The sequence below is a fragment of the Kitasatospora sp. NPDC056184 genome, assembly GCF_042268405.1.
Classification (GTDB): domain Bacteria; phylum Actinomycetota; class Actinomycetes; order Streptomycetales; family Streptomycetaceae; genus Kitasatospora.
The window spans coordinates 202146-305586 of the sequence record NZ_JBHJUI010000011.1 but is presented as its reverse complement, the minus strand read 5'-3'; the positions used below and the strand labels follow the sequence as shown (position 1 = coordinate 305586).

The following is a 103441-nucleotide window of genomic DNA, read 5'->3' as shown; positions in this document are numbered from 1 at the left end:
CGGCCGCCGTCCTGCCGGGCCGGGGGGCGGGGGGCCGGGGGGCCGGCTGCCGCCCCCGCCCGCCGCCGCCGTGGGGCGCGCGGACTCGGTCCGCGCGCCCCTCGGCCTTTCCCCGGACTCAGTCCTGCGGCGTGAAGTACGAGACCAGCGCGGCCACGCCCGGCTCGACGTCCTTCCAGGAGCCGGAGAAGCTGAGCACCGCGATGGCGGCGGTCGGGAAGCCGCCGAGCCGCAGCCGCTCCAGCGCCTCCCGGTCGCCCTCGTCGCCGGCCAGCACCTGGGTCAGGCCGAGTACCCCGGGGTTGTGGCCGACCAGGACCAGGTCGGCGTACTCCTCCGGGGTCTCCTGGAGGACGGTGATGATCTCGCCGGGGGTCGCCTCGTAGACCCGCCCCTCGTAGACGGTCCTGCGCGAGCGCTTCGGCAGCTCGTGCGCGGCGAGCTTCCACGTCTCCCGGGTGCGCAGGGCGTCGGAGCAGAGCACGTAGTCGGGATTGATGCCGGAGTCGGCGAGCCAGCGTCCGGCCTCCGGGGCCTGGTGGCGGCCCCGGTCGGCCAGCGGCCGCTCGTGGTCGTCGACGCCGTTGGGCCAGTCGGCCTTGGCATGGCGGAGAACGATGATCCTGCGGGGCGTGTCGGCGCTCATACCCAGCAAGCTTGGCAGAAAAGCCGGCCGGGAGCGCGGCGCTGCCCGATGCCGCCACCCGGCGGCGCGGACGGTGCCGTCCTGCGGGGTTCACCGGGCCGCCGCCCGGCCGTCAGCCCAGGTTCTGGGCGACCGTCGCGATGATGATCAGCAGGACGACGATGCCGCCGATGGCCGCGGCGATCTGGCCGAGCTTCTTGTGGCCGTCGGTGGGGTTCGGTTCGAGAACGGGCATGCCCGGATTCTCCCACCCCGGACACGCCCGTCCGCCACCGGCCCCGCCGGGCCGCGTCAGGCCGCGGCCGCGGCCCCCGCCGGGACGGCCTCGTCCTCGATGTGCCGGGCCCGGGCCGCCCGCAGGCCGAACAGGATCTGCGGCACCAACAGCAGCGCCAGGAAGCCGAGCGGCAGGTACCACTCGCCGGTCGCCTCGTAGAGCCGACCGATCAGGATCGGGCCGGGGATCGAGATCAGGTAGCCGACGCCCTGGGCGAAGGCCGACAGCTGGGCGACCCCGCCGGCCGTCCGGGCGCGCAGGCCGATCATGGTCAGCACCAGCGGGAAGGCGCAGTTGGACAGGCCCACCAGGACCGCCCACAGCCACGGCGCGCCGGCCGGGGCGAACGCCAGGCCGAGGTAGCCGGCGATGCCGAAGGAGGCCAGCACCACCACGAACAGCCGCTGGTCGCCGCGGCGGGCGGCCAGGTTGGGCAGCACGAAGGAGACCGGGACGCCGATCACCATGGTCACCGCCAGCAGCACGCCGGAGGTGCCCTCGGAGATGCCGGAGTCCTGGAAGATCTTCGGCAGCCAGCCCATCACCACGTACGCGCCGGTCGCCTGGCAGCCGAAGAAGCAGGCCAGCGCCCAGGCGGTGCGGCTGCGGGTGATCGGAAGCCTCACCCCGGCGGCCGAGCCGTCCGACGGGCCGCCGGAGCCCCGCCGGGTGAGCAGCACCGGGATCCAGAGCAGCAGGGCGAGGGCGCCGAGCGCGGCCCACACCCCGAGGCCGACCCGCCAGTCCCCGCCGAGCCCGCTGGTCAGCGGGACGGTGACGGCCGCGGCCAGCGCGGTGCCGGCGGACAGCGCCATCGAGTACAGGCCGATCATCGGCCCGACCTTCTCCGGGAAGTACCGCTTGATCACCACCGGGATCAGCACGTTGGCGACCGCGACACCGGCCAGCGCGAGCGCGGTCAGCAGCAGGAAGACGGCCGTGTTGCCGGCGAAGGACCGGGCCAGCACGCCGGCGGTGATCGCGCCCATGCCGGCGGCGACCACCGCGATCGGGCCGAGCCGGCGGGCCAGCCCGGGCGCGGCGAAGCCGAACAGCGCGAAGCAGAGCGAGGGGACGGCGGTGAGCAGGCCGGCCACCGTCGGGCTCATCCCGAGGTCGTCGCGGACCTGGTCGAGCAGCGGCCCGAGGCTGGTGACCACGGGGCGGAGGTTGAACGCGGCGGCGGCGATCGCGAGGGCGAACAGCCAGCCGAGGGAGCTGCGGCCGGTCGGGGCGGGCCGCTCGGACCGCGGCCGGGACGCGGTCCGGGGGGAGGCGGTGGCGGGATCTGCGGTGTCTGCTGCGGACGACATGCGCGCCATCATAGAATGATGGGATGAATTAGCGCACCTTTGAATTGGCATGATGGCCCGACCCACCCGACCCAAGGAGTTCCCCGTGGCGCTGTCCTCGCCGAGGCGCACCCCGCTGTCCGACCAGGTGATCGCCCAACTGCGGGCCCAGATCACCTCCGGCGAGTGGGCGGTCGGCTCGCGCATCCCCACCGAGGCCGCCCTCGTCGAACAGCTCGGTGTGGCCAGGAACACGGTGCGCGAGGCCGTCCGCGCGCTCGCCCACAACGGGCTGCTGGACATCCGCCAGGGCTCCGGCACCTACGTCCTCGCCACCAGCGAGCTCGCCGGCGTGATGCACCGCCGGTTCGCCGACGCCGACCGCGCGCAGGTCACCGAACTGCGGGTCACCCTGGAGACCGCCGCCGCCGGCCTGGCCGCCGGCCGGCGCACCGACCGCGACCTCGCCCTCATCGACGCCGCCCTGGCCCGCCGCGAGGACGCCTGGCGCTCGGGCGACGCCGAGGACTTCGTCCAGGCCGACGCCGCCTTCCACCAGGCCGTCGTCTCGGCCGCCCACAACGACGTGCTCGCCGTCCTCTACGCCGACCTCGGCGAGGTCACCCGCGCCCAGCTGCGCCACGAGGTCGGCCCCGAGCTCGTCGCCGAGCGCTACCTCGGCCACGACAGGATCGTCGACGCCATCCGGGCCGGCGACGCCCAGCGCGCGTCCGACGAGGCGGGCCGCGCCATCAGCAGCTGCAACGCCCGGAAGGCCTGACGCCGACCACCTCTCCCCGGGCCCCGGCAGGGCGACCTCACGCCTTGTCAGGGGCGCGATTTGGCGTGCTAACGTCCCGTGAAAATTCGCGGACGGCCGGGCTCCGGTCGCCGGTGGACAAACGGGGAGAACTGATGGCGGATCCGGACCTGAAACTGGGCCAGGGACCGGGCGGCGGGACGCCGACGAAGGTGTCGACGCCGGCCCTCGACAAGGCGGCGACCTCCCTGGACGGCATCGCCAACGACAGCACCGCGGCCGGCAAGGCGGCCGACGAGTCGACCGAGGCCGCGGCCGGCAGGCTGAGCGGCTGGGACACCGCGGCCGCACTGCGCGGAGCGCTCAAGGAGTGGCACGAGCAGGTGTCGCAGCTCAACGGCCGGCTCAACCAGGAGGCCGGAATGATGCGGCAGACGCACACCAACTACCTGAGCGTCGAACACGGCATCGCCGCGTCGTTCACCGGGAAGGCGTGATCACATGAGCCTGCTCGGTTTCGAGGACGTCATGAAGGCGGACCCGTCCGCGATGGCCAAGGCCGCCGCCGACTGGACGGCGATGGCCGGCAAGTACCAGTCGGTCCAGCACCGGTTGGAGAACGAGGTGCTCTCGGTGACCGGCAACCAGAGCCTGTGGCTGGGCTACACCGCATTCACCGCCAACCAGCACGTGGGTTTCACCCGCCGGCAGAGCATCGACGCGCAGACCGAGGCCAAGGCCGTCGCCTCGATCATCACCGACGCCAAGAACGACTTCGAGGCGGCGCAGAGGAAACTGAAGCAGACCGTCGCGGACGCCCAGGCCGACGGCATGAAGGTGACCGGCACCGGCGCCGTGATGTTCGACGTCGACGCGCTCGACCCGGCCACCAAACAGGACTACCGGCACGACCGGGACTACCAGCAGGAGCGCAGCGAGGCCGCCGGCCAGTGGGCGCAGAAGATCAGGATCGCTCTGGAGGAGGCGACCGCGGCCGACCAGCGGGCCGCCCTCCGGCTGCGCCGCGCCGCCAAGGTCGGCGACCTGGTGAACGAGTTCAACGGCCAGGCCGTCGGCGGTGGCGACGAGGCCGACGGTCGGCGGGCCGCCGAACTCGCCTCCCGGCTCAAGGACGGCAAGACCCTCAGCCCCGAGGAGCTCGCCGAACTCAACAACCTGATGAAGGCCAACTCCGGCAACCCGGTCTACGGCCAGACCCTGCTCAACGCACTCGGCCCGCAGGGCACCCTGCTGCTCGCCGACGAGTTGCAGGTCCGGATCAACGACAGGGACGGCAAGCTCAAGGGCGAGTACGGCGAGCTGCAGACCAATCTCGCCAACACCATCGGCGGCGCCACCCGGGACACCGGCACGAAGTTCTACCAGGACTTCCGCAAGGGACTGCAGGAAGCCGGCGTCAAGAACGTCAACGAGCGCCACTTCGGCGGCAGGACCGAGCCGATCTACGGCTACCAGACGCTGGCCACCCTGCTCCAGCACGGCAACGCCGGGTACGGCTCGCAGTTCCTGAACGACCTCGGCACCGACATCCTCGCCGCCGAGCGCGGCGACAAGAACCGCTGGGCCTCGCACCAGTTCAACGGCCCGCGCCCGGACCTGGAGTACGACCCGGTGAACGGCGTGCTCAAGCTGATGGGCCAGAACCCGGACGCCGCCACCATGTTCCTCGACCCCAAGGCCCCCGGCGCCGACGACCGCCTCACGTACCTGCTGCGCGAGCGCGAGTGGCCCACCTCGTACGTCAACACCCTCTACGGCCCGCCGATGGTCGACAAGACCACCCACCAGGCCGGCCTCGCCGCTGCCGTCGAGGCCGCCGCCACCGGCGACGTCCCCGGCGAGGGCAGCCACAACGGCGGCCCTCACACCCCGGCGCAGGCCCGGGTCATGCAGGGTGTCGTCGACGCGCTGGACGCGGGCGGCAAGGGCAGCGAGATACACGACGACCTGAAGATGCCGCTCGCCAACGCGCTGTCGGACTACGTGGACGACACGCACCAGATCCTCAGCCAGCACCACACCAACGCGAAGCACGACGGCGCTTGGGAGGAGAACGGCGAGGGCCACCTCGGCGGCACTCCCGATCACCTCATCCGGGTCATGCGCGGTGTCTCCGACGAGCCCGAGGCCTATGCCACGCTCTACAACGCCGAGCGGGCCAAGGCCGCCGAGACCCTCGCCGCCATTCCGGCGGGCCAGCAGGGGCCGGCCTGGAACGTCGGCGCGGCCCTCGGCGCCTACGACGCCATCCGGTCGGACGTCATTCTGGACGAGAAGGACGACCGGATGGAGTGGGCCGAGAAGACCGGCGAGTTCGCCTCGTCGGTGAACGGCACCGTGACCGGGTTCATCCCGGAAGTCGGGGATGTCGCCGGTGCCTTCGTCGACGCCGGCATCAGCGGCTGGGTGGACGACGTCAAGAAGGAGGCTCAGGACGCGGGCAACACCGAGAACTCCACCAAGCACTTCGCCGCTCTGACCCAGAGCCAGGTGATGGCCGGCGAGTGGGGCGAGAGGAACCACCTGAGCACCGAGGAGACCGAGGCGCTGTCCCAGTCCTTGGGAACGGGCCACAACAACGGCCTCACGGACGCGTCGATCGCCCTCGGACGGAACGGCCAGCAATGAAGACTTCACGACGCTTCTGGGCGATCGTCGCGGGCGTCCTCGTCCTCGCCCTGGGCGCGGGCGGCTACGTGTCCTGGCAGTACCCCAACCTGTTCCTCCCGGACCGGCTCTGCGACGGCGCCGTTGCCGCCGAGGACGCCGAGCGGGTCCTCGGCAGCGGCAGGATCGTGGTCGCCGACAGCGACGTGTCGACCAATCGCGACGACCCGGACGCCTACTGCGCGATCAGCCTCAAGCGCGGCGGCAAGTACGTCGCCGAGATCCACCTGCGCACCAAGAAGGCCGAGCTCTTCGAGCCTTCCTTGCGGGCCGATCCGGCGATGTCCCAACCTGACCGGGGGCCGGTCGGCGCGTTCGGCAACGCCCGTGGCTGGCTGCTGATGGCGCCGGGCTGCCGGCTTGCCGACCTGGACACGAACCACTACCCGAAGCGGGACGCCGACGCGGTCGCCGTGGACGTGGTCCGCGACAAGGAGCCCGACCCCTACCGCTTCGTCCGCGCGGACACGACCGCGTCGCCCGAGGCGCGGCAGGATCTGGCCGGGCTGGCCGCCGACTTCGCGGCAGCGGTCGCCCGCCGCTCCGGCTGCGGGTCGGCGGAGGTCCCCGACGTCCACCTGACCACCGGCGAACAGATCGCGCAGTCCGTCGACGAAGGACGGATCTGCGGGGTTCCGGGTGCCACGGCCGCCGGCAGGCTCCAGCCCGGCGCCCGTCAGGACATCAGCAGTCCCTCGGCACCGGTCCAGACCTGTTGGATCTACGACAACGATCGGTCGACACCGGTCTACCGGTTCACCGGCACTCTCGATGCCCGCTATCCGAACTTCGCCGTGCTCGGCACCGGCAGCGATCCGCTGGGTCCGTTGCCGACCGGCTGGCGGGGAACCGGCAGGGACAATCGCGTGGTCGCTCCGTGCGGTTCCGGCAGTCTCGTGCTCGAGGTCTTCCGGTCGTCGAGCGACGACCGGGAGGTTCCGGCCGTCGAGACCCCCGCCTTCCGCACCTGGGCCAACGCCATGGCCGCCAAGTACGGCTGCGAGCCGGTCGCCCCGCAGTAGCCCCGCGCCGGAACGCCGCTGCCCGGCACCCCTCCTCCTCGGGAGGGGTGCCGGGCAGCGGCGTGTGCGGGAGGCGTCAGGCGCCGATGGCGTGCAGGCCGCCGTCGACGTGGACGATCTCGCCGGTGGTCTTCGGGAACCAGTCCGACAGCAGGGCGACGACGCCGCGGCCGGCCGGCTCCGGGTCGCTCAGGTCCCACTTCAGCGGGGAGCGGTTGTCCCAGGTGGCGGCCAGGTCGGGGAAGCCCGGGATGGACTTGGCGGCCATCGAGCCGATCGGGCCGGCCGAGACCAGGTTGCAGCGGATGTCCCGCTCGCCCAGGTAGCGCGCCAGGTAGCGGTTGGTCGACTCCAGAGCGGCCTTCGCCGGGCCCATCCAGTCGTACTGCGGCCAGGCGTACTGCGCGTCGAAGGTGAGGCCGACGACCGCGCCGCCGTCCTGCATCAGCGGCAGCAGCGCCGTGGTCAGCGACTTCAGCGAGTACGCCGAGACGTGCATGGCGGTGGCCACGGACTCCCACGGCGTGTTCAGGAAGTTGCCGCCCAGCGCGTCCTGCGGGGCGAAGCCGATCGAGTGGACGATGCCGTCCAGGCTCGGCAGGTGCTCCCGCACCTGGTCGGCGATGCCGGCCAGCTGCTCCTCGCTGGAGACGTCCAGCTCCAGGACCTTGACCGGGTTCGGCAGCTTCCTGGCGATGCGCTCGGTCAGGCTCGGCCGCGGGAAGGCGGTCAGGATGACCTCGGCGCCCTGCTCCTGGGCCAGCTTGGCGGTGTGGAAGGCGATGGAGGACTCCATCAGCACACCGGTGATCAGGATGCGCTTCCCCTCAAGGATTCCGCTCATGACTCAGTGACCCATACCCAATCCGCCGTCGACGGGAATGACGGCTCCGGTGATGTACGCGGCCTCGTCCGAACCGAGGAACCGCACGGTGGAAGCGACCTCGGCGGGCGCCGCGTAACGGCCCAGCGGCACGCCTGCGACGATCTCCGCGCGGCGCTCGTCGCTGAGCACCGCGGTCATGTCGGTGTCCACGAAGCCGGGGGCGACCACGTTGACGGTGATGTTGCGCGGGCCCAGCTCGCGGGCCAGCGAACGGGCGAAGCCGACCAGGCCCGCCTTGGACGCGGCGTAGTTGGCCTGGCCCGGGGAACCGGAGAGGCCGACGACCGAGGAGATCAGCACGATCCGGCCCTTGCGGGCGCGCATCATCAGCTTGGAGGCGCGCTTCACCACGCGGAAGGTGCCGGTGAGGTTGGTGTCCAGGACGGACGTGAAGGCCTCCTCCGACATCCGCAGCAGCAGGGTGTCGTTGGTGATCCCGGCGTTGGCGACCAGCACCTCGACGGCGCCGTGCGCGGCCTCGACCTCGGTCAGCGCGGCGTCCACCTGGGCGCTGTCGGTGATGTCGCAGCGAACCGCGAGCACGTCGAACTTGGCCAGCTGCTCGGGGACCTCACCCGACCGGCTGGTGATGGCGACCTTGTCGCCCGCCTCGGCGAAGGCCAGGGCGATCGCGAGGCCGATGCCCCGGTTGCCTCCGGTGACGAGAACCGAGCGGCTCAACGATCCACCTCTCTCCCTTGTGGTGTGCGCACGCCGTGACGCCCGCGCACCACTCCGTGATGTCCGCGTACGTCGTAACGATGTACGCGGTGTGACGCTATCGGTCGTTCCGGCGCGGCGGCGAATCGGGCTCCCACAGCGCCGCACCGGCGGAACTGTGGGTACCCGACAATCCGTGTCCGGCCGGATTTCCCGCGATTCGCCCACCGCTCCGCGCCGGATTGTCGTGTCCGCTGAGCGGCCCGTCCGGGAACCCGGCGGCGGGGCACGCCCGTTGTGCCCCCTGGTGCGGCACGATGCCGGGGCCGCCGCACCGGGGCCGACGACGGCCCGCAGCCGGACAGCGGCCCCGGCGACGAGCGGAGGCGGAACGCGGAATGAGCGAGGCACGGGCCGGGACCACCCACCGGCGCGGACGACTGGCGGCCCTGGCCGCGCTGGCGGCCGGCGCGGGAGCGGTCGCCTGGGCGCTGCGCGACCTCCCGGCGGCGTTCGGCCGCCGACCGGACGGCGAGCGCGAGGAACGGCTGCGCAACTCCCCCCAGTACCGCGACGGCGTCTTCCACAACGCGCCCTCCGAGCTGGCCCGGACGGCCGCACCGTCCGGCATCGACCCGGACACGGTGCGCCGGGTGCTGTTCCAGCGCGACGGCCGCACGCCGAGCCGCGCGGTACCCGTCGTCCGCCCGCCCGACGGGGCGGTCCCGGCCGCCGAGGGCGTGGCGGTCACCTGGTACGGGCACGCCTCGGCGCTGGTCGAGATCGAGGGCTCCCGGGTGCTGCTCGACCCGATCTGGAGCGAGCGCTGCTCCCCCGCCGCGCAGGTCGGCCCGCGCCGGCTGCACCCGGTGCCGGTGGAGCTGGAGGAGCTGCCGCAGGTGGACGCGGTGCTCATCTCCCACGACCACTACGACCACCTGGACATGGCGACGGTCCGGCGGCTGGTGCGCAGCCAGTCCGCGCCGTTCGCGGTACCGCTCGGCATCGGCGCCCACCTGCGCCGCTGGGGCGTGCCCGAGCACCGGATCATCGAGCTGGACTGGGACGAGACCTGCACGCTCGGCGACCTGGCGCTCACCCTGACCGCCGCCCACCACTTCTCCGGCCGTGGCCTGACCCGCAACACCACCCTGTGGGGCTCCTGGGTGGTCGCCGGGCCGAGCCGCAAGGTCTACTACACCGGCGACTCCGGCTACTTCGAGGGCTATGCGCGGATCGGCGCCGAGCACGGCCCGTTCGACGCCGCGCTGGTCCAGGTCGGCGCCTACGACCCGGCCTGGGCGGACATCCACATGACGCCCGAGGACGCCGTCCTCGCCCACCGGGAGCTGAACGCCGAGCTGCTGCTCCCGGTGCACTGGTGCACCTTCAACCTGGGCCTGCACCCGTGGGCCGAGCCGGTCGAGCGGCTGCTGGTGGCGGCGAAGGAGCACGGCGTGCGGCTGGCGGTCCCGCGCCCCGGCGAGCGGGTGGACGTCGACAACCCGCCGGAGCCGGACGGCTGGTGGGAGGGCGTCGGTTAGCCGGTCGGCCGCCGCACCGGAAATGCGCTGGCCGAATCCCCTTTGACGGGAAATGATGCGATGCGGGTGCCCCCCTGTGTGCGAAGGAGGGCGCCCGCACCGCCGTCCGCCCGACCAGGGAGCCCGATTGCCTCCGCTGCCCCCGACCAGCACGTCCCCGTCCCACGCCGTCGACCCGCTCTTCCTCGGCCTCCCGCTGCGCGCCCTCGCCGACGCGGCCCTCGCCCGGGCCCGCGAACTCGGGGCCGAGCACGCCGACTTCCGCCTGGAGCGGGTCCGCAGCGCCTCCTGGCGGCTGCGTGACGCCCGCCCGGCCGGCACCTCCGACAGCGTGCAGCTCGGCTTCGCCGTCCGGGTGCTGCTGGACGGCGCCTGGGGCTTCGCGTCCGGGGTGGACCTCACCCCCGACGCGGCGGCCCGGGTGGCCGAGCAGGCCGTCGCGGTGGCCCGGCTCTCCGGCGGGATCAGCCGCACGGCGGGCTCGGCGGAACGCGTCGAGCTGGCCGACGAGCCGGTGCACCGGGACGCCACCTGGGTCTCCGCGTACGAGGTGAACCCCTTCGAGGTGCCCGACGCCGAGAAGACGGCGCTGCTCGCCGGGTGGAGCGCCCGGCTGCTGGCCGCCGAGGGCGTCTCGCACGTCCAGGCGACCCTGCTGACCGTCCAGGAGAACAAGTTCTACGCGGACACCGCCGGCACCGTCACCACCCAGCAGCGGATCCGGCTGCACCCGGTGCTGGAGGCCACCTCGGTGGACGGGCGCACCGGTGCCTTCGACTCGATGCGCACCCTGGCGCCGCCGGTCGGGCGCGGCTGGGAATACCTGACGGGGGCCCGGGGGTCGTCCCCCGACGGGCAGAGCCTGGCGGGCACCGGCTGGGACTGGGACGCCGAACTCGCCGAGCTGCCCGTCCTGCTGGCCGAGAAGATGCGGGCGCCGAGCGTCGAGCCGGGCCGCTACGACCTGGTGATCGACCCGTCCAACCTCTGGCTGACCATCCACGAGTCGATCGGCCACGCCACCGAGCTGGACCGCGCCCTCGGCTACGAGGCCGCCTACGCGGGCACCTCCTTCGCCACCTTCGACAAGCTCGGCTCGCTGAAGTACGGCTCCGAGCTGATGCACGTCACCGGCGACCGCACCACCGAGCACGGCCTGTCCACCATCGGCTACGACGACGAGGGGGTGGCCGCGCAGTCCTGGGACCTCGTCAAGGACGGCGTGCTGGTCGGCTACCAGCTCGACCGCGCCATGGCCGCGCTCAAGGGCTTCGACCGCTCCAACGGCTGCGCCTTCGCCGACTCCCCCGCGCACGTCCCGGTGCAGCGGATGGCCAACGTCTCGCTCCGGCCGGCCGAGGGCGGCCCGTCCACCGAGGGCCTGTTCGCGGGCGTCGAGAACGGCCTCTACATCGTCGGCGACCGCTCGTGGTCGATCGATCAGCAGCGCTACAACTTCCAGTTCACCGGGCAGCGCGCCTACGCCATCCGCAACGGCGAACTCGCGGGCCAGGTCAAGGACTTCGCCTACCAGGCCACCACCACCGACTTCTGGGGCTCGATGGCGGCCGTCGGCGGCCCGCAGACCTACGTGCTGGGCGGCGCCTTCAACTGCGGCAAGGCGCAGCCCGGCCAGGTCGCCGCGGTCAGCCACGGCTGCCCCTCGGCGCTGTTCCGCAACGTCAACGTGCTCAACACCCAGCAGGAGGCGGGTCACTGATGACCGCGACGACGCAGCCCCACGAACTCGTCGAGCTGGCGCTCGGCCTCTCCCGCGCCGACGGCTGCGTGGTGATCGCCGACGAGGAGTCCACCGCCAACCTGCGGTGGGCCGGCAACGCGCTCACCACCAACGGCGTCACCCGGGGCCGCCGGCTCACCGTGATCGCCACGGTGGCCGGCGCCGAGGGCACCGCCTCCGGCGTGGTCTCCCGCGAGGCCGTCGGACCGGACGACGTGGCCGACCTGGTCCGGGCCGCCGAGGAGGCCGCCCGCGCGGCCGGTCCGGCCGAGGACGCGCAGCCGCTGGTCACCGTCGCCGAGCAGCCGAACTCGCCGGACTTCACCCGGCCGCCCGCGGAGACCTCGATCGAGGTGTTCGCGGAGTTCGGGCCGGCCCTCGGCCGGGCCTTCGCCCGCGCCGCCGAGCAGGGCGAGCTGCTGTACGGATTCGCCCGGCACGAGCTGGTCACCAGCTACCTGGGCACCTCCACCGGTCTGCGGCTGCGCCACGACCAGCCGACCGGCACGGTCGAGCTGAACGCCAAGACCGCCGACCTGTCCGGCTCCGCCTGGACCGGCGCCGCCACCCGGGACTTCTCCGACGTGGACGTCACCGCCCTGCACGCCGAGGCGACCCGGCGGCTCGGCTGGGGCGCGCGCCGGATCGACCTGCCGGCCGGCCGCTACGAGACGCTGCTGCCGCCGTCGGCCGTCGCCGACCTCATGGTGTACCTGAGCTGGTCGGCCGGCGGCCGGGACGCCTTCGAGGGCCGGACGGTCTTCTCGAAGAAGGGAGGGGGGACCCGGGTCGGCGAGAAGCTGGCCGGGCTGCCGCTGACGCTGCGCTCCGACCCGCACGAGCCGGGTCTGGAGTCGGCTCCGTTCGTGCTGGCGCACGCCAGCGAGGACGAGTCCTCGGTGTTCGACAACGGCCTGCCGCTGACCGCCACCGACTGGATCCGGGACGGCGAGCTGGCCGCCCTGGTCACCAGCCGCCACGCGGCCGCGCTGGGCGGGCTGCCGCTGCGCCCGGCGATCGACAACCTCGTCCTGGAGACCTCCGACCAGGCGGCCGCGCCGAGTCTGGAGGAGATGATCGCCCGCACCGAGCGCGGCCTGCTGCTCACCTGCCTCTGGTACATCCGCGAGGTGGACCCGGCGACCCTGCTGCTGACCGGTCTCACCCGGGACGGCGTCTACCTGGTGGAGAACGGCGAGGTGGTCGGGGCGGTCAACAACTTCCGCTTCAACGAGTCGCCGGTGGAGCTGCTCGGCCGGATCACCGAGGTCGGCCGCACCGAACGCTGCCTGCCGCGCGAGTGGGGCGACTGGTTCACCCGGACGGCGATGCCGCCGGTCCGGGTTTCGGGATTCAACATGAGCTCGGTCAGCCAGGCCTCGTAGCGGGGCCGGCCGACCGGAGGAGGATCGGCCTGATGGACGAGAAACGCACGGTGAAGACCAGCAAGATGCTGTCGCGCATCCTGCGGCACGACCCCGGCCGCGTCGGGATCACCCTGGATCCGGCCGGCTGGGTCCGGGTGGACGTGCTGCTCGGCGCGCTGGCGGCCCGGGGCAGCCGGCTGACCAGGGGCGAGCTGGACCACGTGGTGGCGACCAACAACAAGCGGCGCTTCGCCTACTCGCCGGACGGCCTCTCGATCCGGGCCAGCCAGGGGCACACGGTGGCGGTCGACCTCGGTCTGGCCGCCACCGAGCCCCCGGCGGTGCTGTTCCACGGCACGGCGAGCCGGAGCGTGCCGGCGATCTTCCGGGAGGGCCTGCGCCCGATGGCCCGGCAGGACGTCCACCTGTCGGCGGACACCGAGACGGCGGCCCGGGTGGGCGCCCGGCACGGCCGGCCGGTGGTGCTCCTGGTGGACGCGGCCGCGATGGCGGCGGCGGGCCACGAGTTCCGGGTGAGCGCCAACGGGGTCTGGCTGACGGACGCGGTGCCGCCGGAGTACCTCTCACAGGGCCGATAGGGCCAAGCGGAGCATCTCCGCGGACCCGGTCTCGTCCGCGGCCCCCTCCCGGCGTACCGTGAGATGGCCGCGCGGCGAGGCGCGCGGGTGCGCGGACGAGGGCGGTTTGGGACATGGGCAAGAGCGCCGACGGCGGGCAGGTCTACCGGATCACGGGGGCCCGCAGCAGCCTCAGCGAGGACGTCCGGGGGCGGCAGCGCCGGTACGTCGCCTCGATGCTGCTGCGCACGGTCTGCGTGCTGCTCGCGGTGGTGCTGTGGGACGTCCAGCGGTGGCTGGCGTTCGCCGCCCTGGCGGGCGGGGTGCTGCTGCCGTACTTCGCGGTGCTGCTCGCCAACGCGGGCCGGGAGCGGGCCCCGGGCCTGCCGTCCACCTTCGACGTGCCGCCGACCACTCAGCTGATGCTGGGCCCCGGCGGCGCCGGTGCCCGCGGTGCGGATGTGACGCAGGGTACTGATGGGGCCGGGCGTGTGCCCACCGATTCTTCACAGGACCGGAGCTGACCGTCCGTTTTGAGCCACTTTCCGCCCGTTGCCCAGGCGGAAAGCTCAAAAGAAGCTCAGATTAATCATGCAAGACCTCCCCATACCCGCCCCGGGCCGTGACATACTGCGTACGCGCTCCGCATCCCCCGTCGGAGCGACGGACCGACGCCGGGCGGCTCCCCCCGTGGCTGCCCGGCGTCGCCATGTGCGCATGCCGGCCGGCGCGGAGCCCCCGTGACGGGCCGCGTGACAGACTGGCGGTGACGATTCCCGCCGACCGCCCGAGGACGACCGCCGATGCTGTTCCCCGACGCCCCCCAGCCGCAGACCCCGATCTGCTCCGCGAAGGGCTGCCGCGCGGACGCCGTCTGGGAACTGCTCTGGAACAACCCCAAGCTGCACACCCCGGACCGCCGCAAGAGCTGGCTGGCCTGCGAGGAGCACCGCGAGCACCTCTCCCAGTTCCTCGGCGTGCGCGGCTTCCTCAAGGAGGTCCTGCCCTTCGCCGGCGGGACCCCCGGGGGCTGAGCCTCAGCCCCCGATGGCGGACATCGGGCGGGCCGGCTGGTGGAACTCCGGGTCGTCGATGCCGGCGCCGGCCTTCTTGCCCCACATCGCGGCGCGCCACAGCGCGGCCAGTTCGGTGTCGTCCGCACCGGAGCGCAGGGCGGTGCGCAGATCGGTCTCGCCGGTGGCGAAGAGGCAGTTGCGGACCTGGCCGTCGGCGGTGAGCCGGGTGCGGTCGCAGGCGCGGCAGAACGGGCGGGTCACCGAGGCGATCACGCCGACCCGGCCCCGGCCGCCGTCCACCACCCAGCGTTCGGCGGGGGCCGCGCCGCGGGCGGCGGAGGGCTCGGGGGTGAGGGTGAACCGGGTGGAGAGCCGCTCCAGGATCTCCTCGGCGGTGATCATCGAGGAGCGGTCCCAGCCGTGCTGGGCGTCCAGCGGCATCTGCTCGATGAACCGCAGTTCGTAGCCGCGCTCCAGGCACCAGGCGAGCAGTCCGGGCGCCTCGTGCTCGTTGACGCCCCGCATCAGCACCGCGTTGAGCTTGACCGGGACGAGCCCGGCGGCCTCGGCGGCGGCCAGGCCGGCCAGCACGTCGTGGTGGCGGCGGCGCCGGGTGAGGGTGTGGAAGGTCTCCTCGTCGAGGGTGTCGAGCGAGACGTTCACCCGGTCCAGGCCGGCCGTGCGCAGCGCCGCCGCGGTGCGGGCCAGGCCGATGCCGTTGGTGGTGAGCGAGAGTTCGGGCCGCGGGTCGAGGGCGGCGCAGGCCTCGACGATGCCGACCAGCCCGGGGCGCAGCAGCGGCTCGCCACCGGTGAAGCGGACCTCCCGGACGCCGAGGTCGCGCACGGCGAGGCCCACCAGCCGGACGATCTCCTCGTCGGTGAGCAGTTCGGGCTTGGCCAGCCACTGCAGGCCCTCCTCGGGCATGCAGTAGGTGCAGCGCAGATTGCACCGGTCGGTGAGGGAGACCCGCAGGTCGACGGCGCGGCGGCCGAAGGAGTCGAGCAGCACGGCGGTCCCTTCCCGAGTGAGGTGCCGCCGGGGGCGGCCGGCCCGGCCACCGTCGCGGGCGGGGCCGGGCCAGCTTAGTCATCGTCCGCCGGTCAGTGGGCGCCCAGCCCGGTGAGTGAGCGGACCTCCAGTTCAGCGTACTTCGCCGGGTCGGCCTCGCGACGGGAGAGCATGGTGCCGACCCAGCCGGCCAGGAAGCCGACCGGGATGGAGACCAGGCCGGGGTTCTCCAGCGGGAACCAGTGGAAGTCGGAGTGCGGGAAGAGCGAGTTCTTCGCGCCGGAGACGACCGGGGAGAACAGCACCAGCACCACCGAGGTGACCAGTCCGGCGTAGACGGAGCTGACCGCGCCGGCGGTGGTGAAGCGCTTCCAGAACAGCGAGTACAGCAGGGTGGGCAGGTTCGCCGAGGCGGCCACCGCGAAGGCCAGCGCGACCAGCGCGGCGGTGTTGAGTTTGTCGGCGAACAGGCTGAGCACGATCGCCACCGCGCCGATCCCGGCGGCGGCCCACTTGGCGACGTGCACCTCCTCGCGCTCGGAGACCTTGCCGCGCCGGATGACGTTGGCGTAGAGGTCGTGGGCGAAGGAGGCCGAGGAGGCCAGGGTGAGCCCGGCGACGACGGCGAGGATGGTGGCGAAGGCGACCGCGGAGATCACCGCCAGCAGCACCGCCCCTCCGGTGGTGCCGGAGCCGCCGCCGAGTTCCTCGGCGAGCTGCGGGGCCGCGGTGTTGCCCGACTGGTTGGCGGCCTTGATCGCCTTGGGGCCGACCAGCGCGGCGGCGCCGAAGCCGAGCGCGAGGGTCATCAGGTAGAAGCCGCCGATGATCCCGATCGCCCAGAGCACCGACTTCCGGGCCGCCTTGGCGGTGGGCACGGTGTAGAAGCGGACCAGGATGTGCGGCAGGCCGGCGGTGCCGAGCACCAGGGCGAGGCCGAGGCTGAGGAAGTCGAGTTTGCTGGTGCCGGTGGCGCCGTACTTCAGGCCCGGTTCGAGGAAGGCGTTGGCCTTGCCGCTGGCGTCGGCGGCGGCGCCGAGCAGGCTGGACAGGTTGAAGTGGTACTTGGCCAGCACCAGCACGGTCATCAGCGCGGTGCCGGCGATCAGCAGCACCGCCTTGACGATCTGCACCCAGGTGGTGCCCTTCATCCCCCCTATGGCGACGTAGAGGACCATCAGCGCGCCGACCGCGACGATCGTCCACCGCTTGGCGGCGTCGCCGCTGACCCCGAGGAGCAGGGCGACCAGGCTGCCGGCGCCGACCATCTGGGCCAGCAGGTAGAAGATCGACACCACGATGGTGGAGATGCCGGCGGCGGTGCGCACCGGGCGCTGGCGCATCCGGAAGGCCAGCACGTCGGCCATGGTGTAGCGGCCGGAGTTGCGCAGCGGTTCGGCCACCAGCAGCAGTGCGACCAGCCAGGCGACCAGGAAGCCGATGGAGTAGAGGAAGCCGTCGTAGCCGAACAGCGCGATGGCGCCGGCGATGCCGAGGAAGGAGGCGGCGGACATGTAGTCGCCGGAGATCGCGAGGCCGTTCTGGAAGCCGGAGAAGGCGCGGCCGCCGGCGTAGAAGTCGGCGGCGTCCTTGGTCTGCCGGCCGGCCCAGACGGTGATGCCGAGGGTGGCGAGCACGAAGATCCCGAACAGGGTCATCGTGAGACCGCGGTGGTCGGTGGCGGAGCTGGCGAGCAGGTTCATTCGGCGGCCTCCCGGGGGGCGTGGACGACCGCTCCGCGCGCCTCGCGGATCGCGGCCGCGCTCGGGTCGATCCTCCGGTCGGCGTAACGCGCGTACCAGCCGGCGATGGCGAAGGTGGTGACGAACTGGAGCAGCCCGAGCACGAGGGCGACGTTGACGTGCCCGACGACCTTGGTGGCCATCAGGGCGGGGGCGTAGCCGGAGAGCAGCACGTAGAGCAGGTACCAGAGCACGAAACCGATGGTGACCGGGAACGCGAAGTTCCGGAACGAGCGGCGAAGGGTGCGGAACTCCGCACTCTCCTCGATGAGTTGGGTTTCGCTGGGGGTGGTGGTGATCGGCGGCGATTCCACTCTGACTCCTCACTCCTTCGGCGTAGCGGTCGCACCAGTGGAAACGATCGAACGTGAGCGAAGTCACAAGCCCGATGCGCGCCGCGCCATGCTAGGAGGGTCCCGGTTCACCCGGAAGGGTTTGACCGTGATCAGCCAAATCTTCACCCTTCCGCCGTAACCGACTGCTCGAAAACCACCCATCCGGGCATACCGAAGGGGTGGCCCGGCGAACCGGACCACCCCTGGTGGCACGTCAACGGCGGTACGTCAGAAAGCGATCCGCACCTTCAGGGCCGAACGGTCGTCCATCGCCCGGTAGCCGTCCGGAACACCGTCGAGGTCCACCGTGCGGTCGAAGACCAGGCCCGGCTCGATGGCACCGGACAGGACGTCCGGCAGCAGCTCGGGGATGTAGGCCCGGGCCGGCGCGACGCCTCCGTTGAGCGAGACGTTCCGGCCGAACATCTGACCGATGTCGACGCCCGCGCTGCCGCCGTGCGGCACGCCCACGTAGCCGACGGCGCCGCCGTCCCGGGCGATCGACACGGCGGTGCGCATCGACTCCTCGGTGCCGACCGCCTCCAGCACGGCGTGCGCGCCCTGCCCGCCGGTCAGCTCCCGGACCGCCTCGACCGCCGCCTCGCCGCGCTCGGCGACCACGTCGGTCGCGCCGAACCGGCGGGCCAGGTCGGTGCGGGCGGCGTGCCGGCCGAGCGCGATGATCCGCCCGGCGCCCAGCCGGTGCGCGGCCAGCACCCCGCACAGGCCCACCGCGCCGTCGCCGACCACCGCCACCGTGGCGCCCGGCCGCACCCGCGCCGAGACCGCCGCGTGGTGCCCGGTCGCCATCACGTCGGACAGCGCCAGCAGCCCCGGCAGCAGCTTCTCGTCGCCCAGCGCCTCCTTGGGCAGCTTCACCAGGGTGCCGTCCGCGTACGGGACGCGCACCGCCTCGCCCTGCCCGCCGTCCGAGCCGACCTGGCCCCAGAAGCCGCCGTGCGGGCAGGAGGTCTGCAGGTCCTCGCGACAGAAATCACACGTCCCGTCCGACCAGACGAACGGCGCCACCACGAGGTCGCCCGGCCGGAAGCCGCGCACCTCGGCGCCGGCCTCCTCCACCACGCCGAGGAACTCGTGCCCGATCCGCTGCCCGGCCACCCGCGAGGAGACGCCGCGGTACGCCCACAGGTCGCTGCCGCAGATGCAGGCGTTCACCACCCGCACCACCACATCGGTGGGTTGCTGCACGGCCGGGTCCGGAACCTCCTCGACCCGGATGTCCTTGGGACCGTGGATGACCGTGGCGCGCATGAGGGTTCGTCCTTCGCAGAGGTGCCCGCCGGGGTGCCGCGGGCGACCGGAAAACAATCGACCAGGTGTACGACGACTGCACCGTCCACTCTATTCCGGCCGGTCCCGGCCAACCTTCCGGACGACCCCGGCCCACGGCGAAGGGCCCTCCGCCGTCACCGGCGGGCCTTATCCTGTTGGACCATGTACGCCATCCAGCCCGAGACCCCCGGCGCGGCGCCGCGGACCGCTCCCGTCCCGGCCCAGCGCTCCGCCGCCCCCGCCGACGGCGGCTTCGCGGTGGTGGACGTCGAGACCACCGGCCTCGGCCGCACGGACCGGGTGATCTCGGCGGGCGTCTACCGGCTGGACGAGGACGGCGACGTCGTCGACCACTGGTACACCCTGGTCAACCCGGAGCGCGATCCCGGCCCGGTCTGGATCCACGGCCTCACCGACGACGTGCTGGCCGGCGCGCCCACCTTCCCGCAGATCGCCGACGAGTTCGCCGAGCGGCTGCGCGGCCGGGTGATGGTCGCCCACAACGCGCTCTTCGACTGGAACATGATCTCCCGCGAGTTCTCCCGGGCCGGTCTGCACGCCCCGGTCGAGCAGCGGCTGTGCACCATGGTGCTGGCCCGCGACCTGCGGCTGCCGCTGCCCAACGGCAAGCTGTCCTCGCTGGCCGCGTACTTCGGCGTCCACCAGCGCCAGGCGCACAACGCGCTGGACGACGCCCGGGTGCTGGCCGAGGCGTTCCGCCCCAGCCTGGCGCTGGCCCGCTCGGGGGGCGTCCCGCTGCCGCTGCAGTCCTGCCTGGCGGTCACCGACCTCGGCGACGACGCGCCCGCCTCCCCCTCCCGCGCCTCCTGGACCGGCGCCTCGTACCGGCAGGCCAAGAAGCGCCCGCCGTGCCCGTACCCGAACCCCGGGCGCTGGGAGGACGGCAAGCCGCTGGTCCAGGGCATGCGGGTGGCGTTCACCGGCGACACCGCCACCGACCGCGAGCTGCTGGAGGACCGCGCCGTCGAGGCCGGCCTGCACATCGCCACCTCGGTGAGCCGGCTCACCAGCCTGCTGGTGACCAACGAACCGGACAGCTGGAGCGGCAAGGCCCGCAGGGCCCGCGAGGTCGGCACCCCGGTGGTCGGCGAGGACGCCTTCCTCCAGCTGCTGCGCGAGGTCGCCCCGCACCCCGGTGCGTGAGCCCGTTGTGAACAGGGCGTACCGTGCCCATGTGTACCGTTTTCTGCTCTCCCGGCGCTGGCTGATCACCCTGCTGATCGCCCTGCTGCTGATCCCCGCGACCATCCGGCTGGGGTTCTGGCAGCTGCACCGCCACGAGGCGCGGGTGGACCGCAACGAGCTGATCGCCCAGGCGCTCACCGCCGAGCCGGTGCCGTTCGACACCCTGTCGGCCGCCCCCGGGTTCGCCGTGCCCAAGGACCTCACCTGGCGTCCCGTGACGGCCACCGGACAGTACGACCCGGCGCACGAGTTCGTGGTCCGCAAGCGGACCGACTCCAGTGGCGACAAGATCGGCTACTTCGTGGTCACCCCGCTGGTGCTCGCCGACGGCAAGGGCACCGTCCTGGTCAACCGCGGCTGGGTGCCCTCCGCCTCCTCCGCCGCCGAGTACCCGACCGTCCCGGCCGCACCGGCCGGCCAGGTCGCCCTGACCGGCCGGCTGCGCGCCGACGAGGCCGCCTCCGGCAGCGTCAAGGACCGGGCCGGCCTGCCGGACCGGCAGTTCACCCTGATCAGCAGCACCCAGCAGGCCAAGGAGAGCGGCGCCGCCCTGCTCGGCGGCTACCTGGAGCTCACCGCCACCGAGCCGGCCGCCCCGGCCGACCAGCCCGAGCTGCTGCCCGAGCCCAACCACTCCGACATCGGCCCGCACATGGCGTACGCGATCCAGTGGTGGCTGTTCACCGCGATGATCCCGGTCGGGTTCGCGGTGATGGCGCGCCGGGAGGCCAAGGACCGCCGCAAGGAGGCCGCCGAGACCGAGGGCCCGGCGGTCGCCGTCCCCGCCTGAGCCCGCCCCCGGCCGGGCGCCCGCACCGCGGGGACCGTCAGAGCACGTCGTCCAGCTCGCGCAGCAGCCGGGCCTTGGCCCGGGCACCGACCACCGACTTCACCGGCTCGCCGCCGCGGAACACCATCAGCGTCGGCATCGACAGCACCCCGTACGCCGCCTGGGTCTCCGGGTTGTGGTCGACGTCCAGGCTGACCACGGTCAGCCGGTCCGCCTGCTCCCGGGCGATCTCCGCCAGCACCGGCACCATCTGGCGGCACGGCGGGCACCAGTCCGCCGTGAAGTCCACCAGCACCGGCCCCTCGGCCGCCAGCACCTCGGCGGCGAAGGTCTCGTCCGTCACCGTCGCCACCCCTGTGATCTGCACCATGGCCTACCTCGTCTCCCAGTCGTCCCGGTCGGGGGCCGCCGATGCGGCCCATTCGCACTGCGGCGGCTCCGCGGCGGCTCCCGCGGCGAGCGCGTCGCGCTCCCGCTCGGCCCGGGAGTACTGCTCGGACACCCGGGTCCGGACCTCCTGGAGCCGGGCGATGCACTCGTCCAGCTCGGACAGCTTCTTCCGGTAGACCTCCAGCGAGGCCGGGCAGGAGTCGCCGTGCGGGTGCCCCGCCTGGAGGCACTCGACGAACGGCCTGGTGTCCTCCAGGCCGAAGCCGAAGTCCTGCAGGGTGCGGATCTGCCGCAGCAGCCGCAGGTCCTCCTCGCCGTACGCGCGGTAGCCGTTGCCGGCTCGCCGGGCGGGGAGCAGCCCGAGCTGCTCGTAGTACCGCAGTGCCCGGGTGGTCGTCCCCGCCCGCTTCGCCAGTTCACCGATCCGCATGTCCGGACCCTGCCCTTCCGGCCGCTGTTCGAACGCCGCCGGGAACGACGGTAGACCTTGACGCTGGCGTCAAGGCCAGCGTCGGCACCGGCCCCTCCGGGCGGGCCGTCCGTGCCGGGCGCCGCCCGTACCGGGTGCCGTCAGTGCTGGGTGTTGTAGAAGCCGATCAGCACCGCGCCCCACCATGCGGTCTGCGAGACCAGCGCCGACGCCGCGCCCCGGACCAGCAGCCCGGCCGGCGGGCGGTGCTCCCCGTACGCCGTGAGCCGCCGGTGCAGGGTGCCGGCGTACACGCCGTTCAGGGCGATCACCAGGACCAGGACCAGTTTGAGCTGCGTCAGCCCGGCGTCCAGGTGCGGCTCCAGCAGCACGCCGGAGAGCGTCAGCCCGAGCAGCCCGCCCCAGACCGGCAGGTGCAGCGGGGCCGTGAAGTCCACCACCTCGCGCAGAGGACGGCGGCCCAGCGCCCAGAGCAGCCCGTAGTAGTCGATCGCCAGCACCGCGCCGAACCCCACCACCAGCGCGGCCAGGTGGCCGAAGAGCGCCACGGTGTGCAGGGCCGGGCCGGTGTGCAGGTGCCCGGCGGTCCAGGCACTGGCCGCCCAGAGCAGGCAGACGGCGGCCGCGGCTCCGACGGCGCGCGGTCCGTGCCGCGCGTCGTCCGGCGCGTCCGCGGCTCCCCCCGGGGCCGGGACGGTCGGGTGGTACTCGGACATGACGGCTCCGGGGTCGAGGGGAGGATGGCGCGAAAGCAAGGGTAGGTTTCCCTAACTTTCATGGAACCGTCAACTTTCGGCCAGTCATCGTGATGATTCGGCCACGGAGCGCCCGATCCCCGCCACCGTGCCCCGTTACCCGCCGTCCGGGCCGACCCGGCAGGATGGCCCCATGGATCTTGGACTGCAGAACAAGGTGTACCTGGTCACCGGCGCGACCCGGGGCCTGGGCCTGGCCACCGCCCGCGAACTCGCCGCCGACGGCGCCCGGGTGCTGGTCAGCGGCCGCCGTCAGGAGAGCGTCGACGCGGCCGTCGCCGAGCTCGCCGCCCTCGGCGGCGGGCCGCGGGCGGTGCACGGACTGGCGGCCGACAACGCCGACCCGGCGACCGCCGAACGGCTGGTCGCGGCGGCCGTCGAGCGCTTCGGCCGGCTGGACGGCGTGCTGATCAGCGTCGGCGGCCCGCAGGCCGGCCCGGTCGCCACCGCCCCCGAGGAGGCCTGGCGGGACGCCTTCGACTCGGTCTTCCTCGGCGCCCTGCGGATCGCCCGCGCCGCCGCCGCGACGCTCGGCGAGGGCGGGGTGATCGGCTTCGTGCTCTCCGGCTCGGTCCGCCAGCCCATCGCGGGCCTCGGCATCTCCAACGGCCTGCGCCCGGGCCTGGCGATGGCCGCCAAGTCGCTCGCCGACGAACTCGGCCCGCGCGGCATCCGGGTGGTCGGTCTGCTGCCGGCCCGGATCGACACCGACCGGGTGCGCGAACTCGACGCCCTCGGCGGCGACGCCGAGGCCGCCCGGGCCCGGCACAGCGCCGACATCCCGCTCGGCCGCTACGGCACCCCCGAGGAGTTCGGCAAGGTCGCGGCCTTCCTGCTCTCCCCCGCCGCCTCCTACCTCACCGGGGTCATGATCCCGGTCGACGGCGGCGCGCTGCGCGGGCTCTGAGCGCCACCGGGCGGCGTCGGGGCGTCAGGCTCAGACCACGCGCGGCCGCTTGCCGCGGCGGCGGCGCCGCCCGGTGACCTCCGGCCGGGCCGCGACCACCCGGATCCGCAGGTCGGCGGGCAGGTCCGGCAGGCCCAGGCTGGTCCGCGCCCCGGCGCGCGGGCCGGTCTCGAAGTGCTCGGCGAGCGCGGCCGGGTCGCCGCCCGGGGTCATCCGGACGGCCGCCCGCAACCGCGGGTGCCGCGACCCGCGGACCAGCCGGACACCCACCCGTTCGACCTCCGGCAGCGCGACCGCGCCGGTCTCCACCGCCTCCTCCAGCGCCCTGGTGCGCAACCGCAGCCGCAGCCCCGGCGCACCCGGCGTCGGCAGCACGACGGTGGTCGGACCGCTGCGGCGCAGCTGGGCCACCAGCCACCAGGCGGTGCCCGCGACCACCACGACCAGCCCGGCGATCACCGCGGGCCACCACCAGGACTCGCCCGCCCAGCGGGAGCGCGAGCGCGCGCTCAGCACCGGCTGGTCGGGCGAGGTGAGCGGCCACCGGGACGGCGGGTCGACGCCGAGACGGCTGTAGAGGTCGAGCCCGCCGGCCAGCACCAGCACCCCGGCCGCCAGCAGCACCAGCCCGACCACCCCCAGCAGCAGCCGGTTGACCGTGCCCCGGCTCACTCGGTGCCTCCGCCCGCCGTGCTCCCGGCGTCCCGCCTGGCGTCCGGCCCGACGTCCTGCTCGGTGTCCTGCTCGGTGTCCTGCTCGGTGTCCTCGACCGGCTTCGATCGGCGTCGACGGCCCGCCGTCCGCACGTCCAGGCGCAGCGGCCGGGCCAGGGTGACCGCCGCCAGTTCCTCGCGCAGCCGGCGCTGCACCGAGGCCGGGTCGGCCGGGCCGGCGAGGGCGATCCGCACCCGGCGCCGGTTGACCCGCACCCGCAGGTGCTCGACGCCCGGCAGCCCGGCCGCCCGGTCGGCCAGCAGGGCGGCCACCCCGGAGCGGTCGATGGCCGCGGCGGTGCTCCCGTGCGGGCGCAGCGGCAGCCAGCGGCCGAGGCCGGGCGCGAGGGCCAGCCAGAGCAGCCAGCCGCCGATCAGCACGCCCGCGCCGGCGCCGATCAGCACGGCCGGGTCGTCCAGGTGCCGGGTGGCCAGCTCGTCCGCCAGGTCCGCCCGCCACTGCCGCGCCGAGTGCCCCGTCCGCACCGCGATCACGTCGTACAGCAGCGCCCCGGCCACCACCAGCAGCACCGTCGCCACCACGGCCGCCGCCCCGGTACGCGGCACCCTCGGCCGCCGCACCTTCACCGAAGCGGCCTCCGCCCCCGGCTCCTCCACACCCGCCGTCTTCGCCCGCCCCCTCACCGCGCGCCCTCCGCGGCCGGCCGCCCGGGCGCTGCGCCGGCGACTTGCGGTGGGGCGGTCACCGGGGGGTCTCCGGGACCAGGTGTTCGATCACCACGACGACCTCGGCCACCCGGGTGCCGGTCAGGGCGCGGGTGTCGCGGGTGACGCGGTCGCGGACGGTGCGGGCGAGGGCCGCGAGGTCGGCCGGGAAGGGGAGGTCGACGGAGACGCGGACGGTGACGGGGGCGCTCGGGGTCGCGGGGCCGGTGACCGAGACCTTCGGCGGGCCGCCGCGCGCGGTGCGGTCGTGCCAGGCGTCGGCGAGCGCCTCGCGGGCGGCGCGGGCGGCGATCCTGGCGTAGACGCGGTCGGCTATCCGCAGCCGGCCGCGCGCGCCGGGCTCCCGGTGGGCGGGTACCGGGACGAGGGCCGCCATCAGCGGCGCCGGTCGCGGTTGCGCAACAGGTCCCCGAGCTCGCCGGGGTCGATGTCGCCCTCCAGCAGGCGGCCGACCACGAATCCGGCCGCCCCGAGGACGGCCACCAGCAGGAACGCCGCGAAGCCGCCGAAGTATCCGGCGAAGCCGAGCGCCATTCCCACCACCAGGCCGACGATGGCCAGGTTCATCCGTTCCACCTCGTCTTCCGCCGCCGACTGCGTCAGGGGCTACTTCAGCTTGGGCCGCTGCCCGGAGGAGGGTGCTTCCTCTTCCTCCTCCTCGACGTCGGGCTCGTCGGGCAGGTGGACGTCGTTGACGGCGATGTTGACCTCGACGACTTCCAGCCCGGTCATCCGCTCGACCGCGTCGATGATGTTCTCCCGCACCTGGCGGGCGAGTTCGGGGATGACGACGCCGTACTCGACGACCAGCGCGATGTCGATGGCGGTCTGCTTCTCCCCCACCTCGGCCTTGATGCCGCGCCCGACACTGCTGCGCCCGCCGGGGACCCGGTCCCGCATCGCGCCGAAGGTGCGGGCGAGGCCGGAGCCGAGGGCGTGGATGCCGCTGACCTCGCGCGCGGCCATCCCGGCGATCTTCTCGACCACGCCGACGGCCAGCGCGGTGCGGCCGCGCTCGCCGACCGCGGCGTGGGCGGCCTCCGAGCTCGCCGGCGAGGCGGCGGCGGGCGCGGGGGTACCGTGCGGGGCGTTCTTGTGCAGGGTGGCGGGCGTCGGAGTGTCAGGCATGGCTCATCTCCCGTCGTGCGGCTCCAGCTATATCGCAAATCGCTCCAACTCTGGCATTTCGCCACGAATCCCGCCCCCGGAGCAACCGGAAGGCCCGAACGCCGGAAGGCCCGGCCCGGTGGGTGCGTCCCACGGGGCCGGGCCTTCCGGCGCGGTTGCGGTCGGTCAGTCGCCGATGCCGGCGAGGTCGCGCAGCCGGCGGGCCTGCGCCGCCCGTTCGGCCGAGCGCTGCTCGTCGTAGCCGCGGCCGGCCGCGCCCTGGAGCAGGGCCTTGGTCTCGACGACCGCGTTGCGCGGGGCGGCGAGCAGGGCGGCGGCGAGGTCGCGGGCGGCGGCGTCCAGTTCGGCGGCCGGGACGGCGAGGTTCGCCAGGCCGATCGCGGTGGCCTCCGCCGCACCGACCCAGCGGCCGGTGGCGCAGATCTCCAGTGCCCGGGCGTAGCCGACCAGTTCGGTCAGCGGCTTGGTGCCGGCGAGGTCGGGGACGAGGCCCAGCGAGGTCTCCTTCATGGAGAACTGGACGTCCTCGGCGACCACCCGCAGGTCGCAGCCGAGGGCGAGCTGGAAGCCGGCGCCGACGGCGTGGCCCTGGACGGCCGCGACGGTGACCAGGTCGGGGCGGCGCCACCAGGTGAAGGCCTCCTGGTAGCCGGCGATGGTCTCGTCGAGCTCCTTGTCGCCGGCGGCGGCCAGCTGGAGGAAGCTGGGCTCGCCGGGGATGCCCTCGGGGGTGAACATCGCGCGGTCGAGGCCGGCGGAGAAGGAGACGCCCTCGGCGCGGAGCAGCACCACCCGGACGGTTCCGGGCAGCTCGCGGCCGACGGCGGTGAGGGCGCGCCACAGGGCGGGCGACTGGGCGTTGCGCCGCTTGGGCTGACAGAGGGTGACGACGGCGAGTTCACCGTCGATCTCCAGGCGGACGCCGTCCCGCTCCCGGTGCGGGCTCTGCGGATCGGTGGCGGGCGCGGTCATGCGGGGACCTCCGGTGGCGAGGGTGCTTGGCTACCGGAGAGTAACAAAACTGGCGGCGCGACGGCAGGGGGCGGTCGACGGGCGGCTCCCGACGACGGGCGGCCCGGCCGGCGCGCGGCCGTGACATGACGATCGGCGGCCGGTTCGCTCGGGCCGGGGGCGGACGATCAACGGTCGTCTCCCCGGTCGGCGCCCTGCCGCCGAGTCATTCGTCCGATGGATTGACGAAGCGTCAGGAACCAGCTCCAGCAGGAGCTTTGTTCTTGCCCCGCGTGGCACCGCCGCGGCCCCGGAGAATCACCCCGGACTCGCTCAGCATGCGGTGCACGAAGCCGTAGGAGCGACCGGTCTCCTCCGCGAGGGCGCGAATGCTCGCCCCGGAGTCGTACTTCCTCTTGAGATCGGCCGCGAGCTTCTCACGCGCGGCACCGGTCACCCGGCTGCCCTTTTTCAGAGTCTCGGCCACCCGTGCCTCCTCGTAGCGTTGCTCGGTCAGATTCCCATGATCACCCATCCACCGCGTCCTGGCCACCCATTCGACAAGGTCCATGTCCGCAACGGGCGGTCCTGCGGTGGTGATCCGAGCGCACAAGGGCGCTCACGCTGAGTGCACGCCCCCGGGGGCGTGCCGCCGTTCGATGCGAAAGGGCTGATCAGCAGCGTGGTCCCGATCACGATCGAGTGGCGGTCCGACGGAAGCTCCTCAAACGGAATGCAGGACCCCTTCATTCCCGGACACGCCGAAAGGACTAGTTTTTCTGGCCCAAAAAGGGGAGAAATGTCGACGCCCGACCGGGCGGGAACACGAAGGCCCGGTCGTCCGTACGGACGACCGGGCCCCGGGAATGCACGATCAGGCCAGCGTGACCAGGTCGGCGTAGGCCGGGCTCCAGAGGTCCTCCACGCCGTCCGGCAGCAGGATGATCCGCTCCGGCTGGAGCGCGTCGACCGCGCCCTCGTCGTGGGTGACCAGCACGACCGCGCCGGAGAACTCGCGCAGCGCGCCGAGGATCTCCTCGCGGCTGGCCGGGTCCAGGTTGTTGGTCGGCTCGTCCAGCAGCAGCACGTTGGCGCTGGAGACCACCAGGGTGGCCAGCGCGAGCCGGGTCTTCTCGCCGCCGGAGAGCACCCCGGCCGGCTTGTCCACGTCGTCCCCGGAGAACAGGAAGGAGCCGAGGATCTTGCGGACCGCGACCAGGTCCATGTCCGGCGCGGCCGAGCGCATGTTCTCCAGGACCGTGCGCTCCGCGTCCAGGGTCTCGTGCTCCTGGGCGTAGTAGCCGATCTTCAGACCGTGGCCCGGGATCACCTCACCGGTGTCCGGCTGCTCGACCCCGGCCAGCATCCGCAGCAGGGTGGTCTTGCCGGCGCCGTTGAGCCCGAGGATGACGACCCGCGAGCCCCGGTCGATGGCCAGGCCGACGTCGGTGAAGATCTCCAGCGAGCCGTAGGACTTGGAGAGCCCGCTGGCCGTCATCGGGGTCTTGCCGCACGGGGCCGGGTCCGGGAACCGCAGCTTGGCGACCCTGTCGTTGGCGCGGACCGTCTCCAGCCCGGACAGCAGCTTCTCGGCCCGGCGGGCCATGTTCTGCGCGGCCACCGTCTTGGTCGCCTTGGCGCGCATCTTGTCGGCCTGCGCGTTCAGCGTGGCGGCCTTCTTCTCGGCGTTGGCCCGCTCGCGCTTGCGGCGCTTCTCGTCGTCCTCGCGCTGCTGCTGGTACTGCTTCCAGCCCATGTTGTAGACATCGATGGCGGAGCGGTTGGCGTCCAGGTAGAAGACCTTGTTGACGACCGTCTCGACCAGGTCGACGTCGTGCGAGATGACGATGAAGCCGCCCTTGTAGGTCTTCAGGAAGTCCCGCAGCCAGACGATCGAGTCGGCGTCGAGGTGGTTGGTCGGCTCGTCGAGCAGCAGCACGTCGGAGTCGGAGAACAGGATCCGGGCCAGCTCGACGCGGCGGCGCTGACCACCGGACAGGGTGTGCAGCTCCTGGTTGAGGATGCGGTCCGGCAGGCCCAGCGCGGCGGCGATGGTGGCGGCCTCGGCCTCGGCGGCGTACCCGCCCTTGGTGAGGAACTCGGTCTCCAGGCGCGCGTACTTCTTCATCGCGTTCTCACGGGTGGCGCCCTTGCCGTTCGCCATCCGCTCCTCGTTCTCGCGCATCTTGCGCAGCACGCTGTCCAGCCCGCGGGCGGAGAGGATGCGGTCCTTGGCGAGGACGTCGAGGTCGCCGGTGCGCGGGTCCTGCGGCAGGTAGCCGACCTCACCGGAGCGGGTCACCGTGCCCGCGGCCGGGATGCCCTCGCCGGCCAGCACCTTGGTGAGCGTGGTCTTGCCGGCGCCGTTGCGCCCGACCAGGCCGATCCGGTCGCCGGGGGCGACCTTGAAGCTCGCGGACTCGATCAGGATCCGGGCACCGGCACGCAGTTCGAGACCGTTGGCGGAAATCATGGCTGGGGACTACTCCTGGGACGTGGGCGGGCGACCGGACGGGGTTCGGGCCGAGGCGGGAAAGGGCGTCGTCGACGGGGACCGGCGGACCGCACGGGGCGGCACCGCTCGCCTGTCAATGCCCGGAGAGAACAGCCATGGCGGCAAGTCTACCGGGCCGCGCGGGCGGCCCCGGAGAATCACCCGCCCGGAGCACTACGGCTGCTGCGCCCCGCCCTCGCCGCAGCCGCCGGCCGGGCGGACGGCGGCGAACGGCTCGGCCGGGCTGCCGCAGGCCGCCTCGGGCGCCGCCGCCCAGGTGTCGAAGACCCGCGGGGCGACGATCGGCCCGTCCGAGATCAGCACCCGGCGCCCGTCCAGCGCCTTCATCGCGACACCGGGCCCGGCGTTCAGCTGCCACCCGCTGCTGTCCAGCCGGTAGCCGGAGATCCCGCCGGAGACCGGCTGCCCGCTGCTGTTGGCGCAGCTGCGCGGCACCAGCACCGCGTGGTCGGTGGCCACCGTGCGCACCGGGTCGTAGACGCAGCTGCCCGGCGGCTTGGAGTTGTAGCGCAGATCACCGTCGGCGTCGCGGAACCCCATCGTCAGCTCCGGCGTGACCACCGCCACCCAGGGCGTGGACTGCCCGACGGTGCGCAGCGAGGCCGCGGCCCGCTCGGTGGCCAGCTGCTTGCGCTGCTCCTCGGTGCGCTTGTCGGCGCCCGGCTCGCCCGCCCCGCGCAGCCAGTCGGCCAGGCCGGGCACCGCGCGGTGCCAGCGCACCTGCTGGTCGCCGGGCCGCACCGAGGTGACCAGGCCGTCGTCCCAGACGACCACGGCGTTCTCCCCCGCCATCGCCAGGTAGAGCGCCGTGGCGCCCTCCCGGTGGTAGGACCAGGCGTGCTCGCCGGTGGCCCGGTGGTACGCCTCCAGGCCCGGCCCCACCCGCAGGTCGAGGGCGGCCGCGTCCAGCGAGGCCGTGGGGTCCGCGCTCGCGTCCGCGGTGCCCTTCGCGGCCACCCGGTCGCCGAACGGGACCGGCTTGTTGGCGTGCGCGGCGGCGCCCGCCACAAGGACCAGCAGGACCGCCAGGGCAGGGAGGATCGATCGGGGGCTGAGGGCACGCGACTTCCAGGACACGGGCGGAGCGTACCTTTCGGCGCCTGCGCGAGTCAGCCGGACTTTCCCGTACGGCTGAACGGCCGAACCCCGCCGGCCGGTTCCCGGAGCCCCGCGCGGGCCCGCCCGGCGACCTGCGCCGTCGGGCCCCGGAACGGCCCCGCGGGCCCCGGGACGGGGCTCGGCGGTAGGGCGCCCCGGGCCGCGAGGACCGTTACCGAGGTGATACACGGCACACGCGGACGACGTTCGAATATCGCCCACTTTAGGGTGACATTCGGCTTTCCTCGCCCGGTCGCCCCTACTGTCGGCAAGGGTGCTGCCACGCTGCGTGGCCCTCCCCGCTCCGCCCAGCCCTGCTCCGCCCTGCCCGTGGCACCGTCCGGGGGCGCCGTCCGAGGAGACACCATGCGATTCGGCCGTCTGGCGCTGGCCGCCGCCACCCTGCTGCTGCTCACCACCGCCAGCGTGCCCGCCGGGACACCGCTGAGCCAGACCGAGCGGCACTCGCTGTCCTCCGACGCGATCGCGCCGCGCGGCACCGCCCCCCGCCCGCCGGTCCAGCGCCAGGCGCACGAGCCGCCGTTCGGGGCCTTCGTCGGCTCCTGGGACAACTACATCCCGCAGATCGGCCGGTACGCCCAGTGGCTGGGCGACGCCAACCTCCAGGTCGGCCACACCTATCTGGCGGGCAACGGCTGGGCGGACATCGAGGGCGAGCCGATGGTGCTCGCCATGTGGTCGCAGTGGCGGCTGGCCGACCCGTCCCGGATGCTCGTGCTCGGCGTGCCGATGCTGGTGCCGAGCGAGGCGAACGTGCCGGACGGCGAGGTGGCCCGGCTGCTCGGCCAGGGCGCCCGCGGCGACTTCGACCGGCACTTCCTCAAGCTGGCCCGCCGGCTGGTCGCGCTCGGCGGCGCGGACACCGTGCTCACCCTCGGCTGGGAGATGAACGGCGTCACCTACACCCACCGCTGCAAGCCCGACCCGGCCGCCTGGAAGACCTACTGGCGGCGGATCGTCACGGTGATGCGCTCGGTGCCCGGGCAGCGGTTCCGCTTCGACTTCGCGCCCAACCGGGGCCTCGACGCGATCCCGTGGACCAAGTGCTACCCGGGCGACGACGTGGTCGACATCATCGGCATGGACAACTACGACCAGCCGGCCGGCGGCACCTTCGACGACTACGTGCGCGAGCCGTACGGGTTGCAGGACCAGGTCGAGTTCGCGGCCAAGCGCGGCAAGCAGGTCTCGTACCCGGAGTGGGGGCTGTTCCGCAACGGCGACAACCCGGAGTTCGTGCAGCGGATGGTGGAGTGGATCCGCACCCACGACACCGCGTACCAGACCGTCACCGACTACTGTCCGCACGGCTTCTGGCAGTGCGACCGCAACCCGCGCTCCAGCAGCCGGTTCCGGCAGCTGATGACCGGCTCCCCGGGGGCCCCGGAGGCCGCCGTGCCGGCGCCGCCCGCCGCTCCGGCGCCGTCGGCCGCCCCGAGCGCCGTTCCGACGGCGCCGCCGGTCCCCGGTCTCCCGGCGGGGCCGGCGGTCCCCGCACCGCCGGCCCCGCCCACGGCCCCGACCGCCCCCGTCCCGCCGACCGCACCGGCGCCGCCCGCCGGGCCGCGCTAGGCGGGCGGGCGGTCAGCTGCGCCGGCGGGCGGCCAGCGCCTCCTTGAGCCTCGGCGCGCGGGTGTCGAGCAGGCGCACCGCCGCCCCCCGGGCGCGCACCGCGCCGCTCCGGGCGGCGGCCGCCGGGGCCGGCCCGCGCGGGCCGAACAGCAGCCGCTGGTTGGGCAGCTGGTCCGGGCGCCAGCGCTGCTTGTACGGCTCCTGGCCGCGCAGCAGGCTTATCACCGGGATCCCGGCACCCAGCGTCTCGTCCAGCGCGGCGCCGAACAGCAGGCCCGCGATGTCCAGCCGCTCCCGCAGCGCCGGGTGCGCGCCGTACAGGTAGAGGCCGCTGAAGGAGGGGCAGAGCAGCACCAGGTCGACCGCCACCAGCTCGCCGTCCAGCCAGAACTGGTGGACGGCCGCGCGGCCGGTGGCGACCAGCCCGGCGGTGGACTCGGCGAGGTGCCGGGCGAACCGCTCGCTGCGGTGCTCGGGGGTGACGCCGCGGTCCTGCCACTGCAGGAAGTGCAGCCGCAGCAGCCCGTCCAGCGCCTGCGGCACCTCCTCCGGGCCGGTCGTCCGCACCTCCACGCCCGATTGGGCGATCTTGCGCAGCTTGACCCGGCTGCGCTGGGCGGTCCTGCCGGGCACCCGCTGGAGCAGTTGCTCCATCGGGGCGGCCGGCAGGTACTGGCAGAGCGAGTCGGTGAACCGGCGGCGCCGGCCGCGCCACTGCTCGAAGACCCGCTGGACGGCGGCCTCCGGGCGGACCTCGCGCAGCTCCAGGCTGTGCCAGGGGCGGGTGAGCGGGAGGGCGGCGGCGAACTCGGCGGCGGCGCGGTCGGCGCAGTCGTCGTCGAGCAGGACGTCGGTGAAGTCGATCAGCCCGGCGCCGAGGCCGGTCAGGCCGCCGAGCGGGCCGCCGCGCCGCCGGAAGGCGCCCGCGCCGACCAGCCGGCCCTCCCGGCGCACCAGCAGCACCAGCAGGGCGCCGGGGGTGCCGTACTGGCGCCACCAGGAGCGCTGCCAGGCGGCGGCCTGGAAGAAGGTGGCCGTCCGGCAGCGGGCGACCAGGTCGTCCCACTCCTCGGCCAGGGTGTCGAGGGCGTCGTCCTCCCGGCGCAGCTCGGTGGTCCAGCGGGGGGCGCGGGCCTGGGCGGGGAGGCCGGCCGCGGGGGCGACGGCCTCGGTGCTCATCGTCCGCTCCCGGCGGCCGCCCCGGCCCCGACGGGCTCGAACCCGGCGGGCTCCGGTGCGAGGGACTCCGGTGCGAGGGGCTCCGACGCGAGGGCCTCGGCCCCGGCGGCGGCCGGCTCGGCGGCGCGCGGACGCGGGGCGGTCGCGGCGGGCGGCTCCCCGTCGACGGCCCCGGCGGGCCCGGCGGCCCCTTCGGGCCCGGTGTTCCGGCGGCGGGTCATCATCACCAGCGCGCCGATCAGCACCCCGGCCGCGCCGCCGACCGCGACGTCCAGCCGGCCGGAGGGCGTGGTCGGCTTCTCCGGCTCCGCGGCGGCGGCCAGCGGAACCAGCCGCACCCCGGTCTCCTTGGTGCTGGTGTTGGCGAAGGCGACCAGCGAGCGGGACACCGCGTCGGCCGCCCGGACGGCCTCCCGCGGCCGGGGGCCGGTACCGGTGATCTCGATCATCGGCGCGTCCGGCGAGGTGGTGCCGTGCACCAGGGCCGTCAGCTCGGCCAGGCCCTGCCCGGTCTCGGCGGCGGCCGCCGCGAGCACCTGCGGCTGTCCGGCCAGCCGCCCGTACGCCTGGGCGAAGTTGACCGCGGTGGCCGTCTCGCCCTGGGTCTCGGGCACCACGATCACATAGGAGTTGGCGGCGTACGAGGGGTGGGCGACGACGGCGTACCCGGCTCCGGCGACGGCACCCAGCGGCACCGCGAGGACCACCGGCCACCAGCGGCCGACCAGCCGGCGGACAGTACTGCGCGGTTCGGTCATGGAGGACTCCTTGGCTGTGCGGGCCGCCCGGCCGGGGGCCCGGCGGCGGTGCTGCCGGCTCAAGCCCGGGCCAGCCGGTCGTAGAGCGCGCCGAGGTCGGCGGCCACCCGGACGATGTCGTAGTGGCCGACGGCGGCGGGCCGGGGCAGCGGGTCGGTGGTGGGGTCGTCGAGGTCGCGCGGGTCGAGCAGCTCGCGCAGCGCGGCCGTGTAGGCGGCGGCCTCGGAGGGGATCCGGCGGGCCCGCGGGGCGGCGCCGGGCGGCAGTTCGTCCAGCGCCGGGCAGGAGCTGTGGCGCACCGGCAGGCCGGCCGCGAGCCCCTCCAGCACGCCGAGGCCGAAGGTCTCCTCGGTGGACGGCGCGGCGAGCACGTCCAGGGCGGTGAGCAGGTCGGGCACGTCGTCGCGCTCACCGGTGAGCACCAGGCGGTCGCGGACGCCTAGGCCGGCGGCCAGCCGCTCCAGGGCGGACCGCTCGGGGCCCTCGCCGACCAGCACCAGGCGGGCCGAGGCGTCCAGCCCGGCCAGCGCCTCCAGCAGGACGTGGAAGCGCTTGCCCGGGACCAGCCGGCCGATCCCGCCGACCACCCGGCTCCCGGGCGGCAGGCCGAGTCCGGCGCGCACCCGGGCACGGGTGGCGGCCCGCTCGGCGGGCGGGCGGCGGTAGCGGGCGGCGTCGATGCCGTTCGGGATCAGCTCGACCCGGGCCGGCGGCACGCCCCAGGCGTGCAGGGTCCGGGCGACCTGCCGGGACACCGCGACCGTGGTGGTGCCCAGGCGTTCGGCCGCCAGGTAGAGGCCCTTGACGCCGCGGGTGACCGGGCGGCCCTCGATCACCCCGGGGTGCAGCGAGTGCTCGGTGGCGACCACCGCCCGCACCCCGGCCAGCCGGGCGGCGGTCCGGCCGTACAGCCCGGCCCGGTAGAGGTGGGTGTGCACCAGGTCGTAGCGCCCGGCCCGGACCCGGCGGGCCAGCCGGGGCAGCGCGGCGACGTCCCGGTTGCCGCGCATGCCGAGGTGGTGGACGGTGACGCCCTCGGCGCGCAGCCCGGCGGCCACCGCGCCGGGGTTGGTCAGCGCCAGCACCTCGCAGTGCTGGTGGGCCGGCAGATGCCGGAGCAGCAGCTGGAGCTGGCGCTCCGCCCCGCCGGAGGCCAGCCCGGTGACGATGTGCAGGATCCTCACGACGGAACCCTTCGGGCGCGGTTCCTGCGCGCGGCGAGGCGCTGGCGGCGGAGTTCGGCGACGGTGTCCCGCAGGCGGTGGCGGCCGCGCTTGGCGCGCAGGCGCCAGGCGCCGTCGCGGTCGCCGACGTAGCAGCGCGGCAGCGCGTAGCGGCCGGTCAGCGGGGAGTGCGCGATCGCGACGGCGTAGTCGTAGCCGGCGTCCCGGACGGCCTGGGTGGCGGCCAGGTCGACCGCGCCGTACGGGTAGCAGAAGCCGGTGACCGGGCCGCCGACCACCTCCTCCAGGACCCGCCGGCTCTCCCGGGTCTGCGCGGCGAGCACCTCGGCGGGCAGGCCGGTCAGCGCCTGGTGGCCGAGGCCGTGCGAGCCGATCTCCCAGCCCGCGGCGGCGAGGTCGGTGACCTCCTGGACGGTGAGCAGGGTCTTCCGGGGGCCCTCGGTGTCCCAGTCGTTGGCGCGGCCGAGCAGGTCGGCGACCACGTACGCGGTGGCGGTGAAGCCGTAGGCCTGGAGGATCGGCACGGCGTACCGGGCGAAGTCGGCGTAGCCGTCGTCGAAGGTGAGGCCGACCAGCTTGTCGGCCCGCCCGGCCGCGCGGGCCCGCATCAGCTCCCGCACCGAGACCCCGCGCCGCCCGCGCCGGTGCAGCCAGGCGATCTGCTCGGCGAACCGCTCGGGGCTGACCGTCAGCTGGTACGGGTCCTCCTTCTCGACGGCCACCGAGTGGTACATCAGGATCCACGGCGAGGTGGTCTCGGCGACCGGCGCCTCGGGGAGCGGACGTCGGCTCCTGGGCAGCTGCGCCGCGGGTCTGCGGACGCCGGAGGGCGGTGCACCGGTCCGTGGCGCGTCGGTGCGCGGCAGGTCGGCGCGCCGGCCGCCGGTGTCCGGGGCGGCGGGGCGGCGTGCGCCCGACGGAACCGACCGGACTGATCCCCGTTCAGCATCCATGGGGAGGCTTCCCTTCATCGGCGACAGGAGACGGGCCGGGGACCGGTCCCAGGACCCGGAGGGCGGCGCGGACCGGGCCGCGCACCTCGCGAGCGCCGAGGCCGGTGCCCAGGACGGCGAAGGCCAGCGCGACGGTGAGACCGCCGAGCGCGGTGGAGAGCAGGGGGTCGGCGGCGAGGCCGGCGACGGGCGTGCCGAGCGCGGCGGCGCCGGCGGCGGTGGCCAGCAGCCGGGCGTGGCCGCCGAGGACGCGCCGCAGCCGCAGCGGGATGCCGCGCAGGACCAGGCCGTGCAGCAGCAGGGCCGCGGTGGCGGTGATGCCGGCCGCGTTGCCCGCGGCCAGGCCGAGAGCGCCGAACCGGGGGGTGGCGAGCAGGCCGACGGTGACGGTGACGACCAGGCCGAACGCCATGGCGGCGGCCGGGTACCAGTCGAGCAGCCGGCGGCCGCCGTCCTCGGGGCTGGGGTCGCCGGCCCGGCGGACCACCGGGCGCAGCGAGAAGTAGGGGCGGATCATCACGCCGATCAGTGCCTGGGCGAGCAGTCCGAAGCTGTAGACCCGGATGACGGCGGCGGTGGCGGCGGTGTCCCGGGGGCCGAAGGCGCCGCGTTCGAAGAGCAGCGCGACCACCGAGGGGGCGCAGGCCATCAGGAAGGCGGTGCCGAGCAGGACGACGGCGGCCGCCTGCCCGAGGTCCTTCTCCACCCGGTCGCGGGCTGCGGTGACGTCCCCGGCGGCGAGCGCCCGGGCGACCAGCGGGAAGGTGACGGTGCAGATCAGGATCCCGGCCGTCATGGCGAGTTGGGAGACCTTGGCCGCGTAGTTGAGGTGCGAGATGGTGCCGGGCGGCAGCGCCGACCCGAGGAACCGCTCGATGAACACCTGGGCCTGGCGGGTCAGGGTGAACACGCCGACCGGCAGCAGGGCGAGCGGGATCAGCACCAGGGCGTTGGAGGAGCGGCGGGCCCCGCCGCGGCGGCCGCTGCCGGACCGCAGCCGGCGCAGGAAGGGGCCGACCAGCAGGCCGGCCATCAGCAGGCTGCCGAAGGCCACGCCGATCGCGGCGGCGCGCACCCCCCACAGGGCGTGGCAGGTGAGCAGCACGCCGAGGATGCCGAGGTTGTAGGCGACGTAGATGCCGGCCGGGGCGGTGAACCGGTGGTGGGCGCGCAGCGCGGCGGCGAGGTAGCCGGCCACCCCGAACGGCAGCACGGTGATCGCGGTGATCCGGGTGCAGGTGACGGCGAGCCCGGGGTCGGCCAGGCCGGGGGCGAGCAGGCCGACGAGCCGGGGGGCGCCGAGCGCGGCGCCCAGCGAGAGGGTGGAGAGGGCGAGCAGCAGCCAGGGCAGGGTGGCGCGGACCAGCTGGCGGACCGGGTCGGGGCCGTCGGGGCGCTCCTCGCGGAGCACCAGGGCGAGCGCGAAGGCGGGCACCATGAGGAAGGACATGGCGTCCTCGATGAGCAGCGGTGCGGCGGTCTCGGGGACGGTCCAGGCGACCAGGAAGGCGTCGGTGCCCTGGTTGGCGCCGAAGTAGCGGGCGAGCAGGAGGTCGCGGAGCAGGCCGAGGGCGGAGCCGGCGGCGCTGAGGACGGCGGTGACGCCGAAGGCCCTGGCGAGGAAGCCGCGGCGCGGGCCGGAGCCGGCGGGTCCGGTGGCGGCGGGCGCCTGCCGGGGGGCCGGCAGCGCGGGGGAACCGAGGGTGGGAGGCCGGTCCGTGGTCATGCGCCGGCCTCGCGGGGGCGTCCGGCGTGGGCGGCGAGGCCGAGGACGACCGAGGTCAGCACGGTGGTGGCGCCGCCGATGTCGGCGTAGAGGAAGTCCACCAGGACCCAGGTGAGCAGGGCGAGGGCGGCGAGGCCGGGGCCGCGGGCGGCGCGCAGGCAGCCGATCAGCAGTCCGAGGAAGAGCGCCCCGTAGGCGGCGATGCCGACGAGGCCCTGCTCGCTGAGCACCAGGAGGTACATGTTGTGCGGGGAGAGCAGCGGTTCGCGCTGGAAGCCGATGGTGGCGTCGGCGGCGTCGCTGCCGGAGGAGAGCCGCAGCGGGGCGTGGCTGTCGCGCAGTTGCTGGAAGGCCTTGGGGCCGGCGCCGGAGACGGGGTGGTCCTGCCAGATCCGCCCGGCGGTGGCCCACAGGTCGTAGCGGTCGGAGACCGACTGGTCGGGGGCCTCGGAGACGGAGCCGATCGAGCTGAGCCGGGCGGTGACGCCGGAGCCGCCGAGGCCGAGGCCGCCGACCAGGACGACGGCGGCGGCCGTGCCGAGGACGGCGGAGCGGACGGCGAGCCGGGCGTCGGCGCGCAGCAGCAGGACGGTGGCGGCCGCGGTGGTGGCGATCCAGCTGCCGCGGCTGAAGGAGACGGCGAGCGGGAAGGCGAGGAAGGCGGCCGCCGCGAACAGGCTCCGCCGCAGCCGGGCACTGCTCCCGGCCCCCCGTTCGGCGAGGGCCAGGGCGAGTGCGGCGAGCAGGCCGTAGCTGACGACGGTGGACATCGCCATGATGTCGAGGGCGCCGAAGGTGCCGACGGCGCGGATCGGGCGGCCGGTGTAGGAGGCGCCGGTGCCGGTGAGGAACTGGTGGGCGCCGACCACGCCCTGGATCAGCGCGGCGATCACGAAGGAGCCGAGGACGAGCCGCTGGTCGGTGCGGTCGCGCAGGGCGCAGAGCACCGCGGCCGGGACGAGCACGAAGACCTGGGTGAGGCGGACGAAGCCGGTCAGGCTGGTCGCCGGGTCGATGGAGCCGACGGTGGCGACGGCGGCGGCGAGCACGATCGCGCCGAACCGGACGGCGTCGGTGCGGCCGATCGCCGGGGTGCGGCCGCGCAGCAGGTTCACGGCGGTGAGCGCGACCAGGGCGAGCGAGGCGAGGTCGGCGGCGGTGACGTGGACGGCGGCGGCGACGTCCTTCTCCCCGGTGGGGACGCAGACCAGCAGCACGGTGGCGGCGGCCGGCAGGCTGGGGCGTTCGTGGACGACGCCCCCCGCGCGCCGTAACAGCTCGGCGGGGCGCGGGGGTGCGGCGAGGGTCAGGGCCACGGCGTTGATCAGCTCCCGTCCGGGTGGAGCATGAGGGCCGCGGTGCGGCACAGGATCTTGACGTCCTGCCAGAGGCTCCAGCTCTCGATGTAGCGGTTGTCGAAGCGGGCCCGGTCCTCGATCGAGGTGTCCCCGCGCAGGCCGTTGACCTGGGCGAGGCCGGTGAGGCCGACCGGGACGCGGTGGCGGTCCGCGTACTCGGGGTAGGCCTGGCTGAACCGCATGACGAAGTAGGGGCGCTCGGGCCGCGGGCCGACCAGGCTCATGTCGCCGCGCAGCACGTTCCACAGCTGCGGGAGCTCGTCGAGGGAGCTGCGGCGCATCAGCCGGCCGACGGCGCCCATCCGGTGGTCCTGGGCGATGTTCCAGCGGGTGGCGGACTCGTGCTCGTTGCTCGGCCGCAGGGTGCGGAACTTGAGGACGGTGAAGACCCGGCCGTCGAGCCCGGTGCGCTGCTGGCGGAAGAGGACGCCGGGGCCGGTGTCGAAGCGGACGGCGAGCGCGCACAGGGCCAGGACGGGCGCGAGCAGCAGCAGGCCGATCGCGGCGGCGGTGACGTCCAGGGTGCGCTTGGCGGCCCAGCCGGGGCGGCGCGTCGCGGCGCGGCCGACCCGCAGGCAGGGGAAGCCCCAGAGGTGGTCGGCGCCGGCCAGCCGTCCGGCGGTGACCGAGCCGTACTCGCGCAGCGCGGGGACCAGCCAGACCTGGCAGCCGAGCCGGGCCGCGTCGCGCAGGGCGGCGGCGGTCTCGGCCTCGTCGGCGGCGCCGGCGGTGGCCACCACGTGGTGGACGCGGTGGCGGCGGATCTCGCGTTCCAGCACCTCGCGGCCGCCGAGCACGGGCAGGTCGGTGTCCCCGGCGAGCAGCGGCGGATCGGCGTCGAGGAAGCCGACCGGGCGCATCCCGTACTCGCGGCGCTCGGTGAGGGCGGCGGCGACCCGGCGGCCGAGCCGGCCGGCGCCGAGCACCAGGACGGGGCTGGGGCGGCTGCGGCGGATCCGGCGCACCAGGTGGTAGAGGACGGCGCGGCCGAGGACGGCGAGCACCAGCTGGGTGCCGAGCAGGAGGGTGAGCCGGGCCGGGGTGGCGGGGCCGGAGTCGGGCCAGCGGTCCTCCAGGCAGCCGGCCAGGCTGATGGCGAAGGCGGCGGCGACCAGGGCCCGCGCGGTGAGGGCGGGCAGTTCGTCGAGCACGGAGAGGGTGAGCCGGATCCGGTAGAGGCCTCCGGCCAGGTTGAGCAGGATCAGCAGGGGCAGCAGGGCGGCGACGCCGAGCAGCGGTGCGACCCGGACGGCCGGGTCGAGGACGCGGTTGGCGGTGCCGGTGGCGGTGCACAGGGCGAGCGCGTCGACGGCGACCAGGGCGACGGGCAGCGCGAGCCGGGAGCGGACCGGGCGACGGTGCCGACTGGCCGGCGGGGCGCTGCGGGCCTGGGCGGACCGCGGTGGGCGGTCGAGCAGCCCGGTGGCGGGGCGGCGCGGGCCCGACAGGGGCCGACCGGGGTGTGGCACGCTGTCGTGGTCAATGGTCATCGGCGGACGAACTCCCCTGCTGTGTGCCCGGGGTGACGGCGGCCCGGCACCGGTTGGCCCGGGGCGGCCGTCCCGGCCCGGTGAGCGCGGTCCTGACAGCACCTGCTACCACTGGCGGCTTTCGGCTTTCTCGCGATTTCCCGGCGTGAAATCGAAACGAAGCAGGCAAAATCAGACGTTACCGAAAACCGGCTAGAATGCTGGAAATTGACTTGCCGATTCATTCCAGCCGCCCATTAATAGGTATGTCCGATTTGGCCTCTCACCCACAACCGGTGGAGGGTGCGAATACGGCAGCGCCGTTGCGGCGGGGCATTCACGGCATGTGAAACGATCAGATCCGCTGCGGGACACGGGAGCGGCGCCGCCCGGGCGCCGGTCCGGCGCCCAGCAGGTCGCGGTAGAGCGCGTCGACCTGTTCGACCACCGATCGAACGTCATGGCGGGCCGCGGCGTGCTCGCGCAGCCGGGTGCCGCGCCGCTCGCACTCGATCGGATCGGACAGCGCTTCCGCCATTCGGGTGATGAGCGCGGACACGTCCTCGGCGGGCACCAGGGCACCGGCCCGCTCGGACGGCGGCAGGCACTCGCGGGCCCCGGGCACGTCGCTCAGCAGCACCGGCCGGCCGGAGGCCATCGCCTCCAGCGGGGCCAGCGCCATGCCCTCCCAGCGCGAGGGCAGCACCACCAGGTCGGCCGCCGCCAGCCAGGGGCGCGGGTCCGCGACGTCCCCGACCAGCCGGACCCGGGACGGCTCGGCGCCCTCCCGGACCATGGCGGCCAGCCGAGCCCCCTCCGGGCCGCCGCCGACCAGCGCCAGCCGGGCCCCCGGCACCCGGCGCCGCACCTCGGGCCAGGCGGTGAGCAGCACGTCCTGGCCCTTCTGGCGACAGAGCCGGCCCACGCAGACCGCGAGCGGGGCGGCCGGCTCCAGGCCGAGCGCGATCCGGGCGGCCCGGCGGTCGGCGGGCGCGTAGTGGCGCACGTCCACGCCGTTGGGCACCACCGCCCAGTCCGCGTGCAGGCCGGCCGCGACGCCGTCGGTCCGCTCCTGGACGGAGACGCAGAGCAGCCGGTGCGCCCAGCGGGTCGCGTACCGCTCCCAGCGCAGGGTGGCCGCGGCGACCGCGCCGTCCACGGCGGCGAAGGACCAGGCGTGCGGCTGGAAGACGGTCGGCACCGCGCCGCGCACGGCCAGCCGGCCCGCGAGTCCGGCCTTGGCGCTGTGCAGGTGGAGCACGTCGGGCCCGGCGGCCCGGACGATCCGGCGCAGCCGCCAGGCCTCGGCGGCGGTGGCGGGGCCGGGCGAGCGCCGGGCCGGCCACTCCTGGACCAGCGCGCCGGCCGCGGCGGCCTCCCGGGCGAGCCGGCCGCCGGGCGGACAGGCGACCAGCACCCGATGGCCGGCCTCGCGCTGGCCGCGGACCAGGTCGACCACGACGCGGGCCACGCCGCCGTCGACGGGCTGGGAAATGTGAAGGATCGTCATATGCACGGCGGCGAGCCTAGGGTGGCCGCACCGTGCCCGGCGGCCCTCGTCACCCGCAGGTGGCGGGGCGTCCACCCGTACGGCACGCCGCTCGCACGGGTGGACGAACTCGTCGAATTCCTGGACGAGTTGAGGGGGAGGTCCGGAGGACCGGAACCCACCGCGCCGCGCTGCGGCTCAGCGGACCTCGTCCGCCAGGTTCGCGAGCACCTGGTCGTGGATCCGGTTCAGGCCCTTGGGCGCGAAGGTGCGCTCGAAGAAGCCGCCGATGCCGGTCGCGCCCTGCCAGGTGGCCGTGACGGTGACCTTCGACCGGCCCTCGCCGGCCGCCGCGACGGTCCAGGTGATCACCATGCTGGAGTTGGCGTCCTTCTCCACCAGCTGGTCCGGGCGCGGGGCCGAGACGGTGAACAGGCAGTCCCGGATCCGCTTCTCGGTGGCCTGCAGCTTCCAGTGCACCTGGGTGCCGGCGCCGGTGCCGCCGACCCGGACCTCGTACTCGCTGTACTGCGCGGGCAGCAGCTTGGGGCGTGTCACCTGGTAGTCGGCCAGGGCCTCGTACACCCGCTCGGGGGCCGCCTCGTAGACCCGCTCGGTGGTGGCCTGCACCTGTCCCATGGTCGTGCTCTCCTCGTACGGTCGTCCGGCGCCGGGTGGTCGTCCGGGTGGTACCGGCAAGCCAATCACAGCGGACCGCGGACGGCGGGCGGCGCCCTCCCCGACGGCGCGGAGGTTAGGGTGGCGGATGTGCTCGAACAGGTGACAGCAGTGCGCTACGTCGACCCGCTGCGGGCCGGCGGTTCCGTCCCCGGCGTGGTGGAGACCGACGACCTGGGCACCTACGTGGTGAAGTTCACCGGGGCCGCCCAGGGGCGCAAGGCGCTGGTGGCGGAGGTGATCGTCGGCGAACTGGCGCGGCGGCTCGGCCTGCCGGTGCCCGAGCTGCGGCTGGTCGAGTTCGACCCGGCGGTCGCCGACGGCGAGCCGGACCCCGAGATCCAGGACATCCTGCGGGCCAGCCGCGGGCTCAACCTCGGCATGGACCTGCTGCCCGGCGCCCGCGACTTCCGGCCCGGCATGATCGAGGTCGACCCGGCCGAGGCCGGCCGGGTGGTCTGGCTGGACGCGCTCACCGGGAACGTCGACCGGACGGTGCACAACCCCAACCTCATGGTCTGGCACCGGAAGCTCTGGCTGATCGACAACGGCGCCGCACTGGTCTTCCACCACCGCTGGTCCGCCGCCGAGGCGTCCGTCGGCAAGCGCTACGACCTCAGCGCCCACGCCCTCGGCGGGTACCGGCCGGACGTCCGGCTGGCCGACGAGGAGCTCGGGCCGCTGGTCACCGTCGGGCTGCTGGAGGAGGTGCTGGCGCTGGTGCCGGACGCCTGGCTGGCCGACGAGCCGGGGTTCGACTCGGTCGCCGAGCTGCGCCGGGCCTATGTGAACCAGTTGGCGGCGCGGGCGGTGCTCTCCGCCGAGTGGCTGCCGGAGGGGTTCTCCACCCCCGAGCAGCTGCGCGAGGCGGAGCAGCGGCGGGCGGCGCGGACCAGGGCGGGGCGGCCGGCCTGGCTGCGGGAGGTGCCGGACCTGCACGGCAAGCCGTCGGTGGAGACGGTCTGGGAGCAGCACGTCGAGTGAGCCCGGGACCGGGACCGGAGCCCGGACACGCCGAACGGGGGCGGGACCGAAGTCCCGCCCCCGTTCACCGCTCAGGGTGAAAGCCGGTCAGCCGTGGCTCAGCGCCACCACTGGGCCGCCTTCTCGGCGTTGATGATGCCGGCGCCGTAGAAGCCGTTGTCGTCCGCGCCGCCCTCGCAGGTGGCGGTCCACTCGCCGGCGCCGCCCGGGTTGTACGGGGCGGTCGGGCAGGCGTGCGACTCGGCCTGGTTGGTCAGCAGCTCGGTGAGCTCGTCCGCGTTGGCCCACGGGTGGGTGCTGGCGAGCAGCGCGAGCACGCCGGCGGCGTGCGGCGAGGCCATCGAGGTGCCCTGCATGTAGCCGTACCCGCCGCCCGGGATGGTCGACAGCGTGCGGCCGTTCTTGTCCGGGGTGTCCGGGATCTGGTAGCGGCGGTCGCCACCGGGGGCGGCCACGGTGACCTTGCCCTTGCCGTAGCTGGAGTAGTACGACTTCTCGCCGTTGACGCCCACCGCGGAGACCGCGACGACGCCGTCCAGCTCGGTCGGCAGGTTCAGGCAGTCCTGGGTGATCGGGCGCTCGACCGGGGTGGTGTCGTCCGGGCTGGCGACGTCCTTGGTCTTGTGGGCGAGGTCGATGTTCTCGTTGCCCGCGGCGGCGACGTTGAGGACGCCCTTGCGCTGCGAGAACTCGACGGCGCGGCGGACGGCGGTGGTGATCGCCGCCTGGTCGGCGTCGTTCTGGCAGTTGAACATCCACGGGTCGACGAAGTAGCTGTTGTTCGTGACCTTGAACTTGTGCTCACCGGCCCAGACGAAGCCGCAGATGGCGTACTCCGGGTAGATGAAGCCGCCGTCGTCGACGACCTTCACCGCGGCGAGCTTGACGTTCGGGGCGATGCCCTCGATGCCCTTGCCGTTCTTGGCGGCGGCGATGGTGCCGGCCACGTGGGTGCCGTGGGCGCCGTCGACGCCCGGCTGCCAGGCCTCCCAGGCGGTGTTCGGCTTGCCGCCGTCGATGCAGGAGACCGACTGCGAGGCGTCGACGTTGGCGGCGAGGTCCTCGTGGGTGCCGTCGATGCCGGAGTCCAGCACGCCGACGGTGACCTTGTTGCTGCCCAGGGACAGCTTGTGGGCCTTGTCCACGCCGATCTGGCGCATGTCCCACTGGTTGGCCCAGTAGGGCTCCTCGCCCGCGGCGGAGGCGCCGGCCGGAGCGGCGGCGACCTCGGCGGTGCGGTCCTCGGAGGCGGTGATGCCCTTGGTGCGGCTGGCACCGACCGACTCGACGCCCTTGGCCAGCCGCAGCTTGGCGGCGAACTGGGTGTCGGTCGAGCGGGCGATCACCACGCCGATCTGCTCGTAGGAGTACACGACGGTGCCGCCGAGGGAGGTGATCGCCTTCTCGACCTTCTGCACCTGGCCGTGGTTGGCCTTGGTGTTGACGACGTAGCTGAGCAGCGGACCGGTCGTCGACTGCGCCCCGGAGGCGGCGACGGCGGTGCCGGACGGCAGCGCGAGGGCGCCGGCGGTGGCGAGGACGATGCCCACCGCCGCGTACCGGGTCCGGCTGATCCGAGGAACACTCATAGGGGTTGGCCCTCCCGAGTCGTCATGCAGCAGCTGCGGTTGGCAGGTGCACTTGGAATGATCGGGACGTTAGTGAACAAGTGTTGCAATCCGCAAGAGGTAGTCATCTAATCGCCACAAGTTGGTCACCGACGGACGGTATGACTCCGCTTCTGCTGGGCAGGGCCGGGTGACCGGGCGGCCTCAGGGGGCACACGCGCCGGGAGCCACACCCTAGTCAGCCGGGCCGACGGTGGAACAGCCGTCCGGGGCGGCCGGAAGCGGCCAGTGGCGGATCACCGCCAAGCGGCGGCGGCGGACGGTCAGAGCGCGTACAGTCCGCGGGCGTTGTCCGCCGCCACCCGGCGGGCCAGCCGCTCGGCGTCGGCCGCGGTGCACGCGCCGTCGGCGCGCCAGCCGTCCAGCAGGGTGGCGAGGCCGTGCCGGAACTGGGCCGCGCCGACCAGGTACAGCTCGGGCAGGCCGTAGGCGTCGGTGGAGAACAGCAGCTTGCCGAACGGCGCCAGCTCCAGCATCTCCCCGAGCACCGCGGCCGCCCGGGGGCCGACGTAGGAGGTGGTCAGGCCGAGGTCGGTGTACACCAGCGGGAAGGCCTGGGCCAGCCAGGCGGCCTGCCGGTGGTACGGGTAGCCGTGCAGCAGCACCAGCGGGACGCCGCTCGGCTCGGCGGCGCGCACGAAGTCGGCGAGCAGCGACGGGTCGGCGCGGTGCAGGGTGACGTCGGGGTCGCCGAAGCCGGTGTGCAGCTGGAGCGGCAGGCGGAACGCGGCGCAGACCTCCAGGGCGGCCCGGAGCAGTTCGTGCAGCAGCACCGGGTCGGTGAGCCGGCCGCCCCCGGCGCGCTGCCACCCGGCGGCGGCCGCCGCGACCGCGGCCGGGGAGGGCCGCTCGGCGGGCACCGCCAGGCCGCTGCGGTAGGCCACCACGGACTTCACCGCGACGGCGCCGGCCGCGGCCCCGGCCAGTGCCGCGCGGACGGCCCCGGCCCAGGCGCCGGGCGGGGCGGCGACGGCCTCGGCGACCGACTCCAGCCGGACCACCTCGCACACCCGGGCACCGGACGCCTCGGCCAACTCGCCGAGCGGCAGCAGCGGGTGGCCGGCGGCGGTGGCCAGTCCGGTGTCCACCAGGCAGGTGTCCAGGCCGGCCGCGGCCAGCAGCCGGCGGGTCGCCTCCGGGGCGCCGAGCTCGCGCCGCCGGGCGAGGTACTCCTCGGCCGGCGTGTGCGCGGGCAGCCCGAGCGCGGGCGGGCACCAGCGGCGCACGGCGAGGCCGAGCGCGCTGTCGAACGGCGAGGTGCCGGGCGCGGGCGGGCGGTCGGACTCGGTGAGCAGCCCCGCCAGCGCGTCGTCCGCGAGTTCGGCCGTCAGCACGCTGTGGCAGTGGTGGTCGACCAGAGCGGGAACGTCCAGGGCGGGCACGTCCGGCCCGGGCACCGGTCAGTACCGCCAGCGGGTGGCGGCGGCCAGCTCCTCGGGGGTCGCGTCGGCGTACTGCTCGCTCTCGGCCTCCCGGACGGCGAGCACGGCCCCGTACAGCGGCTCGCCGAGCGCCTCGCGCAGCAGGGCGGAGCCGCGGTAGGCGGCGAGCGCCTCGCCCGGTCCGGTGGGCAGCCGGGGCACGGCGCCGGGCGCGGCCTGCGACGGGTCTCCGGTGACCTCCGGTGGCAGCGCCAGCCGTTGGTCCAGCCCGGCGAGGCCGGCGGCGAGCACCCCGCCGATCGCCAGGTAGGGGTTGGCGGTGGCGTCGAAGCACTTGATCTCGGCGTTGGCGGCCGAGGCGCGCTCACCGGTGGAGCCGGTCACCAGGCGCAGCGCGGCCTCCCGGTTCTCCAGGCCCCAGCACCGGTAGGCGCCGGCCCAGTGCGAGGGGACCAGCCGCAGGTAGCCGGCCGGGCTGGAGCAGCCGAGCACCAGCAGCTCGGGCAGCGCGCCGAGCACCCCGGCGAGGAAGCCCTCGGCTTCGGCGGTGAGGCCGTGCGGGCCGGGGCCGCCGTGGGCGAGGTTGCGGCCGTCCCGCCACAGGCTCAGGTGGAGGTGGCCGCCGTTGCCGACCCCGCCGGCCTCGACCGCCGGGGCGAAGGAGACCCGCAGGCCGTGCCGGGCGGAGACGGCGCGGACGGTCTGGCGGATCAGCACCGAGGTGTCGGCGGCCTCGACCGGGCCCTCGGGGGCGACCGAGACCTCGAACTGGCCCGCCGCGTACTCGGGGTGGATCTGGAGCACGGTCAGGCCCTGCTCGCCGAGGGCGCGGAGCACGTCGCGCAGGTAGTCGGAGAGCTCGGTGAGCCGCTGCATGCCGTAGGCCGGGCCGGCCGTCGGGTAGCGGGGCTCCTCCCGGGGCGGGCCGGCCAGCGCGGCCACCCACTCGATCTCGATGCCGGCCTTCAGCGTCAGCCCGCGCGCGGCGGCGGCCGCGACCGTCCGGCGGGCGAAGAGCCGCTGGCAGCCCGGGTGCGGGGCGCCGCCCTGGGTGTAGCGGTCCCCCGGCGCCCAGGCCCAGCCGGGCTGGGCGGCGAGCGGGACGATCCGGTCGACGTCGGGGTACAGCCGCAGGTCCCCGGTGGGGCCGCCGATCAGCGGGCTGGTGACGATGGTGTCGTCGGCGAGGAAGACGTCGAAGCAGGGGGCCGTGCCGATGCCCCACTGGGCGGCGTGCACCAGGCCGCCGAGCGGCACCGCCTTGACCCGGGCGACGCCGGCGTTGTCCACCCAGGTGACGGCGACCGCCTCGACCCCGGCGGTCCGCAGCCGGTCCACCGCCTCCTGGGCGCGCTCCCCGCGCTCGGCCCGGTCGACCCGGGGCGGCGGCACGGCACCGTCCTCGGACCCGGCGGAGGGCTCGGAGGCGGCGGCCGGGCCGGGCCCGGAGGTGGGCTCGGGATGCCCCGCGGTGACGGTTCCGGTGCTCATGGCCCCATGCTGCCCCGCCCCGCCGGGGCGCATAACTCCCCTATCGGGTGGTCCGAACGGACGTCCGTCCACCGCCGTCCCCCGCACGGGTGATCGCCCGCCCGTGAGCGGCGGAAAATCAGCACCCGACCCCCTTCCTACCCGCCAGTAGCTTCGCTACAGTGTCGGCACGCACCACCGTCGGGCTTCGGGAGCCGCACCGACGGGGGCGCCGTCCGCCGTGCGGGACTCGCGCGGAGCGGACGGCGCGTGGCGGTGCGTTCGTCCACCGGTGGGCGCCGCGGATCGCGGCCGCGGCCGGGGCTTCTCCCCTCTGTGTTCAGAGGCCGTTCAGAGTCGCTTCCCACATCGAGCGCCTGAGTACCACGGCACACCCCCAGCATGTCCGGAGCGGACCGGCGGCTGCGCGGTGGCCGCAACCGTCATCCCCCCGCCCCCGCGCGCGGCCCCTCCCCCGCGGGCACGTCCTGCGGAGCGCGCGCGGGCCTTCCATGACAAGGAGTCAGGACAGATGGAGCGTCCCTTCCCCACGGTGGCCGTGGTCGGCCTCGGCACGATGGGTGCCGGTGTCGCGGTCGCGGTCGCGAGGAGCGGCCGCCGGGTGATCGGCATCGAGGCCGACGAGGCCTCGGCCGCCCGGGCGCTGGCCCGGATCGAGGCGGCGACCGCGCGCGCCGTGGCCCGCGAGCGGCTCACCGCCGAGGAGCGGACCGGGCTGCTCGCCCGGATCGCCGTCGGCCACGCGCTGGACGCCGCCGCCGCGGCCGACCTGGTGATCGAGGAGGTCCCCGAGCAGCTGGAGCTGAAGCGGGAGGTCTTCGCCGAGCTGGACCGGATCTGCCCGCCCGGCACGGTGCTGGCCACCGGCACCACCGCGCTGTCGGTCACCCGGATCGCCGCCGCCACCGCCCGCCCGGACCGGGTGCTCGGCCTGCACTTCTTCAACCCCGTGCACTCCATGAAGCTGGTCGAGGTGGTGCGCACCGTGCTCACCGCCCCGCAGGTGGCCGAGGACGCCGCGGCCTTCGCCCGGGACCTCGGCAAGGAGCCGGTGGCGGCCGGCGACCGGGCCGGTTTCGTGGTCAACGGCCTGCTCTTCGCCTACCTCAACCAGGCCGCCGCGATGTACGAGTCCAAGTACGCCACCCGGGAGGACATCGACGCCGCGATGCGGCTCGGCTGCGGCCTGCCGATGGGCCCGCTGGCGCTGCTCGACCTGATCGGCGTGGACACCGCGCGGACCGTCCTGGAGGCGATGTACGAGCAGTCCAAGGACCGGCTGCACGCGCCGGCGCCGATCCTCGGCCAGCTGGTCGCGGCCGGACTGCTCGGCCGCAAGACCGGCCGCGGCTTCTACACCTACGAGGCGCCCGGCTCCTCGACGGCGGTCGACGCCGTCACCGGCCCGGCCGCCGCGAAGGCCCCCGGCCGGGAGGTGCGCAGCGTCGGCGTCTGCGGCTCGGGCACCATGGCCACCGGCATCGCCGAGGTGTTCGCCAAGGCCGGCCTCCCGGTGCTGCTGGCCGCCCGCAGCCCGGAGAAGGCGGAGCGGGCCAAGGCGCAGCTGGCGAAGTCGCTGGAGCGCTCGGTGGCCAAGGGCCGGCTGACCGGGGAGCAGCGGGACGCCGCGCTGGGTCTGGTCACGCCGGTCGGGCAGTACGGCGAGCTGGCCGAGGTGGACCTGGTCGTCGAGGCCGTCGCCGAGGACCTCGCGGTCAAGCGCGAGCTGTTCACCGCCCTGGACGCGGTCGTCAAGCCGGGCGCGGTGCTGGCCACCACCACCTCCTCGCTGCCGGTGGTCGCCTGTGCCTCGGCGACCACGCGGCCGCAGGACGTCATCGGCATGCACTTCTTCAACCCGGCGCCGGCGATGCGGCTGGTGGAGGTGGTCTCCACGGTGCTGACCGCGCCGGACGTCACCGCGACCGTGCTGGAGCTGTGCGCGAAGGTCCGCAAGCACCCGGTGGAGTGCGGGGACCGGGCGGGGTTCATCGTCAACGCGCTGCTCTTCCCCTACCTGAACGACGCGGTGCGGATGCTCCAGGAGCACTACGCGACGGTGGACGACATCGACACCGCGATGAAGCTCGGCTGCGGGTACCCGATGGGCCCCTTCGAGCTGCTGGACGTGGTCGGTCTGGACGTCTCGCTGACCATCGAGCGGGTGCTGCACCAGGAGTTCCGCGAGCCGGGCCTGGCCGCCGCGCCGCTGCTGGAGCACCTGGTCGCGGCCGGCTGCCTGGGCCGCAAGACCGGCCGCGGCTTCCGCGACCACGCGCGCCGGTGACCGCCCCGCCGCCCCACGGGGGCCGGCCCGGCCACCCGCAGTTCCGCCCCGAGCGGGCCGGCTGGGGGCCGGGCGCGGTCTCGGCGCAGTGGCCCAGACCCGCGGTGAGCGGCCCGGTGTCCCCGGTGCGCCGGGGAAGGCCCCCGGCCGCGGCCCCGGGGACGTGTAGCGTTCCGGCCATGGATCGGGTTCAGTCAGTATCCCCGCAGCAATCCGCCCCGGGCCGCGACGGCCGGCCGGCCGGGACCGGCCAGGACGGGGGCCCGGGCGGGGGCCCGGGCGGCCGCCGGGCGGCGGCGCAGCGCCAGCAGATGCGCCAGGACCTGGCCACCGCCGCCATGGAGCTGTTCGCCTCGCAGGGCTACGAGGAGACCACGGTCGACCAGATCGCGGCGGCGGCCGGGGTGGCCCGGCGGACCTTCTTCCGGTACTTCCGGTCCAAGGAGGAGGCGATCTTCCCGGACCACGACGACACCCTGGTCCGGGTGGCCGATCTGCTCGCCAGCGCCGAGCCCGAGGAGCACCCGCTGGACGTGGTCTGCCGGGGCATCAAGGAGGTGCTGCGGATGTACGCCTCCACGCCCGGGGTCTCGGTGGCCCGGTACCAGCTGATCCGTCAGGTGCCGGCGCTGCGCGAGCGGGAGATCGCCGTGGTGGCCCGCTACGAGCGGCTGTTCACCCGCTACCTGCTGGGCCGCTTCGACACCGCCGGGGAGATCCCCTCGGGCTGGCAGCGCGGCGGCGAGGACGACTCGATGCTGGCCGAGGTGTCCGCGGCGGCCGTGGTCGCGGCCCACAACCACGTGCTGCGGCGCTGGCTGCGCGCGGGCGGGCGGGGCGACGTCGAGGCGCAGCTGGACCACTCCTTCGAGGTGATCCGGCGGACCTTCTGGGGGTCCAGTGCGCCTGGGGCCCGTCGCCGTGGTGCGGTGGTGGCACCCGGTGCCAGTGGGACGGAGGGGGAGGCCGCGACGGCGAGCGCACTGAGTGCCAGCCCCGGAGGTGAGGTGCTCATCACAGTCGCCCGGACGGACGCTCCGCTGGACGTCGTGGTGGAGGCCGTGCGGGCCGCCCTGGAGGGTGCCAGACCGGCCTGAGCGCCGACGTTTTCGCAGGTCGAAGCGGTTTTGAGGGCCCGTGTCGAGATGTCGACACGGGCCCTTCGCATGCCCCGGGAAGGCCCTGCGGAGGGGGTCGCGGACCGCCGGAATTGCTGGCACGCGGTGTCTTTACGAGTGGCACAGGGTGCCACTACCTTGTTACCCACCAGTCGCGGCGCCGCGGCTCCCCACCTCGGCGCGCCGTCGTACCGGCGCTCCCCCAACCCCGGGAGCGACCCACCGCAGGACCAGGCCCACCAGCCGCCAGGCCCACCCGCCACTCGGCCCACCAGCCACCACCCACCACCACCCCGTTCAGCGAAGCCGGTGTCCGCTCCCGGCTCCCCCAGACGCCCTGTGCCCTCACACAGGTACGCCTTCGGAGGCAGCCATGAAGGAAATCCTCGACGCGATCCTCAGCCCCGACAGCACCGCGGCGGACTTCGCCCACGTGAAGCTGCCGGAGTCCTACCGGGCGGTCACACTCCACAAGGACGAGGAGCAGATGTTCGCCGGGCTCGACAGCCGCGACAAGGACCCCCGCACGTCCCTCCACCTCGACGAGGTCCCGCTGCCCGAACTGGGCCCGGGGGAGGCCCTGGTCGCCGTGATGGCGAGCGCCGTGAACTACAACACCGTGTGGAGCTCGATCTTCGAGCCGGTCTCCACCTTCGGCTTCCTGGAGCGCTACGGCCGGCTCTCCCCGCTCGCCAAGCGCCACGACCTGCCGTACCACGTCGTCGGCTCCGACCTGGCCGGCGTGGTGCTGCGCACCGGCGCCGGGGTCAACGCCTGGAAGCCGGGCGACGAGGTGGTCGCGCACTGCCTGTCCGTCGAGCTGGAGTCCTCCGACGGCCACAACGACACGATGATGGACCCGGAGCAGCGGATCTGGGGCTTCGAGACCAACTTCGGCGGCCTCGCCCAGCTGGCCCTGGTGAAGACCAACCAGCTGATGCCCAAGCCCGCCCACCTGACCTGGGAGGAGGCCGCCTCCCCCGGCCTGGTCAACTCCACCGCCTACCGCCAGCTGGTCTCGCGCAACGGCGCGGGCATGAAGCAGGGCGACAACGTGCTGATCTGGGGCGCCAGCGGCGGCCTCGGCTCCTACGCCACCCAGTACGCGCTGGCCGGCGGCGCCACCCCGATCTGTGTCGTCTCCAGCCCGCAGAAGGCCGAGATCTGCCGGGCGATGGGCGCCGAGGCGATCATCGACCGCAGCGCCGAGGGCTACCGGTTCTGGAAGGACGAGCAGACCCAGGACCCGCGCGAGTGGAAGCGGCTCGGCGGGCGGATCCGCGAGCTGACCGGCGGCGAGGACGTCGACATCGTCTTCGAGCACCCCGGCCGGGAGACCTTCGGCGCGAGCGTCTACGTCACCCGCAAGGGCGGCACCATCGTCACCTGCGCCTCCACCTCCGGGTTCATGCACCAGTACGACAACCGCTACCTGTGGATGTCGCTCAAGCGGATCGTCGGCTCGCACTTCGCCAACTACCGCGAGGCCTGGGAGGCCAACCGCCTGGTGGCCAAGGGAAAGATCCACCCGACCGTCTCCAAGGTGTACCCGCTGGAGCAGACCGGCCAGGCCGCGCTGGACGTGCACCACAACAAGCACCAGGGCAAGGTCGGCGTGCTCTGCCTGGCCCCCGAGGAGGGCCTGGGCGTGCGCGACCACGAGCTGCGCGCCAGGCACCTGCCGGCGATCAACCTCTTCCGCGAGCTCGACGAGCGGAGCGTCCAGCCCGGCCGGAACATCTGAGGACGATCCGATGACCGATCAGAAGCGCGACCGCCCCTGGCTGATGCGCACCTACGCCGGGCACTCCACGGCCCAGGACTCCAACGCGCTGTACCGGCGGAACCTGGCCAAGGGCCAGACCGGCCTCTCGGTGGCGTTCGACCTGCCGACCCAGACCGGCTACGACTCCGACCACGTCCTCGCCCGCGGCGAGGTCGGCCGGGTCGGCGTGCCGGTCGGCCACGTCGGCGACATGCGGACCCTGTTCGACGGCATCCCGCTCGAACAGACCAACACCTCCATGACCATCAACGCCACCGCGATGTGGCTGCTGGCGCTCTACCAGGTGGTCGCCGAGGAGCAGGGCGCCGACATCGCCAAGCTCACCGGCACCACCCAGAACGACATCGTCAAGGAGTACCTGTCGCGCGGGACGCACGTCTTCCCGCCCGGCCCCTCGGTGCGCCTGATCACCGACATGATCGCCTACACGGTCGGGAACATCCCGAAGTGGAACCCGATCAACATCTGCAGCTACCACCTCCAGGAGGCCGGGGCCACCCCGGTCCAGGAGATCGCCTACGCGATGTGCACGGCGATCGAGGTGCTGGACGCCGTCCGCGACTCCGGCCAGGTGCCGGCCGAGCGGATGGGCGAGGTGGTCGCCCGGATCTCCTTCTTCGTCAACGCCGGCGTGCGGTTCGTCGAGGAGATGTGCAAGATGCGGGCCTTCGGCCGGCTCTGGGAGAAGGTCACCCGCGAGCGGTACGGCATCGAGGACCCCAAGCAGCGCCGGTTCCGCTACGGCGTCCAGGTGAACTCGCTCGGCCTGACCGAGGCGCAGCCGGAGAACAACGTCCAGCGGATCGTGCTGGAGATGCTCGCCGTCACCCTCTCCAAGGACGCCCGCGCCCGTGCCGTCCAGCTGCCCGCCTGGAACGAGGCGCTCGGCCTGCCCCGCCCGTGGGACCAGCAGTGGTCGCTGCGGATCCAGCAGGTGCTCGCCTACGAGTCCGACCTGCTGGAGTACGGGGACCTCTTCAACGGCTCCGAGGTGGTCGAGGCCAAGACCGCCGCGCTGCTGGCCGGCGCCGAGGCCGAGATCGCCAAGGTGCTGGAGATGGGCGGGGTCATCCCGGCCGTCGAGTCCGGCTACCTGAAGTCCAACCTGGTCGCCTCGCACGCGGCCCGGCGGGCCCGGATCGAGTCCGGCGAGGACCGGGTCGTCGGGGTGAACTGCTTCGACACCACCGAGGAGAGCCCGCTCACGGCCGACCTCGACACCGCGATCATGGTCGTCGACCCGGCCTCCGAGCAGTCGGTGCTGACCGCCCTGGACGCCTGGCGCGGGCAGCGCGACGAGGCCGCCGCGCTGCGCGCCCTGGAGGAGCTCAAGACCGTCGCCGCCGGCACCGCCAACCTCGTGCCGGCCACCCTGGCCTGCGCCCGCGCCGGGGTCACCACCGGCGAGTGGGCCTTCGCCCTGCGCGAGGTGTTCGGCGAGTACCGCGCGCCCACCGGCGTCGGCGGCGCCCCGGTCGCGGTCGCGGCCGAGCCCGGCGGCGAACTGGCCGCGGTGCGCGAGGCCGTCGCCGCGACCGCCGCCGAGCTGGGCACCGGCAAGCTGCGCCTGCTGGTCGGCAAGCCCGGCCTGGACGGGCACTCCAACGGGGCCGAGCAGATCGCCGTCCGGGCCCGCGACGCCGGGTTCGAGGTGGTCTACCAGGGCATCCGGCTCACCCCCGAGCAGATCGTCGCGGCCTCCGTCGCCGAGGACGTCCACTGCGTGGGCCTGTCGATCCTCTCCGGCGCCCACTCCGAGCTGGTCCCCGACGTGCTGCACCGGCTGCGCCGGGCCGGGGTGGAGGATGTCCCGGTGATCGTGGGTGGCATCATCCCGGCAGCGGACGGCGAGGCCCTCAGGGCCGCCGGCGTCGCCGCCGTGTTCACCCCGAAGGACTTCGGCATCACGACCATCATCGGCCGGATCGTGGACGAGATCCGGCTGGCCAACAGGCTCCAGCCCTGGACGCCCGCCCCGGCCACGACGACCAGCTGACCCCGGAAGGAACCACCCCCGTGCCCAACGTCAACCGCCTGCGCCCGCGCCGCTCCTGCCTCGCCGTACCCGGCAGCAACCCGCGCTTCCTGGAGAAGGCCCAGGGCCTGCCCGCCGACCAGGTCTTCCTCGACCTGGAGGACGCCTGCGCCCCGCTGGTCAAGGAGAGCGCCCGGCACTCCGTCGTCGACGCCCTGAACAACGGCGACTGGAGCGGCAAGACCCGCGTCGTGCGGGTCAACGACTGGACCACCCACTGGACCTACCGCGACGTGATCACCGTCGTCGAGGGCGCCGGCCCGAACCTCGACTGCATCATGCTGCCCAAGGTCCAGGACGCCGAGCAGGTCAAGGCGCTCGACCTGCTGCTCACCCAGATCGAGAAGACCATGGGCTTCGAGGTCGGCCGGATCGGCATCGAGGCGCAGATCGAGAACGCCAAGGGCCTCATCAACGTCGACGCCATCGCCCAGGCCTCGCCCCGGCTGGAGACCATCATCTTCGGCCCGGCCGACTTCATGGCCTCGATCAACATGAAGTCCCTGGTCGTCGGCGAGCAGCCGCCCGGCTACCCGGCCGACGCCTACCACTACATCCTGATGCGCATCCTGATGGCCGCCCGCGCCCACGACCTCCAGGCGATCGACGGCCCCTACCTCCAGATCCGCAACCAGGAGGGCTACCGCGAGGTGGCCGGCCGCGCCGCCGCGCTGGGCTTCGACGGCAAGTGGGTGCTGCACCCGGACCAGGTCGCCGCCGCCAACGAGATCTTCTCGCCCTCCCAGGAGGACTACGACCACGCCGAGCTGATCCTCGACGCCTACGACTGGTGCACCTCCGAGGCCGGCGGCTTCAAGGGCTCGGCGATGCTCGGCGACGAGATGATCGACGAGGCCAGCCGCAAGATGGCGCTGGTCGTCTCCGGCAAGGGCCGCGCCGCCGGCCTGCGGCGCACCTCCACGTTCGAGCCCCCGAAGGCCTGAGACCCCGAGGATCACTGAGACATGCAGTTCGGACGCACCTACGAGGAGTTCGAGGTCGGCGCGGTGTACAAGCACTGGCCCGGCAAGACGGTCACCGAGTACGACGACCACCTCTTCTGCCTCCTCACCATGAACCACCACCCGCTCCACCTGGACACCAACTACGCGGAGCGGACCACCGACTTCGGCCGCAACGTCGTGGTGGGCAACTACGTCTACTCGCTGCTGCTCGGCATGTCCGTCCCGGACGTCTCCGGCAAGGCGATCGCCAACCTGGAGATCGAGTCGCTGCGGCACGTCGCGCCGACCTTCCACGGCGACACGATCTACGGCGAGACCACCGTGCTCGACAAGTGGCCGTCCAAGTCCAAGGACGACCGCGGCATCGTGTACGTCGAGACCAAGGGCTACAAGCAGGACGGCACGGTCGTCTGCATCTTCCGCCGCAAGGTGATGGTGCCGACCGCGACGTACACCGAGGCGCGCGGCGGGGAGCAGCCCGGCCGCCCGACCCCCCTCGGCTGAGTCCGGTTCCCCCCCTCGCACACCGAGCCCCGGACGGGCCGGCCGCCGTCATCGGCCGCAGCCCCACCCGGTTCACGGGGGCTCCGCGGAAGCCACGCCCGCGGAGCCCCCGTCCACCCTCCCCTTCCTCTTTTCCCCAGTCCTTCCCCCAGCCCTTCCCCCAGGCATGACAGGAGCCGCACGATGGGACGCCTCGCACAGACCGACGGCCTCACCGAGATCCAGCGGGACATCCTCGCCACCGTGCGCGAGTTCGTCGACAAGGAGATCATCCCGGTCGCGACCGAGCTGGAGCACCGGGACGAGTACCCGACCGCGATCGTCGAGGGCATGAAGCAGCTCGGCCTCTTCGGCCTGACCATCCCCGAGGAGTACGGCGGCCTCGGCGAGTCGCTGCTCACCTACGCCCTGGTGGTGGAGGAGATCGCCCGCGGCTGGATGTCCGTCTCCGGCATCGTCAACACCCACTTCATCGTCGCGCACATGATCAACGCGCACGGCACCCAGGAGCAGAAGGACCACTTCCTGCCGAAGATGGCGGCCGGCGAGATCCGCGGCGCCTTCTCGATGTCCGAGCCGGGCCTCGGCTCCGACGTCGCCGCGATCAGCACCAAGGGCGTCAGGTCCCAGGACGGGGAGTTCTACGTCCTCAACGGCCAGAAGATGTGGCTGACCAACGGCGGCACCTCCACCCTGGTCGCGGTGCTGTGCAAGACCGACGAGGGCGGCTCCACCCCCTACAAGAACATGACCACCTTCCTGATCGAGAAGACGCCGGGCTTCGGACCGAACCCGACCGTCCCCGGCCTCACCGTGCCCGGCAAGATCGAGAAGATGGGCTACAAGGGCGTCGACACCACCGAGCTGGTCCTCCAGGACGTCCGCGTCCCGGCCGACCGGATCCTCGGCGGCGTCCCCGGCCGCGGCTTCTACCAGATGATGGACGGCGTCGAGGTCGGCCGCGTCAACGTGGCCGCGCGCGGCTGCGGCGTCGCCCGCCGGGCCTTCGAGCTGGGCATCGCCTACGCCCAGCAGCGCACCACCTTCGGCAAGAGGATCGCCGAGCACCAGGCGATCCAGTTCAAGCTCGCCGAGATGGCCACCAAGGTCGAGGCCGCCCACCAGATGATGGTCATGGCCGCCCGCAAGAAGGACGGCGGCGAGCGCAACGACCTGGAGGCGGGCATGGCCAAGTACCTCGCCTCCGAGTACTGCAAGGAGGTCGTCGAGGACTCCTTCCGGATCCACGGCGGCTACGGCTTCTCCAAGGAGTACGAGATCGAGCGGCTCTACCGGGAGGCCCCGATGCTGCTGATCGGTGAAGGTACTGCGGAGATCCAGAAGATGATCGTCGGGCGCCGCCTGCTGGAGGAGTACCGCATCGCGGAGTGATCCACAGGCCTCGGAAGCCGCCGGTCGACGGGCGTGCGGGCCCGTCCCGGCACCGCGCCGTGCTCCGACCCGGTCGCCTGGTCCGCCCCGGGTCCGGCACGGCCCACCGAAGCGGCCGTAGGGCGTACAGCTGCTGTCACGCGCCCTGCGGCCGCTTCGGCATCCCCTCGGCCGGCCCTCGACCTGCCCCGGGCGGACCGCCCCGAACGGCCGTACGGGCACCGTTGAGACATGAGTCACCAGCTTCGCCGGGTCCCTTGGGAACCGGAGCGGGGCGAGCTACGGTCGTAGGGAAGGGGCGCGACCGCGCCTCCGGCAGGTCACATGACGAGCAGGCGGGTTGCCCACCCACCGTCTGCTCCCGATAGCATCCACCGGGACAGCAGACGTCCCCCTCTTACCCGATCCCGCGGTGGCCCCCGTCCAGCGGCCATGATCCCCCGCGACAAAGGTCTTCGATGCCCATCAGCCCGTCCCCTCACACCTCCGTCACGGACCGCGATGCCCTCGCAGCCACGACGGCCGGTCGGCGACCCCGCGTGACCATCGCGCGCGGAGCCACCCCCTGGTTCGTCCCCACCCTCGCCACGGCCGCCGTGACCACCGCCCTCACCCGGCGCAGTGGCAAGTGGGCCCTGGCTGCGGTACCCGCCTGTGCGCTCGGCGCCGGCATGCTGTGGTTCTTCCGCGACCCCGAGCGTGAGATCGGCACGGGCAGAGTGATCTCCCCCGCCGACGGCGTGGTCCAGAGCATCGACGCGTGGCCGGACGGCCGGACCCGCGTGGCGATCTTCATGAGTCCGCTCAACGTCCACGTGAACCGGGCCCCGCTGCCCGGCACCGTGACCTCCGTCGAGCACGTGCCCGGTGGCTTCGTGCCCGCGTTCAACAAGGACAGCGACCAGAACGAGCGGGTCGTCTGGCACTTCGACACCGAGCTCGGCGACATCGAGATGGTGCAGATCGCGGGCGCCGTGGCGCGCCGGATCGTGCCGTACGTGGACGCCGGTACCAAGGTCGAGCAGGGCGAGCGGATCGGTCTGATCCGGTTCGGGTCCCGGGTCGACACCTACCTGCCGGCCGGCGTCGAGGTCGGCGTCGAGGTCGGCCAGAAGACCACCGCCGGGGTGACGCGCCTTGACCGTGACTGATCCTGAGACGATCGTCGGCCTGGAGGACGAGGAGACGGTCCTGCGCCGTCGCCGTTGGGCCCGCGACCGCGAGCTGCGCGCGCCGCGCTCGCCGCAGCACCTGTCCACCGCCGACTTCCTGACCCTGGGGAACGCCGTCTGCGGCTTCCTGGCGATCTACTCGATCACCACCGGGGTGCTCGTCCCGCACATCACCAACCCGGACGCCGCGCCGGACAAGCACAGCGCCGCCACCGCGGTGACGCTGCTGCTGATCGGCTCGATGTGCGACCTGTTCGACGGTCTGGTGGCGCGCAAGCTGCGCTCCTCCGCGCTCGGGGCCGAACTCGACAACCTGGCCGACCTGATCAGCTTCGGCATCGCGCCGGCCTACTTCGTCGCGGTCTGGGGCATGGTCTCGCCCGGCTCCAACAGCCGCCTGTCGGCCCTGATCGCGCTGACCGTGCTGCTCGCGGTGGTCCTGCGGCTCGCCCGCTTCTCCGCCGTGAAGATGCGGCCCGGGGTCTTCCAGGGCATGCCCTGCCCGATGGGCGCCATGACGGTGATCGCCATCGTGCTGCTCGACCCGCCGTTCCTGCCCGGTCTGCTCGCCATCTTCGGCGCGGCGTACCTGATGGTCAGCCGGATCGAGTACCCCAAGCCGCAGGGCCTGCTGGCCACCGCGACGCTCTGCTGGATCGTCGTCTCGATCGGCTGCCTGGGGGCCTGGGCGACCGGTCTGCCGGGCGGCGACAACCTGCTGCACATCGGCGCGTTCGCGCAGATCGCGCTCGCCGCGATGGCGCCGCTGCTGGTCATCCGCCGCAAGGTGGGCCAGAAGGTCGGCGACGTCCGGGCCCGCCGCGCGGAGTCGCGGATCGGCTGACGCTCCTCCGGTCGCGCGGAAGGGCCCGGCCCCCCGAGGGGGGCCGGGCCCTTCCGCATGTGCGCTCCCGCTCGGCTAAGCGCCGCCGCGGTGGACGCTGAAGGCCGAGCGGCGGGCCGCGCGGGCCACGCCCGGGTCCGGGTGCACGCCGGAGACGGCGGTCAGCACCGAGGCCGCCCGCGGGTGCCCGGACTGCCGGGCCCGGGCGAACAGCCGCACCGGGTCGCCGGCCGAGGCGCCCTCGACGTGGCCGACCAGCAGTTCCGTTTCCCCGTGGTCGAGCACGGCCGCGGCGGTGTCCACCCAGAGCCAGGCGGCGTCCTCCGCGCCCAGCACATCGGCCGGGGAGACTCCCTCGTCCGAGCGCTCGGCCAGCCAGAGCAGCGCGTAGGGGCGCAGCACCGGCTCGTCGGCGGCGGCCCGGACGGCCTGCTCGGCGGTCACGCCGGCCACCCGCAGCGCCTCGAAGGCCAGGCCGCGCACCAGGGCGTCCTCGCCCTGCGCGGCCTCCAGCAGCTCGGCCACCGCCCGGTCGGCCGGGCGGGCGGCCAGCCAGGCCCGGTACTCGGCGCGGGCCGGGCCGGGCGAGTAGTCGGCGCAGGCGCTCAGCAGCTCCAGCGCGCTCTGCTCGATGTGGCCGGCGGCGGTCTGCGCGACGGTGCAGATCTCCTCCAGCTTGGCCCGCACCGCCCAGTGCCCGAGCGGGGAGAGCTCGGCCGCGTTGTCCCGGCGGGCCAGCGCGCCGACGGCGGCCAGGCCGTCCAGCATCCAGTCCAGGACGGCGGCGACGTCGGCGGGCGAGGCCGGGGTGTCGATCTGCGGCTCGCGGCAGGTGCCGCGGACGGCGGAGACGGCGGAGGCCGCGTGCGGGACGGGCGACAGGCCGAAGGTGCCCTCGCCGCCGCCGACCCGGCGCTCGTCCAGGCCGCGCCGGAGCAGCTCCAGCAGCTCGACGTCGGCCACCGGGCCGTCCACCAGGTGCAGGAAGGAGAGGAGCTGCGGCGCCTGGTCGACGGCCTGCCCGGCGAGCACCGCGAAGACCCCCCGCAGGGCGGCGGGCGGGACCGGGGCGAGCAGCGTCCAGGCGTCGAACAGCGCCGACCAGCCGCGGACCACCGCCTCGTCGTCGTGCTCCCAGGCGTGCAGGCGCCAGCCGGGGCCGGCGCCGCCGTCCCGGGCCTCGACCAGGCCGACCAGCAGGGCCTGGCCCCACGCCTTGGCGGCGGCGCCCACCGTCATGGCGAGCGCGAGGCCGGCGGCGCGGGCGTCGTCGGGGAGCAGCTCGCCGCGCTTGTCGACCTCGTCGAGGTCGCCGGCCCAGCGGGCGATCCGGACGGCGTCGACCAGCATGCGGCGGGCCAGCGGGGCGAGCTCGGCGGGAGCGGGGAAGCCCTCCGGCACAGGGACCCGGCCTCGGCCGGGTGCGGGGGCGGGGCCTCGTCGGCGGGGTACGCCCGGGGCCCCCGGCCTGGCGCCGGCGGGGCGGTGGGCCGTTCCGGGGAGACGGGTCACCGTCGCACCGGTACCGATCGTCGGCGGGAGCGGGGCATCACGGTCGCGCGGATTCCGAGACGTCACGTCGAGCAGTCTTCCCCTTGCACCGGCCATCTGTCACATCCGGTTGTCCGCGCGGGGCGGGAGGGGGGCGTGGGGGCTCGACAAGATCGGGCAACAGAGGCCAAACCGACTGGCTTGATCTTTATGGCGAGTCCATGCCAGATGGAACCGGTGTGCCGCGGAATTCCGCGCGAGGGGGGGCGGGAAGGGGATCAGCAGAACGGCGTGAGCCAGCGGCGGAGGGTCTCGGCGTAGCGGTCCGGGGCGCTGTTCCACAGGGCCGCGTGGTCGCCGCCGGGGAAGGCCTGGAGGTTGACGAGGTCCGGGCGGCGGTCGGCGAGGCGCCGGGCGGCGGCGAACGGGGCCACCGGGTCGTCGGGCCCGTGCAGCACCAGGGTGGGCACCCGCAGGTCGGTGCCCTCGGCGAGGCGGGCGAAGTCGGCCAGATCCACGCCGGTGCGGCCCTGGGCGGCGAGCACGCCGAGTTCGGCGCTCGCGCCCCGGAAGCCGGACCGGGCCGCGCCCCGGCGGGCGGTGGCCGGCCAGTCCAGCACCGGGGAGTCCAGGACCAGGCTGCTGATCGACGAGGCGAGGTCCGAGCGGGCGGCGGTGTGCAGGGCCATCGTGGCGCCGAGCGACCAGCCGTAGAGGACGACCCGGCCCGCGCCGCCCTCCAGGGCGGTGCGCACCGCGGCCTCGACGTCCCGCCACTCCGTCTCGCCGAAGTGGCCGAGGCCGTCCGGGGAGGGGGGCGCGCCGGCGTCGCCGCGGTAGGTGACGGCGAGCGCGGGCAGGCCGAGGCGCTGCAGCTCGGGGAGGACCGGCAGGGCCTGCCCGCGGTCGGCGTCGGGGCCGTGCACCAGGACCACCCAGGTGCCGCGCTTGCCGTCCACCCGCCAGGCGGGCAGCGCGCCCAGCTCGCCCTCGACGGCCGTCTCGGCGAACGGCAGGCCGAGCGCCGAGGCCGGGTCGCCGAGGTACACCCGGGGCGTGAGGCGGACCTCGGTCCCGGGGGCGAGGGTGCCGCGGTCGGCGCGCACCAGGCGGCGGGTGACGCCCTGCTCGTCGCGGTGCAGGACCTCCTCGACCACCGCGTGGCCGTCCTCGCCCCACTCGACGGCCCAGCGGCCGGGCCGCTCGCTCACCGCGGTGCGGGTGAAGGTGACCTGCCCCGCGCCGAGGCTCCGGACGCGCACCGGGCCGGTCCGGTCGCGGGCGTCCCCGGTCGGACGGACCATCCGCTCGGACGCCTTGCGGCCGATCAGCAGGACGGCGGCCCCGGTGCCGACGGCGGCGGCCGCCACGGTGGCCGCGATTCCCCAACGCATACTCGCTCCCCGGTGCTCGGTGTCTGGCTGCTGCTGCTCGGTGTCCGGCTGCCGCGGGGTCCGGCCGCTCGACGTCCGGACCCACCCCTCAGTCCACTCGCGCGGGCGGGGGGAAGCCAGTAGGACACGGCCGTACGGGTTGTTCCGCGAGGAAGGTCACACCGGCGGGGACGGGGCGGCGCGGCGTGTGACCAAGACCCCGGACAACCTCGGTTGACTCCCGGTTCGGGCCCGTGATGGGATCCTTCAGCCAATACGGAGGCATGCAGAGGAAGCCGGTGCGAGTCCGGCGCGGTCCCGCCACTGTCACCGGGGAGCACGACCGGAACACGCCACGGCGAGCCGTCAGAAGCCGCTGGAAGGCCCGGATCGCGCGTCCGACCCGGAAGCCAGGAGACTCTCGCCCCCGGTTCGTCGATCCAGGGCGCGGACCCTGAGTGAGGACACGCACGCGATGCTGCGCCCTGCCGTGCGCCCGCCGGGCCGGGCCCTCGCCTTCGGCGCGGGCGCCGTCGCTGGCTACCTGGCCGACGCCCGCTTCGGCGACCCGCGCCGCGGCCACCCGGTGGCCGGCTTCGGCTCCGCCGCCGGTCGGCTGGAGCGCCTGCTGTGGCGCGACCACCGCGCCGCCGGCGCCGCCTTCACCGCCCTCGCCGTGGGCACCGTCGCGGCCGGCGCGCTGGCCGCCGACCGGCTGCTGGCCCGCCGTCCGCTCGGCCGGGCCGCCCTCGCCGCCGCCGCGACCTGGACGGTGCTCGGCGGCAGCTCGCTGACCCGGGAGGCCCGCACCATCGGCCGTTCGCTCGCGGCGGGCGATCTGACGGCGGCCCGGGAGCGGCTGCCGCACCTGTGCGGGCGCGACCCGAGCGCGCTGGACGAACGGCAGCTGGCCCGCGCCGTGGTCGAGTCGGTGGCCGAGAACACCGCCGACGCCGTGGTCAACGCCCTGGTCTGGGGCGGTCTGGCGGGCACGCCCGGCCTGCTGGCGTTCCGCGCGGTGAACACCCTGGACGCGATGGTCGGTCACCGCTCGCCCCGCTACGCCCGGTTCGGCTGGGCCTCGGCGCGGCTGGACGACGTCGCGGGCTGGCCGGGCGCGCGGCTGACCGCGCTGCTGACGGTGGCCGCCGCCCCCGAGCCGCGCACCGCCTGGCGGGTCTGGCGCCGCGACGGCTCCGCCCACCCCAGCCCGAACGCCGGCCAGGCCGAGTCGGCCTTCGCGGGCGCGGTGGGCGTGCGCCTCGGCGGGACGCTGCGGTACGGCGAGCGGGTGGAGCACCGGCCCGTGCTGGGGGAGGAACTGCGCCCCGTCGGGGTGGACGACATCGAGCGGGCCTGTGTGCTCTCCCGGCGGGTGAGCGCGCTGGCCCTGGGTACGACGGTCGCCGGGCACCTGCTGCTCGGGGCGGCCCTGGTGAGGAAGCGGAGGAGTGGGTCATGAGCAAGGCGCTGCTGGTCGCCGGGACGACCTCGGACGCCGGCAAGAGCGTGGTCACCGCGGGCATCTGCCGCTGGCTGGCCCGGCAGGGTGTCGCGGTCGCGCCGTTCAAGGCGCAGAACATGTCGCTGAACTCCTTCGTCACCTCCGACGGCGCCGAGATCGGCCGCGCGCAGGCGATGCAGGCGCAGGCCGCCCGGGTGGAGCCGGAGGCGGCGATGAACCCGGTGCTGCTCAAGCCCGGCGCGGACGGCCGCAGCCAGGTGGTGCTGCTGGGCCGCCCGGTCGCCGAGGTCGGCGCGCTGGACTACCGCGAGCGCAAGCCGGTGCTGCTGGAACGCGCCCTGGAGTGCCTGGCGGACCTGCGCACCCGCTTCGACGTGGTGGTCTGCGAGGGCGCGGGATCGCCCGCCGAGATCAACCTGCGCGACCGCGACATCGCCAACATGGGTCTGGCCACCGCCGCCGGGCTGCCGGTCGTCGTGGTCGGGGACATCGACCGCGGCGGCGTGTTCGCGGCGATGTACGGGACGCTGGCGCTGCTGTCGGCGGAGGACCAGCGGCATGTGGCGGGCTGGTTCGTCAACAAGTTCCGCGGCGACGCGCGGCTGCTCGCGCCGGGCCTGGAGATGCTGCGCGAGCTGACCGGCCGCCCGGTGCTCGGCACCCTGCCGATGCTGCCGGACCTCTGGCTGGACGCCGAGGACTCGCTCGACCTGTCCACCGTCGTCGACCGGACCGCCGCGCGCGGCCCGCTCGGCGCGGACGTGCTGCGGGTGGCCGTGCTGCGCTTCCCCCGGCTGTCCAACTTCACCGACCTGGACGCGCTCGCCCAGGAGCCCGGCGTGCTGGTCCGCTGGGCCACCCGGCCCGAGGAGCTGGCCGACGCCGACCTCGTCGTCCTGCCCGGCACCCGGGCCACCGTCGCGGACCTCGCCTGGCTGCGCGAGCGCGGCCTGGAACCGGTGCTGAAGGCGCGGGCGGCGGCCGGGCGGCCGCTGCTCGGCGTCTGCGGCGGCTACCAGATGCTGGCGCGCTCGATCGTGGACGAGGTCGAGTCGAAGGCGGGCGCGGTGGACGGGCTCGGGCTGCTGCCGACCCGGGTGCGCTTCGGCGCCGGGAAGGTGCTCGGCCGCCCGGTCGGCGAGGCCTACGGCGAGCGGGTCGAGGGGTACGAGATCCACCACGGCGTCGTGGCCGTCGAGGGCGGGGAACCGTTCCTGGACGGCTGCCGGGTGGGCCAGGTGTGGGGGACCACCTGGCACGGCGCGCTGGAGAACGACGGCTTCCGGCGCGCGCTGCTGCGCGAGGTCGCGCAGGCCGCCGGCCGGGCGTTCGTGCCCGCGCCGGACACCTCGTTCGCCGCCGCGCGGGAGGCCCGGCTGGACCGGCTGGGCGAGCTGATCGAGGAGCACGCGGACACCGACGCGTTGTGGAAGCTGATCGAGGGCGGGGTGCCGGCGGCCGGATCGCTGCCGTTCCTGGCGCCCGGAGCCCCTGGGGAGCATGCATGAGTGACGTCCGTTATCCGTTCACGGCCATCGTGGGCATGGCCGACCTGCGGCTCGGCCTGCTGCTGAACGCCGTCTCGCCCGCGGTCGGCGGGGTGCTGGTGCGCGGCGAGAAGGGCACCGCCAAGTCGACCATGGTGCGCGCGCTGGCCGGGCTGCTGCCGTCCATCGCGACCGTCGACGGCTGCCGCTTCGCCTGCGACCCGGCGGCGCCGGACCCGCAGTGCCCGGACGGCGCGCACGACGGCGGGGCGTCCTCGCGGCGCCCGGCCGAGCTGGTCGAGCTGCCGGTCGGCGTCTCCGAGGACCGGATCGTCGGCTCGCTGGACCTGGAGCGGGCGCTCGCCGAGGGCGTCAAGGCGTACGAGCCGGGGCTGCTGGCCCGGGCGCACCGCGGCGTGCTCTACATCGACGAGGTCAACCTGCTCCAGGACCACGTGGTGGACCTGCTGCTGGACGCCGCCGCGATGGGCCGCTCCTACGTCGAGCGCGAGGGCGTGTCGGTGCGGCACGCGGCGCGCTTCCTGCTGGTCGGCACGATGAACCCGGAGGAGGGCGAGCTGCGGCCGCAGCTGCTCGACCGGTTCGGCCTGACGGTGGAGATCGCCGCGACCCGGGAGCCCGCGGAGCGCGCCGAGGTGGTGCGCCGCCGGCTCGGCTACGACGCCGACCCGACCGCGTTCGCCGCCCGCTTCGCCGGGGACGAGCGGGCGCTGGCGGCCCGGATCACCGCCGCGCGCGAGCTGCTGCCGCAGGTGGAGCTGACCGACACGGCGCTGCGCCAGATCACCGCCGTCTGCGCGGCGTTCGAGGTGGACGGGCTGCGCGCGGACATCGTCATGGCGCGCACCGCCGTCGCGCTGGCCGCCTGGGCCGGGCGCACCGAGGTGCTGGCGGAGGACGTCCGCAAGGCCGCCCAGCTGGCGCTGCCGCACCGCCGCCGGCGCAACCCGTTCGACGCGCCCGGGCTGGACGAGGAGCAGCTGGACCGGGTGCTGGAGGAGCACGCCCAGCAGGAGCCCGAGCCGGAGCCCGAGCCCGAGCCCGCGACGGCCGAGGGGCCGCAGGACGACCCGGACCCGGACGGCGACACGGACCCGGACGGCGGCGGCCCGCGGGACGGCGGCCCCGACGGCGACGGGGGCGGCGGCGCGCCGGAGCCCTCCGGTCCGGACGGCCCGCCGCCGGCGGCCGCGGACCCGGCCGCCGGGGAGGACGCCGCCCCGCAGCCCGTCCCGGCGCAGCACCCCTCCCCCGCGCGGGAGTCGGCGCCGGTCGCGGCCGGCGACCCGTACCGCACCCGGCTGTTCGCGGTGGACGGCACCGGGCGCGGCGCCCAGGGCCGCCGCTCCCCCGCCGAGACCGACGGCGGCCACACCGTCCGGGCCCGCCGCCCGCGCGGCCGGCTCGCCCGGCTCCACCTGAGCGCCACGCTGCGCGCCGCCGCGCCGCACCAGGTGGCGCGCGGACGGTCCTCGCGCGCGCTGGTGCTGCACAAGGACGACTTCCGCGAGCAGGTGCGCCAGGGGCGGGAGTCCAACCTGGTGCTGTTCGTGGTGGACGCCTCCGGTTCGATGGCGGCCCGGCAGCGGATGACCGCCGTCAAGGGCGCGGTGCTGTCGCTGCTGATGGACGCCTACCAGCGCCGCGACAAGATCGGCATGATCACCTTCCGCGGCGCCTCGGCCGAGCTGGCGCTGCCGCCGACCTCCTCGGTGGAGGTCGGCGCGGCCCGGCTGGAGTCGCTGCCCACCGGCGGGCGCACCCCGCTGGCGGCGGGCCTGCTGCGGGCCCACGAGGTGCTGCGGGTCGAGCGGATGCGCGACCCCGACCGCCGGCCGCTGCTGGTCGTGGTGACCGACGGCCGGGCCACCGGCGGCCGGACCGCCGTCACCGAGTCGCACCGGGCGGCCGGGCTGCTGGCCGCGCAGGGCGTGGCGAGCGTGGTGCTGGACTGCGAGTCCGGCCCGGTGCGGCTCGGCCTGGCCGGCGCCCTGGCGGCGCGGCTGCGCGCCACCTCCGTGGCCCTGGACGAGCTGCGCTCCGACGGCGTCGCCTCGCTCGTCCGCGAGAACCGCCCGAGCGGCGCGAACCGCCCCAGCACCACGAACCGTCCGAGCACCACCGCATCGCGAAAGGCGGCCTGAGCCGACATGCCCAAGGGTGTCCCCGAGAGCGTCCCCGAGGACGGCCTGACGACCCGTCAGCGCCGTACCCAGCCGATCACCGCCGTCCACACCGGCCCCGGCAAGGGCAAGTCCACCGCCGCCTTCGGTATGGCGCTGCGCGCCTGGAACCAGGGCTGGTCGGTCGGAGTGTTCCAGTTCGTGAAGTCCGCCAAGTGGAAGGTCGGCGAGGAGAACGCGCTGCGGGTGCTCGGCGCCTCCGGCGAGGGCGGCACCGTCGACTGGCACAAGATGGGCTCCGGCTGGTCCTGGATCCAGCGCTCCAGCGCGATGGAGCTGGACAGCGAGGCGGCGGCCAAGGAGGGCTGGGAGCAGGTCAAGCGCGACCTGGCCGCCGAGACCTACCGCTTCTACGTACTGGACGAGTTCACCTACCCGATGCACTGGGGCTGGATCGACCCGGCGGAGGTGGTCGCCGTGCTGAAGGACCGCCCGGGCAGCCAGCACGTCGTCATCACCGGCCGGTACGCGCCGGAGGCGCTGACCGGCTTCGCCGACCTCGTCACCGAGATGACCAAGGTCAAGCACCCGATGGACGCCGGCCGCAAGGGCCAGCGCGGCATCGAGTGGTAGCGGTCCCGAGCTACGGAGCCTGAACACGTGAACATCCCCCGCCTCGTCGTCGCGGCGCCCTCCTCGGGCGCCGGGAAGACCACCGTCGCCACCGGCCTGATCGCCGCGCTCACCGCGCGCGGGCTGGCCGTCTCGCCGCACAAGGTCGGCCCGGACTACATCGACCCGGGCTACCACGGGCTGGCCGCCGGGCGGCCGGGCCGCAACCTGGACGCGTTCATGTGCGGGCCGGAGCGGATCGCCCCGCTCTTCCTGCACGGCGCGGCCGGGGCGGACGTGGCGGTGGTCGAGGGCGTGATGGGCCTGTTCGACGGCGCCTCCGGGCGCGGCGAGCTGGCGTCCACCGCGCACGTGGCCAAGCTGCTGCGGGCGCCGGTGGTGCTGGTGGTGGACGCCGGCTCGCAGTCCCGGTCGGTGGCCGCGCTGGTGCACGGCTTCGCCTCCTGGGACCCGGAGGTGCGGCTGGCCGGGGTGATCCTCAACCGGGTCGCCTCCGACCGGCACGAGCAGCTGCTGCGGGAGGCCCTGGAGGAGGGCTCCGGGGTGCCGGTGCTGGGCGCGGTGCGGCGCTCGGCGGCGGTCGCCACGCCGTCCCGGCACCTGGGGCTGATCCCGGCCGTGGAGCGCTCGGCGGAGGCGCTGCGGGCGGTGGCGGACATGGGCGAGCTGGTCGCCGGCTCGGTGGACCTGGACGCGGTGCTGGCGCTGGCCCGGACGGCGCCGCCGCTGGCCGGCGTCGAGCCGTGGGACCCGGCGGCGGAGGTGGGCGCGCCGACCGGGGGGACGCCGGTCGCGGGCGCATCGGCCGGGGGCGCGCCGGCCGGGGGCGCATCGATCGGGGGCGCGCCGCGGATCGCGGTGGCCGGGGGCGCGGCGTTCTCCTTCTCGTACGCCGAGAACGCCGAGCTGCTGGCCGCCGCCGGCGCCGAGGTGGTGCCGTTCGACCCGCTGCACGCCGACGCCCTGCCGGAGGGCACGGCGGGCCTGGTGATCGGCGGCGGGTTCCCCGAGCTGTACGTCCGGGAACTCAGCGCGAACGATCAACTGCGGTCCGCGATCGCCGCGTTCGCGGCGGCGGGCGGCCCGGTCTCCGCCGAGTGCGCCGGACTGCTCTACCTCGGGCGGGAGTTGGACGGCCTGCCGATGTGCGGGGTGCTGGACACCTCGGCCCGGATGACCGAGCGGCTGACCCTCGGGTACCGGGAGGCGGTGGCCCTGCACGACTCGCCGCTGGCACCGGCCGGGGCCCGGCTGCGCGGGCACGAGTTCCACCGGACGGTCTGCGAGCCGGGCGCCGGCGAACGGCCCGCCTGGGGCTGGCGGTTGCCGACCGGCCCGCGCACCGAGGGATTCGCGGGCGCGGCCGGGGTGGAGAATGTTCACGCTTCGTATCTGCACCTGCACTGGGCGGGATACCCGCAGCTCGCCGCCTCCTTCACGGCGGCGGCCGCGGCGTTCCGGGCGGGCTGAGGCGCACTCGGCGGAAACCGACAGGCCTTCGGGTCTGGTGCTGCGGCCGTGCGGGGCGTCAAAATAGGGACAGAAAACCGCATATCGCCCCATTCGCCACCGGCGCCGGCGCGAGCCGACCGCCGCTCGGCGAACCGGGCGGTAGTCGGCGACCGCTGACCCGGCGGGGCGCCGAACACGCCCTCGCGGCGCCGCACACGCCCCGGCGGGGCGAGCAGGCTCGAAGGAGCCGTCACGATGCGTTACACATTAACCCCGCTGCGTCCCCACCCCGTCACCGACCTCCCCCTCCCCCACCACCCGCGCTCCTGTCCGGTGCCGCTCTCACCGGACGCCCTCCAGGCGCTCCATGACGAGTACCAAGGACTGATCGACAGCCGTCGGCTGCCGAAGTTCATCACCTTCGGCCAGTACTTCTACGTCTGGCGCTCCCGGGTGCGCGGCGAGAACGTCATCGGCCTCGACGACGGAGCCCGCCGCCCCGGCCCCAGCACCAACGCCCAGCTGATCACCCGTCCGAGCAAGCAGCTCAAGGGCGTGGTCCGCACCATGGTCCTGCTGGTGGACTTCCCCGACCTGCCGCACGACCCCGCGAACACCCCCGAGCACTTCGAGAAGCTGCTGTTCAGCTCCGGCACCTTCCCCACCGGCTCGATGCACGACTACTACCAGGGGGTCAGCGGCTTCGACCCGACCGACCCGAGCGGCGGCGGCATCGACGCCCAGGGCGAGGTGCACGGCTGGTTCCGGCTGCCGCACCCGATCTCCTTCTACGCCGACAACCAGTCCGGCCAGGGCACGGCGCCCAGGAACGAGCAGGGCATGGCCGTCGACGCGATCGCCCTCGCGCTCAAGAACGGCGTCACGTTCACCAAGGACTTCGACGCCCTCGGCACGGGTGACGTCACCGCCCTGTTCGTCGTCCACGCGGGCACCGGCGCCGAGGGCGTCCAGGACCCGGCCAAGGTCCAGGCCGCCCTGTGGAGCGCCAAGTGGATCAACGACGACCCCACCCAGGTCGCGCCCGGCCTGGCCGTGCAGACCTTCCTGACCGTCCCCGAGGACTGCAAGGTCGGCGTCTGCTGCCACGAGTGGGGCCACCTGGCCTGCGGCTTCGCCGACTACTACGACACCGGCGACGTCGAGTTCACCCAGTCCAACGGCCTCGGCAACTACTGCCTGATGGCGGCCGGCTCCTGGGGCAACCAGGGCGACACCCCGGTGTACCCGAGCGGCATGCTGCGGATGTTCCAGGGCTGGACCACCCCGCAGGCCGTCACCAGCACCACCAAGGACATCGTCCTGCGCCCCGTCTCCGAGGGCGGCGACATCCTGTTCGTCCGCAGCCCGCGGATGACGCCCACCCAGTACGTCATCGTGGAGTACCGGCGCCAGAGCGGGCAGGACAAGTTCCTGCCGGACCAGGGCGTCGCCGCGTACGTCGTGGACGAGGCCATCGACAACGTCAACGACGAGAAGCACCTCGCCATCGAGCTGATGCAGGCCGACGGCCGCCGCGACCTGGCGAAGATCTTCGGCCAGGGCAACCGCGGTGACGACACCGACCTCTACCCGGCGCTCGGCAACACCAGCATCGGCGAGCACACCCGGCCCGCGCTGGACGAGCCCGGCGGCACCTGGACCGGCGTCACCCTCGACGTCGCCGGCACGCCCGGGACGGACCGGATGGAGGTGAGCGTGACCATCGAGTGACCCGGCCGCCCCTCCAGGCGGCTGGATGACCGATTGTCAGGTGATCGTCCTCAACGGGGGCCCCAGCTCCGGGAAGTCGGGAACTCCAGCATCGCCCGCCGGCGGCAGGAGGTGCTGCCGGATCCCTGGTCGGCCCTCGGGGTGGACACGCTGATCGCCGCCCTGCCCGCCGCGCTGCGCGGCTCCGGCGGTGGCTCCGGCGCAGCCGCGCCCGGCGCGGACGGTGAGGCCGGACCGGGCAGCGGCGGCGATCCCGGCGTGTCCGCGGACGGACGTGTCCGCGGACGAACCCGCCGACGGCACCGGCCGGTTCGTCGGCACCGGCGGGTCGGAGGTCGGCGGCGGGTCGCAGGTCGGCGGCGGCAGCGGACCGGCAGCGCGTCAGGCCTCGGCCGCCGCCAGGCCGAACCGCACGCCGGTCAGCTCCTCCGACAGCTCCCAGAGCCGGCGGGCGGTCTCGGCGTCGGCCGCCGAGGGCGCGAGTGCGACCCTGGTCGGCGCGCCGCGCAGTTCGCCCCGGCCGTCCGGGCCGATGAACTCCCCGCCGCGCGCGGACGGGTCGGTCGCCGCGTACAGCTGCGGCAGCGCGCCGTCCTCCGGGCGCTGGGCGAGCGGCCGGAGCAGCCGTCCGAAGAGCAGCCGGGTGAGGCCGGTCGGCCCGTTGGTCTGCAGGCCGGTGGCGGTGTAACCGGGGTGGGCGAGCAGGCTGCGCACCGGTCGGCCGGACGCGCTCAGCCGGCGGTGGAGTTCGCGGCCGAAGAGCGCGTTGGCGAGCTTCGACTGGTCGTAGAAGCCCATCGGCGAGTAGTCGCGCGCCCCGGTGAGGTCGTCGAAGCGGATCCGCCCCTTGCGGTGGTTGAGCGAGCTGACGGTCACCACGCGCGGGTCGCGGCCGGCGGCGAGGGCGTCGAGCAGCAGGCCGGTGAGGGCGAAGTGGCCGAGGTGGTTGACGGCGAACTGCAGCTCGTGGCCCTGCGGGCTGAGCGCGCGGGGCGGGGCGAACACCCCCGCGTTGTTGACGAGGACGTCCAGCCGGGGGTGGTCGGCCGACAGCCGGTCGGCGAAGGTCCAAACGGTGTCGAGGTCGGCCAGGTCGAGGCGGCGGACCTCCAGGCGGTCGGCCGCGCCGGGGTCCGGCAGGGTGGCGGCGATCCGGGCGGCGGCCGAGCGCCCCCGCTCCTCGTCGCGGACCGCGAGGACCACCCGCCCGCCCCGCTCGGCCAGCGCCCGGGCGGTGGCCAGGCCCAGCCCGCTGCTCGCTCCGGTGACGACGAACACCCGCCCGTGCTGGTCCGCAGGGCCGCCTGTTGGCTCCAAAGGCTTCATGTGGCAGATGCTGCCGCTCGTGTCACTCGGTGTCAAGACGCTACTGGATGACATGACCGGCATGGCGTTACCATCGTCGGGTGACCTCCCGACCCGCCGTCAGCCTCGCCCAGCGCAAGCGCCAACTCGTCGTGGACGAGCTGACCGAAGCCGCCTTCCGGCTGCTCACCGCCCAGGGGTTCGACGCCGTCACGGTGGACGAGATCGCGGCCGGCGCCGGAGTGTCCAAGCGGACGTTCTTCCGCTACTTCGCGTCCAAGGAGGACGTGATCGTCCGGTTCCTGGCCGACCTGGGCGCCGGCATCAGCGCCGAACTCGCCGCCCGCCCCGCCGCGGAGCCGCCCTCGGCCGCCCTGCGGCACGCCGTCTCGGTGCCGCTGGCCGCGTGCGGCGAGCACGGCGACCGCGCGCTGCGCGCCGTCCAGCTGATCCTGCGCACCCCGGCGCTGCATGCCCGCTTCCTGGAGCGGCAGGCCGAGTGGCGCGCGGAGCTGTCGGCCGAACTGGCCCGCCGCCTCGGCCTCGACCCCGCCGCCGACCTCTACCCCCGGCTCGCCGCCGGGACGGCGCTCACCGCCTTCGGCGCCGTGCTGGAGCGGTGGAGCGACAGCGACGGCGCCGCCGACCCGGCCGCCCTGACCGCCGAGGCCTTCACCCTCCTCGCCCCCGCCCTGGACGCGCCCGCCCGCTGAGCGCGGGCGCCCGTCCCCGAGCTGTTCGCCTCCGCCGACCCGGACGGGGGCCGCGCCACGGCGTCCGGGAGCTGGCCGACCCGCTCCCCGCCTACCACCGGGGCGTGGCCCTGCTCGGCGACGCCGCACATGCCATGTGTCCTTTCCAGGGCCAGGGCGCCTGCCAGGCGATCGAGGGCGCGGTCGTGCTGGCCGCCGGTGTCCGCCCCGACCGCGTCCTCCTCGCCCGCGCCGCCGCCACCTACGGCTGGCACCCGCCGCGGCTCGCGGGCTGAGCACCGCGGCATGCGACAGGGGGCGGCCCCGGCCGGTGCCGGAGCCGCCCCCTGCCGGTGGACGTGGTCAGAGGCGGCGGCGGGCCATCCAGAAGGTGGCGCCACCGCCGATGCCGAGCACGGTGAGACCGGCCGCCAGGGCCGCCGCGAGCGACCCGGAGGACCCGGTCTCGGCCAGCTCGACCGTGGCCGGGGCCGCCGCCACGGGGGCGGCCGGGGCGGGTGCGGGCGGAGCGGGTGCGGGCGCCTCGACCGGGACCGCGGGCGCGGCCGGGGCGGCGGCGGGCGCCGCCTCCGCCACAGGCGCGGCCGCCGGGGCCTTCCCGGCCGACGCGCCCTTGCCCGCGGAGGCCTCCTTGCCGACGGACACGCCCTTGGCGGCGACCGCCCCCTTCCCCGCCGACGCGCCCTTGGCGGTCGGCGTCTCCTGCACGGCCGGCTGTGCCTTGGGCGCCGAGGCGTCCGGCGCGACGATCTGCACCGTGGCGTCCCCGCCGCCCATCGACGTCCCCGAGAACGGCGCGGTCGGGCTCTCGTTGACGAGCAGGACGGAGGTCATCTTGACCGACCCGAGCGGGGTGACGGCGTCGAACGACACCCGGACCCGCAGGGTGGTCGTCGACTTGGCGCCGACACCGAAGTCGCGCTCCTTCAGGTAGGCGCCGGGGCTGTCGGCGCCGAAGGTACCGCTCACCTGCGGCACCGTGGTCCACTCGCCGTTCGCCTTGCGGACCTCGACGGTGGCGTGCGTACCGGCGAACAGGACCTCGGAGACGTTGAGGTAGCGCGAGGGCGTCGGGTTCTTCAGCACGGCGTCGAACTCGACGGGCGACCCGCCCGCGACCGCCGTGGCCGGGACGTGGGACAGCCCGGACGAGAGACCGGTGACCTTGATCGTGTCGGTCACCCGGGCCGCCGCGGCCCCGCCGGCGCCGATGCCCACGGTCGACTCGAAGGCCATCGACTGGATCCCGCCGTTACTGGCGCCTTCGTGCGGCCCGCCCATCGGTACGCCGAGCCGCAGCCGCACCGTCGCGCTGCCGTGCGCCGGGATCTCCAGGGAGTACGGCACCTCGCCCCAGTAGGCGAGGTCGTCCCCCTCGCCGCCGGCCGACAGCGGAACGGGCTTCCACGCGCCGTCGGCCGGGTCGCGGTAGTCGAGGACGACGGCGTTGTTGCCCGGCAGGCCCGCGCCGGTGACAGCCTTCAGGTAGAGGTGGTAACCGGCCTCCTGGGAGCCGGTGTTGGTGACGGTCTCGGTGAACTCGACCGGCTGCCCGGCGAGTCCGATCACGGCCGGGGCGTCGACCTTGAGCTTCGCCCCGAGCAGCGCGCCGTCGTCCGCGAGGGCCGCGGGCGCCGACAGCAGGACGGTCCCGCCCGCCAGCACCGTCGCGAGGACGGTGGCGGCGGCCCGGGAGACCGTGCGGCGCGAGCGGTTCCGACGGTTCACGACGGTGGTACGCATGAGAATTCCCCCCCCATTTCCGCTGCGGGCACACCTCAGCGGAAAAGTGCTGACCATGGTGAATTTTCCACGGACGGACAGACCTGGTCCGACCGCCCGGGAGTGAAGGTGAGCCGGGCCGAGAACCCCTCCTCGGCCAGTGCTCCCAAGGCGTCTTGGCGCCTCATGGTCATTCAGACACGCGGCCGGGAAGAACGGTTGCACACCGACCGACGAATTTTTCCGGGACTTCGCTACCGTGCCGGGAATCCGCTATCGGGATCCCGTGAACCGGTGGTTCGCCATCGAACTCCCCGCCTCGGTCAGGTCACGCGGTGAGCGCCGGACCGTCCTCGGCGGTGTCGTCCGGGGTCTGCGGGAGGGTGAGGGTGGCGAGGGCGCCGCCGTCCGGGTGGTTGGTGAAGGCGAGGGCGGCGCCGATGACGCGGGTGTGGCCCTGGGCGATGGTGAGGCCGAGGCCGTGGCCCCTGCCGCGTTCGCGGACGCTGGTGCGGAAGCGCTGGGGGCCGTCGCGCAGGAGTTCCGCGGGGAAGCCGGGGCCGTGGTCGCGGACGGTGATCCGGTGGCCGTCGACGCGCAGCTCGATGGTGCCGCCGCCGTGGCGGTCGGCGTTCAGGAGCAGGTTGCCGAGGATCCGGTCGAGCCGGCGCAGGTCGGTGCGGACGGACGCGTCCGCCGCCACCTCGACCGCGACGTCCAGACCGGTGAGCGCGACCGTGCGGCGCACCGCGCGTTCCAGCGGCACCGCCGAGAGGTCGGGCAGTTCGGCGTCGGCGTCCAGCCGGGAGACCTCCAGGAGGTCCTCGACCAGTCCGCGCAGCGCCTGCACCCGGTTCTGCACCAGCTGGGTGGGCCGCCCCGGGGGGAGCAGTTCGGCGGCCGTGACCAGCCCGGTCAGCGGGGTGCGCAGCTCGTGCGCGACGTCGGCGGTGAACCGCTGCTCGTCCTCCAGCCGCCGGTACAGCTCCCGGGACATGAGGTCGACCGCGGCCGCGAGGTCGGCGACCTCGTCCCGGCCGTCGACGAGTTCGCCGATCCGGGTGTCGGTGCGCCCGGAGGCGATGCCGCGGGCCGCCGTCGCCGCCCTCCGCAACCGGCGGCTGATCCGGTCCGCGACCAGCACCCCGACCAGCACGGTGGTGAAGACCGAGGCGGTGACGGTGATCAGGATGATCCGGTCCAGGTCGGCGATCGCCCGGCGGTCCTGGGCGAAGTCGAGCCGGACCGAGAGCACCCCGCCGCTCACGGCGCCCGCCGCCCACATCGACTCGCCCTCCGGCCCCCGCGCGAGCAGCGACCCGCGCCGCTCCTGCGCCGCGAGGGTGCGCAGCCGCCCGGGCAGCGCCGGGTCGTCCAGCGCGGCGTGCCGGCGGCCGCCTCCCGTGAGGTCCTCGCCGCGCTGGTAGGCGCCGAGTGCCGCGTCCAGCGCGGTGAGCGCGGAGCCGCGCGCCTGGCCGACGTGCTGGCGGACCATCGCCTGGTGGACGAGCAGGCCGACCGCCACCGCGACCAGGACGGAGATGGCGGCGACGGCGGTGGCGATCTGGCGGCGCAGCGTCATTCGGCCCGCCGGAGCTTGTAGCCGAAGCCGCGGACGGTCTCGATCCGCCCGCCGCCGATCTTGGCGCGCAGCCGCTGCACGTGGACGTCGACCACGCGGGTGTCGGCGCCCCACTCGTAGTCCCAGACCCGCTCCAGCAGCACGGCGCGCTCCAGCACGATGCCGGGCGCGGCGGTGAACTCCAGGAGGAGGCGCAGTTCGGTCGGGGTGAGCGGGACGAGCCGGCCGTGCACGCGGACCTCCATGGAGTCGGTGTCCACCTCCAGGCCGTCGAAGCTGCGCACGGGCGTGCGGGGTTCGGGGGCCGCCGGTCCGGGGATCGCCGGTCCGGGGGCGGCGGGTCCGGGGGCGGGCACGGAGGCCGGTGCGGGCTCGGGCGCGGGGGCCACCGGGACGACCCGGATGCGGCGCAGCACGGTGCGGATCCGGGCGACCAGCACCGCGCTCTCGAACGGCTTGACGACGTAGTCGTCCGCGCCCGCCTCCAGCCCGGACACCACGTCGACCGGATCGGTGCGCGCCGACATCATGAGGATCGGCAGCTGGCTCTCCTCGCGGATCCGCCGGCAGAGGCCGACCCCGTCGAGCAGCGGCAGCATCACGTCGAGCAGGACCAGGTCGGGCCGCTCGGCGTGGAACGCCTCCAGCCCCTCCAGGCCGTCGGCGGCCGTGGCCACCGGGAAGCCGTAGCGCTCCAGGGCCATCCGGGTGGCCTCCCGGATCACCTCGTCGTCCTCGACGATGAGGATCCGGGGGTGGCTGGGTGCCGTGGGGTTCATGGCTTGGCCTCCGGGCGGGCGGGCGGCCGCGCGGTGGGCGCGGCCGTGGGCACGGCGGTGGGCGTGACCGGGCGGATCGAATACGGCTGCGGAGCGGGCGCGCCCGCTCCGGAGCCCGGGGCGGAGGACGTGGGCTGCCGGACCGAGGGCGCTTCCGGCCGGGGAACGGCCGTCACCGCGTAGTCCTCGACGGTCGGCACCCGGTAGGAGCCGACCACCCAAACCGCGGAGGTATCCGGCATCGGCCCGATGCCCTCGACCTTCTGCTCGGCCAGGACGAGCCGCGTACCGTCCCAGCTGAAGCGGCGGCTGGTCCGGGACTGGACGGTGGTGGGCTCGTACAGCCACAGGTCGATGCCGACCATCTCGGCGCCGAACCGCTTCAGCAGCTGCACCCTCAGGATCGACAGGAGCCGGTCGTCCGACACCGTGTAGACGTGCAGCACGTCCGCGCTGACGAGTCCGACGACGACGAGCAGCTCCGGCCGGCCGTCGCCGGTGAGGTCGCGGTACTCGGCGTTGCGGATCTCGCAGCCCTCACAGGGGTCGAGGGCCCGCCGTTCCTCCAGGCCCACCTCGGGGTCCTTGGCCAGCAGGGTGCGGACGTCCACCGAGGTGACGTCCTGCTCCGCGACGCTCATGTCCGGGACCGGCAGCGGTGTCGGCTGTGCGACACGGGCCGGACCGGGCTCCGGAGAGGGCGCCGCAGCCCGGTCCGGCCAGAGCGCCAGGCGGGCGGGCGGAGGTGTGACGGCCGCCGCCGCGCCGTGGTCGCGCAGTTCCCCGGGAGCGGCGCAGCCGACCCCGAGGGCGAGGAGCGCGGCGGCGAGGAGGGTCCGGACGGCGTGCGGGCGACGGGCGATGGTGCTCATCCTCCGGTGACCCTCCTTGTCCGCGTTGGTTCGTGTCCGGTGATAGGTCGTCGGCACGGCGCCCGCCGGTTCCCCGGCGGGCGCCGTCCGGCAGGGTAGCCGGAGCCCGATCAGCCGGCGGAGGCGGCCGGGACGGCCAGGTCCGCCAGGACGATGATGTTGTCCGTCCAGTGCCCGTCGGCCCCGATCCGGCCGCCGCAGGTGATCAGGCGCAGCTCGGGCGCCGCCGTGTCGCCGTACACCACGGCGGTGGGGAAGGCGTCCTTGGCGGCCTGGACCAGCTCGCGGACCTTGAAGTCCACGGTGCTGCCGTCCTCCCGCCGCACCTGGATCAGGTCCCCCGGCCGCAGCTTCGGCAGGCCCCGGAAGACCGCCGGGCCGCGCGCGGTGTCGTAGTGCCCGATCAGGACGGCGGGCCCGGTCTCCCCCGGGGTCGGGCCGTTGCGGTACCAGCCGGCCTCACCGGCCCGTTCGACGGTCGGCACCTCGACGGTGCCGTCGGCGTTCAGGCCGAGGCCGGTCACCGGGGCGTCGACGCCGGCCGCCGGGACGAGCAGGCGGGTCGGCTTCGAGGCCGCGAACGGGCTCGGCGCGGCGGCTGCCGCGCCGGTGGCGGCCGGGACGGCCGGGGCCGCCGTGCCGGTGGCGGCCGGCGTCGCCGCCGGTGCGGCCGAAGCGGTCTCCCCCGCCGCCTGGCGCGCCGAGGTCTCCACCCGGACCACCGGGGGCTCCCGCTGGTCGGAGAGCGCCACCGTCGTGCCGAGCACCAGGCAGAGCAGCCCGGCCGCCCCGAAGACGCTCCGGTTCAGCCGGCCCGGCCACGACCCCCCGTCCCGGGCGCGCCCCCCGCGGCGACGCCCGACCGGGCGGCCGTCGTCAGCCGCGCGCACCGGAGCGGCGACGCAGCACGGCGAAGCCGAGCGCCCCGGCGCCGACGGCCGCGACGACGCTGCCGCCGACCAGCTGGAGGCCGGACGAGTCGCCCGCGGCGGACCCGTCACCGGCCTGCGCGGCGCCCTTCGGCACTGCACGGACCTGCGGCTGACCGGCGCCGGTGCCGGTACCGGTCTTGCCCGCCGGCCCCTTGGGCGCCGGGCTCTTGGTCCAGGTGTTCGGCTCCTTCCCGGACACCAGGATCACGCTTTCCCCTCCCGGACCCTCCTGCAACAGGTAGCTGGTCCCCCAGCGCACGTTCCCGCGCAAGGTGTAGGTGTTCCCCGGGCCCGCGATCACGGCCACCTCCGCGGGGAGCGTGGCCACCGGGCCCGGGGTCACGGTGGGTACGGCCGTCGGCGTCGGGGCCACGGTCGGCGTGCCGGTCGGCGAAGGGGCCACGGTGGGCGTGCCCGTCGGCGTCGGGGCCACGGTCGGCGTGCCGGTCGGCGAGGGGGCCACGGTCGGCGTGGCCACCGGGGACGGGGTCGCGGTGGGCGTGCCGCCGTCGGCCCAGGCCTGCCCGCCGGTGACGACGGTCAGCAGCGCGGCGCCGGTCAGGGCGCAGACGGCCGTCAGCCGCACGACGGCGCGGTTCCTGGTCGTACGCGTAGCCATACGAACTCTCCATTCATCTCGGCGACGCGGTCCCCGGCCGGGTGCGGCCGGCGCGTCGGGAGTGACGCTAGGAAGCCCGTGTCGCGGTCCCCGGCCGGTCGTGTCACAGCGGCTCATCGGCTCTGTAACGACCTGCGGCCCGCCCGCTCAGCGGCGGATGAACCGGTCGAACCAGTCGAAACGGCCGGACCGGCCGGACCGGCCGGACCGGCCGGCGTACCGGTCCAGCGGGCCCGGCCGCTCCGGCGCGAAGGGCGTCCCGCCGCGCAGCCCCCGGTAGCCGATGACGAGCGCCTCGCCGAGGAAGCCGACGCCGATGGAGAGGTTCACCGGGCGGGCGGCCTCGTGCATGCCGAGCTTCCCGGCCAGCAGGCCGTAGAGCGCCGAGGCCAGGAGGGCGAGGACGACGACGAGGAAGGTCCGCCCGGTGTAGCGCTGGTACAGCACGCCGTTCCGGCGGGACAGCGCGACGGTGGCGCCGCGCAGCGCGCCGAGGCCGAGGCCGATCAGGCAGCCGCCGACCGCCCAGCCGGCGTCGGCGCCGTTCAGCTCCTCGGCCTCCAGCACCGACCAGACGCCGAGGGCGGTGAGCACCACCGGCGGGCCGAAGAGGTCGCGGAGGTTGACCGGTTCGCCGATCAGCCGTTTGACGACGACGGCCGCCGCGGCCACCGCGATGATCGTCACGAGCAGCCATGTCTGCACGGCCCGCACCCCCCTTGTGCTCCCGGGCCGTCTGCCGCCCGGATGTCCGGCGGCCCAATTTAGCTCGACCGTGCTATAACAACAACATGCCTAAGGTCGTCATCCCCGAAACCCGCCGCCAGGACGTGGCACGGGCCGTCCTGCGCATCGTCGGCCGGGACGGACTCGAACACGCCTCGCTGCGCAACATCGCCGACGAGGCGGGCCTGGCGATCGGCTCGGTGCGCCACTACTTCGACAGCCAGGCCGAGGTCGTGATCTTCGCGATGGAGGAGCTGTGCGGGCGGATCGGCGAGCGGATCCACGGCCACGCCGAGCGCCTGCTGAACCCGGCCGCCCCGTGCACCCGGCCCGACCGGCGCGCCGCCGTCGAGGCCCTGCTGGCGGAACTGCTCCCGCTGGACGCCGCCCGGCGGGAGGAGGCGGTGCTGTGGCTGGCGTTCACCACCGCCGCCCGCACCCGCCCCGAACTGCGGCCCGGCACGGCGCTGCTGCACGAGTCGACGCGCCGGCTGATCGCCCGGGTGCTGGAGGAGGCCCGGCGGGTCGGCGGGGTCCCCGGCGACCTGGACCTCGGGCTGGAGACGGAGCGGCTGGCCGCGCTGCTGGACGGCCTCGCCCTCGGCATGGTCCTCCACCCGGACGGCGTCGACCCGCGGGCCGCCCTGCTGATCCTCCGCCGCCACCTGCGCGACCTGGCGGAACGGCGGAGCGACGGGGGCGACGGGACCTAGGTCCCAGGGTCCACCGCGAGCCGAACCGCAGCCGGAGGCCCGGCCACCGCTTGGTCCGTACGGTGGCGGTATGAGCGTCGACCTGGACAAGTACTTCGCACGGATCGGGTGGGACGGCGAGCGGGCGCCCACCCTGGCCACGCTCCGGTCACTGCAGCACGCGCACGTGCTGGCCGTCCCGTTCGAGAACATCGACGTCGTGGTCGGCACCGTGCCGTCGCTGGACCTCGCCGATCTGGAGGCCAAGATCGTCAGCGGCTCGCGCGGCGGGTACTGCTTCGAGCACAACACGCTGTTCGCCGCCGTGCTGGAGCAGGTGGGCTTCGAGGTCGCCCGCCACACCGGCCGGGTGCGGGCGGGCGCCCGCCCCGGGGAGGTCCGGCCGCGCACCCACCTGGTGCTGGCCGTCCGGGTGCCCGGGGCGGACGGGGCGCGCCACCTCGCCGACGTCGGGTTCGGCTCGCGCGACGCGCTGCTGGAGCCGCTGCCGATGGTCCCCGGCCTGGTCCGCGAGGGCCGGGGCCGCCGGCACCGGCTGGTCCTGGAGGAGGCGGACGGCCCCGTGCCGGTGTGGGTGCTCCAGATCCGGGCGGGCGACGCGTGGCGGGAGCTGGTGTCGTTCACCCTGGACCCGGCGCCTCAGCCCGACATCAACCTCGCCAACTGGTACGTGGCCACCCACCCGCGCTCGCCGTTCCGCCGCCTCTTCGTGCAGCGGACCCTCCCCCACGGCCACCTGTCCCTGGACGGCAGCACGCTCACCCGCACCGCCGGGGACGGCACCCTGACGGTGGAGGAGCTCGACGGCGGGCGGGGCGTCCGGGAGGTCCTGGAGGCGGAGTTCGGCATCACCCCGCCGCCGGACGTCCGACCCGAGCGGTAGCGGCCACTCGGTCCCCGGCCTGGGCGGCTACTCGGTGCGGTAGGCGTCGAAGACGGTCTGGTCGAGCGTGTTGCCGTCGGTGTCGGTCAGCTCCGCGCGCAGCGAGACGCCGGTGCCCGCCGACGGGTTCCGGACGGTGACGGCGCCGGCGTCGACCGGGAGCGCGGTCCACGAGGCGCCGCCGTCGGTGGACGCCGAGACCCTCAGCGCGCGGACCCGGCCGTCCGCGGCGGCGCCCTGCACGGTGACCGGCACCCGGATCGGGCTCCCGGCCGCCGCCGTGCCGGCCGGGCTCAGCTCCGGCGAGAACCGCACGACGCTCACCGGCACCGGGGCGGGCCGGTCCGTCGCGGCCGAGGAGAAGGTCCAGGCCGCGTTCACCCGGGTGGTCGCGCCGGTCGCGGTCCTGCGGGTGACCGTGGCGGCCAGCCGGTACGAGGCCTTCTCGGCGGGCACGGTGAAGGCCGCGCGGCCGGCCGCGCTGTCCGCGCCGGACCGGGCGCCGACCAGCACGCCGTCGCGGTGGAGCGCGGTGTAGGCCGTGTCGAAGGACGGCGCCGACGGCGCGTGGCCGTCGCCGTCGGCGAGCAGCGGGAGGTGCGTGGTGAGCGTGTCGCCGTCGCGCTCGACGCCGGGGCGGTCGGTGAGCGCGGGGCCGAAGACCGGGCCGTCGAAGGTCTGCGTGGTCGTGGCCCCGGCCCGCAGGGCGAGGCGGTCGGCGAAGTAGCGGTTCCCCGGCGCGCCATCGGCGCCGCGGGTCGCGAAGCTGAGGTCCCAGGTACCGCGCTGGGGCGTGACGAGGAGGGTGGCGGTGCCGGGGACGGGCATGTCCTGCACGACACCGATGGTCGGTCCGGCGCCCTGTCCGGGGGTCGGCGCGAGGTCCACGGTCGCCGTGCCCCCGGTGCCCGGCTGGGCCACCGCACGGATCCGCAGGGTGGCCAGCTCCTGCGCGGTGTAGTGGTGGGCGAGCCCGGTCAGCGCGCGGGTGCCGGAGAAGGTCTGGCCGAGCGCGTAGGTGGCGGTGTCGCTCGTCCAGTACGTGTCGTACCACTGCCGCACCGACCCGGCCTCGCTCTCCGGCCCGAGGTGGGCCACGCGCAGGGGGCCCGGCGTCAGCTTCACCGTGCTGGCCATCCGGGTGGTGCCCTGGTGGGTGACCTCCAGGAACATCCCGCCCTGGAGGAAGCGCGCGGCGCCGTCGGCGGGGCGGACGTCGACCGGGGCGGTGGTCCGCGCGTCGACGGTGACGGTGGTGTCGCGGTCGAGGTCGAGGCGGGGCTGGACGATCCAGTCGGTACCGTCCGCCTGCACCCTCGTGAAGAGGCTGCTCTCCAGCAGGTAGCGGCCCTTGGGCAGCTGCACGGTGGTGGTGCCGGAGGCGTCGTACGGGCTCACCAGCTCGCCGGCGCCGGGACCGGAGATCCCGGTGACGGTGGTGGAGTACCGCTCCGGCGCGTGGCCGGCGCGGTCGACGTGCCGGATGGTGAGGGTGTACGTCTCGGCCTCCGCGGCGGAGGCCGCGCCGTCCCAGGCGGGGGTCAGGCCGCCCACCAGCGTGGCGGCGACGGCGAGGGACCGGAGGGCGTTCCGGCGGGTCACAGGAGTTGTGCTCATGCCCTGACCTGCCCGCACGGCCGCCGGAGTTCCTGTGATCCGGACCACGTCCGGGCGCCGCGCAGGCGGTCGCTCAGCCGGTCGCTCAGCCGGTCGCTCAGCCGGTCGCGCAGGCAGTCGCGCAGGCGGTCGTGGCTACCCGGCGTCCGGCCGGGGAGCGGTCAGCCCGGCGGTGAGGAACGCGACCACGGTGGCCAGTTCCGGGAACGACGGCTCGACGGCGGAGGCCGCGTCGGCGGCGAGCGGCCGCCCGTACGCCTCCAGCAGCGTGGTGAACGCCAGCCGCCAGCGGTCGGTGATCTCGTGGACGGTCAGCTCGGGCAGCGCCCGGCCGAGGACGACCTCGAACGGGGCGGTGCCCGCCCAGGGGGAACCGCTGAGCGGGCGGTCGGCGGTGAGCATGGTCTGGGCGAGCAGACGGCACAGCATCCGGCCGCGCTCGGTGCGCACCAGTTCGTCGAAGGGCTCGGCGACGGCCGCGACGAGCGTCCGCACCTGCGCGGGCCCGGTGGTCGCCGGGTGGAGGGTGGCCGCCTCCAGCCGGTCCTGCCAGAGCGGGAGCAGCTCACGCCCGAGCAGCGCCGCGACCAGGCCCTCCCGGGAGCCGAAGTGGTAGTGCACCGCGCCGGGGTTGAGGCCGGCCTCCGCGTTGATCGCCCGCACCGACACCTGGCCCACGCCCCGCTGGAGGAAGAGCCGCTCGGCGGCCGCGAGCAGCCGGTCCCGGGTCGGGGCGGGGTCCGGGGACGGGGCTGGGTGCGGGGTCGGGGCGGGGTTCTGGGCGGTTCCATCCGGCATGTCGCCATTGCACCACAGGAACCCGGGTTACCATTCAATCAGTGATTGAATCGCGATTGGCAGATGCCCGGAACGGGCGTCCCGCCAGTCCCGTGCGCCGGCGCGCACGTGATCGAGAGGGCTCGCACCATGGGTATCCACGCCGTCACCGGCTCCGCTTCGGGCATGGGCGCCGCCAGCGCCGCCGTCCTCCGGGAGGCCGGGCACACCGTCATCGGGGTCGACCTCCACGACGCCGACATCACCGCCGACCTGGGCACCGCCGAAGGCCGGGCAGCCGCCGTCCGGGGGATCCTGGACGCCTCCGGCGGGATCCTGGACGGCGTCGCCGCGGTGGCCGGCGTCGGCCCCGCGATGAAGGACGCCGGCGCGGTGGCCTCCATCAACTACTTCGGCCCGGTCGCCCTGCTGGAGGGGCTGCGCCCCGCGCTCGCCCGCTCCTCGGCGGGCCGCGCCGTCGTGATCGGCTCCAACTCCTCGACCACCGTGCCGATGATCGACGACACGCTGGTCGACCTGCTGCTCGCGGGTGACGAGGACGCCGCCCGCGAACACGCCCGCGCCGCCCAGGCGGCGACCCCCGCCGAGGTGGCGCAGGCCGCGCCGAGCATCTCCGCCTACGCGAGCTCCAAGTTCGCCCTGGCCCGCTGGGTGCGCCGGACGGCGGTCACGCCGGCGTGGGCCCGCGAGGGCGTGCTGCTCAACGTCATCGCCCCCGGCGCGGTGGTCACCCCGCTGATGCTCGGGTCCACCGGGGTGGGCGAGGAGCCGGACGCCGACTCCTTCCCCACCCCCATGCCGCTGGGCGTCTTCGGCCGGCCCGAGGACATCGCCTTCTGGGTGCACCAGTTCCTGCGGCCGGAGGCCCGCTTCACCACCGGGGCCACCCTGTTCGTCGACGGCGGCACCGACGCCGCGATGCGCGCGGACGCCCAGCCGACCGCGCTGACCCTCTGAGACGGCGCGGGCGCGCCGGGCCGGGAGCCGTCCCGCCCCGGCGCGGCGCCGCGCTACCGGGCGGCGCGGCGCTACCGGGCGGCGGCGCGCGGGCCTCGGCCCAGGCCCAGGCCCCGGCCGAGGTCGAGCAGGCTCAGGCCGAACATCAGCACGCCCAGCGGGACGTGCGGCGCCGGCTCGTGGGCGACACCCAGCACCACCTGCACCGAGGCGAGCGCGAGGAAGCCGGCGGCGTACAGGACCGGCCGCGCCGGGCCGCCCCCGGGCCGCCAGGCCAGGACCGCGGCCAGCAGGTAGAGCATCGAGGCCCCGTACATCACCCGGGCGCCGACGCTGTGCAGCGTCTCCCCGTAGCCGGTGGAGAGCAGCAGGCCCGCGGTGGTCGCCTGGAAGAAGATCGCCAGTGTCTGCAGGCCGACCGCGACCTGCGGGAACGTGAAGCTGCGGCGCTCGACGGCGTTGCTCGGGATGGCCATGGTGCGGTCCCTCTTCCTGCCTCGCGGCGGTGGATCGGTAGTGTCCCGCTGATTCGACGACGCAGGCCCGTGAAGTGTGAGGCGGGCGGGCACGAACGGGGGGCGACCAGCGTGGGGACCGAGGACGGGCGTTCCGAACGGCCGGCGGACGCGGCCGTCGGCGAGCGGCGCCACCTGATCGACCTCGCCTACCGGATGCTCGGTGCACCGGCCGAGGCCGAGGACGCCGTGCAGGAGGCGTACGCCCGCTGGTACGCGATGACGCCGGCGCGGCGGCGGGCGGTCGAGGTGCCCGGCGCCTGGCTGACGACGGTGGTCAGCCGGATCTGCCTGGACGTGCTCGGCTCGGCGCGGGTCCGGCGCGAGCGCTACGTCGGCGAGTGGCTGCCCGAGCCGCTGCCCGACCGCACCGAGTGGCTCGGCGGCACCGGCGGCCGCCCGGCCGACCCCGCCGACCGGATCACCCTGGACGAGTCGGTGCGCATGGCCTTCCTCGTCGTCCTGGAGTCGATGACGCCCGCCGAGCGCGTGGTGTTCGTCCTGCACGACGTCTTCCGGTACCCCTTCCCCGAGATCGCCGCGATCGTCGACCGGACCCCCGCCGCCTGCCGCCAACTGGCCTCCTCCGGCCGCCGACGGGTCGGTGCCGCAGGTGCCGCAGGTGCCGCAGGTGCCCCGGCGGCCGGGCGGGCCCGGCAGGCCCGGCAGGCCCGGCAGGCCCGGCAGGCCCGGCAGGCCGAGGCGGCCGAACAGGCCGAGGTGGTGCGGCGGTTCAGGCGGGCCTGGGAGGCCGGGGACATCGAGGCGCTGGTCGGCCTGCTCGACCCGGCCGCCACGATGGTCGCCGACGGCGGCGGCCTGGTCGGCGCCGTGCTCCGCCCGGTCGAGGGCGGCGCGCGCATCGCCCGGTACCTCGTCCTCATGGCCGAGAAGGCGCCGGGGCTCACCCTCCTGGAACGCACCGTCAACGGCCTCCCCGGCCTGGTCGCCCAACGCGACGGCGCCACCGCGACGGTGGCCGCCCTCGACCTCGCCGACGGCCGGATCACCCGCATCTGGGCCGTCCGCAACCCCGAGAAGCTGACCCGCTGGACGGTCGGCGGCGGCACGCTCTGACGTCCCGGCCCCGCGGGGAACCACCCCGCGCGGACCGGCCGTTGGTCCGATCAGCGGGGGGCGGGCGATTCGGACCTCGGAGGTCGGTATGGCTCGGCAGGGGGCGCTTCGGCGCGGTTTCGGTGCGGTGGCGGTGGCCGCCGCGGTGACGGCGGGCACGGTGACGTCGGCGGTGGCGGCCGACGACCGGGGGCGGCACGGCGACGGCGTCCACGGCGCGACCAGGGCGGCGATGGCGGAGCTCGTCCGGGCGGAGGGCCTGCCCGGCACGATCGCCGGCGTCCGGGAGGGCGGCGGAGGCTGGTCGGCGGCCGTCGGGGCGGCCGACACCGCGACCGGGCAGCCGCGGTCGCCCCGGGAGCGGTTCCGGATCGGGAGCCTGACGAAGACCTTCACCGCGACGGTGGTGCTCCAACTCCGGGCCGAGGGACGGATATCCCTGGACGACCCGGTGGAGAGGTGGCTGCCCGGCGTGGTGCGGGGCAACGGGAACGACGGGTCGGCGATCACGATCCGGCAGCTGCTGGGGCACACCAGCGGGCTGTTCTCCTACGACGAGGATCCGGCGATGATCCAGCGGCTGGCCGGCCCGGACTTCCTGCTCCACCGCTACGACACGTACCGGCCCGAGGACCTGGTCCGCACGGCGGTCTCCCATCCGCCGCTGTTCGCCCCGGGAACGTCCCGCTCGTACTCCAACACCAACTTCGTGCTGGCCGGGATGATCATCGGCAAGGTGACCGGCCGCCCGTACGGCGAGGAGATCGAGCGGCGGATCATCCGGCCACTGGGCCTCTCCGCCACCACCCTGCCCGGCACCGCCGCCGGGCTGCCCCGGCCGCACGCGCTCGGCTACTCCACGCTGTTCGGCGGCTCGCCGACGCCGCTGGAGACCACCGAGCTCAACCCGTCGTGGGGCGGGGCGGCCGGGGAGATGATCTCCACGACCAACGACCTGACCCGCTTCTACTCCGCCCTGGTGCGCGGACAGCTGCTGCCGCGGGCCGAGTTGGACGAGATGCTCCCGGCCGGTGGCGGCCCCGGGCTGGGCATCGGGAGCGTGAAGCTCTCCTGCGGGGTCACCCTCTGGGGCCACACGGGCACCATCCACGGCTCGTCGACGGTGGCGCTGACCACCCGCGACGGGCGGCACGCGGCCGCGTTCAACACCAACGCCGACTGGGTCGAGGGCGAGCGCGGGCTCGCGGAGGCCGAGTTCTGCCGCTGAGCCCCGGTGCTCAGCCCTGTCCGGCCGCCTGTTCGTAGAGCGCCACCAGCACCCCGTGCACCGGCTCGCCCTCCGGGGCCTCGACGGCCTCGTCCACCAGGGCCTGGAGGGCGGCGCCAAGGCGGGCGGCCTGGTCGGCGGTCAGCCGGAGGTGCCGCAGCACCAGCAGGGGGTCCTGCGGAGCCTTGACGCACGCCTCGGCCACCGCCCCGAGCAGGGCGGTGGTCGGGCCGGCGTCGCGCCCGGCCACGGTGATCCGCCGGGCGGTGCGCCGGTAGAGGTGCTCGCTGCCGCCCCGCACCTTCCGGGTCTCCACGATGCCGACCACGCCGGCGTCCTGCAGCACCTTGAGGTGGTGGGCCACCGTGCTCTTGCGGCTGTCCAGCGCCGCCGCGAGCTCGCCGACGGTGGCGGGCCGCCCGCCGAGCGCCAGCAGCAGCCGCTGGCGCAGCGGGTGGGAGAGCGCCTTGAACTGCTGCGGGCTCTCGACGGTGAGCTCTTCGGCCTGGGCCTGGTCCTGGGTCCTGTCGTCCACCCGTAAAGCGTCCAATTTTCTTGACGCTTTCGCAAGCCGCATGCTCCACTGGCCTCCTACCTGATCGATCACCAGCAGCGGGGACGGCACATGACACAGCTCCAGTCGGCCGAGATCACCGGGATCGTCGCCGAGGCCGGCCGGCTCGCGGCCGAGCTCTACGTCTTCCCCGAGATCGGCGCACGGATCGCCGCACGCCTCGACGAGGCACTCGCCGAGGGCCGCTACGCGCGGGCCGAGGACGCCGAGGCCCTCGGCCGGCTGGTCACCGAGGACCTCCAGTCCGTCAACGGCGACCGCCACCTGCGGCTGAAGTTCCACCCGGCCGCGATCCCGACGGAGCAGGAGGACGGCGCCGTCCTCGCCGAGCTGACGCGGGCCGCCGACCTCTCACTCGGCGGCGTGCCCCGGATCGAGCGCCTGGAGGGCGGCGTCGCCCTGTTGAAGCTCGCGCCGATCCTCTTCCCGCTCGACATGACCGGCGACGCCCTGAACGCCGCGCTCACCCTGGTCGCGCGCGCCGAGGCGCTGATCCTGGACCTGCGCGAGTGCGTCGGCGGCCACCCGTACACGACCGCCCACATCTGCGGCCACCTCTTCGACGAGCCGACGCACCTCAGCTCCCTCTACGACCGCGAGACGGACGCCGAGCAGCAGTTCTGGAGCCCCGCGATGGCGCCCGGCCCGCGGTTCGGCGGCAGCAAGCCGCTCTACGTGCTGATCAGCAAGGCCACCTTCTCCGGCGGCGAGGCGCTCGCCTACGACCTCCAGCAGCACGGCCGCGCCGTGGTGATCGGCGAGCCGTCCGGCGGCGGCGCCAACCCGCGCCGCGGCTTCACCCTGCACCCGCACCTGGAGGCCACCATCCCGACCGCCCGCTCGATCAATCCGGTGTCGGGCGGCAACTGGGAGGGCACCGGCGTCATCCCGGACACCGAGACGGACCCGGCCCGCGCCCACGAGACAGCCCACCGCGCGGCCCTCGCCGAGGTCGCCCGCCGCGCCGGCGACACCCCGTCCGCCTCCGCCGAGGAGGCCCGCCGAGCCCTGCACGGCACGGCGCAGGCCGGCCCGACGGGCGCGGACGCCCGGCTCTGAGGCGCCTGTCGGACAGCACGCCCCGGACCCGACACGTCGGCGCACCCGTCTGCGACTGACCAACTGCAACCGACGCACAGGACGTCCCCGGGGCCCGGAACCGCCCGGTTCCGGGCCCCGGGCGCGCCGGAACTCACACGGCCGGCCCCGCGATCCTCCGAATCGGGAGCGGAGGGCACTTCTCGGGCACGCGCGTCAGCCGTATCAGCTCCTCCGGCGGGCGCACCCCTCGCTGGATCGCCTGCACGTATTGATCCGCCTGCGAGAGGCCTAGCATGGGTGCGTTGCGACGAAGATGGCGCATCGCGGGGATACGGCCACCCTTCTGGAACTGCAAGCTTGTGGTCTCGAGCAGAACGTCCGGCAGCGGAACCCCCTTGTACTGCGCGAGGAACATGGCCTGCCAGTCATTGATCCGGAAGGTCTCCCCGGGGATCAGGTAGATACTTCCGTCATCCCCGTCGACGAGGTACGGGCCGCCCCCTACTAAAGAACTTTCAACCAGAGGGTTCCGCTTGAACCTGGCCGAGTTCCAGCCCACCACCCATCCGACAGGCGTCCTCGTCACCCCGAGGACGGCCAGCTCAGGCCCCCCGCCCTGACGCTCGGCCAGCAGACGGGCAATGAGATCGCTGGCTCTGGCCTTGGAGATCTTCACTTCGGACTCCAAACCGTCGTTTCATGGAGACTCCAGGCGGCCGGCCCGCACTCGGAGGCCGGCGGCAGAGCTCCTCGCAGTCAACCAGGGCACCTGCTCGGGCGCGACCCGTTAACCAGGCTGCCGCCCGGCACCGTGCTGCGGTTCGTGCACCGGCCGCACATCGCGATCTACGCGAGTGCCCCGCCCTGCCGACCCTGCGCTGACGCCCCTGACGGCCGTCAGCCTCCCCGGCGGCTGGGCGGGTTCGGGGCCGTTCAGCACCCGATCTTCGAACCGTCCACGGCAGCCTCGGCGGAGGTCCGGAAGGTCCCGTCGGCCTCCGCTCCCTGCCTGAACGTTATCGTAAGTTTCTCCCAGCCCATTTCGGACTTCCTTGTGAAACATGTCCGCACGTCCGACGGCCCGGACTCCGGCCCTTCTCTTTTCCAGCCCAGCCCGGAGAGCTCTCTCTTGTAGAAGCCGATCAAGTCCTCGCGATTTCCGCCGTACGTATACACGCGACTGCTGTACAACCAGGAACCCGCGGAATCGTCGCCAACACAGTCGGCCGAATCAGCCGACTCCTTGACCTCTTGCGATCCACTCGGCTTCACGGTGAAAGCATCCAGCTGGTCGAGCGCGGCCAGGCGAGCATCCTGGCCCGAGCACTGGTCACCCCCATCACCCAGAAGTGGCCCGGACGCGACCACAATCGACACCACAACCCCCAGGCCGAGAACGGAGACCGCTATCGCCAAGCGAGTCGCAATCCGCATTCGTCGGGCATCCATCACGAAATCTCCCTGTCGTCCTGCTCAGCACTACTCGAACGGAGAAGCCTCGCTCCTTCATTGCTGCTGGTCAACGGCGTGGGAGTGGAGATTGTAGTGGCACGGGGCGGGTGTGGGACGGTCTTTGTCGGACCGTCCCACCGGCGGGCGGCTGCGGCGCCTGCGAGTGGTCATCCTCGACAGGACGCCGAGGAGGTGGTCAAGGATGCGCCAACGAATCTGTGGGATCAGTAACTTGCTGACTTGTTTCTGAGGACCGGGGCCCATGCCACCCCCGACGACCTTCAACGGCTACTCTCCCGCAGTTGCTGGGACGCGGACGAAATCCGCGACGACCTGCAGGCCTACGTCGCCAAACACCTCGACACCGACGACGGCGTGCTGATCGTGGACGACACCGGCTTCATCAAGAAGGGCACCACCTCCGCCGGTATCCAGCGCCAGTACTCCGGCACCGCCGAACGCACCGGGAACTACCAGATCGGCGTCTTCGCCACCTATGCCACTCGTCGCGGCCACGCTGGTCGACCGCAACCTCTACCTACTCAAGACCGTCGACCTCGTCTGCGTCGCCGGCTGCCACTGGAAGATCGGGGAGCGCTTCCAGCGCGCGAAGAACGAGTACGGCCTCGACCAGTACGAGGTCCGCCGATACGTGGGCTGGTACCGACACATCACCTTGACCATGCTCGCCCACGCGTTCCTGGCCGTGACAGCCGGCCAGGAACGCGAAAAGGAGGAATCGAATGGGGCACGCCCGAGCTCGTTGGGCCTCACACCGGCCGAGATCCGTCGTCTGCTGGCAACTGGCCCTCACCGAGATCCCTGCCACAGCCGCGCACTGAGCTGGTCACGGTGGCGCCGGCGACACCAAGCGCGCCCGCCACTGGCAGTACATGCGGCGCGGCCACCCGATGCTGGGGCGGCCCGGCAAGGACCATCCTCCACCCCTCCCCGACAGCACTACATTCCCCACCCCCAGAGCAATGACCAGCAGGAATGGAGAAGCGCAGCTGGAGCATCAGTCGACGGGGGTGCCTCGGAGGAGGAGGGGGAGGTGGGCGCCCCGGGCGAGGGCGTTGAGGGCGTGGGTGATGCGGTGGTGCTGCTCGGGGGGCATGGCGTCGGGGAGTTGGGCGGTGTGGAGCCAGTGGGTGGCGATGGTGGTGTACGGCGGGCGGTGGCGGGCGACGATCGATTCCTGGGCGGCGGTGAGGCGGCCGCCCCAGTAGACGAAGTCGAGGCCTTCGGGGAGGTCCTTGGCGGTGATGTAGTCGGTGGCGAGGATGTGGCGCAGGGGGAGGACGAGGCCGGTGTCGGTCTCGGTGTGTCGGCGGGCGGCGAGGTGGGGGAGTTCGTTGGCTTCGGCGCTGCCGCCGGGGAGCATGAGGCCGGATCGGTAGGCGGTGGCGGTGAGGAGGACGGCGCCGTCGCGGTTGAGGATGAGGGCCTGGTGGCCGAGTCGGCGGCGGGGCGGGTGGGTGAGGGCGGAGGCGAGGTGGTGCAGCACGGGGTACTCCTGGGGGTAGGTCAGTTCTTGTCGGTGGTGATCCAGGTGAAGCAGGCGGGGAGGCCTGCGGAGATGCCGGTGGCGAGGATCAGCCCGAAGATGAGGAGTTGGGGGGCGAGGGGCCCGTCGTGGATCGGCCAGCAGACGAGTGCGGCGGCGAGGGCGCTGAGGGCGGGGACGCCGAGGGCGGTGGCGACCAGCTTGAGGGGGCGGTTCACGCCACGTCGGCGGTGCGGGGCCGGCTGGGGTGCTGGACGGTGAGGAAGCGCGGGGAGTCGAGGGCCTGGACGTGCTCGGGCTTGGTGGTCCACTCGCAGCCGCCGCGCTCGTGGCGGAGGTAGGCGAGCCCGGCGAGGGTGTCCATGTAGACGCCTTCGACGGGGTTTCCGGCGAAGTCCCGGTGTCCGAGGTCGCGGACGACCTCGCCGACGACGGGGGTGTGGACGGGCATGCGGGGGCGACTGGGCATGGGGGCTCCTGGTTGCGCTGTGCGTTGGGGTCGCTACGACCCGTGTCCATGGTGAGGTGATCGCGGCTACGATTGGAAGCCGAGGAAATGGCGAATCTGTCCTGGGTTCAGTTGGAGCCACCATGAACGAGCGCAAACTCGATCCGGCATCATCCCCGTTTGCCCCCATCGGAGTTCAAATTCGCAGGTCACGCAAGGCGAGAGGTCTCACACAGCCGCAGCTCGGCGAGATCACCAGGTTCTCGGCGTCCTACATCTCGCGAATTGAACGAGGGGTAGAACCTCCGAGCCGACGCCTGGCACAGGAAGTCGACCGCGCGCTCGACACCGGGGGCACCATCGAGCTGATGCTCGACCAACTTGAGCATGTTGTCCTCAAGGAAGGGCTCCCGGAGTACGTCGCACAAGAAGCCAAAGCGGTAACCATCCGCCTGTTCCACCTGGGCCTGATCACCGGTCTGCTACAGACGCAGGAGTATGCCGCGGCATACGAGTTGGCCTCGGTCCGGCGCGGTGCAGCTACTTCGCAGCAAGCAGAGGCACGCGTGAAGTTCCTGTTGAACCGCCAAGCCACACTGAAGCGGACACCTCCCCCTTTCATCCAGGCTGTGCTTGACGAGTGGAACCTACGACGACCGATCGGTGGCCGAGCTGTCATGATCAGGCAGCTTCAGTTTCTGGAGGAGCTGGCTCAACAACCCAACGTGACCCTCCAGGTGGCCCCGCTCCATCTTGGGGAGGACAGACCCTTCGTTCATCCGGTGAACCTGCTGACCATGACGAACGGCAAGATGCTGGGTTACACGGAGAGCCACAAAACAGGCTTCCTGGAGCGTGACGCCCAGATACTGTCAGCCTGGGCCAGGGACTACGATCGACTGCAGGTCGAATCCCTGTCCCGAGCCGGCTCACTGGAGCTGATCAGAGCAGTACGGAAGGACTTTGAGAGCCATGCAGCACCTTGACCTCGCCAGCGCTCGGTGGCGCAAGAGCACGTACAGCGGCCAGGGCGGTGAGTGCATGGAAATTACTGCCGACTTCCCGGGCATCGTCCCCGTCCGCGATTCCAAAGACCCCCAGGGGCCTGCCCTCGTCTTCCTCACCTCCGCCTGGCGATCCTTCGTCACCGCCGTCCAGGCCGGCGAGTTCGGCATCATCTGAACCAGGCCTCGCGTCAGGCAGCGCCGGTCCGCCGGGCGAACTCGCGGACTCCGGGAAGTACCGCCGGGGCGTAGAGGAGGTCAGCGGTGAGCGCCCTCAGCGCCGGTCGGCGCAGTTCCTCCGGCGCCACGTGCTCGACGAACCGCAGTGCGGCGAAGGTCCGACGGTGGTCGCCCAGGCGATGCCACATTCGCGCGCTGTCCGTACCGAACCGCGCACGCCGCTCGGCAGACGGCAGTTGTTGCGGAGCCATGCCAGTGGCGTGTGGAACGCCCTGGTCGGGCGTGCCCAGCGCGTTGTGGACCCCGATCCAGTAGAGGGCAACCTGCGATTCGGTGGCGTCCACAGTGAACAGCCGCCCCTTCGGGGCACGGCGGCCTGCGGCAAGGCGTGCCGTCGCGCTCTCCGCGCCAGCCATCAGGTCGAGGGCGTCACTACGACGCTGTCCGCAGGCCGCCGTGTAGGCGGCCGTCAGCAGGAGCGTCGCGCCCACGGCCTGCGACTCGGCCGTTCGGTCACCCGCAAGAGAATCGGCGCTACGACGCAGAAGGTCCACCGCAGCGGCCGGCCGACCGGCACGCCGCATCGTGATCGCCAGGACGCGCGCCGCCTCACCGCGGATCACCGGATCGCCACTTGCCTGGGCCGCCGCCAGGGCCCGATCGGCGGTGGCCCAGGCGACATCCGCATGGGACTTGACCGCCAACTCGGTGGCCAGGACCCAGGCACGCGCGACATACCCGTGTGCCTCTTCGCGGGCCCGGCCGATCAGGGAGTCCCGGGTAGCCTCCGTAGCCCCCAGCAAGTTCGGAAGCACTGCGCCGAGAGCCTGGTAGCGCGCGGCGGTGAAATGGTCACGCGCCTCATGGAGCAGAACCTCCAGTTGTCGACCCGCGACAGGCTCAGTGTCCTTCGGCTCGTAGAGTGCGCCGAGAATCCGCGTGGCCGGATCCTGCTGAGCCGCACCGGCAGGTGACGGAAGCATCGAGACCCCAGCAGCAGCCACGCCTGCCGCGAGCAGCTCTCTGCGGAGCATCGCACCCTCCTGACCGAGCGTCACATCGGATGCCAGCGTATCCGGTCGTTCCAGTCCGACGGCGCTTGGCAAGAGATCGAGGGCCTCGGCCATGAGTGCGAGCGTTCGCTCGGCAGGGCGTAGCAGGCCGGCCTCGACACGGCTGATCGCCGACGCCGAGTACCCACATCTCCGGCCCAGCTGCACCTGAGTCATTCGATGCGCCGCACGAGCGGCCCTGATGACCGTCCCGAGCCGGCGAGGCTCCAACGTCGACAACGTCGCGACCTCCAACTACGTGAGCTGGTTCGGTCGGTCACGCTACTGGCCGACCGAGGCCCCAGGGGAGGGCGCGCATGGCGCATGCGTGGCACGCACAGGGCTTGCGCAGCGCACGCGGAATCCCCCGGTCGGACCAGCAGCCGGGTTGTCTGGTGGTGCCCGGCCGGCGCACTCCCTGCATCACCTCAACCCGAGGAGATCCCCATGAGCTCGGTTCTGCTCGCCAGGCCCGTTTCCCGGACCCAGCCCACCGCGAAGCCCGCGACCGATACTCTTCGTGACAGGGAGCGTGAGGCGAGCGCCCGCACCTGCCCGGTGTGCGGGTCGACGTCCACGTTCCAGACGATGGACGGCCGGTGGGGCTGCACCCAGTGCGGCTCGACCTGGTCCTGAGAGCCGCGAGGACGCCATGGCTGATTGTGCCGAGTGCCGCACCGCTCCGGCGGTGATCGAGGATCTCGATGTGCAGCCGCCGAAACCATGGTGTCTCGCATGCGCGACCGCCCTGGTGCGCGCCGGCGACCCCGTGATGACGTACCGTCCGCTCGATGAAGAGGACGCCTACCGGCGCGTGCTGGCAGGCGGCAGCACCCAGGCGCTGCCGTTCCGCTGAACGGCAGCGCCATCGCCCGTCCTCCGCGGCCCCCGACCGGACGTGCCGGTCGGGGGCCGCGCTGCTCACTCCGCCTTCCAGCCGTGGGCGTACGCGATGTGCAGCGTGCCCGGGCCGATCCTCCTCCGCTGCGGCCGGCCGACCCTGAGGCCGTCGTCCTCCAGCGTGACGCAGTCGTGCGAGTCCGGGTACTCCAGGGCGCGGGCCGGGCCGTCGGTCACCAGGGAGTGCACCAGCGAGCCGGTGGTCCGGAACGCCGGGGCGCTGCCGGTCAGGAACAGCGTGTCCGCCGCGAATCCGAACCGCAGCTCGTCACGCCAGCCCGCGTAGTGGCTCGGCCCGTGGTCGAGTTCCTCATACCTCCGAAAATCGGTCTCCGGGATCTCCGCGGTGTGCGTCCTCCCTACCCCCAACCGCCCCCGCACCGCCTTCCACCGCGACGGCGGGAACCCCAGAGTGTGCTGCACCAGCACCAGGTCCAATGCCACCGTCGACCGCCGCCACTCGCCGATCCCCTTCGGCCCCTCGCGTCCCGCCTTCAGCGGCAGGTACACCAGCGACCGCCGCGACCGCGCGGCCAGCCCCACCGCCGCCGTCAGGCTCTCCGCCGCCGTCCGGTCCACGTACATGTCCAACGACCAGCCGTGGTCGTACAGCACGGCGCGCCCCGACCGGGGGCCCGCCTTCACCACCCGGTACTCCTCGCCGCCGTGCCGGACCCGGTGGACCGTGGTGCGCAACTTCACCGGACAGTCGTATCCCATCCGTACGCGCCCTGTCCCCCGCGTTTCCGACCGCCTACCGTGGATCCGGAGCCCACGGAAGGAGTCCGCGACGATGCCCGGTACCCACTGGCGCAGGAGCACCTACAGCAGCAACGGCGGCACGTGCCTCGAAGTCGCCGACGGCCACCCCGGCGTCGTCCCCGTCCGCGACTCCAAGAACCCGGCCGGACCCGCCCTGCTCTTCCCCGTCGACGCCTGGCGCGCCTTCGTCAGCGCCGTCAAGGCTGACGAGTTCGACCTGCTCTAGACCCGACGCCGTTCAGTTGAGGCGGGTCGGGGTCGCGTCACTGTCCCGCCGCCGGAACACCGGCGCTCCGGCGGTTCGACCACGGTATTCCGGCGCTCCGCCGCCGGACGGAACAGCCGGCGCGAATGTGACGCCCAGTCATCGAAAAGTCACGCATTTCCGTGGTCGGCGCACACCCGCGATATTCGTGGCCCGATTCCCACGGACGGATCCCCGTAGCCGGTTCGTCACGCCCCGCATTCGCTCCTCCCGGAATTCCACGCGCGATTCGCGGCCCGCGCGGGCCCCGGACGGGGTGCGGACATCCGGGCCGCCGGCCCGGCCCCGGCTAGACGTCGAGAGCGGCCTCGATGCGCTTGAGACTGTGCCGGGCGAGCGCGAGGTTGGCGCGCGAGCGGTCCAGCGCCAGGTAGAGGAAGAGCGAGCCGTGACTGCGGGTCAGCGGGCGGATCAGGTGGTACTGGGTGCCGAGGGTGATCAGGACGTCCTCGATGACATCGTCGATCGACAGCGCGGCCAGGGCGCGTATCTTCGCACGAACGACCTCGGTGTTGGCGGCGGCCGCAATCTCCAGGTCGAGCTGCGGCCCCCCACCGAGGAGCCCGAGTGACATACCGCTCTCGTAGTCGGCCACGGCCACTCCGATGGCCCCCTCGATGGCCATCGCGTCCTTGAGTGCGTCGTCAATGTTCATGCGCTGTTCGTCCTTTGCGTGACTTCCGGGCAGAACCCCCGTGTGCGGGAACAAAGTAGCAAGAAGTCACCGGTTGTGGTCACCTCGTGAAAATGATGGAATAAAGTACGCTACCGGGGTTCAGAACGTGAAGGGGTACTGGTGCGCGCACTCGAAGCTTCCCTCGCCGATGTGCTCGGCTCCCCCGGAGTGGTCGGTGCCGCGCTCGTCGACGCCGTCACGGGTCTCGGCTACCAGTCCGCCGGGGACCACCGGCTGCTCGGGACCGGGGCCGAACTCGCCGAGCTGACCAACCTGATCGGCGAGCGGCTGTACGAGGCGGGGGCGGAGGGCGAGTTGGAGAGCCTGGTGGTCACCAGCACCCGCCATCACCAGGTCGTCCAGGTGGTGTCCCGGAAGGGCGACCCCCTGCTGCTGGCCACCGTGCTGGACCGGGAGCGGACCAACCTGGCGCTGGCCGTCCGCCAGACCGCCGACCGCGCGCAGGACTTGCTGGCATGACCGACCCGTCCCACGACACGGCACCGTCCGCCGTGCCCGCAGCTCCCACGACGCCGGCTCCGCCCACCGCGCGCAACGTGCCCGCGCTGCTGCTCGCGCTGCGCCGGACGGAGTTCACCGGCTCGGTCACCGTCTCCAGCGCACCGGGCGGCACGATCCACCTGGAGCAGGGTCTGGTCGCCGCGATCGAGACCCCCGGGGCCCCGACCGCCGAGACCCTGCTGCTGAAGTCCCGGCGCGTCGGCGAGGAGGAATGGGCGTCCGCCGAGACGGCCGCGTCCGCCGGCCGACCGGCCGACGCTCCCCCGGCCTGGGGCGGCGACCTCGGCGCGGCCCTGGTCGCTCAGGGGTCGATCGGCGCCGCCGAGCTCGAAGCCGTCTGCGCCGCCGCCGCCTTCGACGGGGCCTTCGCCCTGGTGCTGAGCCCGCCCGGCAGTTGGGAGACGGCCGAGGCGGCGCCGCCCGCCAGGATCGCGCTGCGCCCGGGCATCGAGCCGGAGCGGCTCTTCGAGGAGACCGCCCGGCGGACGGCCCTGCTGACCCGCCTCTGGGGACCGCCCGGCGAACTGGCCCGCATCCGGATCCGTCCTGCCGCCCGGGCCGAGTCCGGCGCGCTGCGGATCCCGGCCCGCTACCGGGAGATCCTGGCCGCCGCCACCGGCCGCCGCACCGCGCGCGACCTCGGCTTCGCCCTGGGACGCGGTGTGTTCGCGGTGCTCCTCGACCTCGTGCGGATGGACGCCCGGCACCTGCTCCACCGGGAGCCGGAGCACCCGGCTCCGCTGGCACCGAGCGTGGCCCCGCGCGTGCCGACGAACGAACCGCCGCCGGCCGGCACCGGGCCGCTGCCGCGCCGCGTCCGCAGCGGACGCGGCGCGGGTGGTCCGGGCGGCCCCGGCGGCCTGCCCGCCCGACCCGAGGGAGCGGCGGCCGCTTCCGACGGCCCACCGAACACACACCGCGCCGAGCACACCGCGCGCACCGAGACGACCGAGCAGAGCGAGAAGAGCGCACCATGAGCAGCCAGACACCGACCGCCGTGCTGGTCGACGAGTTGAAGTCCCTCCGCGACCGGGTCATGGGCATCTCGGAGAGTGTCATCTCCACCACCGACGGCCTGTTGGTGGCCGCCGACACGGCCGCCGTCCACCCCGAGTCCGCCGCCGCCCTGTCGGCCGCCATGCTCGGCCTCGGCCGGCGCACCGCGGCCGAGGTCGGCGTGGGCGGCCTGCGCGACGTGGTCACCCGCTGCAACAGCGGCTACGTCGTGGTGCTGGCGATCGGGGAGCAGGCGCTGCTGATGATCCTGGGAGACGAGGGCCTCGACGTCGCCGGCCTGCACCGCGAGTCGCCCGCCACGGTGCGCCGCCTGAGCGAGCTGCTCGGGATGGTCCCCGCGATCTAGCCCCAACGCCGTCCGGTTGGACGCGGGGCCAGGGTGTCAGGGCCGGTCGGCAGAGCAGCGGAGCTGTCGGGGAGGAGGTCTGCACTCCAGGACTCCTCTACGGCAGCTCCGCTGTTGGAACAGGGCTGCCGCACCACGGACCGTCGGAGTGGCAGCCGGGGCGTTCACGCCGGGACTTGTCGGCGAGTTGACCCGGATCGTTCCGTTCGAGAGGGGCGATGAGGTGCCGGCCGGTGCCGGCGCGGGTCGGATGCCAGGCGGCGCTGCGGTCGGCAGGTGCATTCCGGTGGCCCCCGATCGGCTGCTGTGCTGTAATCGCACGCACCGTTCGCCCGCGCCCCAGGAGCCGACCGTCCGATGAGCGCCACCTGTCCGCAGTGCTCCGCCCCGGACCAGTCCGTCACCGTCCCGCACGCCCTCGCGCCCGCCGCCCGGCCGCCGCTCGACGAGGCGGCCCGCGTCCACCTGGTCCCGCCGCCCGCGCCGCAGCCGGGCCGGCTCCGGCTGAACGGCGGCACGATCACCTGCTACGCGCTCGCCGGCGTCTTCACCCTGCTCGCCGTCCTCTCCCTGATCGGCAACAGTGACGCCGAGCAGCTCGACGGCGCCGAGCCCGCCTACGTGGCCGGCTACCTCATCGGCCCGTTCCTCATCCCCTTCCTGCTCCTCCTGACAGCCGTGGCCCTGCACGCCGTCTCCCGCAAGGGCCAGCGCCGCCGCTTCGCCGAGACGCTCCCCGCGCAGCAAGCCCTCTGGCAGCGCCACCACTTCGTCTGGCAGGCCGCCTGGCTCTGCCACCGCTGCCGGGTCGCCTTCTTCCCTCCGGCCGTGCTGCGCCCCGACGTCGCCGCCTCCCCGCCGATCCCGCTCGACCAGTTCCCGCTCTGGGTGATGACCGCGTCCGACCGGACCTACGGCTCCCCGACGCCTCCCGTCGCGCCGAGCTGACCCGTAGGGCCTGTTCCTGCTTCCATGGGCGGATGCCCGAGACACCCTCGCCGCTCCTCCCGCCGCCCGCCGAGGTCCTCGGCGTCCGCCGCATCCGGCTCGTCGAAGTGCCCGCGCCCCGCCTCACCGCCGAGGAGCGGCGGGAACGGGACCGCACCTGGGCGAACATGGTCCTGGCCAATCCCACGCTCTTCGACGGCCCGGTGGTGGCGTGCGCGGGCACCTCCTGGCCCAGACCCGGCGAACTCCACGTCTTCTGGTCGCGCGTGACCTACCGGCACTACGCGCTGCGCCAGGTGATGTCGTCCACCGCCCCCACCGCCTCCCTCGCCGTCAGCGTCCTGCAGCCCACCGACGACGGCCGCCTGCTCGTCGGCCGGATGTCCCCCACCACGGCCGCCCCCGGACGCTGGCAGCCCCCCGGCGGCTCCGTCGAACCCCCGCCCGACGGCGAGCGCCTGGACCTCGCCGCCCTGCGCCGCAACGCCGCCCGGGAGCTGTCCGAGGAGACCGGAGTGGCCGCCGGCCCCGGCGAGTTGGCGCTCTGGGCGGTCACCCGCGGCCGGTACGGCAGCATCGGCGTCCTCTTCCTCGCCCCGCCCCTGCCCGAACCGGTGCTGCGCGAGCGCTTCGGCGGCGTCGCGCCGCCCGAGCGGGAACTGGTCGAGCTGGCCTTCGTCCGCTCCCCCGCCGACCTTCCGGGCCTCCCCGGCCCGCAGGCCGACTACCTCGCCCCCACGCTCCACCGCTTCGTCCGGCAGCAGCGTCGGCCGCAGGGCTGAGGCGGCCGTCCGGGAGCGCCGGCCGCTCTCCTGCCCGCCCGGTCGACCCGGTCGGGTCGCCACCGCCTACGGTGGAACGTCCACCGAGCGAGGAGTTGGCGATGCGTCACGTCGAAGGGGCACCGGCACCGGCCCGGCTCGCCGCCCACGGGGCGGTGGCGAGCCGGCTGTCACCGCTGAGCGACCGGCGGCTCGGGGAGCTCGTGGCGTCCGCCGCTCCGCTCGGGTCCGGCGTCGGGGGCCGGTCCTCGGCCCTGGAGGTCGACGGGACGCGGGTGTTCGTCAAGCGGGTGCCGCTGACGGACCTCGAACTCCGGCCGGAGAACGTCCGCCGCACGGCGAACCTCTTCGGGCTGCCCGTCTGGTACCAGTACGGGATCGGCTCGGCCGGGTTCGGCGCCTGGCGGGAGCTGGCCGCCCACACCGCGACCACGCGCTGGGTCCTGGACGGGGCGTACGACGGCTTCCCGCTGATGTACCACTGGCGGGTGCTGCCCGACAGCGCGCCCGAGGGCTTCATCGACTTCCTCGGCGGCGTCGACGACGCCGTCGCCCACTGGGAGGGCTCCCCCGCCGTACGCGCGCGGCTGGAGGCCGTCGGCGGGGCCTCGCACAGCCTGGTGCTCTTCCTGGAGCACGTGCCGCAGACCCTCGCCGCGTGGCTGGACCGGGACGCGGCCCCGTACGGGTGGGCGGAGGAGCACGTGGCCCGGGGCGCGGCGTTCCTGCGCTCGCGCGGGCTCGTGCA

Annotated in this window: 103 protein-coding genes, 1 pseudogene and 1 riboswitch (1 of these 105 running past the window's edge); of the genes and pseudogenes, 49 read left to right on the top strand and 55 right to left on the bottom strand. The window is 74.2% G+C overall.

Annotated features, from left to right (window positions below; translation table 11 throughout):
- Positions 1-118 precede the first annotated feature (118 nt).
- From ACFC0B_RS23420 to ACFC0B_RS23410, 3 genes are all read right to left on the bottom strand, one after another.
- Complete coding sequence (locus tag ACFC0B_RS23420) at positions 119-646, bottom strand: histidine phosphatase family protein (protein ID WP_376088927.1); 528 nt, start codon at positions 644-646, stop codon at positions 119-121.
- 112 nt (positions 647-758) lie between these two features.
- A complete protein-coding gene (locus ACFC0B_RS23415) occupies positions 759-881 on the bottom strand; it encodes an SGM_5486 family transporter-associated protein (RefSeq protein ID WP_376088924.1) in 123 nt (40 codons plus the stop codon).
- A gap of 56 nt (positions 882-937) precedes the next feature.
- Positions 938-2236, bottom strand: a complete 1299-nt coding sequence (locus ACFC0B_RS23410; protein ID WP_376088921.1) for a CynX/NimT family MFS transporter — start codon at positions 2234-2236, stop codon at positions 938-940.
- Between the two features lie 85 nt (positions 2237-2321).
- Here ACFC0B_RS23410 and ACFC0B_RS23405 point away from each other — a divergent pair, with 85 nt between their 5' ends.
- The 4 genes from ACFC0B_RS23405 to ACFC0B_RS23390 all read left to right on the top strand — a co-directional run bounded on the left by ACFC0B_RS23405 (position 2322) and on the right by ACFC0B_RS23390 (position 6685).
- Positions 2322-2996, top strand: coding sequence for a FadR/GntR family transcriptional regulator (locus ACFC0B_RS23405; protein ID WP_376089000.1), 675 nt, complete (start codon positions 2322-2324; stop codon positions 2994-2996).
- A 134-nt stretch (positions 2997-3130) separates the two neighbouring features.
- Positions 3131-3472, top strand: a complete 342-nt coding sequence (locus ACFC0B_RS23400) for a WXG100 family type VII secretion target (protein ID WP_376088918.1) — start codon at positions 3131-3133, stop codon at positions 3470-3472.
- 4 nt (positions 3473-3476) lie between these two features.
- The gene (locus ACFC0B_RS23395; RefSeq protein WP_376088915.1) at positions 3477-5624 is read left to right on the top strand and encodes a DUF6571 family protein; all 2148 of its coding nucleotides are present in this window, start codon (positions 3477-3479) and stop codon (positions 5622-5624) included.
- Positions 5621-6685: a hypothetical protein gene (locus ACFC0B_RS23390; RefSeq protein ID WP_376088912.1), complete on the top strand. Its 1065-nt coding sequence runs from the start codon at positions 5621-5623 to the stop codon at positions 6683-6685. The genes ACFC0B_RS23395 and ACFC0B_RS23390 overlap by 4 nt, the downstream gene beginning before the upstream one ends.
- A gap of 76 nt (positions 6686-6761) precedes the next feature.
- On the opposite strand, the gene fabI is transcribed toward ACFC0B_RS23390, so the two are convergent.
- Complete coding sequence (gene fabI / locus ACFC0B_RS23385; protein WP_376088909.1) at positions 6762-7529, bottom strand: enoyl-ACP reductase FabI; 768 nt, start codon at positions 7527-7529, stop codon at positions 6762-6764.
- A gap of 3 nt (positions 7530-7532) precedes the next feature.
- The gene (fabG, locus tag ACFC0B_RS23380) at positions 7533-8252 is read right to left on the bottom strand and encodes a 3-oxoacyl-[acyl-carrier-protein] reductase (RefSeq protein WP_376088906.1); all 720 of its coding nucleotides are present in this window, start codon (positions 8250-8252) and stop codon (positions 7533-7535) included.
- 377 nt (positions 8253-8629) lie between these two features.
- Between fabG and ACFC0B_RS23375 the strand changes: the two genes are divergently transcribed.
- The 6 genes from ACFC0B_RS23375 (at position 8630) to ACFC0B_RS23350 (ending at position 14495) form a co-directional block, all read left to right on the top strand.
- The gene (locus tag ACFC0B_RS23375) at positions 8630-9775 is read left to right on the top strand and encodes an MBL fold metallo-hydrolase (protein WP_376088903.1); all 1146 of its coding nucleotides are present in this window, start codon (positions 8630-8632) and stop codon (positions 9773-9775) included.
- A 136-nt stretch (positions 9776-9911) separates the two neighbouring features.
- Positions 9912-11495 carry a TldD/PmbA family protein gene (locus ACFC0B_RS23370; protein ID WP_376088997.1) on the top strand — a complete coding sequence of 528 codons (1584 nt, stop codon included), beginning with the start codon at positions 9912-9914 and terminating at the stop codon, positions 11493-11495.
- A complete protein-coding gene (locus ACFC0B_RS23365; protein ID WP_376088900.1) occupies positions 11495-12901 on the top strand; it encodes a metallopeptidase TldD-related protein in 1407 nt (468 codons plus the stop codon). The genes ACFC0B_RS23370 and ACFC0B_RS23365 overlap by 1 nt, the downstream gene beginning before the upstream one ends.
- 32 nt (positions 12902-12933) lie before the next feature.
- Positions 12934-13482: an RNA 2'-phosphotransferase gene (locus tag ACFC0B_RS23360; RefSeq protein WP_376088897.1), complete on the top strand. Its 549-nt coding sequence runs from the start codon at positions 12934-12936 to the stop codon at positions 13480-13482.
- 113 nt (positions 13483-13595) lie between these two features.
- Complete coding sequence (locus tag ACFC0B_RS23355; RefSeq protein WP_376088894.1) at positions 13596-13985, top strand: DUF3099 domain-containing protein; 390 nt, start codon at positions 13596-13598, stop codon at positions 13983-13985.
- A 279-nt stretch (positions 13986-14264) separates the two neighbouring features.
- The gene (locus ACFC0B_RS23350; RefSeq protein ID WP_376088891.1) at positions 14265-14495 is read left to right on the top strand and encodes a hypothetical protein; all 231 of its coding nucleotides are present in this window, start codon (positions 14265-14267) and stop codon (positions 14493-14495) included.
- 3 nt (positions 14496-14498) lie between these two features.
- Here ACFC0B_RS23350 and moaA read toward each other — a convergent pair whose 3' ends face one another.
- The 4 genes from moaA to ACFC0B_RS23330 all read right to left on the bottom strand — a co-directional run bounded on the left by moaA (position 14499) and on the right by ACFC0B_RS23330 (position 18837).
- The gene (moaA, locus tag ACFC0B_RS23345) at positions 14499-15488 is read right to left on the bottom strand and encodes a GTP 3',8-cyclase MoaA (protein WP_376088888.1); all 990 of its coding nucleotides are present in this window, start codon (positions 15486-15488) and stop codon (positions 14499-14501) included.
- Between the two features lie 92 nt (positions 15489-15580).
- Positions 15581-17191 carry a cation acetate symporter gene (locus tag ACFC0B_RS23340; protein WP_376088885.1) on the bottom strand — a complete coding sequence of 537 codons (1611 nt, stop codon included), beginning with the start codon at positions 17189-17191 and terminating at the stop codon, positions 15581-15583.
- Positions 17188-17544, bottom strand: coding sequence for a DUF485 domain-containing protein (locus ACFC0B_RS23335; protein WP_376088882.1), 357 nt, complete (start codon positions 17542-17544; stop codon positions 17188-17190). The genes ACFC0B_RS23340 and ACFC0B_RS23335 overlap by 4 nt, the downstream gene beginning before the upstream one ends.
- Positions 17545-17793: 249 nt before the next feature.
- Complete coding sequence (locus ACFC0B_RS23330; RefSeq protein WP_376088879.1) at positions 17794-18837, bottom strand: zinc-dependent alcohol dehydrogenase family protein; 1044 nt, start codon at positions 18835-18837, stop codon at positions 17794-17796.
- Positions 18838-19020: 183 nt separating this feature from the next.
- Here ACFC0B_RS23330 and ACFC0B_RS23325 point away from each other — a divergent pair, with 183 nt between their 5' ends.
- Positions 19021-20022 (top strand): DEDDh family exonuclease, encoded by a 1002-nt coding sequence (locus ACFC0B_RS23325; protein ID WP_376088876.1) that lies wholly within the window; start codon positions 19021-19023, stop codon positions 20020-20022.
- A 31-nt stretch (positions 20023-20053) separates the two neighbouring features.
- Positions 20054-20854, top strand: a complete 801-nt coding sequence (locus ACFC0B_RS23320) for an SURF1 family protein (RefSeq protein ID WP_376088873.1) — start codon at positions 20054-20056, stop codon at positions 20852-20854.
- Positions 20855-20891: 37 nt separating this feature from the next.
- On the opposite strand, the gene trxA is transcribed toward ACFC0B_RS23320, so the two are convergent.
- The 3 genes from trxA to ACFC0B_RS23305 all read right to left on the bottom strand — a co-directional run bounded on the left by trxA (position 20892) and on the right by ACFC0B_RS23305 (position 22390).
- Positions 20892-21224, bottom strand: a complete 333-nt coding sequence (trxA, locus tag ACFC0B_RS23315) for a thioredoxin (RefSeq protein ID WP_376088870.1) — start codon at positions 21222-21224, stop codon at positions 20892-20894.
- Positions 21225-21227: 3 nt separating this feature from the next.
- On the bottom strand, positions 21228-21674 hold the full coding sequence (locus tag ACFC0B_RS23310) for a MerR family transcriptional regulator (RefSeq protein WP_376088867.1): 447 nt from the start codon (positions 21672-21674) through the stop codon (positions 21228-21230).
- Positions 21675-21814: 140 nt separating this feature from the next.
- Positions 21815-22390 carry a hypothetical protein gene (locus ACFC0B_RS23305; RefSeq protein WP_376088864.1) on the bottom strand — a complete coding sequence of 192 codons (576 nt, stop codon included), beginning with the start codon at positions 22388-22390 and terminating at the stop codon, positions 21815-21817.
- 172 nt (positions 22391-22562) lie between these two features.
- Between ACFC0B_RS23305 and ACFC0B_RS23300 the strand changes: the two genes are divergently transcribed.
- The gene (locus ACFC0B_RS23300; RefSeq protein ID WP_376088861.1) at positions 22563-23336 is read left to right on the top strand and encodes an SDR family oxidoreductase; all 774 of its coding nucleotides are present in this window, start codon (positions 22563-22565) and stop codon (positions 23334-23336) included.
- Between the two features lie 30 nt (positions 23337-23366).
- Here the strand turns inward: ACFC0B_RS23300 and ACFC0B_RS23295 are convergent, their stop codons facing one another.
- The 9 genes from ACFC0B_RS23295 to ACFC0B_RS23255 form a co-directional block, all read right to left on the bottom strand.
- Positions 23367-24008 (bottom strand): alkaline shock response membrane anchor protein AmaP, encoded by a 642-nt coding sequence (locus ACFC0B_RS23295; RefSeq protein WP_376088858.1) that lies wholly within the window; start codon positions 24006-24008, stop codon positions 23367-23369.
- A complete protein-coding gene (locus ACFC0B_RS23290; RefSeq protein WP_376088855.1) occupies positions 24005-24616 on the bottom strand; it encodes a DUF6286 domain-containing protein in 612 nt (203 codons plus the stop codon). Before ACFC0B_RS23290 ends, ACFC0B_RS23295 begins: the two co-directional genes overlap by 4 nt.
- A gap of 136 nt (positions 24617-24752) precedes the next feature.
- The gene (locus tag ACFC0B_RS23285) at positions 24753-25112 is read right to left on the bottom strand and encodes a hypothetical protein (protein ID WP_376088852.1); all 360 of its coding nucleotides are present in this window, start codon (positions 25110-25112) and stop codon (positions 24753-24755) included.
- Positions 25112-25303, bottom strand: coding sequence for a hypothetical protein (locus ACFC0B_RS23280; protein ID WP_376088849.1), 192 nt, complete (start codon positions 25301-25303; stop codon positions 25112-25114). The genes ACFC0B_RS23285 and ACFC0B_RS23280 overlap by 1 nt, the downstream gene beginning before the upstream one ends.
- Before the next feature lie 39 nt (positions 25304-25342).
- Positions 25343-25864 carry an Asp23/Gls24 family envelope stress response protein gene (locus tag ACFC0B_RS23275; RefSeq protein ID WP_376088846.1) on the bottom strand — a complete coding sequence of 174 codons (522 nt, stop codon included), beginning with the start codon at positions 25862-25864 and terminating at the stop codon, positions 25343-25345.
- Between the two features lie 165 nt (positions 25865-26029).
- On the bottom strand, positions 26030-26836 hold the full coding sequence (locus tag ACFC0B_RS23270) for an enoyl-CoA hydratase/isomerase family protein (RefSeq protein ID WP_376088843.1): 807 nt from the start codon (positions 26834-26836) through the stop codon (positions 26030-26032).
- 232 nt (positions 26837-27068) lie between these two features.
- On the bottom strand, positions 27069-27302 hold the full coding sequence (locus tag ACFC0B_RS23265; RefSeq protein ID WP_350548483.1) for a helix-turn-helix domain-containing protein: 234 nt from the start codon (positions 27300-27302) through the stop codon (positions 27069-27071).
- Between the two features lie 387 nt (positions 27303-27689).
- Positions 27690-29288 (bottom strand): ABC-F family ATP-binding cassette domain-containing protein, encoded by a 1599-nt coding sequence (locus ACFC0B_RS23260; protein ID WP_376088840.1) that lies wholly within the window; start codon positions 29286-29288, stop codon positions 27690-27692.
- A 195-nt stretch (positions 29289-29483) separates the two neighbouring features.
- Complete coding sequence (locus ACFC0B_RS23255; RefSeq protein WP_376088837.1) at positions 29484-30407, bottom strand: hypothetical protein; 924 nt, start codon at positions 30405-30407, stop codon at positions 29484-29486.
- 387 nt (positions 30408-30794) lie between these two features.
- Here ACFC0B_RS23255 and ACFC0B_RS23250 point away from each other — a divergent pair, with 387 nt between their 5' ends.
- The gene (locus ACFC0B_RS23250; RefSeq protein ID WP_376088834.1) at positions 30795-32021 is read left to right on the top strand and encodes a glycoside hydrolase family 26 protein; all 1227 of its coding nucleotides are present in this window, start codon (positions 30795-30797) and stop codon (positions 32019-32021) included.
- Positions 32022-32033: 12 nt separating this feature from the next.
- On the opposite strand, the gene ACFC0B_RS23245 is transcribed toward ACFC0B_RS23250, so the two are convergent.
- The 9 genes from ACFC0B_RS23245 to ACFC0B_RS23205 all read right to left on the bottom strand — a co-directional run bounded on the left by ACFC0B_RS23245 (position 32034) and on the right by ACFC0B_RS23205 (position 42776).
- Positions 32034-33200, bottom strand: a complete 1167-nt coding sequence (locus tag ACFC0B_RS23245) for a GNAT family N-acetyltransferase (protein WP_376088831.1) — start codon at positions 33198-33200, stop codon at positions 32034-32036.
- Positions 33197-33958, bottom strand: a complete 762-nt coding sequence (locus tag ACFC0B_RS23240) for a YveK family protein (RefSeq protein WP_376088828.1) — start codon at positions 33956-33958, stop codon at positions 33197-33199. The genes ACFC0B_RS23245 and ACFC0B_RS23240 overlap by 4 nt, the downstream gene beginning before the upstream one ends.
- A 59-nt stretch (positions 33959-34017) precedes the next feature.
- Entirely contained in the window at positions 34018-35142 is a 1125-nt protein-coding gene (locus ACFC0B_RS23235; protein ID WP_376088825.1) for a glycosyltransferase, read from the bottom strand.
- Positions 35139-36095, bottom strand: a complete 957-nt coding sequence (locus ACFC0B_RS23230; protein ID WP_376088822.1) for a polysaccharide deacetylase family protein — start codon at positions 36093-36095, stop codon at positions 35139-35141. The genes ACFC0B_RS23235 and ACFC0B_RS23230 overlap by 4 nt, the downstream gene beginning before the upstream one ends.
- Positions 36085-37821 (bottom strand): murein biosynthesis integral membrane protein MurJ, encoded by a 1737-nt coding sequence (gene murJ / locus ACFC0B_RS23225; RefSeq protein ID WP_376088819.1) that lies wholly within the window; start codon positions 37819-37821, stop codon positions 36085-36087. Before murJ ends, ACFC0B_RS23230 begins: the two co-directional genes overlap by 11 nt.
- Complete coding sequence (locus ACFC0B_RS23220; protein ID WP_376088816.1) at positions 37818-39137, bottom strand: O-antigen ligase family protein; 1320 nt, start codon at positions 39135-39137, stop codon at positions 37818-37820. The genes murJ and ACFC0B_RS23220 overlap by 4 nt, the downstream gene beginning before the upstream one ends.
- Before the next feature lie 8 nt (positions 39138-39145).
- Positions 39146-40669: an exopolysaccharide biosynthesis polyprenyl glycosylphosphotransferase gene (locus ACFC0B_RS23215; RefSeq protein ID WP_376088813.1), complete on the bottom strand. Its 1524-nt coding sequence runs from the start codon at positions 40667-40669 to the stop codon at positions 39146-39148.
- A 334-nt stretch (positions 40670-41003) separates the two neighbouring features.
- The gene (locus tag ACFC0B_RS23210; protein ID WP_376088994.1) at positions 41004-42158 is read right to left on the bottom strand and encodes a glycosyltransferase; all 1155 of its coding nucleotides are present in this window, start codon (positions 42156-42158) and stop codon (positions 41004-41006) included.
- Positions 42159-42335: 177 nt separating this feature from the next.
- Positions 42336-42776, bottom strand: a complete 441-nt coding sequence (locus ACFC0B_RS23205) for an SRPBCC family protein (RefSeq protein WP_376088810.1) — start codon at positions 42774-42776, stop codon at positions 42336-42338.
- Between the two features lie 129 nt (positions 42777-42905).
- Between ACFC0B_RS23205 and ACFC0B_RS23200 the strand changes: the two genes are divergently transcribed.
- Entirely contained in the window at positions 42906-43799 is an 894-nt protein-coding gene (locus ACFC0B_RS23200) for a HipA family kinase (protein ID WP_376088807.1), read from the top strand.
- A 98-nt stretch (positions 43800-43897) separates the two neighbouring features.
- Here the strand turns inward: ACFC0B_RS23200 and ACFC0B_RS23195 are convergent, their stop codons facing one another.
- From ACFC0B_RS23195 to ACFC0B_RS23185, 3 genes are all read right to left on the bottom strand, one after another.
- Positions 43898-45388, bottom strand: a complete 1491-nt coding sequence (locus tag ACFC0B_RS23195; protein WP_376088804.1) for a S8 family serine peptidase — start codon at positions 45386-45388, stop codon at positions 43898-43900.
- A gap of 302 nt (positions 45389-45690) precedes the next feature.
- Positions 45691-46824 carry an amidohydrolase family protein gene (locus ACFC0B_RS23190; protein ID WP_376088801.1) on the bottom strand — a complete coding sequence of 378 codons (1134 nt, stop codon included), beginning with the start codon at positions 46822-46824 and terminating at the stop codon, positions 45691-45693.
- Positions 46825-46827: 3 nt separating this feature from the next.
- Positions 46828-48300, bottom strand: a complete 1473-nt coding sequence (locus tag ACFC0B_RS23185; protein WP_376088798.1) for a glutamine synthetase — start codon at positions 48298-48300, stop codon at positions 46828-46830.
- 511 nt (positions 48301-48811) lie between these two features.
- On the opposite strand from ACFC0B_RS23185, the gene ACFC0B_RS23180 reads away from it, so the two are divergent.
- The 9 genes from ACFC0B_RS23180 to ACFC0B_RS23140 all read left to right on the top strand — a co-directional run bounded on the left by ACFC0B_RS23180 (position 48812) and on the right by ACFC0B_RS23140 (position 60403).
- Positions 48812-50587: a 3-hydroxyacyl-CoA dehydrogenase family protein gene (locus tag ACFC0B_RS23180; RefSeq protein ID WP_376088795.1), complete on the top strand. Its 1776-nt coding sequence runs from the start codon at positions 48812-48814 to the stop codon at positions 50585-50587.
- Between the two features lie 179 nt (positions 50588-50766).
- Positions 50767-51684, top strand: coding sequence for a TetR family transcriptional regulator (locus ACFC0B_RS23175; RefSeq protein WP_376088792.1), 918 nt, complete (start codon positions 50767-50769; stop codon positions 51682-51684).
- 394 nt (positions 51685-52078) lie between these two features.
- A complete protein-coding gene (ccrA, locus tag ACFC0B_RS23170; RefSeq protein WP_376088789.1) occupies positions 52079-53449 on the top strand; it encodes a crotonyl-CoA carboxylase/reductase in 1371 nt (456 codons plus the stop codon).
- Between the two features lie 10 nt (positions 53450-53459).
- Positions 53460-55487: a protein meaA gene (locus ACFC0B_RS23165; protein WP_376088786.1), complete on the top strand. Its 2028-nt coding sequence runs from the start codon at positions 53460-53462 to the stop codon at positions 55485-55487.
- A complete protein-coding gene (locus ACFC0B_RS23160; protein WP_376088991.1) occupies positions 55484-56470 on the top strand; it encodes an HpcH/HpaI aldolase/citrate lyase family protein in 987 nt (328 codons plus the stop codon). Before ACFC0B_RS23165 ends, ACFC0B_RS23160 begins: the two co-directional genes overlap by 4 nt.
- A gap of 21 nt (positions 56471-56491) precedes the next feature.
- Complete coding sequence (locus ACFC0B_RS23155; RefSeq protein WP_376088783.1) at positions 56492-56995, top strand: MaoC family dehydratase; 504 nt, start codon at positions 56492-56494, stop codon at positions 56993-56995.
- Positions 56996-57178: 183 nt separating this feature from the next.
- Positions 57179-58387 carry an acyl-CoA dehydrogenase family protein gene (locus tag ACFC0B_RS23150; RefSeq protein WP_376088780.1) on the top strand — a complete coding sequence of 403 codons (1209 nt, stop codon included), beginning with the start codon at positions 57179-57181 and terminating at the stop codon, positions 58385-58387.
- 458 nt (positions 58388-58845) lie between these two features.
- Positions 58846-59538 (top strand): phosphatidylserine decarboxylase, encoded by a 693-nt coding sequence (locus ACFC0B_RS23145; protein ID WP_030398303.1) that lies wholly within the window; start codon positions 58846-58848, stop codon positions 59536-59538.
- Positions 59525-60403, top strand: coding sequence for a CDP-alcohol phosphatidyltransferase family protein (locus ACFC0B_RS23140; protein WP_376088777.1), 879 nt, complete (start codon positions 59525-59527; stop codon positions 60401-60403). Before ACFC0B_RS23145 ends, ACFC0B_RS23140 begins: the two co-directional genes overlap by 14 nt.
- A 75-nt stretch (positions 60404-60478) precedes the next feature.
- On the opposite strand, the gene ACFC0B_RS23135 is transcribed toward ACFC0B_RS23140, so the two are convergent.
- On the bottom strand, positions 60479-61804 hold the full coding sequence (locus ACFC0B_RS23135) for a hypothetical protein (protein ID WP_376088774.1): 1326 nt from the start codon (positions 61802-61804) through the stop codon (positions 60479-60481).
- A 368-nt stretch (positions 61805-62172) separates the two neighbouring features.
- Positions 62173-63288 carry an alpha/beta hydrolase family protein gene (locus ACFC0B_RS23130; RefSeq protein ID WP_376088771.1) on the bottom strand — a complete coding sequence of 372 codons (1116 nt, stop codon included), beginning with the start codon at positions 63286-63288 and terminating at the stop codon, positions 62173-62175.
- Between the two features lie 208 nt (positions 63289-63496).
- A riboswitch (cobalamin riboswitch) is annotated at positions 63497-63709 on the top strand.
- A gap of 33 nt (positions 63710-63742) precedes the next feature.
- Here ACFC0B_RS23130 and ACFC0B_RS23125 point away from each other — a divergent pair.
- The 6 genes from ACFC0B_RS23125 (at position 63743) to ACFC0B_RS23100 (ending at position 72179) form a co-directional block, all read left to right on the top strand.
- Positions 63743-64729, top strand: coding sequence for a cobalamin biosynthesis protein (locus ACFC0B_RS23125; RefSeq protein WP_376088768.1), 987 nt, complete (start codon positions 63743-63745; stop codon positions 64727-64729).
- Positions 64726-66240, top strand: coding sequence for a cobyric acid synthase (locus tag ACFC0B_RS23120; protein WP_376088765.1), 1515 nt, complete (start codon positions 64726-64728; stop codon positions 66238-66240). The genes ACFC0B_RS23125 and ACFC0B_RS23120 overlap by 4 nt, the downstream gene beginning before the upstream one ends.
- Complete coding sequence (locus tag ACFC0B_RS23115) at positions 66237-68384, top strand: putative cobaltochelatase (RefSeq protein ID WP_376088762.1); 2148 nt, start codon at positions 66237-66239, stop codon at positions 68382-68384. Before ACFC0B_RS23120 ends, ACFC0B_RS23115 begins: the two co-directional genes overlap by 4 nt.
- A 6-nt stretch (positions 68385-68390) precedes the next feature.
- Positions 68391-68996 carry a cob(I)yrinic acid a,c-diamide adenosyltransferase gene (cobO, locus tag ACFC0B_RS23110; protein WP_376088759.1) on the top strand — a complete coding sequence of 202 codons (606 nt, stop codon included), beginning with the start codon at positions 68391-68393 and terminating at the stop codon, positions 68994-68996.
- 27 nt (positions 68997-69023) lie between these two features.
- A complete protein-coding gene (locus ACFC0B_RS23105) occupies positions 69024-70466 on the top strand; it encodes a cobyrinate a,c-diamide synthase (RefSeq protein WP_376088756.1) in 1443 nt (480 codons plus the stop codon).
- A gap of 237 nt (positions 70467-70703) precedes the next feature.
- Positions 70704-72179, top strand: coding sequence for a M6 family metalloprotease domain-containing protein (locus tag ACFC0B_RS23100; RefSeq protein WP_376088753.1), 1476 nt, complete (start codon positions 70704-70706; stop codon positions 72177-72179).
- A gap of 381 nt (positions 72180-72560) precedes the next feature.
- Here the strand turns inward: ACFC0B_RS23100 and ACFC0B_RS23095 are convergent, their stop codons facing one another.
- Positions 72561-73505 carry an oxidoreductase gene (locus ACFC0B_RS23095; RefSeq protein WP_376088751.1) on the bottom strand — a complete coding sequence of 315 codons (945 nt, stop codon included), beginning with the start codon at positions 73503-73505 and terminating at the stop codon, positions 72561-72563.
- Between the two features lie 80 nt (positions 73506-73585).
- Between ACFC0B_RS23095 and ACFC0B_RS23090 the strand changes: the two genes are divergently transcribed.
- Complete coding sequence (locus ACFC0B_RS23090) at positions 73586-74197, top strand: TetR family transcriptional regulator (protein ID WP_376088748.1); 612 nt, start codon at positions 73586-73588, stop codon at positions 74195-74197.
- Positions 74198-74301: 104 nt separating this feature from the next.
- Positions 74302-74472, top strand: coding sequence for a hypothetical protein (locus ACFC0B_RS23085; protein WP_376088745.1), 171 nt, complete (start codon positions 74302-74304; stop codon positions 74470-74472).
- Between the two features lie 67 nt (positions 74473-74539).
- On the opposite strand, the gene ACFC0B_RS23080 is transcribed toward ACFC0B_RS23085, so the two are convergent.
- The 7 genes from ACFC0B_RS23080 to ACFC0B_RS23050 form a co-directional block, all read right to left on the bottom strand.
- Entirely contained in the window at positions 74540-75940 is a 1401-nt protein-coding gene (locus ACFC0B_RS23080; RefSeq protein WP_376088742.1) for a hypothetical protein, read from the bottom strand.
- Positions 75941-76247: 307 nt separating this feature from the next.
- On the bottom strand, positions 76248-77501 hold the full coding sequence (locus tag ACFC0B_RS23075) for a sensor histidine kinase (RefSeq protein ID WP_376088740.1): 1254 nt from the start codon (positions 77499-77501) through the stop codon (positions 76248-76250).
- Complete coding sequence (locus ACFC0B_RS23070) at positions 77498-78280, bottom strand: response regulator (RefSeq protein ID WP_376088737.1); 783 nt, start codon at positions 78278-78280, stop codon at positions 77498-77500. The genes ACFC0B_RS23075 and ACFC0B_RS23070 overlap by 4 nt, the downstream gene beginning before the upstream one ends.
- Positions 78277-79152, bottom strand: a complete 876-nt coding sequence (locus ACFC0B_RS23065; RefSeq protein ID WP_376088734.1) for a hypothetical protein — start codon at positions 79150-79152, stop codon at positions 78277-78279. The genes ACFC0B_RS23070 and ACFC0B_RS23065 overlap by 4 nt, the downstream gene beginning before the upstream one ends.
- A 110-nt stretch (positions 79153-79262) precedes the next feature.
- Positions 79263-79919: a class F sortase gene (locus tag ACFC0B_RS23060; RefSeq protein WP_376088731.1), complete on the bottom strand. Its 657-nt coding sequence runs from the start codon at positions 79917-79919 to the stop codon at positions 79263-79265.
- 109 nt (positions 79920-80028) lie between these two features.
- Positions 80029-80703 (bottom strand): hypothetical protein, encoded by a 675-nt coding sequence (locus tag ACFC0B_RS23055; RefSeq protein ID WP_376088728.1) that lies wholly within the window; start codon positions 80701-80703, stop codon positions 80029-80031.
- A 147-nt stretch (positions 80704-80850) separates the two neighbouring features.
- Positions 80851-81408, bottom strand: coding sequence for a DUF1453 domain-containing protein (locus ACFC0B_RS23050; RefSeq protein WP_376088725.1), 558 nt, complete (start codon positions 81406-81408; stop codon positions 80851-80853).
- 86 nt (positions 81409-81494) lie between these two features.
- On the opposite strand from ACFC0B_RS23050, the gene ACFC0B_RS23045 reads away from it, so the two are divergent.
- Positions 81495-82142: a TetR/AcrR family transcriptional regulator gene (locus tag ACFC0B_RS23045; protein WP_376088722.1), complete on the top strand. Its 648-nt coding sequence runs from the start codon at positions 81495-81497 to the stop codon at positions 82140-82142.
- A gap of 70 nt (positions 82143-82212) precedes the next feature.
- The gene (locus tag ACFC0B_RS23040; RefSeq protein WP_376088719.1) at positions 82213-83025 is read left to right on the top strand and encodes an arylamine N-acetyltransferase; all 813 of its coding nucleotides are present in this window, start codon (positions 82213-82215) and stop codon (positions 83023-83025) included.
- A gap of 27 nt (positions 83026-83052) precedes the next feature.
- On the opposite strand, the gene ACFC0B_RS23035 is transcribed toward ACFC0B_RS23040, so the two are convergent.
- Together ACFC0B_RS23035 and ACFC0B_RS23030 are read right to left on the bottom strand one after the other, a co-directional pair.
- On the bottom strand, positions 83053-84642 hold the full coding sequence (locus ACFC0B_RS23035) for a serine protease (RefSeq protein WP_376088716.1): 1590 nt from the start codon (positions 84640-84642) through the stop codon (positions 83053-83055).
- 135 nt (positions 84643-84777) lie between these two features.
- A complete protein-coding gene (locus tag ACFC0B_RS23030; protein WP_376088713.1) occupies positions 84778-85440 on the bottom strand; it encodes a TetR/AcrR family transcriptional regulator in 663 nt (220 codons plus the stop codon).
- 129 nt (positions 85441-85569) lie between these two features.
- On the opposite strand from ACFC0B_RS23030, the gene ACFC0B_RS23025 reads away from it, so the two are divergent.
- Complete coding sequence (locus ACFC0B_RS23025; RefSeq protein ID WP_376088710.1) at positions 85570-86397, top strand: SDR family oxidoreductase; 828 nt, start codon at positions 85570-85572, stop codon at positions 86395-86397.
- 71 nt (positions 86398-86468) lie between these two features.
- Here the strand turns inward: ACFC0B_RS23025 and ACFC0B_RS23020 are convergent, their stop codons facing one another.
- Positions 86469-86873: a hypothetical protein gene (locus tag ACFC0B_RS23020; protein WP_376088707.1), complete on the bottom strand. Its 405-nt coding sequence runs from the start codon at positions 86871-86873 to the stop codon at positions 86469-86471.
- A gap of 111 nt (positions 86874-86984) precedes the next feature.
- Here ACFC0B_RS23020 and ACFC0B_RS23015 point away from each other — a divergent pair, with 111 nt between their 5' ends.
- Positions 86985-87989 carry a sigma factor gene (locus tag ACFC0B_RS23015; protein ID WP_376088704.1) on the top strand — a complete coding sequence of 335 codons (1005 nt, stop codon included), beginning with the start codon at positions 86985-86987 and terminating at the stop codon, positions 87987-87989.
- 88 nt (positions 87990-88077) lie between these two features.
- Positions 88078-89217: a serine hydrolase domain-containing protein gene (locus tag ACFC0B_RS23010; RefSeq protein ID WP_376088701.1), complete on the top strand. Its 1140-nt coding sequence runs from the start codon at positions 88078-88080 to the stop codon at positions 89215-89217.
- Between the two features lie 10 nt (positions 89218-89227).
- Here the strand turns inward: ACFC0B_RS23010 and ACFC0B_RS23005 are convergent, their stop codons facing one another.
- Complete coding sequence (locus ACFC0B_RS23005; protein ID WP_376088698.1) at positions 89228-89752, bottom strand: ArsR/SmtB family transcription factor; 525 nt, start codon at positions 89750-89752, stop codon at positions 89228-89230.
- Between the two features lie 90 nt (positions 89753-89842).
- On the opposite strand from ACFC0B_RS23005, the gene ACFC0B_RS23000 reads away from it, so the two are divergent.
- Positions 89843-90850 (top strand): S41 family peptidase, encoded by a 1008-nt coding sequence (locus ACFC0B_RS23000; RefSeq protein ID WP_376088695.1) that lies wholly within the window; start codon positions 89843-89845, stop codon positions 90848-90850.
- Between the two features lie 133 nt (positions 90851-90983).
- Here ACFC0B_RS23000 and ACFC0B_RS22995 read toward each other — a convergent pair whose 3' ends face one another.
- Both ACFC0B_RS22995 and ACFC0B_RS22990 read right to left on the bottom strand, forming a co-directional pair.
- Complete coding sequence (locus ACFC0B_RS22995) at positions 90984-91508, bottom strand: hypothetical protein (RefSeq protein WP_376088692.1); 525 nt, start codon at positions 91506-91508, stop codon at positions 90984-90986.
- A gap of 257 nt (positions 91509-91765) precedes the next feature.
- On the bottom strand, positions 91766-92284 hold the full coding sequence (locus ACFC0B_RS22990; RefSeq protein WP_376088689.1) for a hypothetical protein: 519 nt from the start codon (positions 92282-92284) through the stop codon (positions 91766-91768).
- A gap of 267 nt (positions 92285-92551) precedes the next feature.
- On the opposite strand from ACFC0B_RS22990, the pseudogene ACFC0B_RS22985 reads away from it, so the two are divergent.
- Positions 92552-92996: pseudogene (locus ACFC0B_RS22985) on the top strand (transposase); the annotation flags it as partial.
- A 306-nt stretch (positions 92997-93302) separates the two neighbouring features.
- Here ACFC0B_RS22985 and ACFC0B_RS22980 read toward each other — a convergent pair.
- The 3 genes from ACFC0B_RS22980 to ACFC0B_RS22970 are packed head-to-tail and all read right to left on the bottom strand — an operon-like array spanning position 93303 to position 94260.
- Positions 93303-93791: an NUDIX domain-containing protein gene (locus ACFC0B_RS22980; protein WP_376088686.1), complete on the bottom strand. Its 489-nt coding sequence runs from the start codon at positions 93789-93791 to the stop codon at positions 93303-93305.
- A 20-nt stretch (positions 93792-93811) separates the two neighbouring features.
- A complete protein-coding gene (locus ACFC0B_RS22975; protein ID WP_376088683.1) occupies positions 93812-94009 on the bottom strand; it encodes a hypothetical protein in 198 nt (65 codons plus the stop codon).
- A complete protein-coding gene (locus tag ACFC0B_RS22970; RefSeq protein ID WP_376088680.1) occupies positions 94006-94260 on the bottom strand; it encodes a hypothetical protein in 255 nt (84 codons plus the stop codon). The genes ACFC0B_RS22975 and ACFC0B_RS22970 overlap by 4 nt, the downstream gene beginning before the upstream one ends.
- 122 nt (positions 94261-94382) lie before the next feature.
- Here ACFC0B_RS22970 and ACFC0B_RS22965 point away from each other — a divergent pair, with 122 nt between their 5' ends.
- Complete coding sequence (locus ACFC0B_RS22965) at positions 94383-95225, top strand: helix-turn-helix domain-containing protein (protein WP_376088677.1); 843 nt, start codon at positions 94383-94385, stop codon at positions 95223-95225.
- Positions 95212-95421: a DUF397 domain-containing protein gene (locus tag ACFC0B_RS22960; RefSeq protein ID WP_376088674.1), complete on the top strand. Its 210-nt coding sequence runs from the start codon at positions 95212-95214 to the stop codon at positions 95419-95421. Before ACFC0B_RS22965 ends, ACFC0B_RS22960 begins: the two co-directional genes overlap by 14 nt.
- Before the next feature lie 13 nt (positions 95422-95434).
- Here the strand turns inward: ACFC0B_RS22960 and ACFC0B_RS22955 are convergent, their stop codons facing one another.
- The gene (locus ACFC0B_RS22955) at positions 95435-96706 is read right to left on the bottom strand and encodes a helix-turn-helix domain-containing protein (RefSeq protein WP_376088988.1); all 1272 of its coding nucleotides are present in this window, start codon (positions 96704-96706) and stop codon (positions 95435-95437) included.
- 457 nt (positions 96707-97163) lie between these two features.
- Here ACFC0B_RS22955 and ACFC0B_RS22950 point away from each other — a divergent pair, with 457 nt between their 5' ends.
- Positions 97164-97331, top strand: coding sequence for a hypothetical protein (locus ACFC0B_RS22950; RefSeq protein WP_376088671.1), 168 nt, complete (start codon positions 97164-97166; stop codon positions 97329-97331).
- A 65-nt stretch (positions 97332-97396) separates the two neighbouring features.
- Here ACFC0B_RS22950 and ACFC0B_RS22945 read toward each other — a convergent pair whose 3' ends face one another.
- A complete protein-coding gene (locus tag ACFC0B_RS22945) occupies positions 97397-98077 on the bottom strand; it encodes a hypothetical protein (RefSeq protein ID WP_376088668.1) in 681 nt (226 codons plus the stop codon).
- A gap of 91 nt (positions 98078-98168) precedes the next feature.
- Here ACFC0B_RS22945 and ACFC0B_RS22940 point away from each other — a divergent pair, with 91 nt between their 5' ends.
- Complete coding sequence (locus ACFC0B_RS22940; protein WP_376088665.1) at positions 98169-98363, top strand: DUF397 domain-containing protein; 195 nt, start codon at positions 98169-98171, stop codon at positions 98361-98363.
- A gap of 328 nt (positions 98364-98691) precedes the next feature.
- On the opposite strand, the gene ACFC0B_RS22935 is transcribed toward ACFC0B_RS22940, so the two are convergent.
- Entirely contained in the window at positions 98692-99057 is a 366-nt protein-coding gene (locus tag ACFC0B_RS22935; protein ID WP_376088662.1) for a hypothetical protein, read from the bottom strand.
- 141 nt (positions 99058-99198) lie between these two features.
- Here ACFC0B_RS22935 and ACFC0B_RS22930 point away from each other — a divergent pair, with 141 nt between their 5' ends.
- The 6 genes from ACFC0B_RS22930 to ACFC0B_RS22905 all read left to right on the top strand — a co-directional run.
- Positions 99199-99558 carry a hypothetical protein gene (locus tag ACFC0B_RS22930; protein ID WP_376088659.1) on the top strand — a complete coding sequence of 120 codons (360 nt, stop codon included), beginning with the start codon at positions 99199-99201 and terminating at the stop codon, positions 99556-99558.
- The gene (locus ACFC0B_RS22925) at positions 99555-100577 is read left to right on the top strand and encodes a hypothetical protein (RefSeq protein WP_376088656.1); all 1023 of its coding nucleotides are present in this window, start codon (positions 99555-99557) and stop codon (positions 100575-100577) included. The genes ACFC0B_RS22930 and ACFC0B_RS22925 overlap by 4 nt, the downstream gene beginning before the upstream one ends.
- A complete protein-coding gene (locus tag ACFC0B_RS22920) occupies positions 100574-100963 on the top strand; it encodes a roadblock/LC7 domain-containing protein (RefSeq protein WP_376088653.1) in 390 nt (129 codons plus the stop codon). Before ACFC0B_RS22925 ends, ACFC0B_RS22920 begins: the two co-directional genes overlap by 4 nt.
- A 357-nt stretch (positions 100964-101320) precedes the next feature.
- Complete coding sequence (locus ACFC0B_RS22915) at positions 101321-101911, top strand: hypothetical protein (RefSeq protein WP_376088650.1); 591 nt, start codon at positions 101321-101323, stop codon at positions 101909-101911.
- Positions 101912-101943: 32 nt separating this feature from the next.
- Positions 101944-102693, top strand: coding sequence for an NUDIX hydrolase (locus tag ACFC0B_RS22910; protein ID WP_376088647.1), 750 nt, complete (start codon positions 101944-101946; stop codon positions 102691-102693).
- A 101-nt stretch (positions 102694-102794) separates the two neighbouring features.
- Positions 102795-103441 carry the 5' portion of a protein kinase family protein gene (locus ACFC0B_RS22905; protein WP_376088644.1) on the top strand. 442 nt of this gene lie beyond the right edge of the window, so 647 of the gene's 1089 nt are visible here — the first part of the coding sequence; its start codon is at positions 102795-102797; the stop codon falls past the right edge of the window.

What these genes read in the sequence shown, in the direction of transcription:
- ACFC0B_RS23020 (WP_376088707.1), bottom strand. Translation starts at nt 86,873, where the DNA reads ATGGCCATCCCGAGCAACGCCGTCGAGCGCCGCAGCTTCACGTTCCCG.
- ACFC0B_RS23075 (WP_376088740.1), bottom strand. Translation starts at nt 77,501, where the DNA reads ATGACGCTGCGCCGCCAGATCGCCACCGCCGTCGCCGCCATCTCCGTC.
- ACFC0B_RS23360 (WP_376088897.1), top strand. Translation starts at nt 12,934, where the DNA reads ATGGACGAGAAACGCACGGTGAAGACCAGCAAGATGCTGTCGCGCATC.
- ACFC0B_RS23415 (WP_376088924.1), bottom strand. Translation starts at nt 881, where the DNA reads ATGCCCGTTCTCGAACCGAACCCCACCGACGGCCACAAGAAGCTCGGC.
- ACFC0B_RS23045 (WP_376088722.1), top strand. Translation starts at nt 81,495, where the DNA reads ATGCCTAAGGTCGTCATCCCCGAAACCCGCCGCCAGGACGTGGCACGG.
- ACFC0B_RS23300 (WP_376088861.1), top strand. Translation starts at nt 22,563, where the DNA reads ATGGATCTTGGACTGCAGAACAAGGTGTACCTGGTCACCGGCGCGACC.
- ACFC0B_RS23365 (WP_376088900.1), top strand. Translation starts at nt 11,495, where the DNA reads ATGACCGCGACGACGCAGCCCCACGAACTCGTCGAGCTGGCGCTCGGC.
- ACFC0B_RS22935 (WP_376088662.1), bottom strand. Translation starts at nt 99,057, where the DNA reads ATGAACATTGACGACGCACTCAAGGACGCGATGGCCATCGAGGGGGCC.
- ACFC0B_RS23275 (WP_376088846.1), bottom strand. Translation starts at nt 25,864, where the DNA reads ATGCCTGACACTCCGACGCCCGCCACCCTGCACAAGAACGCCCCGCAC.
- ACFC0B_RS22910 (WP_376088647.1), top strand. Translation starts at nt 101,944, where the DNA reads ATGCCCGAGACACCCTCGCCGCTCCTCCCGCCGCCCGCCGAGGTCCTC.
- trxA (WP_376088870.1), bottom strand. Translation starts at nt 21,224, where the DNA reads ATGGTGCAGATCACAGGGGTGGCGACGGTGACGGACGAGACCTTCGCC.
- ACFC0B_RS22970 (WP_376088680.1), bottom strand. Translation starts at nt 94,260, where the DNA reads ATGCCCAGTCGCCCCCGCATGCCCGTCCACACCCCCGTCGTCGGCGAG.
- cobO (WP_376088759.1), top strand. Translation starts at nt 68,391, where the DNA reads ATGCCCAAGGGTGTCCCCGAGAGCGTCCCCGAGGACGGCCTGACGACC.
- ACFC0B_RS23195 (WP_376088804.1), bottom strand. Translation starts at nt 45,388, where the DNA reads ATGAGTGTTCCTCGGATCAGCCGGACCCGGTACGCGGCGGTGGGCATC.
- ACFC0B_RS23245 (WP_376088831.1), bottom strand. Translation starts at nt 33,200, where the DNA reads ATGAGCACCGAGGCCGTCGCCCCCGCGGCCGGCCTCCCCGCCCAGGCC.
- ACFC0B_RS23350 (WP_376088891.1), top strand. Translation starts at nt 14,265, where the DNA reads ATGCTGTTCCCCGACGCCCCCCAGCCGCAGACCCCGATCTGCTCCGCG.
- ACFC0B_RS22925 (WP_376088656.1), top strand. Translation starts at nt 99,555, where the DNA reads ATGACCGACCCGTCCCACGACACGGCACCGTCCGCCGTGCCCGCAGCT.
- ACFC0B_RS23400 (WP_376088918.1), top strand. Translation starts at nt 3,131, where the DNA reads ATGGCGGATCCGGACCTGAAACTGGGCCAGGGACCGGGCGGCGGGACG.
- ACFC0B_RS23270 (WP_376088843.1), bottom strand. Translation starts at nt 26,836, where the DNA reads ATGACCGCGCCCGCCACCGATCCGCAGAGCCCGCACCGGGAGCGGGAC.
- ACFC0B_RS23120 (WP_376088765.1), top strand. Translation starts at nt 64,726, where the DNA reads ATGAGCAAGGCGCTGCTGGTCGCCGGGACGACCTCGGACGCCGGCAAG.
- ACFC0B_RS23305 (WP_376088864.1), bottom strand. Translation starts at nt 22,390, where the DNA reads ATGTCCGAGTACCACCCGACCGTCCCGGCCCCGGGGGGAGCCGCGGAC.
- ACFC0B_RS23000 (WP_376088695.1), top strand. Translation starts at nt 89,843, where the DNA reads ATGACACAGCTCCAGTCGGCCGAGATCACCGGGATCGTCGCCGAGGCC.
- ACFC0B_RS23035 (WP_376088716.1), bottom strand. Translation starts at nt 84,642, where the DNA reads ATGAGCACAACTCCTGTGACCCGCCGGAACGCCCTCCGGTCCCTCGCC.
- ACFC0B_RS22915 (WP_376088650.1), top strand. Translation starts at nt 101,321, where the DNA reads ATGAGCGCCACCTGTCCGCAGTGCTCCGCCCCGGACCAGTCCGTCACC.
- ACFC0B_RS23395 (WP_376088915.1), top strand. Translation starts at nt 3,477, where the DNA reads ATGAGCCTGCTCGGTTTCGAGGACGTCATGAAGGCGGACCCGTCCGCG.
- ACFC0B_RS23145 (WP_030398303.1), top strand. Translation starts at nt 58,846, where the DNA reads ATGCCCATCAGCCCGTCCCCTCACACCTCCGTCACGGACCGCGATGCC.
- ACFC0B_RS23150 (WP_376088780.1), top strand. Translation starts at nt 57,179, where the DNA reads ATGGGACGCCTCGCACAGACCGACGGCCTCACCGAGATCCAGCGGGAC.
- ACFC0B_RS23080 (WP_376088742.1), bottom strand. Translation starts at nt 75,940, where the DNA reads ATGCGTACCACCGTCGTGAACCGTCGGAACCGCTCGCGCCGCACGGTC.
- ACFC0B_RS23375 (WP_376088903.1), top strand. Translation starts at nt 8,630, where the DNA reads ATGAGCGAGGCACGGGCCGGGACCACCCACCGGCGCGGACGACTGGCG.
- ACFC0B_RS22920 (WP_376088653.1), top strand. Translation starts at nt 100,574, where the DNA reads ATGAGCAGCCAGACACCGACCGCCGTGCTGGTCGACGAGTTGAAGTCC.
- ACFC0B_RS23155 (WP_376088783.1), top strand. Translation starts at nt 56,492, where the DNA reads ATGCAGTTCGGACGCACCTACGAGGAGTTCGAGGTCGGCGCGGTGTAC.
- ACFC0B_RS23180 (WP_376088795.1), top strand. Translation starts at nt 48,812, where the DNA reads ATGGAGCGTCCCTTCCCCACGGTGGCCGTGGTCGGCCTCGGCACGATG.
- ACFC0B_RS23250 (WP_376088834.1), top strand. Translation starts at nt 30,795, where the DNA reads ATGCGATTCGGCCGTCTGGCGCTGGCCGCCGCCACCCTGCTGCTGCTC.
- ACFC0B_RS23240 (WP_376088828.1), bottom strand. Translation starts at nt 33,958, where the DNA reads ATGACCGAACCGCGCAGTACTGTCCGCCGGCTGGTCGGCCGCTGGTGG.
- ACFC0B_RS23125 (WP_376088768.1), top strand. Translation starts at nt 63,743, where the DNA reads ATGCTGCGCCCTGCCGTGCGCCCGCCGGGCCGGGCCCTCGCCTTCGGC.
- ACFC0B_RS23115 (WP_376088762.1), top strand. Translation starts at nt 66,237, where the DNA reads ATGAGTGACGTCCGTTATCCGTTCACGGCCATCGTGGGCATGGCCGAC.
- ACFC0B_RS23390 (WP_376088912.1), top strand. Translation starts at nt 5,621, where the DNA reads ATGAAGACTTCACGACGCTTCTGGGCGATCGTCGCGGGCGTCCTCGTC.
- ACFC0B_RS23215 (WP_376088813.1), bottom strand. Translation starts at nt 40,669, where the DNA reads ATGACCATTGACCACGACAGCGTGCCACACCCCGGTCGGCCCCTGTCG.
- ACFC0B_RS23205 (WP_376088810.1), bottom strand. Translation starts at nt 42,776, where the DNA reads ATGGGACAGGTGCAGGCCACCACCGAGCGGGTCTACGAGGCGGCCCCC.
- ACFC0B_RS22960 (WP_376088674.1), top strand. Translation starts at nt 95,212, where the DNA reads ATGCAGCACCTTGACCTCGCCAGCGCTCGGTGGCGCAAGAGCACGTAC.
- ACFC0B_RS23130 (WP_376088771.1), bottom strand. Translation starts at nt 63,288, where the DNA reads ATGCGTTGGGGAATCGCGGCCACCGTGGCGGCCGCCGCCGTCGGCACC.
- ACFC0B_RS22940 (WP_376088665.1), top strand. Translation starts at nt 98,169, where the DNA reads ATGCCCGGTACCCACTGGCGCAGGAGCACCTACAGCAGCAACGGCGGC.
- ACFC0B_RS23410 (WP_376088921.1), bottom strand. Translation starts at nt 2,236, where the DNA reads ATGTCGTCCGCAGCAGACACCGCAGATCCCGCCACCGCCTCCCCCCGG.
- ACFC0B_RS23285 (WP_376088852.1), bottom strand. Translation starts at nt 25,112, where the DNA reads ATGGCGGCCCTCGTCCCGGTACCCGCCCACCGGGAGCCCGGCGCGCGC.
- ACFC0B_RS23065 (WP_376088734.1), bottom strand. Translation starts at nt 79,152, where the DNA reads ATGAGCACCATCGCCCGTCGCCCGCACGCCGTCCGGACCCTCCTCGCC.
- ACFC0B_RS23230 (WP_376088822.1), bottom strand. Translation starts at nt 36,095, where the DNA reads ATGGATGCTGAACGGGGATCAGTCCGGTCGGTTCCGTCGGGCGCACGC.
- ACFC0B_RS23025 (WP_376088710.1), top strand. Translation starts at nt 85,570, where the DNA reads ATGGGTATCCACGCCGTCACCGGCTCCGCTTCGGGCATGGGCGCCGCC.
- ACFC0B_RS23260 (WP_376088840.1), bottom strand. Translation starts at nt 29,288, where the DNA reads ATGATTTCCGCCAACGGTCTCGAACTGCGTGCCGGTGCCCGGATCCTG.
- ACFC0B_RS23210 (WP_376088994.1), bottom strand. Translation starts at nt 42,158, where the DNA reads ATGACGATCCTTCACATTTCCCAGCCCGTCGACGGCGGCGTGGCCCGC.
- ACFC0B_RS23030 (WP_376088713.1), bottom strand. Translation starts at nt 85,440, where the DNA reads ATGCCGGATGGAACCGCCCAGAACCCCGCCCCGACCCCGCACCCAGCC.
- ACFC0B_RS23355 (WP_376088894.1), top strand. Translation starts at nt 13,596, where the DNA reads ATGGGCAAGAGCGCCGACGGCGGGCAGGTCTACCGGATCACGGGGGCC.
- ACFC0B_RS23055 (WP_376088728.1), bottom strand. Translation starts at nt 80,703, where the DNA reads ATGGCTACGCGTACGACCAGGAACCGCGCCGTCGTGCGGCTGACGGCC.
- ACFC0B_RS23095 (WP_376088751.1), bottom strand. Translation starts at nt 73,505, where the DNA reads ATGAAGCCTTTGGAGCCAACAGGCGGCCCTGCGGACCAGCACGGGCGG.
- ccrA (WP_376088789.1), top strand. Translation starts at nt 52,079, where the DNA reads ATGAAGGAAATCCTCGACGCGATCCTCAGCCCCGACAGCACCGCGGCG.
- ACFC0B_RS23165 (WP_376088786.1), top strand. Translation starts at nt 53,460, where the DNA reads ATGACCGATCAGAAGCGCGACCGCCCCTGGCTGATGCGCACCTACGCC.
- ACFC0B_RS23100 (WP_376088753.1), top strand. Translation starts at nt 70,704, where the DNA reads ATGCGTTACACATTAACCCCGCTGCGTCCCCACCCCGTCACCGACCTC.
- ACFC0B_RS22965 (WP_376088677.1), top strand. Translation starts at nt 94,383, where the DNA reads ATGAACGAGCGCAAACTCGATCCGGCATCATCCCCGTTTGCCCCCATC.
- ACFC0B_RS23310 (WP_376088867.1), bottom strand. Translation starts at nt 21,674, where the DNA reads ATGCGGATCGGTGAACTGGCGAAGCGGGCGGGGACGACCACCCGGGCA.
- ACFC0B_RS23280 (WP_376088849.1), bottom strand. Translation starts at nt 25,303, where the DNA reads ATGAACCTGGCCATCGTCGGCCTGGTGGTGGGAATGGCGCTCGGCTTC.
- murJ (WP_376088819.1), bottom strand. Translation starts at nt 37,821, where the DNA reads ATGACCACGGACCGGCCTCCCACCCTCGGTTCCCCCGCGCTGCCGGCC.
- ACFC0B_RS23420 (WP_376088927.1), bottom strand. Translation starts at nt 646, where the DNA reads ATGAGCGCCGACACGCCCCGCAGGATCATCGTTCTCCGCCATGCCAAG.
- ACFC0B_RS23070 (WP_376088737.1), bottom strand. Translation starts at nt 78,280, where the DNA reads ATGAACCCCACGGCACCCAGCCACCCCCGGATCCTCATCGTCGAGGAC.
- ACFC0B_RS23040 (WP_376088719.1), top strand. Translation starts at nt 82,213, where the DNA reads ATGAGCGTCGACCTGGACAAGTACTTCGCACGGATCGGGTGGGACGGC.
- fabI (WP_376088909.1), bottom strand. Translation starts at nt 7,529, where the DNA reads ATGAGCGGAATCCTTGAGGGGAAGCGCATCCTGATCACCGGTGTGCTG.
- ACFC0B_RS23175 (WP_376088792.1), top strand. Translation starts at nt 50,767, where the DNA reads ATGGATCGGGTTCAGTCAGTATCCCCGCAGCAATCCGCCCCGGGCCGC.
- ACFC0B_RS23010 (WP_376088701.1), top strand. Translation starts at nt 88,078, where the DNA reads ATGGCTCGGCAGGGGGCGCTTCGGCGCGGTTTCGGTGCGGTGGCGGTG.
- ACFC0B_RS23330 (WP_376088879.1), bottom strand. Translation starts at nt 18,837, where the DNA reads ATGCGCGCCACGGTCATCCACGGTCCCAAGGACATCCGGGTCGAGGAG.
- ACFC0B_RS23325 (WP_376088876.1), top strand. Translation starts at nt 19,021, where the DNA reads ATGTACGCCATCCAGCCCGAGACCCCCGGCGCGGCGCCGCGGACCGCT.
- ACFC0B_RS23340 (WP_376088885.1), bottom strand. Translation starts at nt 17,191, where the DNA reads ATGAACCTGCTCGCCAGCTCCGCCACCGACCACCGCGGTCTCACGATG.
- ACFC0B_RS23185 (WP_376088798.1), bottom strand. Translation starts at nt 48,300, where the DNA reads ATGAGCACCGGAACCGTCACCGCGGGGCATCCCGAGCCCACCTCCGGG.